At 67.6% G+C, this 104,707-nt stretch carries 89 protein-coding genes, 2 rRNA genes and 1 riboswitch (2 of these 92 running past the window's edge); of the genes, 66 read left to right on the top strand and 25 right to left on the bottom strand.

Going from position 1 to position 104,707, the window contains the following annotated elements; genetic code table 11:
• Positions 1–2,428 (top strand): 23S ribosomal RNA (locus tag ACEPA4_RS19830); it begins 452 nt to the left of the window's first position.
• Between the two features lie 125 nt (positions 2,429–2,553).
• A 5S ribosomal RNA gene (gene rrf, locus ACEPA4_RS19825) occupies positions 2,554–2,668 on the top strand.
• 391 nt (positions 2,669–3,059) lie between these two features.
• On the opposite strand, the gene ACEPA4_RS19820 is transcribed toward rrf, so the two are convergent.
• The 3 genes from ACEPA4_RS19820 to hemH form a co-directional block, all read right to left on the bottom strand.
• On the bottom strand, positions 3,060–5,165 hold the full coding sequence (locus tag ACEPA4_RS19820; RefSeq protein WP_235649974.1) for a methyl-accepting chemotaxis protein: 2,106 nt from the start codon (positions 5,163–5,165) through the stop codon (positions 3,060–3,062).
• 291 nt (positions 5,166–5,456) lie between these two features.
• Positions 5,457–6,311 carry an alpha/beta fold hydrolase gene (locus ACEPA4_RS19815; RefSeq protein WP_065196770.1) on the bottom strand — a complete coding sequence of 285 codons (855 nt, stop codon included), beginning with the start codon at positions 6,309–6,311 and terminating at the stop codon, positions 5,457–5,459.
• Entirely contained in the window at positions 6,308–7,270 is a 963-nt protein-coding gene (gene hemH / locus ACEPA4_RS19810) for a ferrochelatase (protein ID WP_095378512.1), read from the bottom strand. Before hemH ends, ACEPA4_RS19815 begins: the two co-directional genes overlap by 4 nt.
• 165 nt (positions 7,271–7,435) lie before the next feature.
• Here hemH and ACEPA4_RS19805 point away from each other — a divergent pair, with 165 nt between their 5' ends.
• The 4 genes from ACEPA4_RS19805 to tatC all read left to right on the top strand — a co-directional run bounded on the left by ACEPA4_RS19805 (position 7,436) and on the right by tatC (position 9,852).
• Positions 7,436–8,329, top strand: a complete 894-nt coding sequence (locus ACEPA4_RS19805; protein WP_005420455.1) for a YSC84-related protein — start codon at positions 7,436–7,438, stop codon at positions 8,327–8,329.
• 75 nt (positions 8,330–8,404) lie between these two features.
• Complete coding sequence (gene tatA / locus ACEPA4_RS19800; RefSeq protein ID WP_262090215.1) at positions 8,405–8,632, top strand: Sec-independent protein translocase subunit TatA; 228 nt, start codon at positions 8,405–8,407, stop codon at positions 8,630–8,632.
• Positions 8,633–8,647: 15 nt separating this feature from the next.
• Positions 8,648–9,106 carry a Sec-independent protein translocase protein TatB gene (tatB, locus tag ACEPA4_RS19795; protein ID WP_053500646.1) on the top strand — a complete coding sequence of 153 codons (459 nt, stop codon included), beginning with the start codon at positions 8,648–8,650 and terminating at the stop codon, positions 9,104–9,106.
• Positions 9,103–9,852: a twin-arginine translocase subunit TatC gene (gene tatC / locus ACEPA4_RS19790; protein ID WP_005420449.1), complete on the top strand. Its 750-nt coding sequence runs from the start codon at positions 9,103–9,105 to the stop codon at positions 9,850–9,852. The genes tatB and tatC overlap by 4 nt, the downstream gene beginning before the upstream one ends.
• A gap of 83 nt (positions 9,853–9,935) precedes the next feature.
• Here the strand turns inward: tatC and ACEPA4_RS19785 are convergent, their stop codons facing one another.
• Genes ACEPA4_RS19785 through ACEPA4_RS19775 form a run of 3 tightly spaced genes read right to left on the bottom strand, consistent with a single transcriptional unit; the run spans position 9,936 to position 13,450 of the window.
• Complete coding sequence (locus ACEPA4_RS19785; protein ID WP_005420447.1) at positions 9,936–10,847, bottom strand: BPSS1780 family membrane protein; 912 nt, start codon at positions 10,845–10,847, stop codon at positions 9,936–9,938.
• Between the two features lie 49 nt (positions 10,848–10,896).
• Positions 10,897–11,643, bottom strand: coding sequence for a glutamine amidotransferase (locus tag ACEPA4_RS19780; RefSeq protein ID WP_005420445.1), 747 nt, complete (start codon positions 11,641–11,643; stop codon positions 10,897–10,899).
• Positions 11,615–13,450 (bottom strand): GspE/PulE family protein, encoded by a 1,836-nt coding sequence (locus ACEPA4_RS19775; protein WP_164229347.1) that lies wholly within the window; start codon positions 13,448–13,450, stop codon positions 11,615–11,617. The genes ACEPA4_RS19780 and ACEPA4_RS19775 overlap by 29 nt, the downstream gene beginning before the upstream one ends.
• Positions 13,451–13,533: 83 nt before the next feature.
• Between ACEPA4_RS19775 and glyQ the strand changes: the two genes are divergently transcribed.
• The 4 genes from glyQ (at position 13,534) to ACEPA4_RS19755 (ending at position 22,503) form a co-directional block, all read left to right on the top strand.
• Positions 13,534–14,445 carry a glycine--tRNA ligase subunit alpha gene (glyQ, locus tag ACEPA4_RS19770; protein ID WP_049412007.1) on the top strand — a complete coding sequence of 304 codons (912 nt, stop codon included), beginning with the start codon at positions 13,534–13,536 and terminating at the stop codon, positions 14,443–14,445.
• Between the two features lie 87 nt (positions 14,446–14,532).
• The gene (glyS, locus tag ACEPA4_RS19765; protein ID WP_262090211.1) at positions 14,533–16,608 is read left to right on the top strand and encodes a glycine--tRNA ligase subunit beta; all 2,076 of its coding nucleotides are present in this window, start codon (positions 14,533–14,535) and stop codon (positions 16,606–16,608) included.
• A gap of 244 nt (positions 16,609–16,852) precedes the next feature.
• The gene (locus tag ACEPA4_RS19760) at positions 16,853–18,649 is read left to right on the top strand and encodes an autotransporter assembly complex family protein (RefSeq protein WP_032954656.1); all 1,797 of its coding nucleotides are present in this window, start codon (positions 16,853–16,855) and stop codon (positions 18,647–18,649) included.
• Positions 18,646–22,503, top strand: coding sequence for a translocation/assembly module TamB domain-containing protein (locus ACEPA4_RS19755; RefSeq protein WP_262090209.1), 3,858 nt, complete (start codon positions 18,646–18,648; stop codon positions 22,501–22,503). Before ACEPA4_RS19760 ends, ACEPA4_RS19755 begins: the two co-directional genes overlap by 4 nt.
• A gap of 51 nt (positions 22,504–22,554) precedes the next feature.
• Here ACEPA4_RS19755 and ACEPA4_RS19750 read toward each other — a convergent pair whose 3' ends face one another.
• Together ACEPA4_RS19750 and ACEPA4_RS19745 are read right to left on the bottom strand one after the other, a co-directional pair.
• Complete coding sequence (locus tag ACEPA4_RS19750; RefSeq protein WP_065177807.1) at positions 22,555–23,655, bottom strand: hypothetical protein; 1,101 nt, start codon at positions 23,653–23,655, stop codon at positions 22,555–22,557.
• Entirely contained in the window at positions 23,652–24,428 is a 777-nt protein-coding gene (locus ACEPA4_RS19745) for a hypothetical protein (RefSeq protein ID WP_065177808.1), read from the bottom strand. Before ACEPA4_RS19745 ends, ACEPA4_RS19750 begins: the two co-directional genes overlap by 4 nt.
• Before the next feature lie 122 nt (positions 24,429–24,550).
• Between ACEPA4_RS19745 and ACEPA4_RS19740 the strand changes: the two genes are divergently transcribed.
• Both ACEPA4_RS19740 and ACEPA4_RS19735 read left to right on the top strand, forming a co-directional pair.
• On the top strand, positions 24,551–26,698 hold the full coding sequence (locus ACEPA4_RS19740; protein WP_053498782.1) for a S46 family peptidase: 2,148 nt from the start codon (positions 24,551–24,553) through the stop codon (positions 26,696–26,698).
• A gap of 135 nt (positions 26,699–26,833) precedes the next feature.
• Positions 26,834–30,280, top strand: coding sequence for a PAS domain-containing hybrid sensor histidine kinase/response regulator (locus ACEPA4_RS19735; RefSeq protein WP_139728016.1), 3,447 nt, complete (start codon positions 26,834–26,836; stop codon positions 30,278–30,280).
• Between the two features lie 79 nt (positions 30,281–30,359).
• On the opposite strand, the gene ACEPA4_RS19730 is transcribed toward ACEPA4_RS19735, so the two are convergent.
• The 3 genes from ACEPA4_RS19730 to acs form a co-directional block, all read right to left on the bottom strand.
• Positions 30,360–30,935, bottom strand: a complete 576-nt coding sequence (locus tag ACEPA4_RS19730) for a manganese efflux pump MntP family protein (protein ID WP_005420421.1) — start codon at positions 30,933–30,935, stop codon at positions 30,360–30,362.
• Positions 30,936–31,023: 88 nt separating this feature from the next.
• Positions 31,024–31,113, bottom strand: a riboswitch (yybP-ykoY riboswitch).
• Positions 31,114–31,294: 181 nt separating this feature from the next.
• The gene (locus ACEPA4_RS19725) at positions 31,295–31,960 is read right to left on the bottom strand and encodes a response regulator transcription factor (protein ID WP_005420420.1); all 666 of its coding nucleotides are present in this window, start codon (positions 31,958–31,960) and stop codon (positions 31,295–31,297) included.
• Between the two features lie 80 nt (positions 31,961–32,040).
• The gene (gene acs, locus ACEPA4_RS19720) at positions 32,041–33,984 is read right to left on the bottom strand and encodes an acetate--CoA ligase (protein ID WP_053498791.1); all 1,944 of its coding nucleotides are present in this window, start codon (positions 33,982–33,984) and stop codon (positions 32,041–32,043) included.
• Positions 33,985–34,229: 245 nt separating this feature from the next.
• Here acs and ACEPA4_RS19715 point away from each other — a divergent pair, with 245 nt between their 5' ends.
• From ACEPA4_RS19715 to xth, 4 genes are all read left to right on the top strand, one after another.
• The gene (locus ACEPA4_RS19715) at positions 34,230–35,657 is read left to right on the top strand and encodes a DcaP family trimeric outer membrane transporter (protein WP_164092777.1); all 1,428 of its coding nucleotides are present in this window, start codon (positions 34,230–34,232) and stop codon (positions 35,655–35,657) included.
• Between the two features lie 127 nt (positions 35,658–35,784).
• Positions 35,785–37,446 (top strand): MFS transporter, encoded by a 1,662-nt coding sequence (locus tag ACEPA4_RS19710; RefSeq protein WP_005420402.1) that lies wholly within the window; start codon positions 35,785–35,787, stop codon positions 37,444–37,446.
• A gap of 213 nt (positions 37,447–37,659) precedes the next feature.
• Positions 37,660–39,069, top strand: coding sequence for a coniferyl aldehyde dehydrogenase (locus ACEPA4_RS19705; RefSeq protein WP_164092778.1), 1,410 nt, complete (start codon positions 37,660–37,662; stop codon positions 39,067–39,069).
• A 162-nt stretch (positions 39,070–39,231) separates the two neighbouring features.
• Positions 39,232–39,999 (top strand): exodeoxyribonuclease III, encoded by a 768-nt coding sequence (gene xth / locus ACEPA4_RS19700; RefSeq protein ID WP_164092779.1) that lies wholly within the window; start codon positions 39,232–39,234, stop codon positions 39,997–39,999.
• Between the two features lie 71 nt (positions 40,000–40,070).
• Here xth and ACEPA4_RS19695 read toward each other — a convergent pair whose 3' ends face one another.
• Entirely contained in the window at positions 40,071–40,322 is a 252-nt protein-coding gene (locus ACEPA4_RS19695; protein WP_005411656.1) for a GlsB/YeaQ/YmgE family stress response membrane protein, read from the bottom strand.
• Positions 40,323–40,406: 84 nt separating this feature from the next.
• Here ACEPA4_RS19695 and ACEPA4_RS19690 point away from each other — a divergent pair, with 84 nt between their 5' ends.
• The 9 genes from ACEPA4_RS19690 to ACEPA4_RS19650 all read left to right on the top strand — a co-directional run bounded on the left by ACEPA4_RS19690 (position 40,407) and on the right by ACEPA4_RS19650 (position 48,611).
• Positions 40,407–41,006, top strand: a complete 600-nt coding sequence (locus ACEPA4_RS19690; protein ID WP_065177813.1) for a 4'-phosphopantetheinyl transferase superfamily protein — start codon at positions 40,407–40,409, stop codon at positions 41,004–41,006.
• A 39-nt stretch (positions 41,007–41,045) separates the two neighbouring features.
• Positions 41,046–41,684, top strand: a complete 639-nt coding sequence (gene rsmG, locus ACEPA4_RS19685) for a 16S rRNA (guanine(527)-N(7))-methyltransferase RsmG (RefSeq protein WP_005420388.1) — start codon at positions 41,046–41,048, stop codon at positions 41,682–41,684.
• A gap of 112 nt (positions 41,685–41,796) precedes the next feature.
• Entirely contained in the window at positions 41,797–42,594 is a 798-nt protein-coding gene (locus tag ACEPA4_RS19680) for a ParA family protein (RefSeq protein ID WP_005420387.1), read from the top strand.
• Entirely contained in the window at positions 42,594–43,517 is a 924-nt protein-coding gene (locus ACEPA4_RS19675) for a ParB/RepB/Spo0J family partition protein (protein ID WP_005420385.1), read from the top strand. Before ACEPA4_RS19680 ends, ACEPA4_RS19675 begins: the two co-directional genes overlap by 1 nt.
• Positions 43,518–43,642: 125 nt before the next feature.
• Positions 43,643–44,377, top strand: a complete 735-nt coding sequence (locus ACEPA4_RS19670) for a suppressor of fused domain protein (RefSeq protein WP_053498802.1) — start codon at positions 43,643–43,645, stop codon at positions 44,375–44,377.
• Positions 44,378–44,422: 45 nt separating this feature from the next.
• Complete coding sequence (locus ACEPA4_RS19665) at positions 44,423–45,388, top strand: NAD-dependent epimerase/dehydratase family protein (RefSeq protein WP_005420382.1); 966 nt, start codon at positions 44,423–44,425, stop codon at positions 45,386–45,388.
• Positions 45,389–45,478: 90 nt separating this feature from the next.
• Entirely contained in the window at positions 45,479–46,201 is a 723-nt protein-coding gene (locus ACEPA4_RS19660; protein ID WP_005420380.1) for a glycosyltransferase family 2 protein, read from the top strand.
• The gene (locus ACEPA4_RS19655; RefSeq protein WP_005420378.1) at positions 46,201–46,548 is read left to right on the top strand and encodes a lipid-A-disaccharide synthase N-terminal domain-containing protein; all 348 of its coding nucleotides are present in this window, start codon (positions 46,201–46,203) and stop codon (positions 46,546–46,548) included. The genes ACEPA4_RS19660 and ACEPA4_RS19655 overlap by 1 nt, the downstream gene beginning before the upstream one ends.
• 281 nt (positions 46,549–46,829) lie before the next feature.
• Positions 46,830–48,611 (top strand): DUF885 family protein, encoded by a 1,782-nt coding sequence (locus tag ACEPA4_RS19650; protein ID WP_164092780.1) that lies wholly within the window; start codon positions 46,830–46,832, stop codon positions 48,609–48,611.
• Positions 48,612–48,706: 95 nt separating this feature from the next.
• Here ACEPA4_RS19650 and ACEPA4_RS19645 read toward each other — a convergent pair whose 3' ends face one another.
• From ACEPA4_RS19645 to ACEPA4_RS19625, 5 genes are all read right to left on the bottom strand, one after another.
• The gene (locus tag ACEPA4_RS19645) at positions 48,707–51,916 is read right to left on the bottom strand and encodes an efflux RND transporter permease subunit (RefSeq protein WP_164092781.1); all 3,210 of its coding nucleotides are present in this window, start codon (positions 51,914–51,916) and stop codon (positions 48,707–48,709) included.
• Between the two features lie 10 nt (positions 51,917–51,926).
• Positions 51,927–53,132 carry an efflux RND transporter periplasmic adaptor subunit gene (locus ACEPA4_RS19640; protein ID WP_139728012.1) on the bottom strand — a complete coding sequence of 402 codons (1,206 nt, stop codon included), beginning with the start codon at positions 53,130–53,132 and terminating at the stop codon, positions 51,927–51,929.
• Entirely contained in the window at positions 53,129–54,382 is a 1,254-nt protein-coding gene (locus ACEPA4_RS19635) for a TolC family protein (RefSeq protein WP_139728010.1), read from the bottom strand. The genes ACEPA4_RS19640 and ACEPA4_RS19635 overlap by 4 nt, the downstream gene beginning before the upstream one ends.
• Before the next feature lie 56 nt (positions 54,383–54,438).
• Complete coding sequence (locus ACEPA4_RS19630) at positions 54,439–54,777, bottom strand: hypothetical protein (RefSeq protein WP_053498807.1); 339 nt, start codon at positions 54,775–54,777, stop codon at positions 54,439–54,441.
• Between the two features lie 203 nt (positions 54,778–54,980).
• A complete protein-coding gene (locus ACEPA4_RS19625; RefSeq protein WP_065177819.1) occupies positions 54,981–55,370 on the bottom strand; it encodes a RidA family protein in 390 nt (129 codons plus the stop codon).
• 108 nt (positions 55,371–55,478) lie between these two features.
• On the opposite strand from ACEPA4_RS19625, the gene ACEPA4_RS19620 reads away from it, so the two are divergent.
• Both ACEPA4_RS19620 and dnaQ read left to right on the top strand, forming a co-directional pair.
• Positions 55,479–56,372: a LysR family transcriptional regulator gene (locus tag ACEPA4_RS19620; RefSeq protein ID WP_065177820.1), complete on the top strand. Its 894-nt coding sequence runs from the start codon at positions 55,479–55,481 to the stop codon at positions 56,370–56,372.
• A 143-nt stretch (positions 56,373–56,515) separates the two neighbouring features.
• Complete coding sequence (dnaQ, locus tag ACEPA4_RS19615; RefSeq protein WP_065177821.1) at positions 56,516–57,025, top strand: DNA polymerase III subunit epsilon; 510 nt, start codon at positions 56,516–56,518, stop codon at positions 57,023–57,025.
• A 13-nt stretch (positions 57,026–57,038) separates the two neighbouring features.
• Here dnaQ and ACEPA4_RS19610 read toward each other — a convergent pair whose 3' ends face one another.
• Positions 57,039–58,253 carry a glycosyltransferase gene (locus tag ACEPA4_RS19610; RefSeq protein WP_065196788.1) on the bottom strand — a complete coding sequence of 405 codons (1,215 nt, stop codon included), beginning with the start codon at positions 58,251–58,253 and terminating at the stop codon, positions 57,039–57,041.
• A gap of 280 nt (positions 58,254–58,533) precedes the next feature.
• Between ACEPA4_RS19610 and rpmB the strand changes: the two genes are divergently transcribed.
• From rpmB to ACEPA4_RS19565, 9 genes are all read left to right on the top strand, one after another.
• Entirely contained in the window at positions 58,534–58,770 is a 237-nt protein-coding gene (rpmB, locus tag ACEPA4_RS19605; RefSeq protein WP_005411638.1) for a 50S ribosomal protein L28, read from the top strand.
• A gap of 10 nt (positions 58,771–58,780) precedes the next feature.
• Positions 58,781–58,948: a 50S ribosomal protein L33 gene (gene rpmG / locus ACEPA4_RS19600; protein WP_169411268.1), complete on the top strand. Its 168-nt coding sequence runs from the start codon at positions 58,781–58,783 to the stop codon at positions 58,946–58,948.
• A gap of 483 nt (positions 58,949–59,431) precedes the next feature.
• A complete protein-coding gene (locus ACEPA4_RS19595) occupies positions 59,432–59,680 on the top strand; it encodes a hypothetical protein (protein WP_005420350.1) in 249 nt (82 codons plus the stop codon).
• 125 nt (positions 59,681–59,805) lie between these two features.
• Positions 59,806–61,224, top strand: a complete 1,419-nt coding sequence (gene cls / locus ACEPA4_RS19590; RefSeq protein WP_014648869.1) for a cardiolipin synthase — start codon at positions 59,806–59,808, stop codon at positions 61,222–61,224.
• Positions 61,225–61,269: 45 nt separating this feature from the next.
• On the top strand, positions 61,270–62,691 hold the full coding sequence (locus ACEPA4_RS19585) for an FAD/NAD(P)-binding protein (protein WP_262090204.1): 1,422 nt from the start codon (positions 61,270–61,272) through the stop codon (positions 62,689–62,691).
• 9 nt (positions 62,692–62,700) lie between these two features.
• Complete coding sequence (uvrD, locus tag ACEPA4_RS19580; RefSeq protein WP_262090203.1) at positions 62,701–64,893, top strand: DNA helicase II; 2,193 nt, start codon at positions 62,701–62,703, stop codon at positions 64,891–64,893.
• Between the two features lie 117 nt (positions 64,894–65,010).
• Positions 65,011–65,337, top strand: a complete 327-nt coding sequence (locus ACEPA4_RS19575; protein WP_005420343.1) for a low molecular weight protein tyrosine phosphatase family protein — start codon at positions 65,011–65,013, stop codon at positions 65,335–65,337.
• A gap of 178 nt (positions 65,338–65,515) precedes the next feature.
• Positions 65,516–66,070: a hypothetical protein gene (locus ACEPA4_RS19570; RefSeq protein ID WP_053498326.1), complete on the top strand. Its 555-nt coding sequence runs from the start codon at positions 65,516–65,518 to the stop codon at positions 66,068–66,070.
• 191 nt (positions 66,071–66,261) lie between these two features.
• Positions 66,262–66,708 carry a universal stress protein gene (locus tag ACEPA4_RS19565; protein WP_005420335.1) on the top strand — a complete coding sequence of 149 codons (447 nt, stop codon included), beginning with the start codon at positions 66,262–66,264 and terminating at the stop codon, positions 66,706–66,708.
• Between the two features lie 171 nt (positions 66,709–66,879).
• On the opposite strand, the gene ACEPA4_RS19560 is transcribed toward ACEPA4_RS19565, so the two are convergent.
• Complete coding sequence (locus ACEPA4_RS19560; RefSeq protein ID WP_065185913.1) at positions 66,880–67,164, bottom strand: DUF2782 domain-containing protein; 285 nt, start codon at positions 67,162–67,164, stop codon at positions 66,880–66,882.
• 98 nt (positions 67,165–67,262) lie between these two features.
• On the opposite strand from ACEPA4_RS19560, the gene polA reads away from it, so the two are divergent.
• On the top strand, positions 67,263–70,037 hold the full coding sequence (gene polA, locus ACEPA4_RS19555; protein WP_164092784.1) for a DNA polymerase I: 2,775 nt from the start codon (positions 67,263–67,265) through the stop codon (positions 70,035–70,037).
• A 367-nt stretch (positions 70,038–70,404) separates the two neighbouring features.
• On the top strand, positions 70,405–70,884 hold the full coding sequence (locus ACEPA4_RS19550; protein ID WP_053498330.1) for a DUF421 domain-containing protein: 480 nt from the start codon (positions 70,405–70,407) through the stop codon (positions 70,882–70,884).
• A 36-nt stretch (positions 70,885–70,920) separates the two neighbouring features.
• Here ACEPA4_RS19550 and hemF read toward each other — a convergent pair whose 3' ends face one another.
• The 5 genes from hemF to ACEPA4_RS19525 form a co-directional block, all read right to left on the bottom strand.
• Positions 70,921–71,817: an oxygen-dependent coproporphyrinogen oxidase gene (gene hemF / locus ACEPA4_RS19545; protein ID WP_069138869.1), complete on the bottom strand. Its 897-nt coding sequence runs from the start codon at positions 71,815–71,817 to the stop codon at positions 70,921–70,923.
• A gap of 54 nt (positions 71,818–71,871) precedes the next feature.
• Complete coding sequence (locus tag ACEPA4_RS19540; RefSeq protein WP_164092785.1) at positions 71,872–73,488, bottom strand: hypothetical protein; 1,617 nt, start codon at positions 73,486–73,488, stop codon at positions 71,872–71,874.
• A 69-nt stretch (positions 73,489–73,557) separates the two neighbouring features.
• Positions 73,558–74,118, bottom strand: coding sequence for a hypothetical protein (locus tag ACEPA4_RS19535; RefSeq protein ID WP_032954647.1), 561 nt, complete (start codon positions 74,116–74,118; stop codon positions 73,558–73,560).
• Positions 74,119–74,148: 30 nt separating this feature from the next.
• Positions 74,149–74,568: an NUDIX domain-containing protein gene (locus tag ACEPA4_RS19530; protein WP_005420325.1), complete on the bottom strand. Its 420-nt coding sequence runs from the start codon at positions 74,566–74,568 to the stop codon at positions 74,149–74,151.
• Positions 74,565–76,934, bottom strand: coding sequence for a S9 family peptidase (locus ACEPA4_RS19525; RefSeq protein ID WP_065177831.1), 2,370 nt, complete (start codon positions 76,932–76,934; stop codon positions 74,565–74,567). Before ACEPA4_RS19525 ends, ACEPA4_RS19530 begins: the two co-directional genes overlap by 4 nt.
• Before the next feature lie 161 nt (positions 76,935–77,095).
• Here ACEPA4_RS19525 and ACEPA4_RS19520 point away from each other — a divergent pair, with 161 nt between their 5' ends.
• The 27 genes from ACEPA4_RS19520 to ACEPA4_RS19390 all read left to right on the top strand — a co-directional run bounded on the left by ACEPA4_RS19520 (position 77,096) and on the right by ACEPA4_RS19390 (position 102,313).
• The gene (locus ACEPA4_RS19520) at positions 77,096–77,548 is read left to right on the top strand and encodes a hypothetical protein (protein ID WP_005420323.1); all 453 of its coding nucleotides are present in this window, start codon (positions 77,096–77,098) and stop codon (positions 77,546–77,548) included.
• A 70-nt stretch (positions 77,549–77,618) separates the two neighbouring features.
• Positions 77,619–77,948: a hypothetical protein gene (locus tag ACEPA4_RS19515; protein WP_005414880.1), complete on the top strand. Its 330-nt coding sequence runs from the start codon at positions 77,619–77,621 to the stop codon at positions 77,946–77,948.
• 36 nt (positions 77,949–77,984) lie between these two features.
• Positions 77,985–78,629: an RNA polymerase sigma factor gene (locus ACEPA4_RS19510; RefSeq protein ID WP_065177832.1), complete on the top strand. Its 645-nt coding sequence runs from the start codon at positions 77,985–77,987 to the stop codon at positions 78,627–78,629.
• Positions 78,626–78,841, top strand: a complete 216-nt coding sequence (locus ACEPA4_RS19505) for a hypothetical protein (RefSeq protein ID WP_065196790.1) — start codon at positions 78,626–78,628, stop codon at positions 78,839–78,841. Before ACEPA4_RS19510 ends, ACEPA4_RS19505 begins: the two co-directional genes overlap by 4 nt.
• Positions 78,842–79,050: 209 nt before the next feature.
• Positions 79,051–80,448 (top strand): cytochrome ubiquinol oxidase subunit I, encoded by a 1,398-nt coding sequence (locus tag ACEPA4_RS19500; RefSeq protein WP_374082921.1) that lies wholly within the window; start codon positions 79,051–79,053, stop codon positions 80,446–80,448.
• 1 nt (position 80,449) lies between these two features.
• Positions 80,450–81,463 (top strand): cytochrome d ubiquinol oxidase subunit II, encoded by a 1,014-nt coding sequence (gene cydB / locus ACEPA4_RS19495; protein ID WP_065177835.1) that lies wholly within the window; start codon positions 80,450–80,452, stop codon positions 81,461–81,463.
• Positions 81,464–81,679: 216 nt separating this feature from the next.
• Complete coding sequence (locus ACEPA4_RS19490) at positions 81,680–82,423, top strand: beta-ketoacyl synthase chain length factor (RefSeq protein WP_164092787.1); 744 nt, start codon at positions 81,680–81,682, stop codon at positions 82,421–82,423.
• Positions 82,416–83,213, top strand: a complete 798-nt coding sequence (locus ACEPA4_RS19485) for a 1-acyl-sn-glycerol-3-phosphate acyltransferase (RefSeq protein WP_005420313.1) — start codon at positions 82,416–82,418, stop codon at positions 83,211–83,213. The genes ACEPA4_RS19490 and ACEPA4_RS19485 overlap by 8 nt, the downstream gene beginning before the upstream one ends.
• Positions 83,200–83,457 carry a phosphopantetheine-binding protein gene (locus tag ACEPA4_RS19480; RefSeq protein WP_005411610.1) on the top strand — a complete coding sequence of 86 codons (258 nt, stop codon included), beginning with the start codon at positions 83,200–83,202 and terminating at the stop codon, positions 83,455–83,457. The genes ACEPA4_RS19485 and ACEPA4_RS19480 overlap by 14 nt, the downstream gene beginning before the upstream one ends.
• 17 nt (positions 83,458–83,474) lie before the next feature.
• Positions 83,475–83,732: an acyl carrier protein gene (locus tag ACEPA4_RS19475; protein WP_005420312.1), complete on the top strand. Its 258-nt coding sequence runs from the start codon at positions 83,475–83,477 to the stop codon at positions 83,730–83,732.
• Between the two features lie 22 nt (positions 83,733–83,754).
• A complete protein-coding gene (locus ACEPA4_RS19470) occupies positions 83,755–84,306 on the top strand; it encodes a membrane protein (RefSeq protein ID WP_032954654.1) in 552 nt (183 codons plus the stop codon).
• Positions 84,299–85,984 (top strand): AMP-binding protein, encoded by a 1,686-nt coding sequence (locus ACEPA4_RS19465; protein WP_065177837.1) that lies wholly within the window; start codon positions 84,299–84,301, stop codon positions 85,982–85,984. The genes ACEPA4_RS19470 and ACEPA4_RS19465 overlap by 8 nt, the downstream gene beginning before the upstream one ends.
• Positions 85,974–86,744 (top strand): glycosyltransferase family 2 protein, encoded by a 771-nt coding sequence (locus ACEPA4_RS19460; protein ID WP_065196793.1) that lies wholly within the window; start codon positions 85,974–85,976, stop codon positions 86,742–86,744. The genes ACEPA4_RS19465 and ACEPA4_RS19460 overlap by 11 nt, the downstream gene beginning before the upstream one ends.
• Position 86,745: 1 nt before the next feature.
• Positions 86,746–87,687, top strand: coding sequence for an acyltransferase (locus ACEPA4_RS19455; RefSeq protein ID WP_374082920.1), 942 nt, complete (start codon positions 86,746–86,748; stop codon positions 87,685–87,687).
• The gene (gene hutH, locus ACEPA4_RS19450; protein ID WP_139727997.1) at positions 87,677–89,227 is read left to right on the top strand and encodes a histidine ammonia-lyase; all 1,551 of its coding nucleotides are present in this window, start codon (positions 87,677–87,679) and stop codon (positions 89,225–89,227) included. The genes ACEPA4_RS19455 and hutH overlap by 11 nt, the downstream gene beginning before the upstream one ends.
• On the top strand, positions 89,214–89,645 hold the full coding sequence (locus ACEPA4_RS19445) for a thioesterase family protein (RefSeq protein WP_065196795.1): 432 nt from the start codon (positions 89,214–89,216) through the stop codon (positions 89,643–89,645). Before hutH ends, ACEPA4_RS19445 begins: the two co-directional genes overlap by 14 nt.
• 2 nt (positions 89,646–89,647) lie before the next feature.
• On the top strand, positions 89,648–90,271 hold the full coding sequence (locus ACEPA4_RS19440; protein ID WP_170944939.1) for an outer membrane lipoprotein carrier protein LolA: 624 nt from the start codon (positions 89,648–89,650) through the stop codon (positions 90,269–90,271).
• Complete coding sequence (locus tag ACEPA4_RS19435; RefSeq protein ID WP_065185905.1) at positions 90,264–92,618, top strand: MMPL family transporter; 2,355 nt, start codon at positions 90,264–90,266, stop codon at positions 92,616–92,618. The genes ACEPA4_RS19440 and ACEPA4_RS19435 overlap by 8 nt, the downstream gene beginning before the upstream one ends.
• A gap of 48 nt (positions 92,619–92,666) precedes the next feature.
• Positions 92,667–93,917: an NAD(P)/FAD-dependent oxidoreductase gene (locus tag ACEPA4_RS19430; protein WP_065185904.1), complete on the top strand. Its 1,251-nt coding sequence runs from the start codon at positions 92,667–92,669 to the stop codon at positions 93,915–93,917.
• On the top strand, positions 93,905–94,462 hold the full coding sequence (locus ACEPA4_RS19425; RefSeq protein ID WP_065185903.1) for a DUF3261 domain-containing protein: 558 nt from the start codon (positions 93,905–93,907) through the stop codon (positions 94,460–94,462). Before ACEPA4_RS19430 ends, ACEPA4_RS19425 begins: the two co-directional genes overlap by 13 nt.
• A complete protein-coding gene (locus ACEPA4_RS19420; RefSeq protein ID WP_065185902.1) occupies positions 94,459–95,643 on the top strand; it encodes a beta-ketoacyl-ACP synthase in 1,185 nt (394 codons plus the stop codon). Before ACEPA4_RS19425 ends, ACEPA4_RS19420 begins: the two co-directional genes overlap by 4 nt.
• Complete coding sequence (locus tag ACEPA4_RS19415) at positions 95,640–96,095, top strand: hypothetical protein (RefSeq protein WP_005420287.1); 456 nt, start codon at positions 95,640–95,642, stop codon at positions 96,093–96,095. Before ACEPA4_RS19420 ends, ACEPA4_RS19415 begins: the two co-directional genes overlap by 4 nt.
• Positions 96,092–96,823 carry a 3-ketoacyl-ACP reductase FabG2 gene (locus ACEPA4_RS19410; RefSeq protein ID WP_049416034.1) on the top strand — a complete coding sequence of 244 codons (732 nt, stop codon included), beginning with the start codon at positions 96,092–96,094 and terminating at the stop codon, positions 96,821–96,823. The genes ACEPA4_RS19415 and ACEPA4_RS19410 overlap by 4 nt, the downstream gene beginning before the upstream one ends.
• Positions 96,823–98,061, top strand: coding sequence for a beta-ketoacyl-ACP synthase (locus ACEPA4_RS19405; protein WP_329887851.1), 1,239 nt, complete (start codon positions 96,823–96,825; stop codon positions 98,059–98,061). Before ACEPA4_RS19410 ends, ACEPA4_RS19405 begins: the two co-directional genes overlap by 1 nt.
• A gap of 59 nt (positions 98,062–98,120) precedes the next feature.
• Entirely contained in the window at positions 98,121–98,561 is a 441-nt protein-coding gene (locus ACEPA4_RS19400; protein ID WP_374082919.1) for an excinuclease ATPase subunit, read from the top strand.
• 160 nt (positions 98,562–98,721) lie between these two features.
• Entirely contained in the window at positions 98,722–98,982 is a 261-nt protein-coding gene (locus ACEPA4_RS19395) for a YcgL domain-containing protein (RefSeq protein ID WP_005420281.1), read from the top strand.
• Positions 98,975–102,313 carry an ankyrin repeat domain-containing protein gene (locus tag ACEPA4_RS19390; RefSeq protein WP_374082918.1) on the top strand — a complete coding sequence of 1,113 codons (3,339 nt, stop codon included), beginning with the start codon at positions 98,975–98,977 and terminating at the stop codon, positions 102,311–102,313. Before ACEPA4_RS19395 ends, ACEPA4_RS19390 begins: the two co-directional genes overlap by 8 nt.
• A gap of 157 nt (positions 102,314–102,470) precedes the next feature.
• Here the strand turns inward: ACEPA4_RS19390 and ACEPA4_RS19385 are convergent, their stop codons facing one another.
• A complete protein-coding gene (locus tag ACEPA4_RS19385) occupies positions 102,471–104,249 on the bottom strand; it encodes a monovalent cation:proton antiporter-2 (CPA2) family protein (RefSeq protein WP_134955553.1) in 1,779 nt (592 codons plus the stop codon).
• A 344-nt stretch (positions 104,250–104,593) separates the two neighbouring features.
• Between ACEPA4_RS19385 and mgtE the strand changes: the two genes are divergently transcribed.
• Positions 104,594–104,707, top strand: partial view of a magnesium transporter gene (mgtE, locus tag ACEPA4_RS19380; protein WP_005420274.1) — the 5' portion only. It continues 1,257 nt past the right edge of the window; only the first 114 of its 1,371 coding nucleotides appear in the window; the start codon lies at positions 104,594–104,596; the stop codon falls past the right edge of the window.

Genomic DNA, 104,707 nt, shown 5'->3' with positions numbered 1-104,707 from the left:
GGGAAAGGCGAAAAGAACCCCGGAGAGGGGAGTGAAATAGAACCTGAAACCGTGTGCGTACAAGCAGTAGGAGCTCCGCAAGGAGTGACTGCGTACCTTTTGTATAATGGGTCAGCGACTTACTGTTCGTGGCAAGCTTAACCGTATAGGGGAGGCGAAGGGAAACCGAGTCTGATAAGGGCGCATAGTCGCGGGCAGTAGACCCGAAACCGGGTGATCTAGTCATGCCCAGGGTGAAGGTGCGGTAACACGCACTGGAGGCCCGAACCCACTCCCGTTGCAAAGGTAGGGGATGAGGTGTGATTAGGAGTGAAAAGCTAATCGAACCCGGAGATAGCTGGTTCTCCTCGAAAGCTATTTAGGTAGCGCCTCATATGTATCCTCTCGGGGGTAGAGCACTGTTATGGCTAGGGGGTCATCGCGACTTACCAAACCATTGCAAACTCCGAATACCGAGACGGACTGTATGGGAGACACACGGCGGGTGCTAACGTCCGTCGTGAAAAGGGAAACAACCCAGACCCACAGCTAAGGTCCCAAATTTTGTGCTAAGTGGAAAACCATGTGGAAAGGCACAGACAGCCAGGAGGTTGGCTTAGAAGCAGCCACCCTTTAAAGAAAGCGTAATAGCTCACTGGTCGAGTCGGTCTGCGGGGAAGATTTAACGGGGCTAAGCACAGAACCGAAGCTTGGGGTGCATAACTTTGTTATGCGCGGTAGAGGAGCGTTCCGTAAGCCGTTGAAGGTGGATTGAGAAGTCTGCTGGAGGTATCGGAAGTGCGAATGCTGACATGAGTAACGATAATGCGGGTGAAAAACCCGCACGCCGAAAGCCCAAGGTTTCCTTGCGCAACGTTAATCGGCGCAGGGTGAGTCGGCCCCTAAGGCGAGGACGAAAGTCGTAGTCGATGGGAAGCAGGTTAATATTCCTGCACCTCGCGTAAGTGCGATGGAGGGACGGAGAAGGTTAGGTGTACCAGGCGTTGGTTGTCCTGGGGAAAGGCGGTAGGTTTGGATCTTTGGCAAATCCGGGATCCTTTAAGACCGAGCACCGAGACGAGCCTTTATGGCAAAGTCACTGATACCACGCTTCCAGGAAAAGCTCCTAAGCTTCAGCTTACGCAGACCGTACCGTAAACCGACACAGGTGGGTAGGATGAGAATTCTCAGGCGCTTGAGAGAACTCGGGTGAAGGAACTAGGCAACATGGCACCGTAACTTCGGGAGAAGGTGCACCCTTTTTGGTGGCTCGTGCGAGCTATAGCTGAAGAGGGTCGCAGTAACCAGGCCGCTGCGACTGTTTATCAAAAACACAGCACTCTGCAAACACGAAAGTGGACGTATAGGGTGTGACGCCTGCCCGGTGCTGGAAGGTTAATTGATGGGGTCAGCCGCAAGGCGAAGCTCTTGATCGAAGCCCCAGTAAACGGCGGCCGTAACTATAACGGTCCTAAGGTAGCGAAATTCCTTGTCGGGTAAGTTCCGACCTGCACGAATGGCGTAACGACAGCGGCGCTGTCTCCACCCGAGACTCAGTGAAATTGAAATCGCTGTGAAGATGCAGCGTTCCCGTGGCAAGACGGAAAGACCCCGTGAACCTTTACTATAGCTTTACACTGAACGTTGAGTTCGTCTGTGTAGGATAGGTGGGAGGCTATGAAACCATGGCGCTAGCTGTGGTGGAGCCATCCTTGAAATACCACCCTGTCGTGCTTGACGTTCTAACCTGGGCCCATTATCTGGGTCGGGGACCGTGTATGGTGGGTAGTTTGACTGGGGCGGTCTCCTCCTAAAGAGTAACGGAGGAGCTCGAAGGTACGCTCAGCGCGGTCGGACATCGCGCACTGTGTGCAAAGGCATAAGCGTGCTTGACTGCAAGATCGACGGATCAAGCAGGTAGGAAACTAGGACTTAGTGATCCGGTGGTTCTGTATGGAAGGGCCATCGCTCAACGGATAAAAGGTACTCCGGGGATAACAGGCTGATACCGCCCAAGAGTTCATATCGACGGCGGTGTTTGGCACCTCGATGTCGGCTCATCACATCCTGGGGCTGTAGTCGGTCCCAAGGGTATGGCTGTTCGCCATTTAAAGTGGTACGCGAGCTGGGTTCAGAACGTCGTGAGACAGTTCGGTCCCTATCTGCCATGGGCGTTGGAGATTTGAGAGGGGCTGCTCCTAGTACGAGAGGACCGGAGTGGACGAACCTCTGGTGTTCCGGTTGTCACGCCAGTGGCATTGCCGGGTAGCTATGTTCGGAAGCGATAACCGCTGAAAGCATCTAAGCGGGAAGCGCGCCTCAAGATGAGATCTCCCGGGGCACAAGCCCCCTGAAGGAACCATGTAGACTACGTGGTTGATAGGTCAGGTGTGTAAGTACAGCAATGTATTGAGCTAACTGATACTAATGATCCGTGCGGCTTGACCATATAACCTCAAGTTGCCTTGGCTTTACGACAGCGTCGTAAGAGCATCCAAGTGCACGCTACGTCACAAGAACTATGCGAGGCTGGCGCCTTGTCCCCAGGGACGAGTGCGACACTCCAAAAGCCTCCCTGGTGAAATTAGCGCTGTGGAACCACCCGATCCCATCCCGAACTCGGAAGTGAAACGCAGCTGCGCCGATGGTAGTGTGGCTCAAGCCATGCGAGAGTAGGTCATCGCCAGGGTTTATACCCAAAACCCCGCTGCTGACGCAGCGGGGTTTTTCTTTGTGCGCAGGAAATGCGGGTGGTGCCGGCCGCTGGCCGGCACCGCCATGGCTGCACACCGGCCGGTAGATCCACGCGATGCGTGGATATTCTCTGCGGGCAGCCACAGCGCCAGCCAAGGTTGGCCGCTACCGGCGGGAGGTCAGACAGTGGGCGAGGCCGTAATTGCCAGCCAGCGGCCGGCACTACCGGTAGATCCACGCCGTGTGTGGATGCGGCGCCAAACAGGGTTGGCCGCTCCTCACGGCAGGTCCGGAAGCGGACTTTTCCTGACCCATCACGCAAAAGCAGGCAAAAAAACGGCGCCCTGCGGGCGCCGTCTTGATCAGGATCGCATTGCAGGCCCGGATCAGGCGGCCCGCGGGACCTCGTGCGGTTCCTGCTGGCGGAACACCGATACTGCCTCGGTAAGCGTCCCCGCCTGCGTCTGCAGCTCGCGTGCGGCCGCGGTGGCTTCTTCCACCAGCGCCGCGTTCTGCTGCGTGGCCTGATCCATCTGCACCACGGTCTGGTTGATCTGCTCGATGCCGATCGACTGCTCCTGCGAGGCCGCCGAGATCTCACGCATCAGATGGCTGACATTCTCCACGCCGCCGACAATGCCCTGCATCCGCTGGCCGGCGTCGGCCACCAGCTGGGCACCTTCACCCACCTGTCGGCCTGCCTCATCGATCAGCTTTTTGATTTCCTGTGCGGCGGCGGCGGAGCGCTGCGCCAACACGCGCACCTCGCTGGCCACCACGGCGAAGCCACGGCCCTGCTCACCGGCACGTGCGGCTTCCACCGCCGCATTGAGCGCGAGGATATTGGTCTGGAAGGCGATGCCATCGATCACGCCGGTGATGTCGCCGATCCGCTTTGAGGCGCCTTCAATCGCCTGCATGGTGTCGACAACCCGCTGCATCGCGGTGTTGCCATCACTGGCGGCGTTCTGCGTGGACGCAGCCAGCTCACTGGCCTCGCGCGCATGCGCAGCGTTCTGGCGCACGGTGGCGGTCAGCTCCTCCATCGAGGCTGCGGTTTCCTGCAGGTGCGCCGCCTGGCGCTCGCTGCGCTCGGACAGCGCACCATTGCCTGCAGCGATCTCGCTGGCGGCGGTACTGATCGAGGCCGCGCACTGCTGGATGCGGCCCACCATGCGCGCCAGCTGGCCGGCGGTGGCGTTGGCATCACGCTGGATCGCGGCGAAGGCACCGTGGTACTCACCGTGCATGCGCCGATCGAGATCGCCGTTGGCCAGCGCCGAAAGCATCTGCCGCACGTCGTTGACGGTGCTGCCCAGCGTATCGAGCAGCTGGTTGATGCCACCGGTCAGGCCATCGAGGAAGCTGGCGCCTTCGGTTGCCTGCAGGCGCTGGCCGAGATCGCCGGCAGCGGCAGCAGCGACGATGCCGGCCACGGCGTTCTCCAGCGCCAGCTCCTGGGTACGGTCATGCCATTCCACGGCGAAACCGAGGCGCATGCCCTGTGCATCGAACACCGGGGTGACCACCTGGGCGAAGTGCACCGGGCCGATCTGTACCTTGCCGTTGTGGCTGGCCTGCAGGCCATTGAGGATGGCGCGGATGCGGTCCGGGTTGGCATGGAAGCGATGGATGCTGCTGCCGACCAGGCGTTCGGCATCGAAGTCAGGGAAGGCCTGGCGCAGTGTCGCCTGCTGGTTGCGCAGCAGAGCCACCACCGAGCGGTTCACATAGCGGATCACGTGATCATTGTCGGCGATCATCATCGCGGTGCGCGAGGCATCCAGCGCCTGACGGATCTGCGCATTCTCGGCATGCGCCTCAGCCTCACGCCCACGTTGGGCCTGGACGTGGCGCGCGGTATCGGCCAGCGCATGGGCCAACGAGCCGGGTGCATAGGATGCGGTGTCGGCATGTGCGCCCAGGTCGGTGCCCGTGGCGATGTCGCGGGCCAGCGCAGCCAGCCGGCGCGGGCCGTGGCCAAGCGCCTCGGTCTGCTGGCGCAGGCGCAGCGCGACCTGGCCGAGGAATGCCGTCAGCCCGGCGAACAGGCCCGCCTGCAGCAAGGTAGGTCCCACTGCTGCTCCCTGCAGCAGCGGCGCCAACAGCGCGAGCGTGCCGATGCCACCGGCCAGCCATACCGGCAGGCGATCACGATGGCTCAACAGCACGCCCAGCAGCAGTGCAATCGGCAACGCCGGTGACAAGCCCGCGATCGCGCACAGCCATGCCAGCTGCAGCGACAACAACAGCGCCAGGCCATTGCGGGTGACGCTATGGCCCGCTTTGGGACCGGCCAGCCAGATGGCAGGCAGCACAGCGGCCGCGACCAGCGAGGCGGTCAGGACATGAGGCCCGCGCAGGGCCAGCACCAGGCCGGCCACCGCCAGTGCCGCACTGCCGATCAGCAATCGGCGGTCAGCGCGGTGGGCGAGCCGCTGCAGATGCGGCAGGCGGGCGGTATCGGGGGGGCGAGTGGATGCAGCGGACATCGGCGACTCCTGGATCAGCAGACGACAACGGCCACACGGTGACGCACGCACGAGTGCGTGGCCAGGGCATGGACCGGGAATTCGGGGAATGCGACGCAATCAACGTCGCGCAGACGGGGCGCCGTGACCACATCCTGTGGGTGACGGAGCAATGGAGCGGGCATGCGGACTTCCTTGCAGGACCAGACACACGCCGCAGGCCCGACCGGGCCCACGTGCTGCGGACGCAGTGGCCCGCAACTGATGTATCGGCCGGAAGTGCGCAGAATGAAGTGCAGCGGACGCTGCGACTCAGCCGGCGTTGTCGTTGCCGAGGAAGCGCAGGATCACCTCGGCGATGCGTGCCGGGTCTTCCATATGCAGGTGGTGGTTGCCGGGAAACACGGCCAGCCGTCCATCACGCAGGTGCTGCAGGCGATCACTGCGCATCGGCTCGGGATAGTAGGACTGCGCCGGCGTGGCATAGATCACCTGCGTCGGGCAGGTGATGGCCTGCAGCAGGTTGTCGATCTGGCCTTCGCTGAGGCGGATCGCAGTGGGCAGCATCAGGCGCGGGTCGCTGCACCAGCGGTAGCCACCTTCGACCGGTTCCACGCCGCGCTCGACCAGCAGCCGTGCGCAGGGTTCGCTGAGCTGGTTGGTCATCATCCGCGCGCGGATCGGCGCTGCCAGATCGGGGAACACGCGCAGCTGCTTGCGTGCCAACGCGCGCGTGGCGTTCACATGCTCGCGCAGGCGATGCGCCGTTTCTTCCTCGGGACCGCGCAGGCCGCCGAGTGCTTCGATCGCCACCAGCCGATCAACACGGTCGCTGACCGAGGCGGTAAGGCTGGCGATGCCGGCACCCATCGAATGGCCGAGCAGGCTGAATCGGTCCCAGCCCAGTGCGTCGGCGACATCGAGTACGTGGCAGATCGCGGCGGCCGTGGTGTAGCTGGCACCCATCGGCAGGTGCGCGCTGTGACCGTGGCCGGGCAGATCGATGGCAACCAGCTGCAACGCCGACAGGTGCGGCGCCAGCGGCACGAAGCTGGCGGCGTTGTCGAGCCAGCCATGCAGGGCCAGCACGCGTGGGCCGCCGCCGTGGTTGCGCAGGCCGGCGACGCGTGCGCCCCCGACCTGGAGTTCAAACGGTTGCAGGCTCATGCCAGCGAGGACACGGCCAGCCGTGCCAGGGCGCGTGCATGCTCCGGCTCGGCGTTGAGGCAGGGGATGTAGCGCATCGTCGCACCGCGCTCGGCCAGTGTTTCGGTGAAGCCCAGCGCAACCTCTTCCAGCGTCTCCAGGCAGTCGGTGGCGAATCCGGGGCAGACCACGTCGATCTGCTTCACGCCGGACTCGGCCAGCGCCCACAGGCTGGGCTCGGCATACGGCTGCAACCAGCGCTCGCGGCCGAAGCGCGACTGGTAACCCATCTGCCAGTCGTCCTTGACCAGGCCCAGTGCATTGGCGATGGCCTGCGCACTGGCCTCGCAGCGCTGCGGATACGGGTCGCCCGCGTCGGCCAGGCGCTGCGGGATACCATGGAAGGAGAACATCAGTTTCTGACCGCGACCGTGCTGTTCCCAGTAGCGGCGGATCGATCCGGCTATGGCCTCGACCCAGCCGGGATCGACCGAGTAATCCCGCACCAGGCTCACGGTCACGCCCGGGTTGCGGCGCTGCCACGCATCGACCCGGTCTTCGACCGAGGCGGTGGTGGTGGTGGAGTACTGCGGGTACAGCGGCAACACCACGATCCGGCGCGCGCCGTCGGCGGCAAGACGGTCGAGCTCGCCGGCCAGCGCCGGTTCGCCGTAACGCATCGCATGGCGTACCGTCAGGGTCGGCAGCAGGGCCTGCATGGCCTGCGCCAGCTGGCGCGTATATACCATCAGCGGTGAGCCGTCGGGCAGCCAGACCTGGGCGTACTTGGCCGCCGACCGGCCGCTTCGCAGCGGCAGGATCAGCCCGCGCAGCAGCGGCTGCCAGAGCAGTGCCGGAATCGCGACCACGCGCGGGTCGGACAGGAATTCGGCCAGGTAACGGCGTACGGCGGGGGCCGTCGGCGTCTCGGGCGTGCCTAGGTTGACCGCCAGCACGGCGGTATCGGGTGCGTCGAGCATGGGCGGTATTGTCGCCTATCCGGCGCCGCACCGGGATGCAGGGTTCGGATTGCAGGCATAGCGCGCATCAATGCGGGCAGGGAACGCTCATTGGGGATTCATGACAACACCACTAATTTCAGTCACTTGCTATATCTTCCTATGGACTGACTTCTGGAGCCTGCCATGCGTCGCCCGATCCAAGCCCTGCTGATCGCCGCCAGCCTGCTGTCCAGCCAGGCCATGGCCGGACCGCAGGAAGACCAGCGCGCCCGCAACGCCGTGCGCGTGCTGGCCGAAATCCAGGAAATTCCTGAACAGGGCATTCCGGATAAATTGCTCGACGAAGGCCGCGCGGTCATCGTCATTCCCGACACGATCAAGGCCGGTCTTGTCATTGGCGGTCGTCGTGGCCACGGCCTGATGTCGGTGCGCATGCCCAATGGCGCATGGTCCAACCCGGTGTTCGTGAAGCTCACCGGTGGCAGCATCGGCTTCCAGGCCGGCGTGCAATCTTCGGATGTGGTGCTGGTGTTCCGCAACGACCGCAGCCTGGACAACCTGGTCAACGGCAAGTTCACGCTCGGCGCCGATGCCGGCGTTGCCGCCGGTCCGGTCGGCCGCAATGCCGCCGCCGCCACCGACGGCCAGCTGAAGGCCGAGATCTGGTCCTGGTCGCGTGCCCGTGGGCTGTTCGCGGGCGTCGCGCTGGATGGTGCGGTGCTGCAGATCGACGATGCCGCCAACCTTGACGCCTACGGCAGCAACACCACGCCGCGCATGATCTTCGAAGGTCGCGCCGCCGGTTCGCCGTCGATGGACGTGGTCGCCTTCCGTGATCGTCTGGAAGAGGCCACCTACGCCGCCCGCAACAATCGCAACGGCAACGGTGGCAGTGCACCGCGTCCGGCGGCGACCCCGGCGGTTGCGCCGGCGCCTGTTCAGGCAGCGCCGGCCGCCCCAACCGAAGCCACCACCGCGCCGTTGCAGAACGTGCCGCAGAACCCGCCGCCGCAGCAGCAGGGTTTCCAGCCGGTCAACGACGGCGAAATCCGCACGGAAACGCTGGGCGGGAACTGACTTTCGTCACGCGCGCCGGCTGACAGCCGGTGCGCTATGCTCGACAGCCTGATCACTAACGTAACGAGCGTCTTTATGGGCAGTTTCAGCATCTGGCATTGGTTGGTCGTGCTGGCCATCGTCCTGCTGGTGTTCGGCACCAAGCGCCTGACCAGTGGCGCCAAGGACCTCGGCTCGGCGGTCAAGGAATTCAAGAAGGGCATGCGCGACGAAGACAAGCCGAGCGCGCAGCTGGGCGATGAGTCGCGCAGCCAGGACGCCTCGCGCACCGCGCAGGACGAGCACGACCGTAACGCTCGCTGATCCGGAGCGGTTGCGGTGTTCGATATCGGCTTCAGCGAACTGCTGGTGATCGCGGTGGTCGCCCTGGTGGTGCTCGGTCCCGAGCGCCTGCCCAAGGCGGCCCGCTTCGCCGGCCTGTGGGTGCGCCGTGCCCGCAATCAGTGGGATTCGGTGAAACAGGAACTGGAACGCGAACTGCAGGCCGAGGACATCAAGCGGCAAATGCAGGAGGTGCGCCAGGGCATGCAGGACACCGAGAACCAGCTGCGCGCCAGCGGCGAGGCGATCCGTCGCGAAGCGCAGCAGGCGCAGCAGCAGGGCGATGCGCTGGCGCAGGAAGTACGCGCGCCGGCGCCTGCGGATCCGCCGCCGCATATGGGCGGCCTGCCGCCTGCCGATGCACCGGTACAGGAGGGCATTGCGCCAGAGCCGATGCCGGCGACACCCCCTGAAGCCGGTGCTCCGACGCCGCAGCGCACGGAGCGCCAGCCATGAGTGAACAGGATTTCGGCGAAAGCTCGCTGGTCGAACATCTGGTGGAACTGCGCGGCCGCCTGGTGCGCGCATTGCTGGGCCTGGGCGTGGTGCTGCTGGCGCTGCTGCCGTTTACCCAGAAGCTGTACAACGCGCTGGCCGAACCGCTGGTCTCGCAGCTGCCCAACGGGCAGACGATGATCGCGACCAATCCGGCCGGCGCCTTCTTCGCGCCATTGAAGCTGACCTTCTTCGTTGCCCTGTTCGTGGCGGTGCCGTGGCTGCTGTACCAGCTGTGGGCCTTCGTCGCCCCGGGGCTTTACGCGCGTGAGAAGCGCCTGGCGGTGCCGCTGCTGGTGTCTTCGGTACTGCTGTTCTACACCGGCTGTGCCTTCGCCTACTTCCTGGTGCTGCCGGCGGTGTTCCATTTCCTGACCACCTTCAGCCCGGACGTGATCGCGATCACCCCGGATGCGAATGCCTACCTGGATTTCGTGCTGGCGATCTTCTTCGCCTTCGGTGGCAGCTTCGAACTGCCGGTGGCGATGGTGATCCTGGTGCTGCTGGGCTGGGTGACGCCGCAGCAGTTCAAGGAAGGCCGTGGCTACGCGATCGTCGGCATCTTCGTGCTGGCGGCGGTGCTGACCCCGCCGGACGTGGTCTCGCAGCTGATGCTGGCGATCCCGATGTGCCTGCTCTACGAGCTGGGCATCCACGCCGCACGCTGGCTGGTGCCGTCGTCGGCCGTGAAGAAACCCGCCGCCTGAAAAAAACAAAAGGGGACGGAGGGGATTAAGTCGCTATCGGCACAGTGGCACAAACGACTTAATCCCCTCCGTCCCCTTTTTCGTCAGGCGTGGAAGATGTCGCTTGAGGTCGGGGTGGTCGGGACCGGCGGTGCGGCGCGACTGCCACGGTGCACGAACATCTGCTTCCACGCGGCATAGACCGCGCCGACATACAGCGGCATCAGCACCGTGGTCAGCACCAGCTGGGCGATGAAGGCGGCGGCCAGCGGGCCACCGATCAGCATCGCGATCTGGATCACGATCACGAACAGGATGTAGATGCAGAACGCGGCGATCAGGCCGAGCACGGCGAACACGATCATCGCGCCGATGTTCTCGATGCAGCCCTGCAGGCTCAGGCGCAGCGCGTGCATGCCGCTCTGCTTGTCGAACACCACCAGCGCCGGCTGGGTGAACATTGCCAGCGACAGTGCGACCGCGCTCAGGAACACCAGCAGCATCCACAGCGCGATGCGCTTGGCCGGCAGGTTGGCCACCAGCGCCGCGGCATCGTCCGGCTTGATCTGCTGGCCACTGCGGCTGATCTCTTCCATCTTGGTCATGACCTCGCTGAAGGCGGTGAAGCCTTCGCGGCCGATCATCATGAACAGCAACGCGCCCAGCAGCAGCACCGCCAGCACCTGGATCGCCAGCGGCACCAGCAGGTGGCTGACGCGGTGGTCGCGGATCGGCTGCAGCAGGTGCGAGGACAGGCCCGGGCGGCCTTCGTCGATCTCACCCACGGCGTAGAGCATGCCGCCGAACATGATCGGCGAGATGGCCAGGGTCATCAGCTGCACGGCCATGCCGGCGGCGCCGGGAATCAGCGTCGACAACAGGGTGACCACCCAGCTCACCAGCAGCCAGGCCAGGCCGATCCGGGCCAGCTGCAGCGGCGCACGCCGATACAGCGAGAACGTATCCAGCAACCACTGGGCGCCCGCCGAGGCCGGCAGCTTGCGAATCTCTTTCATGGACATCCGGGAAGGACAGGAGGGGACGGGCGGTTGCCCGTGCCGCTGATTATCGCTGTTTTGCCGCCGGCTGGGCTGAAGACAGCCGCGCCTGTCGGACGAAGCGGCGCAGCAGCTGGCGGGCCAGCGGTGCGGCGCTGACTGCGCGCTCGATGCTGCGCGCACAGCCGCCGTGGCGGCCGATGCAGTCGGCGCGGGCGCGCACGTAGCCGCGCATGTGGTGGGTGGCAAATTCGGGGTGGAACTGCACGCCCCAGGCCTGGCGCCCCCAGCGGAACGCGTGGCAGCCATCCAGCGGCGAGCGTGCCAGCACCTCGGCACCGTCGGGCGCGCGCAGCACGGTCTGCAGGTGGGTGGCGTGGGCGGCAAAGTGCTGCGGCAGGCCCTGGAACAGCGGATCCTGTGCCGCCTGTGGCTGCAGCTCCAGTTCGATCGTGCCGGACTCGCGCCCGGCCGGGTTGTAGGCCACCTCACCGCCCAGCGCATGCGCCAGCAGCTGGTGGCCGTAGCAGATGCCGAACACTGGCAGGTCAGCGTGGGCGGTCTGGCGCAGCCACGCCGCGCTGCGCTCGCTCCAGTCGGCGTGGTCAGTAACGAAGGCGGCCGAACCGGTCACCAGTACCCCGGCAAAACCGTGCGGATCGGGCAGGGCGCCACCGTGTTCGACATCGACCACCACCGTCTCATGTTCCTCCAGCCCGGCGGCGACGCGGATCCAGTGCGGAAAGCGCCCGTAGCGGCGCAGCGACGGTACCGGGCGGCCGGTTTCAAGGATCAGGAAGGGGGCTGGGTTCATCCGGGGGCGGCAGCACTGACAGGACTTCCTCGATTGTAGTCAGCCCCTGCGCCACCTTTTCAAGCCCGGCCTGGCGCAGGGTTCGCAGCCCTTCAGCGCGCGCGGCACGGGTGAAACCGGCCAGATCCATGTCGGCGCGGATCTGCCCGCGCAGCCGCGAGCCCAATGGCAGCAACTCATACAGGCCGATGCGGCCGAGGAATCCGGTGCGCCGGCACTCCAGGCAACCGACCGGACGACAGGGCGTGGCGGCATCTGGATATGCAGCCTGGCTATCAGCGAGCACCGCCCAGTCGGCAGCACCAAGGGTGTGCGGCTGCTTGCAGTGCGGGCACAGGGTACGCACCAGGCGCTGGGCGAGGATGCCGTTGAGGGTGCTGGCCAGCAGGTAGTGCGGCACGCCCAGGTCGAGCAGGCGGGTGACCGCCGACGGTGCATCGTTGGTGTGCAGGGTGGACAGCACCAGATGGCCGGTCAGCGAGGCCTGCACCGCCATCTGCGCGGTTTCCAGATCGCGGATCTCGCCGATCATGATGATGTCCGGATCCTGCCGCAGCAGGGTGCGCACGCCGCTGGCGAAGTCCAGGTCGATGTTGGCCTGCACCTGCATCTGGTTGAACTCGGGCGCAATCATCTCGATCGGGTCCTCCACCGTGCACACGTTCACGTCCGGCGTGGCCAGCCGCTTCAGCGTGGAATACAGGGTGGTGGTCTTGCCCGAGCCGGTCGGGCCGGTGACCAGCACGATGCCGTGCGGGCGCTCGACCAGTGCATTCCAGCCAGCGGCCTCCTGCGGGCTGAAGCCGAGCTGGTCGATGCTTTTGAAGGCGGCATCGGGGTCGAAGATGCGCATCACGCACTTCTCACCGAAGGCGGTGGGCATGGTAGACAGGCGCATCTCGACCTCGCGGCCACCCGGCGAGCGGGTCTTGATGCGGCCGTCCTGCGGGCGCCTGCGCTCGGCCAGGTCCATGCGGCCGAGTACCTTGATGCGGCTGACCACCGCGGTCATCACTGCCGGCGGCACCTCGAACACCTTGTGCAGCACACCATCGATGCGGAAGCGCATGCGTCCCATCTCGCGGCGCGGTTCCAGGTGGATGTCCGAGGCGCGCTGCTCATAGGCGTACTGCAGCAGCCAGTCGACGATGTGCACGATGTGCTGGTCGTCGGCATTGACGTCGCCGGTGCGGCCCAGCTCGACCAGCTGCTCGAAGCTGGGCAGGGTGGTGTTGGCCTCGCCGCGGACGTCGCCGCGCGCGCCACGCACCGAACGGGTCACCCCGTAGAACTCCATGGTGTAGCGGTGCAGGTCGAGCGGATTGACCACCGCCAGCTCGATGCGGCGGCGTGTCAGGTGCTGCAGGTCGCGGCGCCATTCCTGCACCAGCGGCTCGCTGGTGGCCACCAGCACCCGTTCGGCATCCACTGCCAGCGGCAGGAAGCGGTGGCGACGGGCATAGGCGTGGGAGACCAGCGCGGTGACCGCAGCGACGTCGACCCGGGTCGGATCGATGCGCAGGTAGCGGGTGCCGGTGCGTTGGGCCAGCCATTCGGTCAGGCGTTCCAGGGTCAGTTCGCCGCCGTCGCGGGTGGCCAGCTTGAGGTTGGACAGCAGCACCAGCGGGTGCACTTCACTGGCATTGCGCGCGCCCTGTGCGGAAAACCGCATGCGCTCGCCCTCGTGCTCGGCGACCAGGCCGTCGGCCAGCAGCGCCGCACCCACCTGCTCGAAATGCAGGCGGCCCCACGGCAGCGGGACGCCGCCTGGCTCGCCGGGCGTGCCCACCGGCAGCCGATGTTCCATCTGCCTGCTCCTCCCGGGTACGGAATGCCCCGCAGGTCGGCCGTTATACTAGCGCACCCCCTTGCCGGCCAAGACTCGTACGCATGTCCGCGACCCCGACCGTTCCGATCACCTTCCAGGGCCTGATCCAGACCCTGAACCAGTTCTGGGCCCAGCAGGGCTGCGTGCTCATCCAGCCGCTCGACCTGGAGGTGGGCGCCGGTACCTTCCACCCGGCCACCTTCCTGCGGGCGATCGGGCCGGAAAGCTGGAACGCGGCCTACGTGCAGCCGTCGCGCCGCCCGACCGACGGCCGCTACGGCGAGAACCCGAACCGCCTGCAGCGCTACTACCAGTACCAGGTGGCGATGAAGCCGGCGCCGGACAACATCCAGCAGCTGTACCTGGATTCGCTGAAGGCACTGGGCATTGATCCGCTGGTGCACGACCTGCGCTTCGTCGAGGACAACTGGGAATCGCCGACGCTGGGCGCGTGGGGCCTGGGCTGGGAAGTCTGGCTCAACGGCATGGAAGTGACCCAGTTCACCTACTTCCAGCAGGCCGGTGGCCTGGAGTGCCGCCCGGTGCTGGGCGAGATCACCTACGGTCTCGAGCGCCTGTGCATGTACCTGCAGAACTGCGACAACGTCTATGACCTGGTCTGGACCTACGGCCCGGACGGCCAGCCGGTGACCTACGGCGACGTCTACCACCAGAACGAGGTGGAGCAGAGCACCTACAACTTCGAATACGCCGACGTGGACGAAATGTTCCACCGCTTCGATGCCTGCGAGCGTGAAGCGCAGAAGCTGGTGGAAGTGGGCCTGCCGCTGCCGGCCTACGAGCAGGTGATGAAGGCCAGCCACACCTTCAACCTGCTCGATGCGCGCCGCGCGATCAGCGTGACCGAGCGCCAGCGCTACATCCTGCGCGTGCGCGCGCTGGCCCAGGCGGTGGCCAAGGCGTATTACGAGCAGCGCGAGAAGCTGGGCTTCCCGGGTGCGAAGAAGGCCTGACCGCCTTCCTGCACCGTCCCGCTTTTCATCAACTACCCGGGGCGCCGGACGCGTTGCGCGCTGCGCCCCCACCACAGGATCGAACCGATGAGCCAACTGTCCCCCCTGCTGATCGAACTGGGCACCGAGGAGCTGCCGGTCAAGGCGCTGCCGGGCCTGGCCCAGGCGTTCTTCGACGGTGTTGTCGAAGGCCTGCGCAAGCGTGGCGTCGCGCTGGAGCTGGGCGATGCCCGCCCGCTGTCGACCCCGCGCCGGCTGGCCGTGCTGCTGCCGGGCGTCGGCCTGGAACAGCCGGAACAGCACAGCGAAGTGCTGGGCCCGTATCTGAACATCGCGCTGGACGCCGAAGGCCAGCCGACCAAGGCCCTGCAGGGCTTCGCCGCCAAGGCCGGGATCGACTGGACCGCGCTGGAGAAGACCACCGACAACAAGGGCGAGCGCTTCGTGCACCGCGCGGTGACCCCGGGCGCGAGCACCGCCAGCCTGTTGCCGGAAATCCTGCGCGAGGCGATCGCGGCGATGCCGATTCCCAAGCCGATGCGCTGGGGCGATCACGCCTGGGGCTTCGCCCGCCCGGCGCACTGGCTGGTGCTGCTGCACGGCGCCAACGTGGTCGAGGCCGAACTGTTCGGCCTGCAGGCCGGCCGTGCCAGCCGTGGCCATCGCTTCCACCACGACCAGGCCGTGTCGCTGGCGCAGCCGCAGGATTACGTTGAAGCGCTGCGCGCCGCGTTCGTGCTGGTCGACCCGAGCGAGCGACGTGCGCGCATCGTCGCCGAGGTCGAGGCCGCTGCAGCCGGGGCCGGTGGCAGCGCCCGCATCACCGACGACAACCTGGAGCAGGTGGTGAACCTGGTCGAATGGCCGTCGGCGGTGCTGTGCAGCTTCGAACGCGCCTTCCTGGCAGTGCCGCAGGAAGCACTGATCGAAACGATGGAGATCAACCAGAAGTTCTTCCCGGTGCTGGATGCCGCCGGCACGCTGACCGAGAAGTTCATCGGCATCGCCAACATCGAATCGAAGGACGTGGCCGAAGTGGCCAAGGGCTACGAGCGGGTGATCCGCCCGCGCTTTGCCGATGCCAAGTTCTTCTTCGACGAGGACCTGAAGCAGGGCCTGATGTCGATGGGCGACGGCCTGAAGACGGTGACCTACCAGGCCAAGCTGGGCAGCGTGGCCGACAAGGTGGCGCGCGTGGCCGCACTGGCCGAAGTGATCGCAGCCCAGGTCGGTGCCGATCCGGCGCAGGCCAAGCGGGCTGCCGAGCTGGCCAAGAACGACCTGCAGTCGCGCATGGTCAACGAATTCCCGGAACTGCAGGGCATCGCCGGCCGCCACTACGCCGTGGCCGGTGGTGAATCGGCCGACGTGGCGCTGGCCATCGACGAGGCCTACCAGCCACGCTTCGGTGGTGACGACATCGCGCTGTCGCCGCTGGGCAAGGTGCTGGCCATAGCCGAACGCGTGGATACGCTGGCCGGTGGTTTCGCTGCAGGCCTGAAGCCGACCGGCAACAAGGACCCGTTCGCGCTGCGCCGCAATGCGCTGGGCCTGGCCCGCACGATCATCGAAAGCGGCTTCGAACTGGACCTGCGCGCGCTGATGGCCAGCGCCAATGCCGGCCTGGCCGCGCGCAACGTGCAGGCCGATGTCGGCGAGCTGTACGACTTCATCCTCGACCGCCTGAAGGGCTACTACGGCGACAAGGGCGTGCCGGCCACGCACTTCAACGCGGTGGCCGAGTTGAAGCCGGCCTCGCTGTACGACTTCGATCGCCGCCTGGATGCGATCGGCACCTTCGCCGCGCTGCCGGAGGCAGAGGCGCTGGCTGCGGCCAACAAGCGCATCCGCAACATCCTGCGCAAGGCCGAGGGCGAGATTCCGGCGCAGATCGACGCGGCACTGCTGCAGGAAGATGCCGAGCGCGCGCTGGCCGAAGCGGTCACCGCCGCCATCGATGACACCGGCGCCAGCCTGCACCAGAAGGACTATGTGGCGGTGCTGGCACGCCTGGCGCGCCTGCGTCCGCAGGTCGACGCGTTCTTCGATGGCGTGATGGTCAACGCGGAAGATCCGGCACTGCGTGGCAACCGCCTGGCGCTGCTGACGATGCTGGGCGAGCGCCTGGGCAAGGTGGCGGCGATCGAGCATCTGTCGAGCTGACGCCCGTATCGGTAGTGCCGGCCGCTGGCCGGCATTGCCCCCGATCTGTGGGGTGCCGGCCAGCGGCCGGCACTACCGGAACATCGCCGGCGTTGTCTATCGGGGTCATTGCCGACATCGTGGACGATGCCGGCATCCTGATTGGTCGGTTGCGACAATCGACACTTTGCGGTGTATTTTGACCGCCACTTAACAACCGATCCGCAATGACGTGATGCATTTCGCATCGTCACCTCCGGTCGGTATGCTGTGCCGCATGCAGCCAAAGAAATACGCCCTGCCGCTGATGGTCCTGTCGCTGGCCGCCACTTCCGTGGTCCATGCGCGCGGCACCATCGACAAGGTGGACATCAAGGGATTGGACAAGGGCGACGACGCCGCAATCATCGAGAACATCCAGGAATCGCTGTCGCTGTACGACACGATCGGCAAGGAGCAGGGCGAATCGCGCCTGGAGTACCTGCTGTCGCAGGCCGAGCGGCAGACCCGCCAGGCGCTGGAGCCGTTCGGTTACTACAACCCGGTGATCAAGGTCGAGGCGCCGCGTGAGGACGAGCACGTGCGCGTGCTGATCCATGTCGACAAGGGCGCCCCGGTGACCGTGCGCCGCGAGCACATCGACATCACCGGCCCGGCGATGTACGACCAGTACCTGCAGGACGACCTGGCCGCCTTCAAGCCCCGCAAGGGCCAGCGCTTCGAGCACACCCAGTACGAAGCCAGCAAGATCACCATCACCCGGCGCCTGGCCGAGCGCGGCTACTTCGATGCCGACTACACCCAGCGCCAGGTGCAGATCACCCGCGCCGACAACGCCGCCGACATCGACCTGACCTGGGACAGCGGCCGCCGCTACAACATGGGCCCGGTGCGCTTCGAGCAGGATTACTTCGTCGACAAGCTGTTCGATCCACTGGTGTACTGGGACCAGGGCAGCTACTACCACGAGGGCAAGCTGGACCGGCTGCGCGAGTCGCTGACGAAGCTGGACTACTTCAGCGTGATCGACATCCAGCCGCGCCCGGACCAGGCCGACGAGAACGGCGAAGTGCCGGTGGACGTGAAGCTGACCCGGGCCAAGCGCACCATCTACACCGCAGGCCTGAGCTACGGCAGCGAGAGCGGCCCGGGTGTGCGCGGTGGCATCGAGCGGCGGTTCCTGAACAACCGCGGCCACAAGATGAACACGCAGCTGGACTATGCGCAGAAGCGCAAGAGCCTGGTTACCAGTTACCGCATTCCGGCCTTCAACTGGCTTGATGGCTGGTACACCTTCGCTGCCAGCGCGTATGACGAGCAGACCGACTACATCGACCTGCGCAACTTCAAGCTGATCGCCAGCCGCAGCGGCGAGATCAACGAACACTGGACCGCGATCGCCTCGATCAACGCGCTGCGCGAGCGCTGGCGCTATGCCTCCGGCACCGAATTCACCGACGCCGTCTACAACACCTCGACGCTGGTGTACCCGCAGATGGTTGCCGACTACGTCAACGTCGACGACGAGATGTTCCCGCGCAAGGGCATCAGCGGCGCTGCGACGGTGCGTGCCGGCGTGGAAGGCGCCGGCTCGGATACCAGCTTCGTGCAGGCCAACGCCGTGTTGCGCTGGTACATCCCGGTGGGTGAAAGCAATCGCCTGATCCTGCGCGGCGAGGGCGGCACCACCTGGACCAGCGATCTGGTGGCGATGCCGCCGAGCCTGCGCTACTTCGCCGGTGGTGACCGCAGCATCCGCGGCTACGCCTACCGTGAGGTCGGCCCGCGTACGCCGAAGCCGGACAAGTACGCGCTGGGTGCCAAGAACCTGGTGATCGGCTCGGCCGAGTACGAGCACTACTTCAACGGTGGCCCCTGGGGTGCGGCGGTGTTCGTCGATACCGGCAGTGCCTTCGACAACACCATCGACCTGCATACCGGCGTCGGCTTCGGCGTACGCTGGAAATCGCCGGTGGGCCCGGTGCGCATCGACGTGGCGCACGGCCTGAACAACCCGGATTCGCAGTTCCAGCTGTACCTGAACATCGGAGCGGACCTGTGAGCACGCCCGCACCGACCCCGAACACCCCGCCGCCACGCGTGCGTTTCTATCGCCGTCGCCGCTTCTGGGCATGGTCCGGCGCCGGCGTGATCGGCCTGGTGCTGCTGGCCCTGCTGGCGGTGTACTGGCTGCTGCAGACCGTGGCCGGCCGTGACGTACTGCTGGCCCAGGTGGTGGCGCGGCTGCCGGTGGGCGCCAGCTTCACCTGGGACAAGGTGGACGGCCCGGTGGCCGGACCGCTGACCCTGTACAACGTCGACTTCCGCTATGACGACATCCATTTCCACGCCGAGCGTGCGCACCTGGAGCCGGACCTGCGCCCGCTGCTGGGCCGCAAGCTGCTGCTGGACAAGCTGGAGCTGACCAACGCGACGTTGAACCTGGCCAAGAGCGATGAGCCGTTCAAGCTGCCGTCGTGGCCCGATTCGCTACCGCAGATCGAGATGCCGCTGGCGATCCAGGCCGATGCCATCGCCATCGATGGCTTCCGCATCAGCCAAGCCAACGAACCGGTGATCGACATCAGCCGCGTGCGCGGCGGCATCGAGATCGCCAACGGCGAGTTCCAGGCGCACAAGCTGGTGGTGGACAGTGACATGGGCAACTTCACTGCCCAGGGCCGTTACATCCCGGCCAAGGACTACGACACCGACGTGACGGTGACGGCGGTGTTGCCGGCACCGCGTGGGCGCACAGCCGCTACCGTCGGCCTGGTCGCCCGCGGTGACCTGTCGCACATGGAAGTGGCGGTGGCCGGGCGTGCACCGAAGCCGCTGCACGCGATGCTGGTGTTCAATGGCCGCACCGACCCGACGTGGAACGCCAGCGTGCGCAGCGACGAGCTGGATCTGGCGTTGCTGTCGCCGGCCTTGGCGAGCTCGGCGATCACGCCGTTGTCGCTGGATTTCACCGCTGCTGGCAAGGGCGGCAATGCCAACCTGCGTGGCAGGGTGAAGCAGGGCGAGCAGGAACTGGAACTGGCACCGTCCATGGTGTCATTGCAGGACCAGGTACTGAAGGTCTCGCCGCTGCTGCTGAAGGGCCTCGGTGGCGAAGCCCGCCTGGAGGGCACCGCCGATTTCAGCCAGGAAAACCAGCAGAAGCTCAACTTCTCGGTGGTCGCGCGTGACCTGACCTATGTACCGGCGCCCGATCCGAACACCGCCGGCAGCGCACCGGTGCCGGTCACTCTGAAGGAAGCACGCTTCGGCCTGGCCGGTACCCTGAAGGCCTGGGCGGCGATCGGCCGCGCCGAGGTCGAACGCGAAAAGCAGAAGGCGCAGCTGCACTTCGATGTGCGTGGCAACGACCAGGCCGCGTCGATCCACCAGCTGCAGGCGCAGACGCCCGGTGGCCAGCTGCAGGTGGAAGGCCAGGTGGCGTGGGCGCCGCAGCTGGACTGGGACGCCAAGGCCACGCTGAAGGACTTCGACCCCGGATATTTCGTGCCGGGCTGGAACGGCCGCCTGTCCGGCAACCTGGCCTCCAAGGGCCGCCAGCTGCCGCCGCCGGCCAATGCCGCACCGGGCACCTCGGGTACGCTGGAAGCCACGGTGGACCTGCCCTCGCTGAAGGGCATCCTGCGCCAGCGCAATCTCGACGCACAGGGCAAGTTCGCACTGCAGGGCGCGCAGGGCCAGGGTGACCTGAAGCTGTCGCTGGGCAGCAGCCGGGTGACCGTGTCGGGCAAGGTCGGCGACCGCCTCGACATCGATGCGCGTTTCGAGCCGCTGCAGTTGAGCGACCTGCTGCCGGCCGCCGACGGTGGCCTGCGTGGCCAGGTACAGGTGAAGGGCCCGCGCGATGCGCCGGACATCACCGCTGACCTGGTCGGCAACAACCTCAACTGGGATGGCTACGGTACCGAGAGCGTGAGCATCAAGGGCCGCCTGCCGTGGCGCGGCGACAGCGGCACGCTGGCCGTGCAGGGCCAGCAGGTCAACGCGGGCATGCTGCTGGAGCGGCTGAACATCGACGCACAGGGCAGTGTGTCCAACCTGCGCCTGGCCGCGCAGACCCGCAACGAGATGGGTGCGGTCGAGCTGCAGGGCAGCGTGCGCCAGCAGGGCACGCAGTGGCGTGGCGAACTGGCGTCGCTGCGCATCGCACCGGTGAAGGGCGATGCCTGGGCGCTGCGTGCACCGGCGGCGTTCGCGATCAACGGCAGCACCTACACCCTGTCCGAAGCCTGCCTGGCCGCCGCGAGCAGCGGCGCGCTGTGCGCACAGGCCAACTGGCCGCGCGAAGGCCTGGTGGTGCGCAGCGACGCGCTGCCGCTGGCGCTGGTGCAGCCGTGGTTGCCGCCGCAGTCCGGGCGCCGCATCTACCTTCGCGGCGATGTCAGCCTGGACGCGCACATCCGCCCGCGCGGCAACGCCTGGGAAGGCCATGTGGAGGTGCGCTCGAAGGAAGGCGGCGTGCGCCTGGGCGAGAACCGCAACACCGTGGGCGATACCACCCGCGGCGAGCTGGTGCGCTATGACCAGTTCTCGCTGAAGCTCGACATGACCCCGGCCAGCATCAAGGGCTACCTGGGCATGGGCTTCCAGGGCAATGGCTTCGTCGACGCCAAGATGCAGACCGGCTGGGAAGCCAGTGCGCCGCTTAATGGTGAGCTCTACCTCAACATGTCGCGGCTGTACTGGCTGGAGCTGTTCTCGCCGGACATCGTGCGACCGACCGGCCTGATCGAAGGCCACGTCAGCCTGCGCGGGACGCGAGGCCAGCCGTCGCTGGGCGGTGACGCACAGCTGAGCAACTTCAAGGGCGAATTCCCCGCGCTGGGCCTGACCTTCGACCAGGGCAAGGGCAGCTTCGTGGCCCAGCCCGATGGTTCGGCCAAGATCACCGCGCAGGCCAACTCGGGCCAGGGCACGCTGTACGTGGACGGTGGCCTGTCGTGGTTCGGCGATGCGCAGCCGCTGCAGCTGAAGATCCATGGCGAGAACGTGCTGCTGTCCAACACCAGCGAACTGCGCATCGTCGCCAACCCCAACCTCGACTTCACCCTGGCCAAGGCGGCGATGGAGCTGCGCGGCACCGTGCACGTGCCCGAGGCCGACATCGATCTGGAACGCTTGGACCGCGGCACCTCGGTGTCCGAAGACGTGGTGGTGCTCGACCCGGCCGATCCGGAAGAGTCGCGCACCTCGCCGCTGGACATGGACCTGACGGTCAGCCTGGGCGACAAGGTGAAGATGACCGGGTTCGGCCTGAAGGGCGCGCTGACCGGCAAGATGCAGGTCTGGGCCAAGCCCGGCCGCGAAATGACCGCCAATGGCGGCCTGGAAGTGAGCGGCCGCTACAAGGCGTATGGGCAGGACCTGACCATCACCCGTGGCAACCTCAACTGGAACTACAACGCGGTGTCCGACCCGCGCATCAACATCCGCGCCGAGCGCCGCATCGGTGATGTCACCGCCGGCATCGACGTGACCGGGCGTGCCCAGCAACCGCGTGCCGACGTGTGGTCCGATCCGGCGATGTCGCAGTCCGAGGCACTGGCCTATCTGGTGCTGGGACGCAGCCTGACCGGCGCCAGCAGCGACCAGGCGCAGCAGGTCAACGCGGCCTCGGCGGCGCTCTCGGCTGGCAGTGGCCTGCTCGCCTCGCAGCTGGGTGCCAAGCTGGGCCTGGATGATGCAGGCGTGAGCCAGTCGCGCGCGCTGGGTGGTTCGGTGATCGGCGTCGGCAAGTACATCTCGCCCAAGCTTTACGTGGGTTACGGCGTGTCGCTGGTGGGCGCCGGTTCGGTGATCACGCTGAAGTACCTGCTGCGCCGCGGGTTTGATGTGGAAGTGGAATCGAGCACGGTGGAAAACCGTGGTTCGATCAACTGGCGGCGGGAGAAATGACCGGGTCGGGGGCGGCGCCCTTTCGTTGAAAGGGTCCGACCCCCGGCTTCTTCAGCTGCGGCGCAGCCGCTGGCGGTGCCCGGACAGGTCCATGCTCCACAGCAGCAGCGCACCCAGCAGCGCCGGCAGCACGCTGAGCACGGACAGCATCATCAGGAATGACACTGGCAATTCCATGCGGACGGGCTTGCCCCGGCGCAGCTGGTAGCGGATCCATGCCGTGGCCAGCACGGTCCAGGCCAGCAGCCAGCACAGCGGTGCCAACCACAGCGAAGGCGAGGGCACCCACAGGTAGACGGCGGTACCGACCACTGCGATGGCTGCGCAGGCGACCGGCAGGGCCAGCCAACGCAGCCGGGAAGGCGGCACGGACGGGTCTTCAGGGGCGCTCTGCCAGACGAACAGATGACGCAGGCCAATGGCCAGCAGCGTGCCGAGCAGTGGCGCCAGCGCTGCCGTGCCCAGCACGATCGCCCTGCGCTGCTCTTCCGACTGGTAGGGCAGCAGCGTGTTGGCGATCTGGGTGGTGGCCAACGCGATGAAGGCCATCAACGTCAGCGCCACGCTTGCCAGCAGTGCACGCAGCAATGACAACTGTGCTGCGGTGAGGCGGGTGACATCGCTGGCGCCGGCCCAGAAGCGGGCTTGGCCCGCATCGATGCCGGGCGGCAGAGGACGGTCCTCCTGGCAGCCCAGTACGTCCATCAACGCTGCGGCCTGGCGCGGCACGCGCAGCGGCAGCGCGGACATCAGGTTGCGCAGGTGCGAACGCGGTTCGCGCAGCTGCTGAAGGCGGCTGGCAGCGTCATCGTGGCTGGTCCAGCGTCCGCCACGCGCCTCCATCTGCTGGGCCAGCAGATCGGTCTGCGCGGGCAGTTGCAGCCAGTCCTGCCAGGCGTGTTCGGCCAGCTCGCGCAGTTCGCCTGGTGCCAGGCCGCAGCCCGCGTCGTCCCAGCCGAAGGCCTGGTAAAGCGCCGCGGCTTCGGACAGGTTCATGGGCGCCTGCCGCGCGCGCAGCGCCTGCAGCACCCTAGCACTGGCTTCAGCGCGCTCGTCCAGGGACCACTGGCTGCGCAGACCCTGCAGGTACACCGCGAAAGGTTGCGGGTCGGTGGATTTGGCGCGCTCCAGCAGGTCCATCCAGTTGCTCATGGGTTTGCCTCGTGTGGGGGCTGCAGGCTTGAACGATCACTGTCTGCATTGCCGGGGGAGCTGGAAAATGCCCCGCGGAGGATTGCGATGGCGGCCAGCAGGGCGCACGTCAGAAGCAGTGCCAAAGCGACCGTTCGCCGCGTGAAGCGTCTGCGTGACGGCACGGAATGGTGCAGGGCGTCGCATGCGGCCGCCCAGAACATGACCTGCCTGCGCTGCAACGGCGGTGGGAGCGCCACGTGCGCCATCACAGGCACGCCGACAAGGTAATGCAGCGTTTCACGCATTTCGTGCCGCGTGCCCGCGGACAGCGCCTGGATGCGCGCGCGCAGTGGGTGCCAGGGGCCACTGAGCCGGGCGACACGGGTGCGGGCCTGCACCACCGAAACCGGCGCATTCTCAAGATGCATGTAACGGGCGAGCGCGGTCTCGTTGCCTGGCACCAGCAACCAGCACAGGTGCATGCTGTGGCCGAGGGCGGCCATGTCGTAGCACTCGCGGATACTGTCCCGGTCATACCACTGGAAGCGGTCGGCCAGCTGCTCGAAGTTCGCTTGCGGGAACGGCGTAGTGCCCTTCATCAGCCGTTGCCAGGTTGCCAGGTTCACCGCGCCAGCATCCGCAGGGGGCTGCGGTTCCGGGGACTGCTGCAGCCAGGCTGCGAAGTCTGCCGGATCGCGTTGCTGACCGTTGCGGACGATGCGGTCGGCAAGCGCCTCGGCGGCAGATGGCCCTGTCGAATGCGTGGTGCCCAGATCGATTCCTGCGATCATCGGTCCTTCCCTAGTATCCGTGCCTGATTCTAGCCAGCATCGGTGCCCCCAACCATCAGCCGTTGCCCCATGCGGCCCCAGCGGCTATGGTCCCGGGCTGTTCTGTCGTACCGGATTGCCTCATGTCACCACGCAAAGCCCTTCCCACCGCCCTGGCCCTGGGCCTGACTCTCGCCGCCGGTGCCCACGCCGATGAAGGCATGTGGATGCCGACCCAGCTGCCGGACCTGGCCAAGCCGCTGCAGGCCGCTGGCTTCAAGGGCAATCCGGCCGACCTGGCCAATGTCACCGCGCCGCCGCTGAGCGCGGTGGTGCGCGCGGGCGGCGGCACCGGCTCGTTCGTGTCCAGCGACGGCCTGCTGCTGACCAATCACCACGTGGCGATGGGCGTGATCCAGTACAACAGCTCCCCAGAGCACGACCTGATCAACGGTGGCTTCATCGCCAGGGACCGTGCCGATGAGCGCCCGGCCAACCCGGACTTCCGCGTGCTGGTCACCGTCGGCTTCGACAAGGTGACCGACCAGGTGCTGGCGCAGGCCCGCGGCAAGACCGGCCGTGCCTACTTCGATGCCGTCGATGCGGCCAGCAAGCAGATCGTGGCCGAATGCGAGAAGGATGGCAGCGTGCGCTGCTCGGTGGCCAACATGTACTACGGCACCGACTTCTACCGCATCGCCCAGCTGGAACTCAGCGACGTGCGCCTGGTGTACGCGCCGCCGCGTGCGATCGGCAACTATGGCGATGAGATCGATAATTTCATGTGGCCGCGCCACACCGGCGACTTCACCCTGCTGCGCGCCTATGTGGGCAAGGACGGCAAGCCGGCCGCCTACAGCAAGGACAACGTGCCCTACCAGGCGCCGGCACACCTGCAGATGTCGGTGGAGGGCCCGAAGGAGGGCGACTACGCGATGCTGGCCGGTTATCCGGGCATCACCTACCGCCACCGTACCGCGGCAGAATTCGCCGGCCAGATCGACACCGTGCTGCCGCGCCGCGTTTCGGTGTTCCAGCAGATGATCGACACCATCGAGGCGGCAACTGCCAAGGACGCGCAGGCACGTACCCGTTACGCTTCGCAGCTGCAGTCGCTGAAGAACAACCGCAAGCGCGCCGCCGGTGAGCTGGAAGGTCTGCTGCGCAGCGACGCCAAGGCCCAGCGTGCCGCCGACGAGACCGCGATGCTGGCCGCCACCGACCGCAGGTACCAGAGCGACATCAAGGCGCTGCTGGCCAACCTGTCACAGGGCGCGGCGGTGGGCGAGCGTGACCTGCTGCTGGACCAGATGGCCGCACAGAGCCAGTTGCTGCGCTCGGCGCTGCTGCTGGAGCGCCTGCGCATCGAATCGGCCAAACCGGACGCGCAGCGCGAGAGCGGTTACCAGCAGCGCGACCAGGCGATGATCGAAGGCGTGCTCAAGCAGGTCCAGCGCCGCTACGCACCGGAGGTCGAGAAGGCCCTGCTGACCACCCTGCTGACCCGTTACCAGCAGCTGCCGGACGCGCAGCGCGTGGCCGAGTTCGACGCCGCCTTCGGCCGTACCCCGCAGCAGCTGGCCAAGGCACTGGATACCCTGTACGCCGGCACCCAGCTGGGTGACGAGGCGCAGCGCCTGTCGCGCTTCGCGGCTGCGCGCGAAGGCAAGGCCCTGGCCGCCGATCCGCTGATCGCCGTGGCCGGCCCGCTGGTGGCCGCGCAGCTGCGCATCGAGAACGAAAGCAAGACCCGCGAGGGCGAGCAGCTGCGCCTGCGCCCGGCCTACATGCAGGCGCTGTTCGCCTGGCGTGCCAAGCAGGGCCGCGCCGTGTACCCGGATGCCAACCGCACCCTGCGCATCAGCTACGGCAAGGTCGAGGCACTGCACCCGCGCGATGGCGTGACCTACTCGCCGGTGACCACCGTGGCCGGCATCGTCGAGAAGAACACCAACGCCTATCCGTTCGACGCACCCAAGCCGCTGCTGGCCGCGATCGCCAAGGGTGACTTCGGCAGCACCGCCGATCCGGCACTGAAGACCCAGACGGTCAACTTCCTGACCAACCTGGACACCACCGGCGGCAACTCCGGCTCGCCGGTGCTCAATGCCAAGGGCGAACTGATCGGCCTGAACTTTGACAGCAACTGGGAGTCGGTCAGCGCCAGCTGGTGGTTCGACCCGCGCTACAAGCGTGCCGTGCACGTGGACATGCGCTACCTGCGCTGGCTGCTGGCCAAGGTCTACCCGGCGCCGGAACTGCTGAAGGAAATGGGCGTGCCGGCCCAGTAAGAAGCCGGCCACGACCCACGGTCGTGGCCCGCACCGCGTAAGCCCCTACACTGGTGGGGGCGGTTGCCCCCAACGAGCCCGTACACCCGGCCGCGCCTGGCCTACACTGCGGGTTCCTCCGACGGAAACACACGCGTGGTCTCCAGTTGGGTCCTGCTGCTGGTCTCGGTTGCCTATGCCGCGCTGCTGTTCGGCGTGGCGTGGTGGGGCGACCGTCGGCCGATGTACCCCGACCGGCCGTGGCTGCGGCCGGTCGTCTACAGCCTGGCGCTGGCGGTGTACTGCTCGTCGTGGACCTTCTACGGCGCGGTCGGCACTGCCGTGCGCAATGGCGTGGGCTACCTGCCGATCTACATCGGCCCGCTGCTGCTGCTGTTGTTCGGCTGGCGCATCATCGAGCGCCTGGCGCTGATCGCACGCAGCCAGAACGTGGTCTCCATCGCCGATTTCATCTCCTCGCGCTTCGGTCGCTCGCGGCGGCTGGCGGCGCTGGTGGCGATCATCGCGCTGATCGGCATCATTCCGTACCTGGCGTTGCAGTACAAAGCGGTGGCGATGAGCCTGCAGGTGCTGACCGGCAACACCGGCCCGACCGGGTTCTTCACCGACCCGGCGCTATACGTGGCATTGCTGATGGCGCTGTTCGCCACCCTGTTCGGTACCCGCCAGGTCGATGCCACCGAGCACCACCACGGCATGATGCTGGCGATTGCCTTTGAATCGGTGATCAAGCTGCTGGCGATGCTGGCGGTGGGCGTGTTCGCCTACCTGTGGCTGAGCAACCGCACCGACGCGGTGGTCGAGTCGGTGCATACGCTGTTCACCGGCCTGCCGCCGGTCGGCTTCATCTCGCAGACCCTGCTCAGTTTCCTCGCCATCATCTGCCTGCCGCGCCAGTTCCACGTGGCCGTGGTCGAGTGCGGTGACGTGCGCGACGTGCGCCGCGCGCGCTGGATGTTCGGCGGTTACCTGGTGCTGATCTCGGGCATGGTGCTGCCGATCGCCACCGCCGGCGTGACCCTGTTCGGCACCGGCGGCGGCGTCGCCGACGACTCGATGGTGCTGGCGCTGCCGTTGGCCGAAGGCCGCAATGCGCTGGCGCTGATCGCCTACGTGGGCGGCTTCTCGGCGGCCACCGGCATGGTCATCGTCTCGTCCATCGCGCTGGCGACCATGGTCAGCAATGATCTGGTGATGCCGGTACTGCTGCGTCGGAGCGGTGACCACCAGGAAGCCGCTGACGTCGCCTCGCGCGTGTTGTGGATCCGCCGCCTGGCGATCCTGCTGCTGGCGCTGATGGCCTACAGCTACTACCGCACCAGCAGCAACGACAGCACGCTGGCCTCGTACGGCCTGATGGCGTTCGCAGCGGTGGCGCAATTCGCGCCCGGCCTGATCGGCGGCCTGTACTGGCGCGGTGCCAGCCGGCGCGGCGTCGAAGTGGGCATGCTGCTGGGCTTTGCCACCTGGCTGTACACCCTGCTGCTGCCGGCGATGACCATGGCCGGCTGGGTCGACGCCGCCTGGGTACAGCACGGCCCGTTCGGCATCGAGTGGCTGCGTCCGCAGCAGCTGTTCGGCATGTCCGGCTGGGACCCGCTGACCCACGGCACGTTCTGGTCGCTGCTGGTCAATGCGGCCACGATGATGCTGGTGTCCGCACGCTGGCGGCCCGGCGTCGACGAGCGCCTGCGTGCGGCACCGTTCCTCGACCCGTATGCCGAGCGCCCGTCGGTGGCCGGCGGCTGGCCCGGGCATGTGCATGTGGGCGACCTGCTGGCGCTGGCTTCGCGCGTGGTCGGCGAACGCCATGCACGGCGTTCGTTCTTCGAGCAGGCGCAGTCGCTGGGCCGTGAGCTGCAATCCTCGGCACCGGCTGACCGGCCGTGGGTGCAGTTCACCGAGCGCCTGCTGGCCGCCTCGATCGGTGCGGCATCGGCGCGCCTGCTGCTGACCAGCCTGCTGCGTGGCTCGGGCATGGACCTGGGGGAAGTGGTGGCGGTGCTGGACGAAGCCGGGCAGGAACTGCGCTTCAACCGCGAGATCCTGTCGACCACGCTGGAGAACATCAGCGCCGGGGTCAGCGTGGTCGATCCGGACATGCGCCTGACCGCGTGGAACCGCCGCTACCAGGACATGTTCGGTTACCCCGACGGCATGCTCTACGTGGGCCGCCCGGTGGCCGACCTGATCCGCTACAACGCCGAGCGCGGCGAGCTGGGCGAGGGCGATATCGAAGTGCAGATCAACCGCCGCATCGGTTACATGCGCGCCGGCTCGCCGCACGTGTTCGAGCGCACCCGCAGCGACGGCAAGGTGATCGAGATGCGTGGCCAGGCGCTGCCCGGCGGCGGTTACGTGACCAGCTACAACGACATCACCGACTACAAGCACGCTGAAAGGGCGCTGCTTGAAGCCAACGAGACGCTGGAACAGCGCGTGGCCGAACGCTCGCATGAGGCCGAGGTCGCGCAGCAGTCGAAGACCCGTTTCCTGGCGGCGATCAGCCATGACGTGCTGCAGCCGTTGAATGCGGCGCGCCTGTTTGCGTCCGCGCTGCGCGACAGCGATCACGTGAGCGACGAACAGAAGCATCTGGCCGAACGCGTGGACGCGTCGCTGCGCGCTGCCGAAGAACTGCTTGATGGCCTGCTGGACGTGTCGCGGCTGGATGCCGGTGGCCTGCACCCGGTGATCGGCGAATTCGATGTGAGTGCGTTGATGCGCGAGCTGGCCGCGCAGTACACGCCGGTCGCCGCAGGCCGTGGCCTGCGCCTGGACCTGTTCGCGCGCACGGCCTGGGTACGCAGCGATCGCCGCCTGCTGCGCCGCGTACTGCAGAACTTCCTGGCCAATGCGCTGCGCTACACACGCCAGGGGCGCATCGTGCTGGCCGTGCGCCAGCGCGGCGACGAGGTGGAACTGCAGGTGTGGGATACCGGCCCTGGCATTCCCGAACACCACATGCGGCAGATCTTCGACGAGTTCCACCGCTACCAGCAGCCGTTCGACTGGGGCGAGCAGGGGTTGGGCCTGGGCCTGTCGATCTGCCAGCGCATCTCGCGCCTGCTCGACCATCGCCTCAATGCACGCAGCCGCGTTGGCAGTGGCTCGATGTTCTCGATCATCCTGCCGCGGGTTGCGCCCTTGCCCGGCTACACCGAGCCTGCCAAGGCGACCCAGGCCGTGGCCACACCGGTGCGCAGCGATTCGCTGGCGGGCCTGCGGGTGCTGTGCGTGGACAACGACGAGGAAATCCTCGACGGCATGCGCGCACTGCTCGGCCGCTGGCAGGTGCAGGTGATCACCGCCGCCACCGTCGACCAGGCACTGGAGAAGATCGCCGAGCGACCGCAGGTGATGCTGGTGGACTACCACCTGCACGATCGCATGGATGGCCTGGATGCGCTGGTGGCGCTGCGCGAGGCGGCCGGCTACCCGCTGCCGGGTGCGCTGCTGACCGCCGACGGACGTGACGAGCTGAAGCGGATGGCACGCGAGCGTGGCTACCGCGTGCTGACCAAGCCGATCAAGCCGGCCTCGCTGCGCGCCTTCCTGGGCGCGCTGCGGGATGCGCAATAGATCCACGCCATGCGTGGATGCGACGCCAGGTAGTGCCGGCCGCTGGCCGGCAACCACGCAATCGCTCGCTTCCGATGCGTTACCCCACGCCGTGCAGGTGTTCGTACAGGATGGTCGCGCCGATGATCACCAGGATCACGCCACCGATGATCTCCGCACGCTTGCCGACCATGCTGCCCAGCACGCGGCCGAGCATGATGCCGGCGGTCACCATGGTCAGTGTGCACAGGCCGATGACCGCGGCCATCACGCCGATATGCACGTCCATGAAGGCCAGGCCGATACCCACCGCCATCGCGTCGATGCTGGTGGCGAAGCCGGTCAGCGCCAGCTTCCAGAAGCCGTGGTGCTGCGAGGGATCCTCGTCATCCTCGGCGCTGTCCGGGCGCAGGCCGTTGTAGATCATGTGGATGCCCAGCGCACCGAGCAGGCCGAACGCGATCCAGTGGTCGAAGGCTTCGACGTACTGCAGCGCGGCGCGGCCGAGCAGCCAGCCGATGATCGGCGTGATCGCCTCGATGACGCCGAAGATGATGCCGGCACGCAGTGCATCGCGGAACACCGGCTTGCGCATGGCCGCACCCTTGCCGATTGCGGCGGCAAAGGCATCGGTGGACATGGCAAAGCCGATCAGGAGGATCGAAATGGGGGACATGGACAGCGGCTGAGGTCGGGCAAGGACGGACGCACGGCTCGCGCTCGCGCCCAACCTGACGTTGCGCGCGCGGGCCGCTGGTCTCGCCAACCATCATGGTTGTCCACGCCACGGCGCACTGGCCGAGTATGTTGACGTGGACGATTCCTGCGAAGGAATCCGGCTACTCCCCAAGGGGACGCGAAGCTTAGCATCGCGATCCGCGCGTGGCGCATTTACAGACAAACGCGCAGGCAGGGCTGGTTTGTATAGCGATGGCTATAACACGGGCCAAGCAAAGGCGTGCCAAGCAAGCTTGCCACCTACCAGGGCGGTTTCAGACGTTCCAGGCGAATGCCGGCCAGCGGCCGGCACTATCGTCAGTCTTCTTCCGGCGGCAGCACGATGGCGTCGTCGTCGATGGCCAGCTTGCCGGCCATCAGCACGGCCTGGGTGCGGTTGGTCACGCCGAGCTTGCGCAGGATGGCGGTGACGTGGGCCTTGATCGTCGCTTCGGAGACGTTGAGGTCGTAGGCGATCTGCTTGTTCAAGCGGCCAGCGCCGAGCATCTGCAGGACACGGAACTGCTGCGGGGTCAGCTCGCGCAGGCGCTGGCCGACTTCGCGTTCTTCGCTGCCGGTGGGCGGCACGTTGTGCGCTTCCGGCGGTGCCCAGGTCTCGCCATCGAGGATGGTGCCCAGCGCATGGCCGATGGTGTCCGAATCCGCAGACTTCGGGATGAAGCCCAGCGCACCGTGGTCGAGCGCGCGGCGCATCACCGTGGCTTCTTCGCGCGCGGACACCACCACCACTGGCAGCTGGGGGTGCAGTGAGCGCATGTGCACCAGTGCGTTGAAGCCCTGCGCACCGGGCATGTTGAGATCCATCAGGACCAGGTCGGCGTCGTTGTGCTGGTCGGCCAACGCGTACAGCGCTTCCACGCTGTCGGCCTCGAACAGCTGCACGCCGGGGATGACCCGCTGCACGGCTCCACGCAGGGCTTCGCGGAACAGCGGGTGGTCATCGGCAATCAGGAGGGTGGTCATGGTCGGGGGGAACCGTGGGGGAAACCAGATGGGGTCAGAGCCCTTTCCTGGTGGAAAGGGATCCGACCCCGGGTTCTGCATCAGCGCACCTTGCGCTCGTCCACCAGCGACGCCACCACCGACGGATCGGCCAGGGTCGAGGTGTCGCCGAGCTGGTCCGGCGCGTTTTCGGCAATCTTGCGCAGGATGCGGCGCATGATCTTGCCCGAGCGGGTCTTCGGCAGGCCCGGTGCCCACTGCAGGTGGTCCGGTGTGGCGATCGGCCCGATCTCCTTGCGCACCCAGGCGATCAGCTCCTTGTGCAGTTCATCGCTCGGGGCCTCTTCGGCCACCAGGGTGACGTAGGCGTAGATGCCTTGGCCCTTGACGTCGTGCGGGAAGCCCACGACCGCCGCTTCGGCCACCTTCGGATGCGAGACCAGCGCGCTTTCCACTTCGGCGGTGCCGATGCGATGGCCGGACACATTGATCACGTCGTCGACGCGGCCGGTGATCCAGTAATAGCCGTCTTCGTCGCGGCGGCAACCGTCACCGGTGAAGTAGCTGCCCGGGTAGGTGCGGAAGTAGGTATCGATGAAGCGCTGGTGGTCGCCGTACACCGTGCGCATCTGGCCCGGCCAGGAGTCACGGATGATCAGGTTGCCCTCGGTCGGGCCGTCCTGGATCTCGCCATCGGCATTGACCAGCGCCGGCTGCACGCCGAAGAAGGGCAGGGTGGCCGACCCCGGCTTGAGGTCCATCGCGCCGGCCAGCGGCGAGATCAGGATGCCGCCGGTTTCGGTCTGCCACCAGGTATCGACGATCGGGCAGCGGCTGTCGCCGACCACTTCGTAGTACCAGCGCCAGGCTTCCGGATTGATCGGCTCGCCGACGCTGCCGAGCAGGCGCAGCGACGCGCGCGAGGTCTTCTTCACCGGCTCCTCGCCTTCGCGCATCAGCGCACGGATGGCGGTCGGGGCGGTGTAGAAGATGCTCACCTTGTGCTTGTCGATGACGTTCCAGAAGCGCGAGGTGTCCGGATAGTTCGGCACGCCTTCGAACATCAGCGAGGTCGCACCGTTGGCCAGTGGCCCGTACACGATGTAGCTGTGGCCGGTGACCCAGCCGACGTCGGCGGTGCACCAGTAGATGTCGTCCTCGCGCAGGTCGAACACCGCTTCATGGGTGTAGGCCGCGTACAGCAGATAGCCGCCGGTGGTGTGCAGCACGCCCTTCGGCTTGCCGGTGGAGCCGGAGGTGTAGAGGATGAACAGCGGGTCTTCCGCGTTCATGCGTTCCGGTTCGCAGGTGGACGGCTGGCTGTCCACCACATCGTGGAACCAGCGGTCGCGCGGGGCCTGCATGTCCACCGCGCCGCCGGTGTGGCGCACCACCAGCACGGTTTCAACCGTGTTCGTGCCCGGCAGCTTCAGCGCGGCATCGACGTTGGCCTTCAGCGGAATCCTGCGGCCACCGCGCAAGCCTTCGTCGGCGGTGATGATCAGCTTGCTCTGGCAGTCGCTGACGCGGTCGGCGATCGAGTTCGGCGCGAAGCCACCGAACACCACCGAGTGGATTGCACCGATGCGCGCGCAGGCCAGCATGGCTACTGCGGCGTCGACGATCATCGGCAGGTAGATGGTGACGCGGTCGCCTTTCTTGACCCCAAGGTTGCGCAGCGCATTGCCGAGGCGGCAGGTGCGCTCATACAGTTCGCGATAGGTCACGTGCTGGGCCGGTGCATCCGGGCCGTCCGGCTCGAACAGCAGGGCGGTCTTGTCGCCGCGCGTCTCGAGCTGGCGATCCAGGCAGTTCACGCTGGCATTGAGCTCACCATCCTCGAACCACTTGATGTGGAAGTCGGACAGGTCGTAGCTGACGTTCTTGATCTTCGTCGGCTTGCGCATCCATTGCAGGCGCTCGGCGGCCTTGCCCCAGAATCCATCCGGGTCGGTCACCGACGCCTGGTACTGCTGTTCATAGGTCTTCTTGTCGATGCGTGCCTTGGCGGCGAACTGCGGATCGACGGGGTAGATATCAGCCATGGCACCCTCACTTGCACGTTGACTTTGTATGTGCGGTCGCAGCATCGCAACGACCGATCCCCCTCAGTTTGCCCCATCCACCCCCGGCCGCGTCACCACCCTGGTTAGACCATGGTCGAAAGTGAGCGCCCTGCAGGGCCGGGTTCGACCAATGGCGAATAGCCGCTATACATAATCGCCCCGCAGTCTCGGCTCGACCGTGCCCCACGCGCGGCATCACCTTGCCACTTGGGAGAGAGGGCAACATGAGCCACCGTACGTTGAAAGCCGTGCGCACACCTTTGGCGGCCTGCCTGCTGGTCGCCCTGGTCGCACCGGGCATGGCGTTCGCAGAGACCGCCAAAGAGAAGGCACTGGAAGCACGCGTTGCCGAACTGGAACGCCAGGTCCAGCTGCTGCTGTCTTCGCAGCAACAACAACAGACCCAGATCAGCCAGAACCAGCAGGCGGTAACCGAAGTGCGCACGGTGCAGGCCGAGCAGAAGCCGGTTGCACAGGTGCCGGCCGGCAAGCAGCCGATCCAGGTCACCACCATCACCCCGGGCGCGGCACCGGGCACCACGGTCAAGATCGGCGGCTTCATCAAGGCCGACTTCCTGGCCACCCAGACCAGCGATGGCCAGCTGGCCGACGACGCCACCGGCCGTTCGCTGTACCTCCCGGGCCAGACCCCGGTGGAAGGCGCCGGCGGCACCGGCAAGCGCTCGGGCACCGATTTCAACGCCCATGCCAAGTTCTCGCGCTTCAACCTGGGCATCGACAACGTCAGCGAATCGGGCAACAAGGCCGGTGCGTTCTTCGAGATGGACTTCTTCGGCAACTCGCTGGGCAACCAGACTGCCACCAATACCTACGGCGTGACCCTGCGCCACGCCTACATGTACTGGAACAACTGGCTGGCCGGCCAGACCTGGTCCAACTTCATGGACGCGGCCGCACTGCCGGAAGCGGTCGACTTCGTCGGCCCCACCGACGGCGTGATCTTCGTGCGCCAGGCCCAGGTGCGCTACACCCAGGGCGGCTTCAGCGTCGCGCTGGAAAACCCGGAAACCACCACCCTCACCGGCACCCGCAACCCGGTCACCGGCGCCTGGACCAACGCCAGCGCCAACTCCGACCGTGGCAGCCTGCCCGACCTGACCCTGCGCTATGGCTGGAAGGGCGACTGGGGCACCTTCGGTGTCGGCGGCATCGTCCGCCAGTTGAAGGTCGACAACCAGGCGACCGGCGCGAAGGCCGACAAGGTGGCCGGCGGCCTGACCCTGGGCGGCAAGTGGGTGATGGGTGACAGCGATTCGCTGCATTACCAGCTGACCGGTGGCGAAGGCATCGCCCGCTACATCGGCCTGGGCATCACTGCCGACAGTGCCTATGACGTGGCCCGCGACGAACTCAACCCGACCGGCGTGCTGGCCGGCTATGTCGGCTGGCGGCATGCGTTCTCGCCGAAGCTGCGCACCAACCTGATCTACGCGCGTAGCGACTACGACAACGACAGCATCCTCGGCCCGCTGGTGACCAAGAGCGTGCAGAGCATCCGCGGCAACATCTTCTATTCGCCGCTGCCCAAGGTCGATATCGGCGCCGAGCTGATGTATGGCCGTCGCGAAGTGGAGAACGGCAACAAGGGTGACATCACCCGGTTGCAGTTCACTACGAAGTACAGCTTCTAAGAGCGTGCCGGCCAGCGGCCGGCACCTACCGAGATGGGGTGCCGGCCAAGGTCGGCATCTACCGAATTGAGTGCCGACCAACGGTCGGCACCCACCAACAACGATTGCTTCGGAGGGGAAGCGTCCCATGTCCAGTACACCCAGCACCGCACATAAAGCGGGCACCCTGACCAAGGGCCACAAGAAGGTCATCTTCGCCTCGAGCCTCGGCACGGTCTTCGAGTGGTATGACTTCTTCCTGTACGGCTCGCTCGCGGCCATCATCGCCAAGCAGTTCTTCAGTGGCGTCAATGAAACCACGGGCATGATCTTCGCCCTGCTGGCGTTCGCCGCCGGCTTCTTCGTACGCCCGTTCGGCGCGGCCTTCTTCGGCAGCCTCGGCGACCGCATCGGCCGCAAGTACACCTTCCTGGTCACCATCCTGATCATGGGCATTTCGACCTTCCTGGTCGGCGTGCTGCCCAACTACGCTTCGATCGGTTTCGCCGCTCCGGTGATCCTGATCATCCTGCGCCTGGCCCAGGGCCTGGCGATGGGCGGCGAGTACGGCGGTGCCGCCACCTACGTGGCCGAGCACGCGCCGGACGACAAGCGTGGCCTGTACACCAGCTTCATCCAGTGCACCGCCACGCTCGGCCTTTTCCTGTCGCTGCTGATCATCCTGGCCTGCCGCATGACGCTGGGCAACGAGGCCTTCGAAGCCTGGGGCTGGCGCATTCCGTTCCTGGTGTCGATCCTGCTGCTGGGCATTTCGGTATGGATCCGCCTGCAGCTGAGCGAATCGCCGCTGTTCCAGCAGATGAAGGCTGAAGGCAAGGGCTCCAAGACCCCGTTCCGCGACAGCCTGAAGGGCGGCAACCTGAAGCTGATGTTGCTGGTCCTGCTCGGTGCAGCGGCTGGCCAGGCCGTGGTCTGGTACGGCGGACAGTTCTACGCGCTGTTCTTCCTCAGCAGCATGCTGAAGGTCGATGCCACCACCTCCTACCTGCTGATCGCCGCAGCGCTGGCACTGGGCACGCCGTTCTTCATCTTCTTCGGCTGGCTGTCCGACCGCATCGGCCGCAAGAAGATCATCCTGGCCGGCTGCCTGCTGGCGGCCATCACCTACATCCCGATCTTCAAGGGCCTGACCCACTTCGCCAACCCGGCCATCGAAGAAGCGCGCAGCAGCTCCCCGGCACTGGTCGTCGCCGACCCGGCCACCTGCTCGTTCCAGTTCGATCCGGTGGGCCTGCGCAAGTTCACCAGCTCCTGCGACGTGGCGACCGCCGCGTTGACCAAGGCCGGTGTGCCGTACGACGTGCAGCCCGCCGCCGCCGGTTCGCTGGCGATGGTGAACGTGGGCAGTGCCAGCGTCACCTCGTATGAGGCCGCCGGCCTGACCAAGGAAGAAGGCAAGGCCAAGGCCGATGCGTTCGGCGCGGAACTGAAGACCGCCCTGACCTCTGCCGGCTACCCGGCCAAGGCCGATGGTGCGCGCATCAACATCGCCGGCACCATCTTCATGCTGTGGCTGCTGGTGCTGTACGTGACCATGGTCTACGGCCCGATCGCCGCCTACCTGGTGGAACTGTTCCCGACCCGCATCCGCTACACCTCGATGTCGCTGCCGTACCACATCGGCAACGGCTGGTTCGGTGGCTTCCTGCCGGCGATCTCGTTCGCGCTGGTGGCCGGTACCGGCAACCTGTACTACGGCCTGTGGTACCCGATTGCGATCGCACTGATGTCGGTGGTGATCGGCGGCCTGTTCCTGCGCGAAACCAAGAACGTGGATATCACCAAGTAACCGGCGTGCCGACCAACGGTCGGCACCCACCGGGTTTCAGGGGCCGCGGTGCAGACCGCGGCCTTTCTGTTTGTCGACCGTGTCCACTGGGTTCGCATTCCGGTAGTGCCGGCCGCTGGCCGGCAAACCCATGAATCTCCGAAGACATGAACCCATTGCCGGCCAGCGGCCGGCACTACCATGGCGTTGCGCAGCACCCCGTATAGTCGGCCCATGACGACCACCGCCCCAGCCGACCTTCCCGCCCTCCTGCACACCCTGCGCAGTACCTGGCAGGCCCAGCGCCCTTCGCTGGACCAGCGTGAAGCCGACCTGCGCCGCCTCCGCGAAGCGCTGAAGCCACGCCTGGACGAAATGGCCACGGCCATCGCCGAGGACTTCGGCCACCGCGCCCACACCGAATCGAAGCTGGCCGATGGCATGAGCGTGCTGTCGGCCATCGACCACCTGCGCCGCCACCTGCGGCGCTGGTCGAAGCCGCAGCGCGTACGGGCCGGCTGGAAGCTGTGGCCGGCGCGCGCGCAGCTGCGGCCGACGCCACTGGGTGTGGTCGGGGTGATCTCACCGTGGAACTACCCGGTCACGCTGGCGCTGGTGCCGCTGGCCACCGCCATCGCTGCCGGCAACCACGTACTGCTGAAGCCTTCGGAACACACGCCGCGCACCAGTGCGTTCCTGGCCGATCTGCTGGCCAGCGTGTTCCCGCCCGATCGGGTGGCAGTGGTGCAGGGTGGGGCAGACGTGGCGGCGGCAGTGTCGTCGTTGCCGCTGGACCATCTGCTGTTCACCGGCTCGACGGCCGTCGGCCGCAAGGTGATGGCCGCCGCCGCTGAGCATCTGGTGCCGGTCACGCTGGAGCTGGGCGGCAAGTCGCCGGCCATCGTCTGCCGCGATTTTCTGCTGGACAAAGCCGCCGCGCGGCTGGCCACCGGCAAGTGGTTCAACGCGGGCCAGACCTGCATCGCGCCGGATTATGTGCTGATCGATACGGTCCGCCAGCGCGAGTTCGTACAGGCGCTGCAGCAGCAGGTGCGCGAACGCTATGGCGACTTCAGCAATGCCGACGACTACACGCGCATCATCAACGAGGGCCAGTACCAGCGCCTGCAGGGCTATCTGGTACAGGCGCGGCAACGCGGCGTGCCGGTGATTCCGCTGGCGCAGGTCGACGAGGCGCGCGCCGACCGCGAGCGCCTGCTGGTGCCGACCGTGGTGCTGGACCCGCCGGACGACCTGGACCTGATGCGCGAGGAGATCTTCGGCCCGATCCTGCCGGTGCGGGCCTACCCGGATCTGGAGGCGGCGCTGGCCGACGTGCTGTCCCGTGACCGGCCGCTGGCGCTGTATCCATTCAGCCACGATACGGCGACGGTGGAGCGCATCCTCGGCCAGGTGGTGGCCGGTGGGGTGACAGTGAATGACACGCTGCTGCATTTCGCCGCCGATGGCTTGCCATTTGGTGGGGTGGGGGCCAGCGGCATGGGCGCGTACCACGGGCGGGCCGGGTTCGATGCGATGAGCAAGCGGCTGCCGGTGCTGTGGCAGTCGCGCTGGGCCGCCAGTGACCGGCTGCGGCCGCCGTATTCGAAGATTGCGGGGTTGTTGAAGCTGCTGCTTCGGTAGTGCCGGCCGCTGGCCGGCAACTGCGGGGTCCTGCCGACGGTTCATGGGGTTGCCGGCCAGCGGCCGGCACTACCGGTGGGTGCAAACCTTGGTTGGCACGGGGGCGGCCATGCGCCAACCCAGGTTGGCGTCTACCAAAGCCCACCCGGGTAGAATGCCCGCATGAAAATCGCCTCGTGGAACGTCAATTCGCTCAATGTCCGCCTGCCGCACCTGGAGCAGTGGCTCAAGGCGTTCGGCCCGGACATCGTCGGTATCCAGGAAACCAAGCTGGAGGACCACAAGTTCCCCGACTCTGCGCTGATCGCCGCCGGCTACCGCAGCGTGTTCGCCGGCCAGAAGACCTACAACGGCGTGGCGCTGCTGTCGCGTGAGCCTGCACAGGACGTGCAGATCGGCATTCCCGGCTTCGAGGACGAACAGAAGCGTGTCATCGCCGGTACCTTCGGCGACCTGCGGGTGATCAACCTGTACGTGGTCAACGGCCAGGACATCGGTACCGACAAGTACGAGTACAAGCTGCGCTGGCTGGACGCGGTGCATGCCTGGATCGCCGAAGAACTGCAGCGCCACCCGAAGCTGATCGTGATGGGGGACTTCAACATTGCCCCGGACGCACGCGACGTGCACGACCCGGAGGTGTGGAACGACAACCACATCCTCACTTCCACCGCCGAGCGCGGCGCGCTCAACAAGCTGCTGCAGCTGGGCCTGCACGATGGCTTCCGCCTGCACAACGACGAGGCGGGCACCTTCAGCTGGTGGGATTACCGCGCCGCCGGCTTCCGTCGCAACCTGGGCCTGCGCATCGACCTGACCCTGGTCTCCGATGCGCTGAAGAGCGGTGCGGTGGCTTCGGGCATCGACCGCGAGCCGCGCACCTGGGAACGTCCGAGCGACCATGCGCCGGCGTGGGTACAGATCGGTTGAACGAACGGGGCCCGGCATCGCCGGGCCCGTTCTGAAAGGCCCGCCGGCCAGCGGCCGGCGCTACCGCCGTGTCAGCGTATGCTCTTGCGGGTGAACAGATTGACGATCGCCAGCAGGATCACTGCACCGATCAGCGAGAACAGGAAGGTTCGAATGGTGATCGCTTCGTTGATGCCGCCGCCGAACAGCCAGCCGGAAATCAGCGCGCCGACGATGCCGACCACGATGTTGAGGATGATGCCCTGCTGGGCATCGCGCTTCATGATGATGCTGGCCAGCCAGCCTACGATGCCGCCGACGATCAGCCAGATGATGATGCCCATGATCGAACCTCCGGTGGGGAACGGTGACCAGTTGACGCGCACGGCCGTGAACCCGTCGTGCAATCGTGTGACGGGCGCGTGCGCATGAGCCTGCCAGCCACCCTCGACGGCCCGTGGCGCTTTGGTCCGGTGACGGTCTGGCGGCGCCCGCACGTGCCCGGCCAGCGCGGCGAACCGCAGGCACGGCAGGTGCTGGCGCAGGCCCTCGGGGCCGATCCGGAGACGCTGCCGCTGGTCCGCGATGACAAGGGCCGGCCGGAGCTGAGCGGCGCATTGGCCCACTACGGCACCGGCTGGAGCCACAGCGGCGAGGTGCTGCTGGTGGCGCTGGGCGAAGGCGTGCGGCTGGGCGTGGACCTGGAACTGCTGCGGCCGCGCGCCCGCCTGCTGGAGATCGTGCAGCGCTTCTTCCACCCGGAGGAGGTGGCGTGGCTGGAAAGCCTGGACCAGGCCGACCGCGAACACTGGTTCTTCCGCGTGTGGTGCGCCAAGGAATCGATGCTGAAGGCGCACGGCCAGGGTATCTCGTTCGGCCTGCACCGCCTGCAGCTGGCGCCGGGGGCCGATGGCGCCCTGCACCTGCGCTGGTGCGACCCGGAACTGGGCGAGGCCGCGCGCTGGCACCTGCACGAATGGCAGGCCACCGGTCAGTTCCGGGCGGCGTTGGCCTGGTATCCGCACTGAGGCGGGGAATCAGCGCGCAAAACCGGCGATAATGCCGGCATGAGCGAACACCCACTTCCCGCCAGCGTAGCTGCCACGCTGGAACAGGGCCTGGCCAGCATGGGCCTGGATGCCGCGCTGGCGCCGCCGCTGCTGCGCTACCTGGCCCTGCTGCACCGCTGGAACGGCACCTACAACCTCACCGCCATCCGCGACCCGCAGGAGATGGTCACCCGCCACCTGCTCGACTCGCTGGCGATGCAGCCGTTCGTGGCCGATGGCAGCCTGGCCGACCTCGGCACCGGCCCCGGGCTGCCGGGCATCCCGCTGGCCATCGCCTGCCCGGGCCTGCAGGTGACCCTGGTCGAGAGCAATGGCAAGAAGGCGCGCTTCATGCGCGAGGCCGTGCGCCAACTCGGCCTGGGCAATGCCCGCGTGGCCGAATCGCGCGCCGAGGCGCTGGACGAGGCCGGTCGTTACGACCAGTTGACCGCCCGTGCCATGGATACCCTGGCCGGCATCGTCCGCGTCGGTGGCCACCTGCTGCGGCCGGGGGGCGTGCTGCTGGCCATGAAGGGCGTCTACCCGCATGAGGAGATCGCGGACCTGCCGGCTGGCTGGCAGGTGCGCGAGGTGACCCCGCTGAGCGTGCCCGGCCTGGCCGGCGAACGCCACCTGGTTACTGTTACAGGCCCTTGATTCCCGCCGCCAGCCCCTTGTGCAACAACGGGTTGGCGATCCACGATTTCCGCAAGGGGCCGGTTGTACGCATAATGACCGGTCCCAGCACACGTCGACGAGGCACACCCGCATGGCCCGCATCATCGCCATCGCCAACCAGAAGGGTGGCGTCGGCAAGACCACGACCGCCGTCAACCTGGCCGCTTCCCTGGCCAACGCACCCAAGCGCGTGCTGCTGGTCGACCTCGATTCGCAGGGCAACGCGACCATGGGCAGTGGCGTGGACAAGCGTGAGCTGGCCGCCTCCACCTACGATCTGCTGCTGGGCGAGTCCAGCGCCGCCGATGTACGCGTGCAGACCGCCGAAGGCTACGACCTGCTTCCCGGCAACATCGACCTGACCGCCGCCGAGATCCAGCTGATGGCGCAGAGCGAGCGCGAGCAGCGGCTGAAGCGCGCGCTGGCACCGATCCGCGACGAGTACGACTACATCCTGATCGACTGCCCGCCGGCGCTGTCGCTGCTGACGCTCAATGCGCTGGCCGCTGCCGATTCGGTGATCGTGCCGATGCAGTGCGAGTACTACGCCCTGGAAGGCCTGAGCGCGCTGGTGGAAACCATCGAAGCGCTGCGTGCCAACCTCAATCCGGCGCTGGAGATCGAAGGCGTGCTGCGCACCATGTTCGACGTGCGCAACAACCTGGCCAACGCGGTCTCGGCCGAGCTCACCGAGCACTTCGGCGATCGCGTGTTCCGCACCATCGTGCCGCGCAACGTTCGCCTGGCCGAGGCACCCAGCCATGGCCAGAGCATCGTCGGCTACGACCGCGCCTCGCGCGGTGGCGTGGCCTACCTGGGCCTGGCTGGCGAGATCATCCGCCGCAACAACGAACGCAACAAGGCCACCAAGGCCGTGGAGACCGTCTGATGACCAGCAGCAAGCCGGCAGCCAAGAAGCGAGGCCTCGGCCGTGGCCTGGACGCGCTGCTGGGCCCGAAGGGCGCGGTCAGCCAGGTGCAGGCCACCACGGCGGTGATCGAGCCGCTGCCGGGGGAAGTGCTGCGCAAGTTGCCGGTCGGCCAGCTGCAGCCGGGCAAGTACCAGCCGCGCCGCGAGATGGACGAGGGCAAGCTGTCCGAGCTGGCCGACTCGATCAAGTCGCAGGGCGTGATCCAGCCGATCCTGGTGCGCCAGCTGCCGGCGGGCAACTACGAAATCGTCGCCGGTGAACGCCGCTGGCGCGCATCGCAGCTGGCCGGGCTGGACGAAGTGCCGGTGGTGGTGCGCGAGCTGGAAGACCGCACCGTCATCGCGATGGCGCTGATCGAGAACATCCAGCGTGAAGACCTCAACCCGCTGGAGGAAGCCGAAGCGCTGCAGCGCCTGATCAGCGAGTTCACCCTCACCCATGCCGAGGCCGCCGAGGCCGTCGGCCGCTCGCGCGCGGCGGTGTCCAACCTGCTGCGCCTGCTGGAACTACCAGTGGCGATCCGCCTGCTGCTGGAAACCCGCCGCCTGGAAATGGGGCATGCCCGTGCGCTGCTGACCCTGGCCCCCGAACTGGCCGGCAAGCTGGCCCAGGAAGCGGCCGACGAAGGCTGGTCGGTGCGCGAGGTCGAGCGGCGCGCGCAGGCTTTCGCCGCCGGCAAGGTGCCGAGCAGCCGTCCGGTGGCCACGCCGAAGGTGCAGCAGGCCGACATCGCCTCGCTGGAAACCGAGCTGTCCGAAGCGCTCGGCGCCAAGGTGGCGATCAGCCACGGCCGTGGCGGCAAGGGCAAGCTGATCATCCACTACACCGACCTGGACACCCTGGACGGCGTGCTGGAAAAACTGCGCGCGCGCCAGGGCTGAGCCCGGCGCCGCGTCGGGGAGGCGGCCTGTTCCTGCCGCGCCCGGCGAATGACAGGGAACGCACTGCCACGCGCACCGCGGAATGCACTGTCTTCCGGCCCGTGGCCTCATCCAGGGAGCAGGACATGAGCAACGACTACGAAGACGTCAGCCCGGACGGCACCCAGATACTGGTACATCGCCGTGAGAAGGACTTTGTGCTCGCCATCGGCGAAGAACGGCACATCGAGGCGATCAGTGCTCACATCGAACACCACCTGGGACCGGTGTCCGGTGTCTTCCATGAAATCATCTCCGACCTGGTGCACATCGACGTGCACGTGGTGCCGGCCAATGACCACTGCCCGTACCTGCGCCTGGTCACCTCCGGCATGAGCGACCTGCCGATGACCGTGCCCGCCGAGGTGGATGCGGACGTGCCGCGCTACATGGAACTGATGGTGACCCTGCCGGCCGACTGGCCGATCACGCAGGACGCCTTCGAGGATGAGCGCAACTACTGGCCAGTGCGCCTGCTGAAGGGCATGGCGCGGTTGCCGCACGAGTACGACACGTGGCTGGGCTTCGGCCACACCATTCCCAACGGCCATCCCAGCGAGCCCTATGCGCCGGGCGTGGGTTTCGACGGTGCCATCGTGCTGCCGCCGGTGACCGCCCCGGAGGACTTCGCCACGCTGGAGCTGGAGGATGGCAATACCATCAGCTTCATGAGCCTGGTTCCGCTGTACCCCGAAGAGATGGACCTGAAGCTGAAGAAGGGCGCCGACGCCCTGCTCGACCGCTTCGATGCGAAACAGATCAACGATGTGATCGAGCCCGGCCGCACCAACGTGGCGAAGAAGCGTTTCGGTTTGTTCTGAGACCGGTAACATCAGGGGCCTGAACTTCGTTCCCAGGCCCCTGCCATGACCATCCTGCTCACCGGCGCTGCCGGCTTCATCGGTGCCTACACCGCCCGCGCGCTGCTGGAGGCCGGCCAGGCCGTGGTCGGCCTGGACAACTTCAACGATTACTACGACCCGCAGATCAAGCGTGACCGCGTGGCCGCGCTGTGTCCGGCGCTGGACCTGCGCACCCTGGACCTGACCGACCAGCAGGGCCTGGCCGCACTGTTCGACGAGGTGCGGCCGACCGCGGTGATCCACCTGGCCGCGCAGGCCGGCGTGCGCTATTCGCTGGAAAACCCGCATGCCTACGTCGACAGCAACCTGGTCGGCTTCGTCAACATGCTCGAGTTGTGCCGCCACCGTGGCGTGCAGCACCTGGTGTATGCCTCCAGCAGTTCGGTCTACGGCGATTCGGCCACGCCGCCGTTCTCCGAAGACCAGCGCGTGGACCAGCCACGCTCGCTGTACGCGGCGACCAAGGCGGCCAACGAGCTGATGGCCTACACCTACGCGCAGCTGTACGGCCTGCATGCCACCGGGCTGCGATTCTTCACCGTGTATGGCCCGTGGGGCCGGCCGGACATGGCACCGCTGCTGTTCTCGCGCGCGGTGCTGGCCGGTCGGCCGATCGACGTGTTCAACGAAGGCCGCATGCAGCGCGATTTCACACATGTCTCCGACATCGTATCCGGTATCCTCGGCGCCCTCGCGCATCCGGCCGACGGTCCGGTGCCGCACCGGGTGTTCAACCTCGGCAACCATACACCGGTCGAGCTGGAGCGCTTCATCAGCGTGATCGAGCAGGCCGCCGGCCGCCCTGCGCAGAAGGTCTACAAGCCCATGCAGCCCGGCGACATGGTGCGCACGATGGCCGATACCCGGCGCGCACATGACGCTTTCGGCTTCGATGCGGTGACCCCGATCGAACAAGGCCTGCCGCCTGTGGTGCAGTGGTGCCGCGAGTATTTTGGCGATCGCGCCTGAGGACGGATCCTCACGCCGCCGGGTTCATCTTCGGATAACCTCGGTTTCGGAGAATGCGCGGTCTTTGTCCCCCCTTTGGCCGAGTGCCTTATGAGCCAACCCGAGCTTTCCGTTGTCGTCCCGGTGTTCAACGAGCGCGACAATGTTGCCCCGCTGGTCGCCGAAATCACCGCTGCGCTGCGTGGCCGGCTGCCGTTCGAGATCGTCTACATCGACGACCACTCGCGTGATGACACCCTGGCGGTGCTGCAGGGATTGAAGGCAACCACCCCGGAACTGCGCGTGCTGCACCATGTGAACCAGAGCGGGCAGAGCACGGCGGTGCGCACCGGCGTCAAGCACGCGCGCGCGCCGTGGATCGCCACCCTGGATGGCGATGGCCAGAACGATCCGGCCGATATTCCCAAGCTGCTTGCCGCACGCGACGCCGCCGAGGCGCAGGTGAAGCTGTTCGCCGGCTGGCGCGTCAACCGCCAGGACAGCGGCAGCAAGCGCTGGGCCAGCAAATGGGCCAACGCCATCCGTGCGCGCATGCTGCGCGACGACACGCCCGACACCGGTTGCGGCATCAAGCTGTTCGAACGCAGCGCGTTCCTCGACCTGCCGTACTTCGACCACATGCACCGTTACCTGCCAGCGCTGATGCAGCGTGCCGGCTGGAAGACCACCAGCGTGCCGGTCAACCACCGCCACCGTACCGCCGGCGTGTCCAAGTACAACAACCTCGGCCGCGCGCTGGTCGGCATCCGCGACCTGCGTGGCGTGGCCTGGCTGATCACCCGAAGCAAGCGCACCGCGGTGGAGGAGCGCTGATGGATCTGGAGCTGCACTGGCTGGATCAGCCCCTCACCTGGCTGTACTGGACCGGCCTGCATGTGACCGGCTGGAAGCTGATCGGCTACACCGGCGCACTGATGTTCGGCGGCCGCTGGCTGGTCCAGTTCATCGCCTCCAAGCGCGCCGGCAAACCCGTCATCCCGCGCCTGTTCTGGTACATGAGCGTGCTCGGCAGCCTGATGACCCTGAGCTACTTCCTGTTCTCGGCCAAGCAGGACTCGGTGGGTGTACTGCAGAACCTGTTCCCGGCGTTCACCGCGCTGTACAGCCTGCACCTGGACATCAAGCACCGCGGCTGGAAGCGCGACAGGGCCAGCCACTGAGGCTGCGGGGTCGGATCCCTTTCCACTGGAAAGGGCTCTGACCCCTGTCAGGATCCCGGCGCATCCTCGCATGGCGTGGATCTACTGCATGTTCAGCGGCGGTGCCCTGGTAGATGCCGACCTTGGTCGGCGCTGGGTTTCCCCGTGTGCCAACCAAGGTTGGCATCTACCAGAGCGGCCGGTTCCCGGTCCTGCCTGCGCTGCAGGCAGGACCTTCGTCCCATGCCATGGGCCGTGGGCGGTGCCATGATCGGGGTCTGCCTTCCCGGGAACCTGTGCTCGTGAAAACCCGTCTTGCCGTTGCCCTGTTGATCGCCCTGTCCGCCCCCACCGTGGCCCTGGCCGCTGCGCCCGCCGCCGCCGCCGCCGCCGCGCCCGCCAGCGTGGCCACCGAATCGCCCGCGGATGCCGCCTTCCGCGCGCTGTACGAGAAGGAATGGAAGTGGCGCCAGCAGGGAGGTGGTGAAGCCAGCGAGGACGAAGACGCCCCGGCCAACGCCACCCGCATGCCTGACGTCGGCCCGGCCGCGCAGCAGGCGCGTCTGAAGGTGTGGGACGATACCCTGGCCGCACTGAAGAAGATCGACCCGAAGACCCTGTCGCCGGACAACCAGGTCAACTACGCGATCTATCGCGACCAGGTGTTCAACCTGGCCGAAGAGACGCGCCTGCGCGGCTACGAAATGCCGTTCAACGCCGATTCCTCGTTCTGGTCCAACCTGTCCTTCATGGCCCGGCGCGAGATGAAGACCGTGCAGGACTACCAGAACTACATCGCACGGCTGAACGATGTGCCGCGTTACTTCGGCCAGCAGACCGAGAACATGCGCGCCGGCCTGAAGCGCGGCTTCAGCGTGCCGCGCGCGGTGCTGGATGGCCGCGAAGTGTCCATCGCCACCGTTGCCGAGCTGAAGGACCCGACCGAATCGCCGCTGTACGCGCCGTTCAAGAAGCTGCCCAACAGCATCCCGGCCGCCGAACAGGCCAGGCTGCAGGCGCAGGCGCGTGAAGCGATCAGCGGCAAGGTGGTGCCGGCGTTCCAGCAGCTGCGCACCTTCTTCGTCAACGAGTACGTGCCGCAGGCGCGCACCACCCTGGCCGCCGAAGCGATGCCCGATGGCAAGGCCTACTACAGGCAGCAGATCCACGAGTACACCACGCTGGACCTGTCGCCGGACGAGATCCACCGCATCGGCCTGGAGGAAGTCGCACGCATCCAGGGCGAGATGAACGACATCATCAAGCAGGTGAAGTTCAAGGGCAGCTTCGCCGAGTTCCTGACCTTCCTGCGTACCGATCCGCAGTTCTATGCGAAGACGCCGGAAGAGCTGCTTTCGCGCGCCGCGTGGATTTCCAAGCGGGCGGACGGCCAGCTCGGCAAGTACATGACGTTGCCGCGCGCGCGCTTCACCATCGTGCCGGTGCCACCGGACATTGCACCGTTCTGGACGGCCGGCCGCGGTGGCATGGGTACCTACTGGCTCAACACCTACAACCTGCCCTCGCGCCCGCTGTACAACCTGCCGGCACTGACCCTGCATGAATCCGATCCGGGCCATTCGCTGCAGGGCGCGATCGCCGCCGAGCAGAAGAACCTGCCCGAGTTCCGCCGCAACGCCTACATCTCCGCCTATGGCGAAGGCTGGGCGCTGTACTGCGAGAAGCTGGGCGTGGAGATGGGCATCTACGAAACCCCGTACGAGGATTTCGGCCGCCTGACCTACGAGATGTGGCGCGCCGCGCGCCTGGTGATCGACACCGGTGTGCACAGCAAGGGCTGGACCCGCGAGCAGGCGTTGGCCTACCTGCGTGACCACACCGCGCTGAGCGAGCATGAAGTGACCACTGAAGTGGACCGCTACATTTCCTGGCCGGGCCAGGCGCTGAGCTACAAGCTGGGCGAGATCGCCATCGTGCGCCTGCGTGCGCAGGCCGAGAAGGAGCTGGGCGACAAGTTCGACATCAAGGGCTTCCACGACACCCTTCTCAAGCAGGGCTCGGTGCCGCTGCCGGTGCTGGAACAGCAGATCCAGGCCTACATCGCCGAGCGCAAGAAGGCCTGACCGGTACCGGGTAGTGCCGGCCGCTGGCCGGCAATCCGACCCGGTCACGGGGTCGGATCCCTTTCCCGTGGAAAGGGCTCCGACCCCCTCTCACCTCACCCCACCGCCCGCGGCTTGGCCACGCGTGCCGCAAACGTCGGCAGCACCAGCAGGGTCAGCACGGTGGCGGTGATCAGGCCACCGATCACCACCGTCGCCAGCGGTTTCTGCACTTCTGCGCCGGAACCGCTGGCGATCGCCATCGGAATGAAGCCGACGATCGCCACAAGCGCCGTGGTCAGCACTGCTCGGATGCGGCTGGAGGCACCGTTGATCGCCGCCTGCAGCGGCAGGTCGCCGGCATCCAGGCGTTCGCGGATCGCCTGCATCAGCACCAGGCCATTCAAGGTCGCCACGCCGGACACGGCGATGAAGCCGACCGCTGCCGATACCGAGAACGGCATGCCCCGCAGCAGCAGCGCGAGGATGCCGCCGACCAACGCCAACGGCACGCAGCTGAACACCAGAATGGCTTCCTTGCCGCTGCGCAGGGCCATGAACAGCAGGCTGCCGATCAGCAGGAACACTACCGGTACCACCGTCGCCAGCCGCTTTTCCGCGCGCTGCAGGTTCTCGAACTGGCCACCCCAGGTCAGGTAGGCACCCGGCGGCAGTGCTACGTCGGCTACCGCGGCCTGCGCTTCGCCGACGAAGCCGCCCAGGTCGCGGCCACGCACGTTGGCCTGCACCACCACGCGGCGGCTGCCGTTGTTGCGGCTGATCTGGTTCGGCCCTTCGCTGACCGTGATGCGCGCAACCGACGACAGCGGAATCACCAACCCCGACGGCGTGGCGATCGGCAGCGAGGCCAGCTGGTCCGGATCGTTGCGCGCGGCATCGTCCAGGCGCACCACCACGTTGAAGCGGCGGTCGCCTTCGAAGATCTTGCCCGCCGCAGTACCGCCGATGCCGGTGGACAGTGCATCACTCACATCCGCCGCAGTCAGCCCATACTGCGCCGCCGCCACATGATCGATCGCCACGTTCAGCGTGGGCAGGCCGGAGATCTGTTCCACCCGCACGTCGGCCGCGCCATCCACCGCACGCAGCTTCAGCGCCACCTGGTCGGCCACCTTCTGCAGCTGGCCGAAGTCATCGCCAAAGATCATTACGGCCAGGTCGGTACGCACGCCGGAAATCAGCTCGTTGAAGCGCAGCTCGATCGGCTGGCTGAACTCGAAACTGTTGCCCAGCTGCTGCCCGGCCAGCTTTTCGAAACGGGCCACCAGCGCGTCCTTGGCCAACTTCGGATCGGGCCAGTCCTTGCGTGGCTTCAGCACGATCACGCTGTCGGAGATGTTGGTCGGCATCGGATCGATCGCCGCCTCGGCGGTACCGGTACGCGAGAACACGGTCTCCACTTCCGGCTGCTTGGCAATCACCTTTTCCAACGCCAGTTGCATGGCCAGTGACTGCTCCAGCGACGTCGACGGCACGCGCAACGCCTGCATCGCCACGTTGCCTTCGTCCAGCGTCGGCATGAACTCGCGGCCCAGCATCGAGAACGAGCCGATGCCCACCACCACCATCATCACCGCACTGGCCACTACCGTGCGCGGATGCGCCACGGCCTTGCGGATCACCGGCTCGATGCGCGCGCGCAGCACGCGTATCAGCCTGGTCTCGTGCTCGCCGTCGTCCGCATGTGCATCTGCGTCCTTCGGCTTCGGCTCGCGCACCAGCAGCGCCGTCATCGCCGGCACGAAGGTGAAGGAGAACAGGAAGGCACCGACCAGGGCCAGCATGAAGGTCGCCGCCATCGGGTGGAACGTCTTGCCCTCCACACCTTCCAGGGTGAGGATCGGCGCGAACACCAGCAGGATGATCAGCTGGCCGAACGCCGCCGGGCGCGCCATCTTCAGCGCGGAATCGGCGGCCACGCGCAGCCGTTCCATCGCGGTCAGCGCCCGGCCCAGTTCGGCGCGGCGCTGGCCCAGCATCAGCAGCGTCGACTCGACCACGATCACCGCACCGTCCACCAGGATGCCGAAGTCCAGTGCACCCAGGCTCATCAGGTTGCCGCTGATGCCGAAGCGGTTCATGCCGATCACCGCGAACAGGAACGACAGCGGAATCACCAGCGCGGTGATGGTGGCCGCGCGCAGGTTGCCCAGCAGCAGGAACAGCACCACCACCACCAGCAGCGCGCCCTCGGTGAGGTTCCGGGCCACGGTCTTGATGGTGGAATTGACCAGCACACTGCGGTCCAGCACCGGTGCGGCCACGATGTCGGCCGGCAGCGACGTGTTCACCTGTTCCAGACGTGCGGCTGCGGCCTGCGCCACGGTGCGGCTGTTGCCACCGGCAATCATCAGCGCGGTGCCCAGCACGGCCTCGTGGCCGTTGCGGCTGGCTGCACCCAGGCGCGGCGCGCGGCTCAGTTCCACGGTGGCTACATCGGCCACGCGCACCACCACGCCATTGCGGGTGGCCACCGGCGCCTGTGCAAGATCCTCGGTGGTCAGCGCCAGGCCATCGGCACGCACCACCAGGCCTTCGCCGGCCCGCTGCACGAAGCCGGCGCCGGCCTGCACGTTGGAGCGCTGCAGCGCGGTAACCAGGTCGGCCAGGCCGAGGCCATGCGCGGCCAGTTTGGCGCTGTCCGGATGCACGCCGTATTCCTTGACGTAGCCGCCGACCGTATCGACACCGGCCAGCCCCGGGCTGGAGCGCATCTGCGGCGCGATGATCCAGTCCTGCACGGTGCGCAGGTAGGTCGCGCGCTCTTCCGGCGTGCGCAGCAGGTTGCCTTCCGGCGTGCGGTAGACCTCGCCGGCCTGCCAGCCGGCTTCACCGGGCTTGGCCAGCCTGGTCGGATCGAACGCGGTGAAGTCCACCGTCCACATCAGCACCTCGCCGAGGCCGGTGGTGACCGGCGACAGCATCGGCGACGCACCATCGGGCAGGTCTTCCGATGCCTCGCGCATGCGTTCGGCCACCTGTTGGCGGGCGAAGTAGATGTCGGTGGCATCGGTGAAGATCGCGGTGACCTGCGAGAAGCCATTGCGCGACAGCGAACGCGTGGTGGTCAGGCCGGGAATGCCGGCCAGCGCGGTTTCCAGCGGATAGGTCACCTGCCGTTCGATCTGCTCCGGGGTCAGCGCCGGGGCCACCGTGTTGATCTGCACCTGGCGGTTGGTGATGTCCGGCACGGCGTCGATCGGCAGCTTGCCCAGCTGGAACAGGCCCACGGCGGCGATCAGCGCCGCCATGAACACCACCAGCCAGCGGTGGCGCACCGCTGTTTCAATGATCAGCTTGAACATGATCGCCTCCTCAGTGGCCGTGCTCGGCTTCGCCCTTGGCCAGCTCGGCCTTGAGCAGGAAGGCGTTGGCACCGACGATGCGCTCGTTGCCACTCAGGCCACCGAGGATCTCGATGCGGTCACCGGCACGGCGCCCGGCCAGCACTGGCTGCGCCTTGAAGCCACCTTCGACGGCGACGAACACCGCGCTGCTTCCATCGACGTTCTGCACCGCATCGGCGGGCACGCTGAGCGAGCCGTCCTGGCCTTCGGTGACCACCACGGCCGATACCGGCGAACCGGCCGGCGGCAGCGATGCATCCACCGGCGTGGCGCGGATCACTGCGACGCCGCCCTGCTGCCGTACATCGGCGGCCGAACCGGTGACGGTAGCGGTGAAGCTGCCACCCGGCACGCTCACTTCCAGCTTCATGCCGGGCATGACCTGTGCAGCCAGCGCTGGCGGTGCGGTGAACACCAGCTCGTTCATCGACGGGTCGGCGACGTCGGCCACCGCACTGCCGGCGGCAACCACACCGCCCGGCGTGACCTGCACGTTGCCGACGATGCCGGCCACCGGGCTGGTGATGCGCACGCGTCCACTGGCATCGGGCGCACCGTTGGCGGCGGCCTGTGCCTGTGCGGCAGCGGCCTGGGCCTGTGCCGCCAGCGAACGCGCACGCGAGGCTTCCAGCTCCTGGCGGGCGACCACGCCCTGGTCGACCAGGGCCTTGTCGCGGCCATAGGCCAGGCGTGCGGCCTCGGCTTCGGCGGATGCGGCCAGCGCATTGGCGCGGAACACCGCTGCCTCGCCACTGACCACGATGGCCAGCGCCTGGTTCTGTTTCACCGCCGTGCCCGGCGCGACCAGTACGCGCTCGACGCGGCCGGTCACGGTCGAGGCCACCGAGGCACGGGCACCGACCGAGGGTTCCACCCGACCGGCGAGGCGGGTGGAACCGCCACCGCCGTGACCGACGGCAACCACTTCGATACCGGACGCCTTGATCTGCTCAGGGGTCAGCGGTACCACGCCTTCATCGGTGTCTGCCGGCGTCTTCGCGGATTCGGCCTTGGCTTCCTTGCTGCCGGGCGCGTGGCCATGGCTGTCGTCGGTGCCGGCCTTGGTCGCAGCGGGGTCTTCATTGGCAGGTGTCTGCGCGTTGCCAGCGCAGCCGGCCAGCAGCACAGTCAGCAGCATGCCGCCGATCAGCGGAAAAGTACGGGAGAGAGTCATGGGGCCTCCACAAAGGGTGCGCGCCCTTCAAGGCGGGCAAGATCGATTTCCGCGCCGACGCGCGACAGGCGCGCATCCACGGCGGCGGCACGGGCGGCGATAAGAGCGCTGCGCGTGCTGCGCAGTTCCAGCTGCGAGATGCGTCCGGCGTCGAAGCCGATGCGGGCCAGGCGATACGCCTCTTCGGCGGCGACCACGCTTTCATCGGCGGCGCGGGTTCGGCTGCCGGCGGCCTTCAAACCGGCCACGGCGGAGAGGCGTGCCGCCTCGCTGTCGCGGCGCTGCTGGTCCAGGCGCGCTTCGGCCGCGCGCTGGTCGGCATTGGCGGCGCGGATGCCACCGCGGTTGCGGTCAAACAGCGGGATGCTGAGGCTGAGCCCGAGGTTGTAGGCACGCTCGCCGCCCTCGCGGAAGCGGGTCTGCGCGGCGGTGACGCTGAGGTCGGGCAGGGCGCGCTTGCGCTCCACCTCGGCCAGTTTGCCCGCCGCATCGGCTTCGGCTTCAGCGATGCGCACTGCCAGTGCGGTATCGGTGGCACCGCGTGGCAGCGGCGGCGCACGGTCGAGCAGGCTGTCGCCGATCGACTGCACCGGCGCATCCAGCAGTGCAGCACCGGCCAGGCGGGCCAGCGCGGCATCGCGGAAGGCCTGCGCTTCATCCAGCGCGGCGTTGGCGTTGGCCACTTCGCTCTGCGCCTGCACCGCGCGCAGTTGCGGTTCGCGGCCCTGCTTGACCATCGCGTTGACGGCGTTGGCGTCATCGCGGGTGAGGCTCAGTGCCTCTTCGGCCAGGGTGTAGCGGCGCAGTGCACTTTCCGCCTGTGCGTAGACCACCGCCAGCTGGCTGGCCACATCGCTGCGGCTCTGCGTGCCACGCAGGTTGGCCGCCTGTGCCTCGGCGCGGGCCGCACGGACGCGCGCGCCGCGCTGGCCCCAGACCTCCAATGGCTGGGACAGGGTAAGCACGCTGTCGGCCTTGCCCATGCCGCCATAGGAACCGGTGCCCCAGGCGTTCTCGGCCGACCAGGACAGGGAAGGGTTGGGCAGTGCGCGGGCCTGGTCGGCGCGCGCGTCGGCGGCCTCGGCCAGCGCCGCACCGACGCGGGTACCGGGCAGCTGGTCCAGGCGTTCAAGCAGGGTGTCGTAGGAAGGGGCGGCTTGCGCCATCACCGATGCCGCCGGGGCCAGGCCCAGCAACACGGCGACGACCCGCCCGGCCGCACGCAGCGACCGAGGTGTCAGGATCGACATAGGGGGATTCCGGTTGTGAGTGAAACGGGAGCCCGCAATCGCGGGACGCGCTCAACTCACGCCCGGGGGGGACGCGTCAATTCATCCTGGGCGACCGCATAGGTCGCCGCGTCGCCGGCATTCATCCAGCGCGCCGGCAGCGGCGCACCGAAGGCGGCGAGGGTGCTGGCCGGCAGGCTCAGGTTGGAGTGGTGGCAGTGGTTGTGGCTGCAGGCACCGGCGTGCTTGCTGTCACTGTCACCCTCGGCATCGTTGGCGTTGCTTTCCACGTGCACCGCAGTGGTGTCGTGCGGTTCGACCGCGCAGGCCAGCACGTCGGCCACCGGCACGACCACGAACGCCGCCATCAGCAGCATCATCAGGTACGTACGCAGTTGGCGGGTGATCCGGCGCATGGAAGGGAGGCTAGCAAGCGATTTTCGCCGGATACAATATCAATGGCCGCCTCGGGAATTCGTCGGAATCTCCCGTTCAGGTGGAGGGCCTGGGGGCATCCTGCCCTGGTGGGTGCGGACCTCCTGCCTTGGTGGGTGTCGACCTTGGTCGACACGCCTTTCGACCCCACCGCGTTGCCGGCCAGCGGCCGGCACTACCCGTATCACGGCAGCTTCGCGATCACCTTGATCTCGAACTGGAACCCATACAGCCAGGTCACACCGATACCGGTCAGGGTCGGGTGCGGCGCCTCGCCCCAGTACTCGGGCACGATCGCCCAGGCCTTTTCGAAGTTCTTCTCCGGGTCGACCAGGAACACGGTCACGTCGATCACGTCATCGAACGTGCAGCCTGCGGCAGCCAACACCGCATTGAGATTCTCGAAGGCGCGGCGCACCTGCGCCTCGAAATCCGGCTCGGGCGAGCCGTCTTCGCGGCTGCCGACCTGGCCGGAGACGAACAGGAAGCCATTGGATCGGATCGCCGGCGAGTAGCGGTTGCGCTCGTACAGGGCCTGGCGGCCGGTGGGGAAAACGACATCACGCTGTGACATGGGAAGGAATCCGTGGGAGAGAACGCCATCCTCCGCGCCAGTGCTGTCTGGATAAACCGCGATGATCAGCCTAGATTGATTGCCAATCCCAAACAATCATGGCCCGCCATGGACCGTTTCGAGGCGATGCGGGCCTTTGCCCGGGTTGTGGAAACCGGCAGCTTCACCCGCGCCGCGCAGACCCTGCAGATCAGCCGCACCACGGTCACCCAGCTGGTGCAGCAGCTGGAGGCACACCTGCGGCTGCGCCTGCTCAACCGCACCACGCGCCGGGTCAGCGTCACCGCCGACGGTGCGGCCTACTACCCGCGCATCGCCCGCCTGCTGGCCGAGCTGGAAGAGGTGGAGGGCGGGCTGGGTGACGCAGCCAGCCAGCCGCGCGGCCGCCTGCGGGTGGATGTGCCCGGACCCTACGCGCGGTTGCGGCTGGTGCCGGCACTGCCGGATTTCCAGGCGCGCTACCCGGAGATCCAGCTGGACATCGGCGTCAGCGACCGCGAGGTTGACGTCATCGCCGACAACGTCGACTGCGTGATCCGCGGCGGCACCCCGGCCGACCCGGCGCTGGTGGCGCGGCCGCTGGCGGCGCTGCCGATCGGTTTCCACGCCAGCCCCGGCTATGTGCAGCGTTTCGGCTTGCCGACCGATCCGCGCGCGCTGGAAGGGCCGGACCACCACACGGTCGGCTTCCTCAGCCCGCGCAGTGGCCGGGCGAGAGTATTCAGCGCACAGCGCGGCGATGAGCGCGTAGAAGTGCAGGGCCGCTACACGGTCGGTTTCGACGACGGCAACGCCTATCTGGCGGCGGCGCTGGCGGGGCTGGGCGTGGTCGCGCTGCCCAGCTACATGGCCGCGCCGCACGTGGCGCGCGGCGAATTGCTGCCGCTGCTGCAGGACTGGCGGCTTCCACCCATGCCGATGCATGTGATGTTCCCGCCGAACCGGCACATGAGCCAGCGGCTGCGGGTGTTCATCGATTGGGTGGTGGAAGCGTTGGGGTGATGCACACGCACCTGTAGAGCCGAGCCCACGCTCGGCTGCTTCTGGCATCACCAAGCCCGCGCTACGCGCGCCAGCCGAGCGTGGGCCCGGCTCTACCGGCATGCGAAAATCACCACAGCACGTAACAGGAAACATCGCCACGCATGAGTCGCATCGTCGCACTGGATACCGAAACCACCGGCATCTCCCACCGCCTGGGGCACCGGGTGATCGAAATCGGTGCCGTCGAACTGATCGACGGCCAGCTCAGCGGCCGCCAGTTCCACACCTACCTGCAGCCGCAGCGCAAGGTGGACTGGGGCGCACAGCGCGTGCATGGCATCAGCGATGCGATGCTGGTGGGCAAGCCGCTGTTCTCCAGCAAGGCCGCCGAACTGCTGGACTTCCTGCGCGGCAGCGAGATGGTCGCGCACAACGCCACCTTCGACGTGGGTTTCCTGGACAACGAGCTGCGCCTGGCCGGCATTCCCGGCACGCTGGCCCAGCACTGCCGCATCACCTGCAGCCTGAAGCTGGCGCGCGGGCGCTGGCCCGGCCAGGGCAACAAGTTGGACGATGTGCTGCAGCGCCTGCGCATCCCCGGCAACCGGGGCCTGCACGGTGCGCTCAAGGATGCCCATCTGCTGGCCCAGGTGATTCCGCACCTGCGCTGAGGCTTGCCCGCTGTTACATCGGACGTAACCAGCGCTCGATCATCGCCACGCCACAGGCCACCCCGTCTTCATCGCTCATCGCCACGCCCAGGGCCGCCGCGCGCGCGCGTACTGCGTCGGCTTCTGCGAAGGTGATGGCTGCTGCCAGCGTTGCTGCATCCAGTCGCTTCGGTGACAACGGTGCCGGTGCCACGCCCAACCGACACAGGCGATCGGCCCAGAAGAACTGATCCGCAGCGAACGGCATCACCAGCGAGGGAATGCCGGCCCGGCAGGCCGAATGCGTGGTGCCGCTGCCACCGTGGTGGATGGCGAGTGCGCAACGCGGGAACAGCGCTTCGTGTGGGGTCGGCCCCAGTACGAAGACCGAATCGGGCAAGCGCATCGCAGGCAGTCCCACCCAGCCAGGAAACAGCAGTACCCGGCGTGGCGCCAGCGCCTGCAGCAAGGCCGGCAGCACGCGTTCGCGATCAAAGCCGGTCATGCTGCCGAAGCCAAGGTAGACCGGCGGCGGGCCGGCATCAAGGAAGGCCCGCAGATCGGCCGGGGGCGCCCAGGGCGCATCAGGAAGCCGCCATTGGCCACAGACGATGTGGTCGGCCGGCCAGTCCGCCGGTGGCGGCAGCAGCTGCGGTGAGATGCCATAGAGCATCGGCAGGCCGGACCACAGCGCGCGGCGCGGCGATTGCCCCAACTGCTGGCGTGCCGCGTTGATCGGCCGGCGGAACTGGCGCCAGATCAGGCCGTTGACCCACCCGTAGCTGGCCCGGTTCAACCAGCCCGGCGAGCGTCCGGGCGGCAGGAACGGGGAGCGGAAGGCGCGCGTCGGGGTCAGCGGAATCATGCCGCTGCCGATGACGGGAATCCTGCGGCGTTCGCCCACGCTCATGCCGACGAAGGCCGCCAGGCCACCGGTCAGAATCGCATCGCAGCCTTCGGCGGCGGCATCGGCCTGGCGCATCCAGCCGCTGACATGCTGCAGCGCCATCCGTGCCAGGCCGGTACTGGCGGCGGCAACGCCGTTGCCACGCGAGACCAGTGCGACCACGTCGTCATGGATGTCACCTTCAAGGGCCGCGTGGGGCACATCCAGTGCCTGCGCGCTGCCCAAGGTGCCGCCATCGGCCAGTAGCGTCACCTCGTGGCCCGCGCCGATCAGCCCATGGCAGAGCATGGCCAGGGGACGTGTGTCGCCTTCGGTTCCGTAGGTCAGGGCCAGCAGCCGCATGGGAAGCTCCGCAGTGGTCCGGGCCAGTATGGCGGCTGGCGCAGGGTCCGGCCTGCCGTGTTCAGTCCCCGGCCTGTGGGTAACTTGCGCAAGTGCTTGAACCGGTGCATAATGCGCGGCTCGCTGTGTCCGGTTTTCTACCGGGCGGCGCCCCTGGGAGCACGTCCCCGGCCGCCCAACGCCAGCGTAACCCTTTGATTCTCTTGACGTGTGGTGGGCAACCATCGAGGCCGCCGTCTCCCGGGCTACGGGCTGACAACTACTATTATCGAGGTGCGCAATGTCCCGCGTATGCCAGGTTTCCGGCAAGCGAGTGCAGACGGGTAACAACGTCTCGCACGCCAACAACAAGACCCGTCGTCGTTTCCTGCCGAATCTGCACGAGCGCCGTTTCTGGGTGGCCAGCGAGAACCGCTGGGTCAAGCTTCGTGTTTCCGCGCATGCACTGCGCACCATCGACAAGAACGGCATCGATTCCGTTCTGGCTGAGCTGCGTGCGCGCGGCGAAAAGGTCTGAGGAGTAAAGCATCATGGCAGGCAAGCGCGATAAGGTCCGTATGATTTCCTCGGCCGGTACCGGCCACTTCTACACCACGGACAAGAACAAGAAGAACACCCCGGGGAAGATGGAATTCCTGAAGTACGATCCGGTCGTGCGCAAGCACGTCCTGTACAAGGAAGGCAAGATCAAGTAATCCGCACGGATTGCTGATCCCCGCGAAGAAACCCGCCCTTGTGGCGGGTTTTTTCATGTCTGGCACTTCCCCCTGGTGGGTGCCGACCCTGGTCGGCACTGCCGCACTCCCTGCGCACGCTGTCGCCAATGACGCCCTGCGCGGAATGATGGGCCGAATGCGATAAGTGATTGTGTCTACCGGTTCCGGCTCTTCGCGCGCTCCAAATCAATTGGAACGACGGGCCCTGCCGTGCCCATGATGGCAAGCCGCTGCGGTTGCAGTGGCCGGGCTTGCAATCCCGTGAAGTCAATCAATCAGTAGACTCGCCAGCCGTCGCCGGAGATCCCTCCGGCGACGGTTGGTGACCTATCCGCCTCTATGGCGGACGGTGCGAGGGGGCCTTGCGCCCGCCGGTTCGTTTGCTGATTGATTGCTTCCCGGTATTGCAACCACGCATCGTCCGCCACCTTCACGGTGGCCAGATCCGTTGAAGGAGGTTGCATGAACACCCCGTCACACCGGCAGGACCTGGAACTGGGCTGGCTGCGCCTGCAGCGCATGCTGCAAGGCATCGAGGGCATGGCGCTGCTGCTGTGCGACCACCATCTGGCACTGGCCAACGGTGCGCCGTCGCCGCTGCCGGAGGCGCAGCTGGAGCGGGCCGCACAGGCCATTGCCTGCATGGCGCTCAACGGCCGCCGCCATGCCGATTCGGTACGCCAGCTGTGCGAGGTGCCGGTGCGGCACTGAGCCATTCTGTAGAGCCGAGCCCACGCTCGGCTGCTCTGCGGTCGGAACGAAAGGCAGTCGAGCATGGCTCGACTCTACAAATCCCGCTGGGCAGAATGGCCCATCACCTCCCGACGGGCGACACGATGCTGTTCGAGTGGTTGCTGGGTTCGTACCTGCTGCTGATCGACTGGCTGATCCGGCTGGTCGCGCTGTGCTGGATTCCCACCCGCACCACGCCGGGGGCGGCGCGCAGCTGGCTGCTGCTGGTCGGCTTCGTGCCCCTGCTGGGGCTGCCGTTGTACCTGCTGTTCGGCCACCCGTGGCTGTCGCGCGAGCGCATCCGCCGCCAGGCCGAGGCCTCGCAGGTCATCCGTGAGGAACAGGCGCTGCAGCATCGCCTGCGCTGGACACCGCAGCCGGACACCGCCAGCGCCGAAATCGTGCCGCTGGTGCAGCGCCAGGGCGATTTCATGCCGGTGCACGGCAACGCCGTCGACCTGCTGACCGACTACGACGAATCGCTGCACACGCTGATTGCCGACATCGACCAGGCCGAAGACCGCGTGCACCTGCTGTACTACCTGATGTTCGATGACGCGGTCGGCGAGGCCATTGTCGAGGCCCTGCAGCGAGCGGCTGCACGCGGCGTGCAGTGCCGCGTGCTGCTCGACGCGGTGGGCGCCAAGCGCGGCCTGCGCGCCTATCGCAAGCGCCTGCAGGCGCGCGACATCGAGGTACGCGCGATGCTGCCCGGTGGCCTGCGCTGGCGCCGCAGCGGGCGCATGGACCTGCGCAACCATCGCAAGATCGCGGTGATCGACAACGAAGTGGCCTATGTCGGTTCGCAGAACCTGGCCGGCCCGCAGTTCGTGCCCGGCCACCCGAACCGCGAGCTGGTGGCGCGCGTGCGTGGCCCGGCAGTGGCGCACCTGGAAGCGGTGTTCGCCAGCGACTGGTACATGGAAACCGGCCAGCGCCTGGACGTGATCGCCGATGTGCCCGAGTGCAGCGACGACATCGCCACCCAGCTGCTGCCAAGCGGCCCGGCCTATCCGTACAGCAATGCGCGCGATGCGGTGGCGGCGCTGATCCACCTGGCACGGCGACGGCTGGTGATGGTCACGCCGTATTTCGTGCCTGACGAAGCTACGCTCAGCGCGTTGCGCATTGCGGCCTTGTCCGGTGTGCAGGTGCAGCTGATCCTCTCGGCCAGCAACAACCAGCGGCTGACCTCGTGGGCGCAGGAGGCGTACTACGACGAGCTGCTGCGCTGTGGCGTGCGCATCGCGCTGTACGAGCCGCAGTTCCTGCACGCCAAGCACATGAGCGTGGACGAGGACATCGCCGTGCTCGGCTCGATCAACATGGACATCCGCTCATTCGCGCTGAATGCCGAGATCGGCCTGGTCTGCTACGACCGCGCGCTGGTGCAGCAGCTGTGTGCGATCGAGGATGGCTACCTGCGCGAGTCGCGGCAGCTGGACCTGCAGCAGTGGCGCAGCCGCCCCACGTGGCGGCGCAGCCGCGAAGGCATCGCACGGCTGGCCGATGCGTTGATGTGAGGCGGCGGCAATCGCCCGCTTCGGCAACCCGGCCCGTCATCGCCGATGGCCTACAATCGGCGCATGACTGATTCACCGCGTAATGGCGAACTGGACCTGGCAATCATCGGTGGTGGTGCGGCCGGGGTGCTGGTGGCGATCCAGGTACTGCGCCAAGCCAAGGCGCCACTGGCGTTGGCCATTCTCGAACCGGCTTCGCAGCTGGCCCAGGGCATCGCCTATGCGACGCCGTGGCCGGAGCATCTGCTGAACGTGCCGGCGGCGAAGATGAGTGCGTTTGCCGACCAGCCCGGCGATTTCCTCGACTACCTGATGGCCGCCAACGCCTACCCGGGCGAGGCGCGCGAGGTGCTGGGCGAGCGTTACGTATGCCGCCACTACTTTGCGGCCTACCTGCAGCAGCGCCTGCAGGAGGCCGCTGCGGCCAGCCCGGCGCAGCTGCAGGTGATCGCGCAGCCGGTGCTGGGCCTGCAGCCGGATGACCATGGCTACCGGCTGACACTTGGCGATGCCCAGACGCTGCACGCCGTGCAGGCGGTGCTCGCCACCGGCAACAGCATGCGGCCGCTGCCGGTGGCCGGTGCCGAGGCACTGCCCGCCGATGATGTGATCGAGGCCTGGGACTACGACGGCGTGCGTACCCTGGCCGGTGAGCAGGCCGTGGCTATCGTCGGCTCCGGCCTGAGCATGGCCGACACCGTGCTGGCGCTGGTCGCCGCCGGCCACACCGGCCCGCTGCACGTGATCTCGCGCCATGGCCTGCTGCCGCTACCGCATGCGCATGGCGGCCTGCCCACGTTCGACCCGGCCACGCTGCTGCCGATGCGCCTGCGCCAGCGCCTGCGCGCATTGCGCGGGTTCGCTCGCCAGGCGCAGGCCGACGGGCTGCCGTGGCAGGGCGTGATGGACCGCATCCGTCCGCATGGACAGGCGCTGTGGTGCAGCCTCGACGCGGCCGACCAGCGCCGCTTCCTGCGCCATGTGGTGCGCTACTGGGACGTGCATCGCCACCGCATCGCCGAAGAGGTCGACGCACAGCTGCAGGCGCTGATCGAAAGCGGCCAACTGCGCATTCACCGGTCCCGCCTGCAACGCGTCGGCCGCGAAGGCGATGCCTTGCGGCTGTCGGGTCGCGATGCCAACGGCAATGAACAGCACTGGACGATCGGCGGCGTTGTCAACGCCACCGGCGTGGAAACCCGCGCCAATGCGCTGCGCAATCCGTTGCTGCAGCAGCTGCAGGCCGAGGGCCTGGCCCGCCCCGGCCCGCATGGGCTGGGCCTGGACAGCACGGTGCCGGGCGACCGCCTGCGTGCTGCCGGTGGCCAGCCGCAGGCACGGCTGGGCGTGCTCGGCAGCCTGCGCATCGGCAGCCTGTGGGAAAGCCTGGCGGTGCCTGAACTGCGTCAGCAGGCGCAGGCGCTGGCCAGCCAGGTGGTCGCAGGAGCCGCGACGGCGATGCCGTAAAATGGAGGCATGGATGTCTCCCACCTGCTTGATGGCCTGAACCCGGCCCAGCGCGAAGCCGTCTCCGCTCCCCCCGGCCACCACCTGGTGCTGGCCGGTGCCGGTTCCGGCAAGACCCGCGTACTCACCCACCGCATCGCCTGGCTGCATGAAGTCGATGGCGTGCCGACCCACGGCATTTTCGCGGTGACCTTCACCAACAAGGCGGCCGGCGAAATGCGCCACCGCATCGATGCACAGTTGCCCCATGGCAGCCGTGGCATGTGGATCGGTACCTTCCACGGCCTGGCCAACCGCCTGCTGCGCCTGCACTGGCAGGACGCGAAGCTGCCCGAAGGCTTCCAGGTGATGGATTCGGACGACCAGCTGCGGCTGGTCAAGCGCGTGGTGCAGGCGCTGGAGCTGGACGACGGCAAGTACCCGCCCAAGCAGATCGCGTGGTGGATCAACGCGCAGAAGGACGAGGGCCGCCGCCCGCAGCACATCCAGCCCGAACCGCACGACGCGTGGCTGGAAACCATGCGCCAGGCCTACATCGAGTATCAGGCGCGCTGCGACCGCGCCGGCCTGGTCGACTTCGCCGAGCTGCTGCTGCGCGCGCATGAACTGCTGCGCGACAACCCGGCGCTGCTGTCGCACTACCGCGCCCGCTTCCGCGAGATCCTGGTGGACGAGTTCCAGGACACCAACGCCATCCAGTACGCCTTCGTGCGCGTGCTGGCCGGTGATTCCGGCCACGTGTTCGTGGTCGGCGACGATGACCAGGCCATCTACGGCTGGCGCGGCGCCAAGGTCGAGAACGTGCAGGGCTTCCTGCGCGATTTCCCGGGCGCGCAGACCATCCGCCTGGAGCAGAACTACCGCTCCACCGCCAACATCCTCGGCGCCGCCAACGCGGTGATCGCGCACAACCCGGACCGCATCGGCAAGCAGCTGTGGACCGACAGCGGCGACGGTGAACCGATCGACCTGTACGCGGCGTACAACGAGATGGACGAGGCGCGCTACATCGTCGAGCGTGCCCGCCAGTGGGTGCGCGACGGTGGCAGCTACACCGAAGTGGCCGTGCTCTACCGCAGCAACGCACAGTCGCGCGCGCTTGAAGAGGCGCTGCTGAGCGAACAGGTGCCCTATCGCGTGTACGGCGGCATGCGCTTCTTCGAGCGTGCCGAAATCAAGGACGCGCTGGCCTACCTGCGCCTGCTGTCCAACCGCAATGATGACGCCGCTTTCGAGCGCGCGGTCAACACGCCCACCCGGGGCATCGGCGACCGCACGCTGGACGAAGTGCGCCGCGAGGCGCGCGCCCAGGGCATTTCGTTGTGGGAAGCGACGATGCTGGTCACCCAGGGCAGCGCGCTGGCCGCACGTGCGCGCAATGCACTGGCCGGCTTCCTGGGGCTGGTCAACGAGCTGCAGGCCCAGACCGTGCACATGACCCTGGCCGAGCGCGTGGACCACGTGCTGGCCCGCTCGCAGCTGCGCGAGCACTGGAGCAAGGAAAGCCGCAATTCGCTGGATTCGGAATCGCGCACCGACAACCTCGACGAACTGGTCTCGGTCGCTTCGCGCTTCGTGCGCCGCGCCGACGACATCGAGGAAGTGGGCGAGGACATGGACGAGCTGGTCGCGTTCCTGGCCTACGCCGCGCTGGAGGCCGGTGAAGGCCAGGCGCAGGCGGGCGAGGACGGCGTGCAGCTGATGACCCTGCACTCGGCCAAGGGCCTGGAATTCCCGCTGGTGTTCCTGGCAGGCATGGAAGACGGCCTGTTCCCGAGTGCACGTTCGCTGGAAGAAAGCGGGCGGCTGGAGGAAGAGCGTCGCCTGGCCTACGTCGGCATCACCCGCGCGCGCCAGAAGCTGGTGCTGAGCTACGCCGAATCGCGCCGCATCCACGGCCAGGACAACTACAGCCTGCCGTCGCGCTTCCTGCGCGAGATTCCGCGCGAGCTGCTGCACGAAGTGCGCCCGAAGGTGCAGGTCTCGCGGCCGGCATCGATGGGCGCCAGCCGGGTGATGGGCCACGCCTCGATCGAGGCACCGCCGGTCAAGCTCGGCGCGCTGGTTACCCATCCCAAGTTTGGCGAAGGCATGGTGACCGACTACGAAGGCAGCGGCGCACACGCCCGCGTGCAGGTCGAGTTTGCCGACGCGGGGAGCAAGTGGCTGGTGATGGCCTACGCCAACCTGACGGTGATCTGATCACCGTCGGGGGGCGGATCCCTCCCGCAGGGAGGGCGCTGACCCCAACGCGGTACACGTATGGGGTCGGATCCCTTTCCGTTGGAAAAGGGATCCGACCCCGATTAGGCTGCGCTCATGACCCGCAACGTGCTCTTCCTCTGCAGTCAGAACCGCCTGCGCAGCCCGACGGCCGAGCAGGTATTCGCCGATTGGCCGGGTATCGAGACCGCCTCGGCCGGGTTGCTGGCCGATGCCGAGGAAGTGCTCAGCCCCGAGCTGCTGCAGTGGGCCGACCTGGTGTTCGTGATGGAGCGCGCCCACCGCAACCGGCTGTCCAGCCGCTACAAGGCGTGGTTGAACGGCAAGCGAGTGATCTGCCTGGATATTCCGGACGACTACGAGTACATGGACCCGGTGCTGATCGAGCTGCTCAAGCACAAGGTGACGCCGTTCCTGCGTTGACGGGTTGTTGTAGAGCCGAGCCCGTGCTCGGCTGCTTCTGGCGGGAAAAGCAGCCGAGCTTGGGCTATGCCGGTCGTCCTGACCGGCACCCTTCGGGCCGTCGCAAGCGACGTTGGCAGCGGCTCCTGCCGCTACCTTCGGCTCTACAATAGGCGGCACTTCTTCCAGGAACGCCCCCATGACCGAACCCGCGCTGCACGTCACCGTGACCTTGAATGCCCGGCTGCAGCCGGAGCATCGCCACGAGCTGTTCGAAGACCCGCTCGATGCGCTGCTGCAGGCGGCCAATGTCGGCGAGATCACCGGTGGCGGCACCGCGATGTCCGACGACGGCGAGGTCGAATACGGCGATATCGAAGTGGCACTGGTCGACGTGGCCGGGGTGCCCAAGCTGATCGACCTGCTGGAGCAGCTGGGTGCGCCGAAGGGGTCGAAGATCCAGGGGGCAGGCGAAGCTGATCGCAGCTTCGGTGTGACCGAGGGCCTGGGCATCTACCTGGATGGCCTGAACCTGCCGGACGAGGTCTACGAACAGTGCGATTCCAACCACGTATTCGAGCAGCTGTCCGGGAACATCGATGGCCTGGGCGAGATCTGCAGTTGGTGGCAGGGCCCGACCGAAACCGCACTGTACATGTACGGCGAATCGTTCGAGGCGATGCGTGATGCGATTGCCGAATTCGTGTCCAGTTATCCGCTGTGCCAGAACGCACGCGTGGTGCAGATCGCCTGAGCGACATTGTTGTGGAGCCGAGCATGGGCTCGGCTCTACAGAAGGGGGCCGGCCGAGCGCGTCCCTCGGACCACGCGACGGTGCGCACGGGCCCCTGCACAGCGCCGGATTGATCCTGCTCAAGGCGCCGCCTCCACATCCGGTGTGCAATGGTGGCGTTCCCATCTGGCAGACCGCCACGGAGCCCCACCATGTACAAGCGCATCCTGATTGCCACCGACGGGTCCGAGCTGGCCGACAAGGGCCTGGCCAAGGGCCTGGAGCTGGCCAAGGACCTCAACGCCGAGGTCGATATCGTGACTGTCTCCGAGCCGTGGGCCGTCGGCATGTACGACGCCATGGGCTGGAGCGTGGGCTACATGAACAGCCCGGAATACAAGGCTGACCGCGAGGAAGGCGCGCAGAAGGTGCTGCAGCCGGCGCTGGCCAAGGCCGCCGAGCAGGGCATCACCGCCAACCCGGTGCACGTGCTGGACCGCTACGCGGCCGACGGCATCATCGAGACGGCGGCCGAGCGCAACAGCGACCTGATCGTGATGACCTCGCACGGCCGCCGTGGCGTGACCCGCGTGCTGCTGGGCAGCCAGACTGCCGAGGTGCTGGCACGCAGCACGCTGCCGGTACTGGTCATCCGCTGATCCATACCCGCAGATTCAAGCGTTCCCGGGGAGGGACCCGACGCCGGTGCGCAGGATGCGTGCCGGCGTTGTTTTTTTGTGGGGGGATCGGCGGCCGTGCCGATGGCTTCGAGGGGGTCAGAGCCCTTTCCTGTGGAAAGGGATCCGACCCCGGTCACAACCCCGGTCACCTCACCAGCTGTACAGCTTCCAGTAGACCGGCGAGACACCGTCCTTGTCGTTGTCCATGCGGCCGTCGCCGTTCTTGTCGTACATGTAGAACGGAGCACCGCGCGACGGCGTCACCTTGACCATGCGCAGCTGGCCGGACACACGGTATTCCTCGATGACATCGCCGTTGTCCATGGTGCGCCTGGACACATCCGCGCCCTTGACGTCCACCGGGGGAGCACCTGCGCCACCCATGCTGGCGCAGCCAGCGAGCAGGAGCAGGGAAGCCAGCATCAGGGTCTTCATCGGCGGGGGCCTTTGCCTGGAAAGAGCCCTGATTATGCCCCATCGCGGTGTGCGCGCCGTGTCGCCGCGGTGCAGGCACGGGCGCGTAGAATCGGCGCATGAGCAGATTAGTCCTGATCGACGGGTCCAGTTACCTGTACCGCGCGTTCCACGCGCTGCCGCCCCTGTCCAATGCACAGGGTGAACCCACCGGCGCGCTGTTCGGCGTGGTCAACATGCTGCGTTCGACGCTGAAGGAGCGCCCGGCCTACGTCGCGTTCGTGGTCGATGCGCCCGGCAAGACCTTCCGTGATGACCTGTACGACCAGTACAAGGCCAACCGCCCGCCGATGCCCGATGAGCTGCGCAGCCAGGTCGAGCCGATGTGCCGCATCGTCGAGGCGCTGGGCATCAGCATCCTGCGCGTCCCCGGCGTGGAAGCCGACGATGTGATCGGCACGCTGGCCCTCCAGGGCCTGGCGCAGGACCTGAAGGTGACCATTTCCACCGGCGACAAGGACTTCGCCCAGCTGGTGCGCCCGGGCATCGAGCTGGTCAACACCATGACCGGCAGCCGCATGGATTCGGATGCGGCGGTGATGGAGAAATTCGGCGTGCGCGCCGACCAGATCATCGACCTGCTGGCGCTGATGGGCGACGCGGTCGACAACGTGCCGGGCGTGGAGAAGTGCGGGCCGAAGACCGCTGCCAAGTGGCTGGCCGAGTACCAGCACCTGGATGGGGTGATGGCGGCCGCGCCGACCATGAAGGGCAAGATCGGCGAAAACCTGCGCGCGGCGCTGGAACGCCTGCCGCTGAACCGCGAGCTGGTGACCATCCGTACCGACGTGCAGCTGGACGCCAGCCCGACCACGCTGGCCCTGCGCGAGCAGGACGTGCCGGAGCTGACCGAGCTGTATGCGCGCTACGGCTTCACCCAGGCACTGAAGGAACTGGGCGCGCCGGTGCCAGCACCGGTGGCCGCCAGCGAGGCGACCCCGAGCCTGCGCGGCACTGCGGCCGGCTTCGCGCGTGGCAGCGTCGAGGCGCCCGCCGCTGGCACGCTGGATCCGGCACTGTCCGCGCCGGGTGAATACGAGACCGTGCTGACCGCCGAGCAGCTGCAGGCCTGGGTCGAACGCCTGCAGCAGGCCGACCTGATCAGCTTCGATACCGAAACCGATGCGCTGGACGCGATGCGCGCGCGCCTGGTCGGCGTCAGCCTGGCTGTCGAGCCGGGCAGGGCGGCCTACATTCCGGTCGGCCACGATTACCCGGGTGCGCCGGCCCAGCTGCCGATGCAGCAGGTGCTGGATGCGCTGCGGCCGGTGCTGCAGGACCCGGCGAAGAAGAAGCTGGGCCAGCACGGCAAGTACGACCTGCATGTGCTGCGCCGCCACGGCGTGGAGGTGCAGGGCTACCACGACGACACCATGCTCGAGAGCTTCGTGCTCAACTCCACCGCCACCCGCCACGACATGGATTCGCTGGCCCTGCGTTACCTGGGCTACACCACCCTCAAGTTCGAGGACGTGGCCGGCAAGGGCGCCAAGCAGATTCCGTTCTCGCAGGTGGGCATCGACGAAGCCAGCCGCTATGCGGCCGAGGACGCCGACATTACCCTGCGCCTCCATCGCGCGCTGCAGCCGCAGCTGCTGGCCGAGCCGGCGCTGGACAGCGTGTACCGCGACATCGAGATGCCGCTGGTGCCGGTGCTGACCAGCATTGAAGCCAACGGCGTGCGGATCGACACCGACGAACTGCGCCGGCAGAGCCAGGACCTGTCCTCGCGCATGCTGGCCGCGCAGCAGAAGGCCACCGAGCTGGCCGGCCGCAGCTTCAACCTGGATTCGCCCAAGCAGCTGCAGGCGGTGCTGTTCGACGAGCTGAAGCTGCCGGCGGTGGTGAAGACCCCGAAGGGCCAGCCCAGCACCAATGAAGAGGCACTGGAGGCAATCGCCGACCAGCACGAGCTGCCACGGGTGATCCTCGACTACCGCGGGTTGGCCAAGCTGCGCAGCACCTATACCGACAAGCTGCCGGAGATGGTCAACCCGGACACCGGCCGGGTGCATACCAGTTACCACCAGTCTGGTGCCGCCACCGGCCGCCTGTCCTCATCGGACCCGAACCTGCAGAACATCCCGATCCGCACCGAGGACGGCCGCCGCATCCGCCGCGCGTTCGTGGCGCCGGAGGGCTTCCAGCTGCTGGCGGCCGACTATTCGCAGATCGAGCTGCGGATCATGGCCCACCTGTCCGAGGATCCGGGCTTGGTGCGCGCCTTCGAGCAGGGCGCCGACGTGCACCGCGCCACCGCCGCCGAGGTGTTCGGGCGCACGCTGGAGGAAGTGACCTCGAACGAGCGCCGCGCCGCCAAGGCGATCAACTTCGGCCTGATGTACGGCATGAGCGCCTTCGGCCTGGCCCGCAATCTGGGCATCGACCGTGGCCAGGCACAGGACTACGTGGCGCTGTACTTCAGCCGCTATCCGGGCGTGCGTGACTTCATGGAGCGGATGCGCCAGCAGGCCCGTGACCAGGGCTACGTGGAAACCCTGTTCGGCCGCCGCCTGTACCTGAACGACATCCACGCCCGCAACCAGGGCCTGCGCGCCGGTGCCGAGCGCGCCGCGATCAACGCGCCGATGCAGGGCACCGCCGCCGACATCATCAAGCGCGCGATGGTGGATGTGGACCAGTGGCTGCGCGACAGCGGGGCACCAGCGCGGATGATCCTGCAGGTACACGATGAACTGGTCTTCGAAACCGAAAGCAGTTTCGTTGAAGACCTGCGTTTGCAGGTGGTGGAGCGCATGTCGCAAGCGGCCAAACTGCGAGTGCCGCTGGTGGTCGATACCGGCGTCGGCAGCAACTGGGATGAGGCGCACTGACGGAATTCAGGCCGAAAACGACGTGAATGTGTTCATGAGTCGGGGGTTTCTGACTCGACCATGAATGTTGCCCCGATTGAAATTCATTAAATGGGGCCCCTTCACGAACCGTTAGTGTTCGGAGTGCTTCTATAACTCCCGACAGGCGCAATGCCTGTTGTGGATCTCTCCCATCCCCTGGAGCAGATCTCGGAACGGGGACTCCTCCCCAAGTGCCCGTTCCCCGGCCCCGTTGACCTCCCCCTGGTCAGCGGGGCTTTTTATTTGCGCCAACGGAACCTCGGATGGGGTCAGATCCCTTTGCCCGTCGGGCAAAGGGATCTGACCCCAGGTGCTAGGCTGGGCCACCGTTCCGCAGGGGAAGACCATGCCCGACCTGTTCGCCCTGGCCATGCCGTGGTGGGAATTCATCCTGCGCGCGGTGGTGGTGTATGTCGTGGTGCTGGGCATGGTCCGGCTGGGCGGCAAGCGGGCCCTGGGGCAGATCACGCCCTTCGACGTGCTGCTGATCGTGCTGCTGGGCAACGCGGTGCAGAACGCGCTGCTGGGCGCTGACACCTCGCTGGGCGGCGGCCTGCTGCTGGCGGCGACCCTGATCCTGCTGAACTACGGGGTGGGCTGGCTGACCACCCGGAACCGGCGGATGGAGCGGTTGATCGAAGGAGAACCCACCGTAATCGCGCGCGATGGTCGCCTGTTCGAGGCGGTACTTCGCCGCGAGCTGATCAGCCGCGCCGACTTCGATGCCGCGCTGCGCCAGCAGGGCGGGCTGCAGATTGAAGACGTGCAGATTGCCCTGCTGGAGACCACCGGGCACATCACCATCATCGCGCGGAAGGGCAGCTGACCAGCGCCGAGCCCACGCCCCGCGCGACGGCACCCCTCAGAGCCAGTCGCGCGGCACCAGATAGTCTGCCAGGCGCGATTCGGGGCTGCCCGGTTCGGGCGAGAAGCCGTATTCCCAGCGCACCCGCGGTGGCAGGCTCATCAGGATGCTTTCGCTGCGGCCACCGCTCTGCAGCCCGAACAGGGTACCGCGGTCGTAGACCAGGTTGAATTCCACGTAGCGGCCGCGGCGGTACAGCTGGAACTCGCGTTCGCGCTCGCCGTAAAGGGCGTCCTTGCGCTGCTGCACGATCGGCAGGTACGCATCGAGGAAGCCATCGCCGACCGCACGCAGATAAGCGAAATCGCGCTCGAAGTCGCCGTGCAGGTCATCGAAGAACAGGCCGCCGACGCCGCGCGTTTCATTGCGGTGGCGCAGGAAGAAGTATTCGTCGCACCAGCGCTTGTGCGCGGCATAGCGTTCTTCGCCGAACGGCGTGCACAGGTCGCGTGCGACCCGGTGCCAATGCTGCACGTCCTCGTCGAACGGGTAGAACGGGGTCAGGTCGAAGCCGCCGCCGAACCAGCTGGCCACCACTTCGCCGTCGCGCTGCGCCTGGAAGAAGCGCACGTTGGCATGGGTGGTCGGCACGTACGGGTTGAGCGGGTGGAACACCAGCGACACGCCGGTGGCGCGCCAGGAGGCGCCCGCCAGTTCCGGGCGGTTGGCCGAGGCTGACGGTGGCAGGCGGCTGCCAGCCACGTCGGAGAAGCCGATGCCGGCCTGCTCGAACACCGCACCGTCGCGCAGCACGCGGGTACGCCCGCCACCGCCCTCGGCACGCTGCCACAGGTCTTCCTGGAAGCGGGCCCGGCCATCGACGGCCTCGATCGCCGCACAGATGCGGTCCTGCAGCTCGGTGAGGTAGGCGCGAACGCGCTCGAATTCGTTCATGGCGCGTACTTTACCGCAGGGCCCGGCCAACGCCGCGGACAGGCCCTGGCAGGCTCAGCGCTTGCGGTTGGTAGTGCGCGGCGCCGGAGCGTCGTCCAGGGCCGCTTCATCAACCGCCTTCTGCAGGGCACCGCCCAGCGTGATCAGCTCCCAGTTCTGGGTTCCGAGCACATCGCAGGCCACATGCAGGCCGCTGCGGTCGGCCTCGCACAGTTGCCCCAGGATGGCGCGTGCATCCACGTCCGCCCCATTGCCCTGCGCGGTGACCAGGTTCTCGCACCCTTCGCGGACGCCGGCGCGGCAGACCGTGGTGTAGTGCTCTGCGGCCTGCAGCCAGTGCCCGGACAGCGCCAGCCGGTTGCCGAGTATGTTGCAGCCCTGCAGCTTGCCCTGCGCACAGCAGGCGTCGGCGCCGTCCTCGTTGGCCAGCGCCAGTGGGCAGTCCTGCGGCAGCGGCAGCACCGTGTAGTGTTTCGGCGGGCTGCAGGTGCTCGCGCCCTCGCCGGTCGGCACGAACACCTGGAAGCGTGTCCACGTGTCCAGGCCCAGCAGCTGGCCCCCGGGCAACGGCCGCAGCACGAAGTCGCCGCCCTTGTCGTGGCGGATGCGGATGTCGCCCTCTTCGACACGGGCACGCAGCTGGCTGTCCCAGCCGATGCCGACCCGTCCCGCATCGCCGAAGTCCAGCGTATCCATCAGGCCACCTGCGGCGCGGAAGGTACCGCAGGGCAGCGCCGTAGCCGGCTGCGGCCGCAACGAGGCGCCCAGCGCCCGCAACGCAGGCAGGCGCTCACAGGCGGCGCTGTCCTTGCCGGGCGCGCACGCTGTGGCCAGTGCCTGCACCGCCTGCAAGGGGTCGCCGGATTCCCACGAGAGCTCGGCCACGCGGCTGCAGAAGCCGCCATGGCCGACCTGCTGGCACAACTGCAACAGCTGCTGGCGCTGCGCGGCCGGCACCACCACCGGCGTGGAGGGTGACAGCACGGAGCTCACCGCTTCAACCATCGCCGCACCCATCGCGGCCTTGACGATCTGCTCCTGCAGCGCCGGATCCGCTTCCAGCGCCGCTGCACAGGCCGGTGTCTCGTTGCTGAAGCCGCCATTCCGGCACGGCACAGGCAGTTCGATGCCGGCCAGTGCGGTATCGAGGATGGCCTGTTGCTGCGCCTCATCCGGCGTGGCCGGCGCCCTGGCCTCGTCATGCCAGCGATCGGCCAACTGCAGGCACATGCCGGGCACGCCCTCCCGGCAAGCCGCTGCCAGCACGGTCGGGGTCGCTTCGCGACGGGTGTCCAGGCACGCCGCCGCATCGGCCAGGCAGCTGCCTTCAGCCGGGGTGGCGGCTGCGGCGCATTGTGCGGGGGCCTGCAGGGTGTAGACCGTGCCATCCACCTCGACCGTGCGGCCCCGATCGCGCACTTGCAGCACGCTGGGCAGGCCGTACTCCAGGTTCACCAGCTGCAGCTTTCCGTCGATCTGCTGGAACGCGACCGGCGTCGGTGCGCTGCCGAAGTGCTTCTGCTCGCCGCGGTTGGATGAGCTGACACGCAGCGTGCTGCTGCCTTCGTCGGCCTCGAACAGGCCGCATTGCGGTGACTGTGCCGCGGCCACCGGCGTGGCCAGCAGCAACGCCCAGGCCAGCCAGTGGCGGTACGGTGCGCGTGAGAGCATGTCGTCTCCTTGACGATCAAAGGCAAACGCCGGGTGCTGCCGGAGGCCCTGGCCCACGCCCGGCAGAACTCAGTGGAAGCGCGCGCGCACGTCGGGGCGCAGCAGTCGCCAGGCCAGCCAGCCCTGCAGGCCGAGAAGCACGAACGACATGCCGACCACGGTCAGCGTGATCAGCCAGCGTTTCAGCTGCAGCTCCTGCAGCAGGGCCGGGTCATCGGCCAGCAGCGGAATGAAGTCGCCCATGAACAGGTCCAGCCACCAGGCGGCTGCGAAGTTGGTCAGGGCACTCAGCAGCAGCAGTACCACGAAGCTCCACAGGCCCCAGCGACGTTCACGCAGCAGGCCCCAGCTGGACACGGTCGAGGCCAGGCACAACAGCGCGACGACCATTGACGCGGCCACCGGGTGCGCCAGCAGCCAGACCAGGCTGTGCAGCTGCTGTTGCTGCACTTCGCTTTCCACCAGGCGCCACAGCCTGAGGTTCTGCAGCGGCCACAGCACCAGTCCCTGCAGCACGAAGTAGATCGTCAGCAGCAGTGACAGCCAGAACGAAGCCTGTGCGACCGGGCGCACCCAGGCGTGATAGGCCGGGGAAAGCGGCGAGGGGATCGACGGGATCGACATTGACATCCGATGTCCTTGCAGTCGGCGCCCGCCTGCTCAGCGGGCCGTCGCCCGGGTGGCGACGGCCGGCAGGATATGGTGTTCGCTCAAGGGTGCCAAGGGTAGGCCATGCGGCGGTTGCAGCGGCACCCAGGCCAGTTCGGCAATTTCGGCGCGCGCCTGCGGCGCACCGTCCACCTGCACCCACCACGCCTGTGCCTGCACGCGGTGGCCGGGCTCGTTCACAGCCCAGTCCTCGAACGTGCCCAGCGCGATGGCGGCATCGGCGCGCAGCTGCACGCCCAGTTCCTCGTCCAGCTCGCGGGCCAGCGCCTGCAGGGGCGCCTCGCCGGGTTCGGGCTTGCCACCGGGCTGGATGAAGCGGCGCGCACCCTGCTTGCGCACCACCAGCGCCCGGCCGCGGTCATCCAGGATGACCGCAGCCACGATCCGGATCGTGGCTGCGGCATTGCTCACTTCAGGTTCTGCTCGAACAGCTTGAGGATGCGCTTGTACTGGTCCAGCCAGGAATCGGCACGCACATAGCCGTGGCGTTCCAGCGGGTAGGGGGCGATCGACCAGTTGTCCTTGTGCAGTTCGATCAGGCGCTGGGTGAGGTTCACCGAGTCCTGGAAGAACACGTTGTCATCCATCATGCCGTGGGCGATCAGCAGGTTGTCCTGCAGGTTCTGTGCGTACTCGATCGGCGAGGACACGCGGTACGCCTCCGGGTCGATGTCCGGGGTGTTGAGGATGTTGCTGGTGTAGCCGTGGTTGTAGTTGTGCCAGTCCACCACCGGGCGCAGCGCGGCGCCGGCCTTGAAGGTGCCCGGCGCACGGAACAGCGCCATGAAGGTCATGAAGCCGCCATAGGAACCGCCGTAGATGCCGGCGTGGTCGCGGTCACCCTGCTGGGTGTCGACCAGCCAGTCCAGGCCGTCCTTGTAGTCTTCCAGTTCCGGGTGGCCCATGTTGCGGTAGATCGCCGTGCGCCAGTCGCGGCCGTAGCCCTCGCTGCCGCGGTAGTCCATGTCCAGCACGATGTAGCCCTTCTGCACCAGCAGGTTGTGGAACATCTGCTCGCGAAAATAGGCCGGGTAGCGCTGGTGCACGTTCTGCAGGTAGCCGGCGCCGTGCACGAACATCACGATCGGGTACTTGCGGCCCGGTTCCTTGTTCTCCGGTTCGTAGTACTTGGCCCAGACCACGCCGGCACCATGCTTGGACGGCACTGCCACCAGCTTCGGCTGGATCCACTGGCGTGCCTTGTAGTCGGCGGTGCGGGTGTCGGTCAGCACGCGCGCCTGGCCACCGGCACTGGGCAGCACCGCCAACTGCGGCGGCAGGTAGGCGCCGGAGTAGCGCACCAGCAGCTGCTGGCCGTCCGGCGACAGCGAGAAGTCTTCCACGCCGTTGAGGCTGGTCAGCTCGCGCACCTGGCGGTTGCCGGTGTCGACCGCGCAGACTTCGTAATCATGCGGCGCCTGCTGGTTGCACAGGAAGTAGAAGCCCTTGCCATCGGCCGACGGCACCGGTGCCGAGGTTTCCCACTTGCCGCTGGTCAGCGCCTGCGGCTTGGCGGTGCCGGCCTGGGTGTACAGGTGCGAGAAGCCCGATTCCTCGGACAACAGCCACAGCGTGCGGCCATCGGCCATCCAGCCGAAATCGTTGAAGCCCCAGTTGATCCAGGCGTTGTCGGTCAGGCGGTGGCGGTTCTGGACGCGGCCGTCGGCGGCGTTGACGCTGATGATCCAGCGGTCCTTGTTGTCGTTGGCACGCAGCATCACCGCGGCCTGCTGGCCGTCGGCGCTCCAGCGGATGCCGCCGCCCATGAAGTCGCTCATCACCTGCACGCTGCGCTCGCCCTTCAGCGCATCCTTGCCGGCCTTGCGGCGCAGTTCGGCCAGCGGGTCGGTGCTGATGCCCGGCAGGCCGGACAGCGAGACTTTCTCGGCCTTGCCGGTGCGCACGTCCACGTACCACAGGGTGTGTGGCTCGAAGCCGTTGCGGCCGACGCGGGTGCGGGTGTCCTCGGTTTCCTCGTAGCCCGACTCGGTCACGTACAGCGGCATCTTGCTGGTGCGGCCGTCGTCGAAGTCCTTCGGCTTGGTCACCACGATCAGGTGGGTCAGGTCCGGCGACAGCACGCTGTCACCGATCTCGACGTCGGCGCCCAGGTAGACCGGGCCCGGTGCGCGGGTCGGATCCGCCTGGCGCCAGCGCTGGTCCTGGTCCTTCAATGCCTCGCGCTGCTCGCGGTCGCGGCGCAGGGTTTCCAGCGTGCGCAGCTGCTGGTCGCGGAGCACGTCGGCCTTCGGCGGCGTGCGCGGGTCCTTCTCGGCCTTCAGGCTGGCCACCTGCTGCACGCCGCTGGCGGCGGTCCAATGGAACCAGTTCTGGCCGACGCGCCAGATCACGCCGTTGTCGGCCGCGAAGTTCACATTGCCCGCGCGCTCGTTGCTGCGGGTCAGCTGGGTCAGCGCGCCACTGCGCAGGTCGCGCACGAACACATCGCCATTGCGCACGAAGGCGCTGCGGCTGCGGCTGCGGTCGTAGACCGGATCGGCGACGTCCAGGGTACCGCGCTGGTCATCGGCCACCTGCGCGGCCACGCCGCCGGCCACCGGCTGGCGGAAGGTGTCGCGCACCGGGCTGCCGTTGCGCTTGAGCTGGTATTCCACCTGCTGGCTGTTCCACGACCACCAGGCCTTCTCGACCGGCGGACCGATCCAGTCCGGGTCGGCCATGGCCTGTTCGATGGTGATCGGCGTCGGCGCGGCATGCGCGGCCGGTGCGGCCAGCACGGCCGACAGCAGGAGGGACAGGGGCAGCACTCGGGACATGGGCGGACGGCACCAGAAGAGGAAACCGGGCAAGGGTAGCAGCCGTCCGGGCCGGGGGCAGGGGCCACAGGTCATGGCAGCGGAATCGGCAAAAAGGCACCGCCCGGGTCGCTGCGACGGCGTGTGCGGCATGATGGTCATTCCGTTCGGATGGAACCGATATGTACTGCTACGACTACAGGATCTCTCTGGGCGTGCAGCACCCGACAGAGGCCGGCGCCGGAATTGCCGCCCGGCTGGATCTGGAACCGGCGTTTTCCCGTGATGTCGGGACCGGATATCGGGATCGCGACGGTACCTTGATCCGGGTTCATGCGGCGACCCGCGTGGTGTTCGTACTGCAGAGGGGAAAGGACGGTTGGCTGATGGATGCCTGGCCGGCGTTGATCGATCTCCTGCGGGCACGCGCCGACGTGATCAGGGAACTGCTGCAGGAGGGGGCCGGGATCGGCCTGCGTGTTGGCATCTTTGGAAAGACGGCATGGGCGGGTTTCGAGCTGGATCCGCAGTTGCTGCGGCTGATGACGGACCTGCAGCTGGATTTTCAGGTGGAGACCTATTTCCCCGACCCGGCGGACACGACCGGCGCCAGCGAAACGTCGGCGGACAGCTAGTGCAACCGGTTGCCGTGGTCGCGCATCCATTCTCCTGAACCCGCATCATCCATCGAACAGGAGCTCGACCATGCAGGAACTGATCCCGATCACCCTATTCATCTGCATCGCCTACGCGATCCATGCCATTGCCGATGCGCGCGCGCGCAGCAAGCTGGTGGCCCCGCACGTACCGGAGGAAGTGATCCGCTCGCTGGCCGTGCTGGAAGAAGAGCGCCGCCGCCAGGGTGCGTTGCGCTGGGGCATCAGCCTGGTCTGCCTGGCCCTGGCCATGGCCCTGCTGGAAGCCATCGGGGCCCGCGACCTGACCTTTGGTGCCGCTGCCGCGCTGGTCGGCAGTGCCGGCCTCGGCCAGCTGCTGGCCTGGCACTTCACCCGGCCTGCCGCGCGCAAGGGCTGAGGCAGGCATGCCACGGGCACAGGGGGCGCCCCGCGCATGAGCCTGCTGGGCGGAGCATTGGCTGCATGGCGGGGACGCCGCCGCGATGTCCGCGTTGAGCCCTCGCTGGACGCGGGCGACGACCGCGCCCTGGTCATCGCCATAATCGACGGCTCGCAACCGGCGTTCGCGCAGCTGGTGCAGGCCCATCAACGTACCTGCGCGCATCTGATCGGGCGGATGGTCGGCGACCGCGACCAGGTGGCCGACCTGCTGCAGGAAACCTTCCTGGCGGTATTCCGCCAGCTGCACCGGTTCCGCTTTGAATCCTCGCTGCGCACCTGGGTCTCAAGGGTGGCCTACACCACGGCGTTGCAGCACCTGCGCCGGCGGCGACTGGAGGCGCAGTGGATGGTGGCGGTGGAGGCGCCGGAGGAACTGGGCATCGGCGATGAAGGCCCCGGGCCCGCCGAGTTGAGCGAGGCGCTACAGGCCGGGCGCCAGCTCAGCGCGGCACTGGAACGGCTGAGTCCGCCGCAGCGCCTGATCGTCGGCCTGCATTACCTGGAGGATTTCGATCTGGCCGAGATCGAACAGGTGACCGGGCTGGCGCGCGGTACCATCAAGAGCCACCTGCACCGCGCGCGCCAGATCCTGAAGCAGGAACTGACGCGGCATGCCACCGCCGGAGAGCTGCTGTGAACCCACCGACCGACCCTCGCGATGCGGAAGCGCGCGCGCTGGCACAGGCGTTGCGTGAGCAGGCGCAGCAGGAAGACACGCCGGATGTGAGCGAGGCGCTGCAGAAGCGCATTGCCGCTGAGTCGCGCGACGATGGCGTGGGTTATGTGGTGGTGCAGGTGCTGTTGTTTGGCGCCCTGCTGGCTGCGGCGGCCTGGTATTTCTGGCACTGAGGCACCCGCCAAGGGGCCGCTCCAATCGCGGTGGGTAGAGGCCGACCTGGGTCGGCGTTTGGGCGTGTGTGCCAACCAAGGTTGGCAGCTACCAGAACGGTTGACCCCTGCGACAAAGTGAAGCAGCGCGTCACCCGGTCGCATCCCGTCTTAACGAAATCCTCCTAAAGTGGTCCGGTATCCCACCGGTCGCAGGCAGGAGGCGTCCCTTGGACGCGTTGTTGTTGTCCCGGATCCAGTTCGGATTCGTCATCAGTTTCCACGTGCTGTTCCCCGCCTTCACCATCGGTACGGCCAGCTGGCTGGCCTTTATCGTGTGGCGCTGGCTGCGCACGAGGCTGCCCGTGTGGCGCGAGCTGTACTTCTTCTGGCAGAAGATCTTCGCGGTGTCGTTCGGCATGGGCGTGGTCAGCGGCATCGTCATGGCCTTCCAGTTCGGTACCAACTGGCCGCGGCTGAGCGAGGTGGCCGGCACGGTCATCGGCCCGCTGCTGACCTACGAGGTGCTGACCGCGTTCTTCCTGGAAGCCAGCTTCCTCGGCGTGATGATGTTCGGCTGGGGCCGGGTCTCGCCGCGCCTGCATTTCCTGTCCACCTGCATGGTTGCGCTGGGCACGCTGTTCTCCACGTTCTGGATCCTGTCGTCCAACAGCTGGCTGCACACGCCGGCCGGCTACGAGATGGTCAACGGCATCGTGCATCCGGTGGACTGGTGGCAGGTGGTGTTCAATCCCTCGTTCCCCTACCGCCTCGCGCACATGGCGCTGGGCTCGTTCATCACCACCTGTTTCGTGATTGGTGGCGTGGGTGCGTGGTACCTGCGCAGGGGCACGCACGTGGAAGCGGGCCGGCGCATGCTGATCGCCGCTGTGGCATTCGCCGCGCTGACCGTGCCGGTGCAGATCTTCGTCGGCGACATGCATGGCCTGAACACGCTCAAGCACCAGCCGATGAAGATCGCGGCGGTGGAAGCGCATTGGCATGAGACCCGGGAAGGCGAGGGTGTACCGCTGGTGGTGTTCGCGCTGCCCAACGAGAAGGAGGAGCGCAACGATTTCGAAGTGGCCATCCCGAAGCTGGGCAGCGTGATCCTGACCCACAGCCTGGACGGCACCTTCGACCCGCTGACCGCGGTACCGGCCAGCGAGCGGCCGCCGGTGACGCCGGTGTTCTTTGCCTTCCGCATCATGGTCGGGCTGGGCACGCTGATGCTGCTGCTGGCCTGGGTGTCGGCCTTCCAGCTGTGGCGCAACAAGCTGCTCGATTCGCCATGGCTGTTGCGCGGCTGGAACTGGATGCTGCCCAGCGGCTTCATCGCGCTGCTGTCGGGGTGGTTCGTCACCGAGATGGGGCGCCAGCCATGGGTGGTGTATGGCCTGCTGCGCACCGCCGATGCGGTCGGCCCGCAGAGCGCGTGGATGACCGCGCTGTCGCTGGGTGTCTACGTGGTTGGCTATGCCTTCGTGTTCGGCTGGGGCATCTGGTACCTGGTGAAGATCCTGCGCCACGGACCGCAGCCCTACGCCGAAGGGCCGTCGCTGGACCACGGCAGCCACACCCCGGCGCGCCCGCTGTCGGCAGCCGACGAACCGCTGGAGGAGCGCTGACATGGACCTGATGACCTGGCTGCCGGTGGCGTGGTTCGCGGTGATCGGCTTCGGCGTGCTGATGTACGTGGTGCTGGACGGCTTCGTGCTTGGCATCGGCATCCTCGCCCCCTTCGCCGAGGACGAGGAGCAGCTGGACCTGATGATGAACACCGCCGCGCCGATCTGGGACGGCAACGAGACCTGGCTGGTGCTGGGTGGTGCCGGCCTGCTGGCGGCCTTCCCCAGGGCCTATGCGGTGCTGTTGTCGGCGCTGTACCTGCCGGTGCTGGTGCTGGTGGTGGCGCTGGTGTTCCGTGGCGTGGCCTTTGAATTCCGCTTCAAGGCACATCGGTCACGCCGGCTGTGGAGCGTGGCCTTCGGCCTCGGTTCGCTGCTGGCGACGTTCGCCCAGGGCGTGATCCTGGGCACCCTGGTGCAGGGCATCCCGCTGGTGGACGGTGTCTATCAGGGCGGGCCGTTCGCCTGGTTCAGCCCGTTCGCGATGCTGACCGGTGCCGCGCTGGTGGCCGGCTATGCGCTGCTGGGCAGCACCTGGCTGATCCTGAAGACCGAAGGGCGCGTGCAGGCGCTGGCGCGGCAGATGACCCGGCCGCTGGTGGTGGCGGTGATCGCGGCGATGGGCCTGGTCAGCAGCTGGCTGCCGTTCCTCGATTCGCGGTTGATGGCGCGCTGGTTCAGCGACGGCAACTTCTGGTGGCTGTCGCCGGTGCCGCTGCTGACCCTGGCGGTAGCCGCTGCGCTGTGGCGCAGTGCCACCCACCCGCGCCGTGACCTGCCGCCGTTCCTGCTCAGCCTGGCCCTGTTCGTACTTGGCTTCCTCGGCCTGGTGCTGGGGATGTGGCCCTACCTGCTGCCACCGTCGATGACCCTGTGGCAGGCCGCCGCGCCGGCCTCCTCGCTGGGCTTCACCCTGGTCGGGCTGGTCATTCTGCTGCCGGTCATCCTCGGCTACACGGCGTGGTCGTACCGGGTGTTCCGCGGCAAGGTGCACGCCGATACCGGTTACCACTGATCGATTGAAGCGGGGGCCGCCGGTGCCGGCTCCCGTGTTGGGGAATGTGAAACCTGCACACCCCGTGCAGGACGTGCTAGCGTGCGCTCCTTTCCGGCAGCCAGGGGGGCAGCCGGCGACGTCCTGGACGGACGCACGGCTGCAGGACTGGGGGGCCGCCGCGCGTCGCCGTAATGGCTCGTGCCTATCGTTCTCCCGTTGAAGCACCTTCGCTAAATGATCGAATTCTCCATCGTCGACTGGGCTGCCTGGGCGCCCGGCCTGAGCGAGCGTAGCCAGTGGCTGGGCTGGGCCGATGCGCCGTATCCGCCGGTTGGCGAAGACACGCCGGCGCTGGCCGAGATCCCGGCAATGCAGCGCCGCCGCATCGAGCGGCTGGGCCGGATGGCGATCCAGGCTGCCTGCTGGTGCGAGGATGGGCAGGGGGCGGACAACCAGGTCCCGCTGGTGTTCGCCAGCCGCCACGGCGACGTGGCCCGTTCGATGGAGCTGCTGGGGGCGCTGGCCAGTGATCAGCCCTTGTCACCGACGGGGTTCGGCCTGTCGGTGCACAACGCGATCGCGGCGTTGTACTCGATCGCGCGCGGCCACCGTGGCAACTACCTGGCGCTGGCTTCCGGCCAGGCCACGGTCGAAACCGCCTGCCTGGAAGCGGCCGGTCTGCTCGCCGATGGCGCCCGCGAAGTTCGGGTCGTGGTGTATGAGTCGCGCCTTCCCGAGATTTACGCGACGTTCGCCGACGAACCCGACCCGTTCTTTGCCTGGTGTTGGCGTTTGACGGCGCCGATGCCGGGCCAGCCGACCCTCTCCCTGCAGTGGGAGGCGGCGCCGGAGGCCCCTGCCACCGCCCCGGGCGCGCTGCCGCACGCGCTGGACCTGCACCGGTTCCTGTTGTCCGGCGCGCCGGCACTGGAACACGTGGCCCACGGCCAGCGCTGGCACTGGGCGCGCCGTGGCTGAGGCGCTGCGCCGCCTCGATCATGCCTGGCGGGTGCTCGGCACCGGCCTGAGCTTTGCCGCATTCGGCATGGGTGGCCTGCTGCTGGGCGTGCTGGTGATGCCGGTGCTGCTGCTGATGCGCGACCCGGTGGTCCGTCGCCGCCGGGCGCGCCGGGTGGTTCAGGTTGCCTTTGCCAGCCATCTGCGCCTGATGCGCGCGCTGGGGGTGATGACCTACCAGATCGAGGGCGGTGAACGCCTGCAGCGCGACGGTTTGCTGGTGCTGGCCAATCACCCGACCCTGATCGACGTGGTCTGCCTGATCTCGCTGCTGCCCAACGCCGATTGCGTGGTGAAACGGGCCGTGGCCTGCAACCCGTTCATGCGCGGTCCGGTGCGGGCGGCCGGCTACATCTCCAATGACGATGGCGCTGGCCTGGTCGATGACTGCGTGGCGGCGGTGCACGCCGGCGGCACCCTGGTGATCTTCCCCGAAGGCACCCGCAGCGTGCCGGGCCAGCCGCCGCGGCTGCAGCGCGGGGCCGCCAACATCGCCGTCCGTGGCCGGCTGGACATCACCCCGGTGCGGATCACCTGCACCCCGCCCACGTTGACCAAGGGACAGAAGTGGTATCGTGTCCCCTCACGTCGCTTTCACGTTCGGCTGCAGATCGGCGAAGATATCCCGATCGCGCCCTTCCTGGCCGATGACGACTCGCCAAGGGGGGATGCCTTGGCAGCCCGCCGCGTCACCGAGCACCTTTCTCGTTATTTCGACCTGTCTGGAGATCCGCCCCGTGCAAGCACTTGAGCACGAGATCAAGGAATTGATCATTTCCTCCCTTTCGCTGGAGGACATCACGCCGGAGGACATCGATCCGACCGCGCCGCTGTTCGTCGAGGGCCTCGGCCTGGATTCGATCGACGCGCTGGAGCTGGGCCTGGCGCTGCAGAAGAAGTACGGTGTCAGCCTCTCGGCCGATTCGGAAGAAACCCGTCGCCATTTCTCCAGCGTGCGCGCGCTCGGCGAGTTCGTCGCCGCCCGCCAGTCGTAACGGCGCCAGGAATAGCCATGACCAAGAATGAACTGTTCGAACGCATCGTCAGCATCCTGACCGACAGCTTCGAGATTGAAACCGCCCGGATCACCCCCGAGGCCCGGCTCTACGACGACCTGGACATCGACAGCATCGATGCGGTCGACCTGATCGTGCAGCTCAAGCCACTGCTCGGCCGCAACCTGCAGCCGGAAGCGTTCAAGGCCGTGCGCACCGTGCAGGACATCGTTGATGTCGTGTATGGACTGCTGCCGGACCAGGCAGCCGCCTGACCGCAGCGCCGGCGGCTTCGCCATGGCTCGCGCACGTACCGTCGTGGTGGCAGCGATTTCGCTTGCCTACCCGCTGCTGGTGTACCTGGCGATGGGCCGCTTCGAGCCGCGCTGGCTGTCGCTGCTGCTGTTCACCCTGGCCCTGCTGCGTGCGCTGAGCACGCGCCAGCCGTTGTGGTGGGCCGCCGCCGCCGGCACCGGCCTGCTGGCGGTGCTGGCCACCGTGCTCAACCAGGCCCTGCCGCTGAAGCTGTACCCGGCGCTGGTCAATGCGGTGATGCTGGCGGTGTTCGGCACCAGCCTGCGCTTCGGGCCGCCGTTGGTGGAGCGCCTGGCACGGCTGCAGGAACCGGACCTGCCCCCGTTCGCGGTGGCCTATACCCGCCGCGTCACCCAGGTGTGGTGTGGCTTCTTCGTTCTCAACGGCAGCCTGGCCCTGCTGACCGCGCTGTACGCGTCGGACCGGGTCTGGATGCTCTACAACGGATTGTTGGCGTACGTGATGATGGGCGTGTTGTTCGCAGGTGAGTGGCTGGTGCGGCGGCGGGTGAAGGCGGCGCACGCGCATGGCTGAGTGGATTGCCCTGGACCGGCTGCTGCTGGAGGCGCGGCCGCAGCGCAGCGTCGGCCTGTGCGACGGAGACATGGTTGACCACGCCTGCTTCCGCCAGCGCGTACGGGGCTGGCGCGCCGCCTTTGCGGCGGCTGAAGGCCGCGACTGGGCCCTGTATTTCGATGACGCCGTGGCCTTCGCTGCGGCGCTGTTCGGCGCCTGGCATGCCGGCAAGCGGGTGTTCCTGGCCGCTGACAACCTGCCGGCCACGCTGCAGGCGCTGCAGCCGCAGGTGAGCGGTTTCGCGGGCGACGTACCGGCCGACTACCGCCCGCTGGCGGCGCTGGACGCCACACTGGACGACGAACTGCAGGCGCTGGACGAGCGCGCCTGCGAGCTGTGCGTGTTCACCTCCGGCAGCACCGGCCAGCCCAGTGCGATCGGCAAGCGCCTGGACCAGCTGGCGCGCGAGGTGGAAGCGCTGCAGGCCGCGTTCGGTGCGCAGCTGGATGGCGCGGAGGTGCACGGCACGGTGTCCCACCAGCACATCTACGGGCTGCTGTTCCGCGTGCTGTGGCCGCTGGCCGCCGGCCGCCTGATCCATCCGCGTCGGTTCTTCCACGAAGACCTGGTGGGTGCGCTGGCCGGTACCGACACGGTGCTGGTGGCGACGCCGGCCCATCTCAAGCGCCTGCCCGAGCAGCTCGACTGGGCCAGCCTGCATGGCCGCCTGCGCGCGGTGTTCTCCTCCGGTGGCCCGCTGCCGGAGGACGCGGCGCGACACGTGCGGCAGTGGTTGGGCGTGGCCCCGACCGAGGTCTATGGCAGCAGCGAGACCGGCGGTATCGCCTGGCGCCGCTGGGACACCGACCTGCCGCCGTGGCAGCCGCTGCCGGGTGTGCAGTGGCGGATCGACGACGGCTGCCTGGCGGTGGCCTCGGCGCATCTGGAAACCCCCGGCTGGTGGCGCACCCAGGACCGCGTGGAAGCCCTGGCCGATGGCCGTTTCCGGCTGCTGGGCCGCGCCGACCGCATCGTCAAGATCGAAGAGCGCCGCGTCTCGCTGGATGCGCTGGAACGCGCGCTGCGCGAAGACGCCGAAGTGGATGACGTGCGCGTGCTGGTGCTGCCCGGGCAGCGCGAGCAGCTGGCCGCCGTGGTGGTTCCGGCCGATCCGGCGCTGCTGGAGGGCGGCGACGCTGCGCGCCGTGCGCTGGGCCAACGCCTGGGCGCGCGTCTGGCGCATGCGCATGACGCGGTGACCCGGCCGCGCCGTTGGCGCCTGGTGCAGGCGTTGCCGATCAACGCGCAGGGCAAGGTGACCCAGGCGGCATTGGCGGCGCTGTTCCAGCCACTGATGCCGGTGCCGGTCTGGGACCGCCGCGACGCCGCCAGCGCCACGCTGCGCATGACCCTCGACCCGGCGCTGCGGCCGTTCCAGGGCCACTTCCCGCAGGCGGCGATCCTGCCCGGTGTTGCGCAGTTGGACTGGGCGATGCGTTTCGGCCGCCAGGCATTTGCGATGCCGCGCGCGTTCCTGCGCATGGACGCGGTGAAGTTCCAGCACGTGGCCCGCCCCGGCGATGAGTTGACCCTGCAGCTGGACTGGGATGCCGCACGCAACGTGTTGGCCTTCCGCTATACCTCCAGCCACGGTGTGCATGCCAGCGGCAAGGTGGTCTTCGCCGATGCGGACTGACCCGGCCGTTGCCGGTGCCGCGTTCGCGCCACTGGTGGTGATTCCCGTCTACGACCACGAGCACGCCATCGTGGCGGTGGTCGACGGTGTGCAGGCCGCTGGCCTGCCTTGCCTGTTGGTCGACGATGGTTCGCATGAGGCGTGCGCGGCGGTGCTGCGCACGCTGGCACAGCGCCAGGGCGTTGACCTGCTGCGCCTGGACGCCAACCAGGGCAAGGGTGGGGCGATGCTGGCCGGTTTTGCTGAAGCCGGCGCGCGTGGCTACAGCCACGTGCTGCAGATCGACGCAGACGGCCAGCACGATACCGCTGACCTGCCACGCTTCATCGAGGCCGCGCGTGTGCATCCCGACGCGGTGATCTGCGGCATTCCGGCCTACGACGCCAGTGTTCCCAAGGCACGCCTGTATGGCCGCTACGCCACCCACGTCTGGGTCTGGATCAACACGCTGTCGCTGCACCTGCGCGACACCATGTGCGGCTTCCGGGTGTATCCACTGCCACCGGTGCTGCGCCTGATCGGTGAAGAGACCATCGGCCGGCGCATGGATTTCGATACTGAAGTGATGGTGCGCCTGTACTGGCGCCAGCTGCCGGTCGAGCACCTGGCCACGCGCGTGACCTATCCCGCCGATGGCGTGTCGCACTTCGATGTGTGGCGCGACAACGTGCGCATCAGCCGCATGCACACCCGCCTGTTCTTCGGCATGCTCTGGCGCGCACCGCGGCTGCTGTGGCGCCGCCTGCAGGGGCAGCGCTGAGATGGCGACCGCGCAGGATGCCCCGCACTGGGCCGATATCGGCGAATCGACGTCGGTGGCCGGCGTGCTGTTCCTGTGCTGGGTGCACCGCTGGTTCGGGCGCTGGCCATTCCGCCTGTGCGCGTGGCCGGTGGTGGCCTGCCATTGGCTGGGCAACCGTGTGGGGCGACAGGCCTCGATGCAGTACCTGCAGCGGCTGCAGGCATACAGCGGTGTGCTCGGCCGCGCGCCGACCCGGCGCGACAGCCTGTGCCACTTCTTCGCCTTCGCCGACACGATGCTGGACAAGATCCTCGGCCTGGGCGGGCGCTACCCGGCCAACCGTATTCACCTGCACCGCGACCTGGTGCTGCAGAAGATCGCGCGCCGCGAAGGCGGTCTGATCCTCACCGCGCACATCGGCTGCCTGGAACTGTGCCAGGTGCTGGCCGAACAGGTGCCGGGGTTCCGCATCACCGTGCTGGTGCATACGGCGCATGCGCAGCGCTTCAATCGCCTGCTGCAGCGGCTGGACCCGCTGGCGGCGGTGGAGCTGGTGCAGGTGACCGAAATGGGGCCGGCCACCGCGGTGATGCTGGCCGAGCGCGTGGCGGCCGGTGGCTTCGTCGCCATCGTCGGCGACCGCACGCCGGTGCAGGGCGGCCGCAGCGTCACCGCCGATTTCCTCGGCCATCGCGCGCCATTCCCGATCGGCGCCTATGTGCTGGCCGCGGCGCTGAGCTGCCCGGTCTACACCATGGCCTGCCTGCACCAGGGCGAGGGCTATCGCGTGGCATTTGAACAATTCGCCGAACGCATCGTGCTGCCGCGCGGCTCGCGCGACGCGGCACTTGCCGAACAGGCACAGCGCTTCGCGCGCTGGCTGGAACTCCAGGTCATCCAGTCCCCGTTGGACTGGTTCAATTTCTTCCCCTTCTGGGATCAGGCTCCGCATGACGACTGACGCCGTACCCGTGTGCCGCTTTGGCGATGCACCGTTGACCATCGAAGACGTGGTTGCCCTGGCCCAGCGCCAGTGCGAGGGCGCACTGAGCGACGCGCCGGCGTTCCGCGCACACATCCAGCGCGGTGCCGACTTCCTTGACCGCCTGCTGCGCGAGGATGGCGTGATCTACGGTGTGACCACCGGCTATGGCGATTCGTGCACGGTGAACATCCCGCCGGCACTGGTGGCTGAACTGCCGCACCACCTGTACACCTACCATGGCTGCGGCCTGGGCCGCTACCTGGACCCGGTCGAGACCCGTGCGGTGCTGGCCGCGCGCCTGGCATCGCTGGTGCGCGGCATGTCCGGTGTCAGCGTGCCGCTGCTGGAAGGCCTGGCCACGCTGCTGCAGCACGATGTGCTGCCGATGATCCCGGCCGAAGGCTCGGTCGGTGCCAGCGGCGACCTGACCCCGCTGTCGTACGTGGCTGCGGTGCTGTGTGGCGAGCGCGAGGTGCTGCACGATGGCCGCGTGCAGCCGGCGGCCGAGGTGCTGGCGAAGATCGGCATGACCCCGCTGAAGCTGCGGCCGAAGGAAGGCCTGGCGATCATGAACGGCACAGCGGTGATGACCGGCCTGGCCTGCCTGGCCTGGCAGCGCGCCGACTACCTGGCGCGCATGGCCACGCGCCTGACCGCGTTCAACGTGCTGGCCAGCGACGGCAACGCGCACCACTTCGACGAAACCCTGTTCGCGGCCAAGCCGCATCCGGGCCAGGGCCGCATCGCCGCGCGTCTGCGCAGCGACCTGCACAGCGAGCGTCCGCCGCGCAATGAACAGCGCCTGCAGGACCGCTACTCGCTGCGCTGCGCGCCGCACGTGATCGGCGTGCTGGAGGACAGCCTGCCGTTCCTGCGCCAGCTGATCGAAACCGAACTGAACAGCGCCAACGACAATCCGCTGATCGATGCCGATGGCGAGCGCATCCTGCATGGCGGCCACTTCTACGGCGGCCACATCGCGCTGGCGATGGACACCCTGAAGAACACCGTAGCCAACGTGGCCGATCTGCTCGACCGCCAGTTGGCGCTGGTGGTCGATGCCCGCTACAACCATGGCCTGCCGGCCAACCTGTCGGCGGCCACGGGCCCGCGCGCGGCCATCAACCACGGCCTGAAGGCGCTGCAGATCAGCGTGTCGGCCTGGACGGCCGAAGCGCTGAAGCAGACCCTGCCGGCCAGCGTGTTTTCGCGCTCCACCGAGTGCCACAACCAGGACAAGGTCAGCATGGGCACCATCGCCGCGCGCGACTGCCTGCGCGTGATCGAGCTGACCGAGCAAGTGGTGGCCGCGATGCTGATCGCCGCCCGCCAGGGCCTGGCGCTGCGCGAACGGGTTGGCCTGAACGCGCAGCTGCATGGCAGTCTGGCCGACATGTACGCCGACCTGGGGCAGCGCATCGCCCTGGTTGAAGAAGACCGCGCGCTGGATCGCGAACTGCGGGAACTGCTGGTGGAGATCCGCGCGCAACGTTGGGAGCTGTATGCCGGTGAATGAGGCCATCGAACGGGTCGGCGAGGTTGCGCTGACCCCCGCCTTCCATGACTGCGATCCGATGAACGTGGTCTGGCATGGCAACTACTTCAAGTACTTCGAGATCGCGCGCTGCGCGCTGCTCGGGCGCTATGACTACGACTACCCGCAGATGCTCGAATCGGGCTACCTGTGGCCGGTGGTCGATGCCCGGGTGAAGTACGTGCGCCCGCTGCTGTTCAACCAGGCGCTGCGCGTGGTTGCGCGCATCGTGGAATGGGAGAACCGGCTGAAGATCGAGTACGAGATCCTTGATGCGGAAAGCGGCCAGGTGCTGACCCGCGCGATGACCATCCAGGTCGCGGTGGACGCGGCCAGCAAGGAAATGCTGTACCAGTGCCCGCCGGTACTGTGGGAACGCCTGGGAGTGCCTGCGCCGTGAACATGCTTGCCCGTCTTTCCAGCGTGCTGCTGTGCGCGCTGATGTTCATTGCCGCACCGCAGGTGCAGGCCGCCGACCCCGCCATCGATGCGATCACCCAGGCGGTGGCGCGGCCGGACGTGCTGCGTGGCCAGTTCAGCCAGGAAAAGCAGGTCAGCGGCTTCAAGAACCCGCTGCGCTCGCAGGGCCAGTTCGTGGTCGCGCGCCAGCATGGCGTGATCTGGACCACGCTCAAGCCGTTCCCCTCCGAAGTGGTGGTCACCGCCGACCGCATCCTCAGCCGCCAGCGCGATGGCAGCACCCGTGTCGAGCTCGATGCGCGGCAGCAGCCGGCGATGCGTTCGGTGAACGCGATCATGTTCGCGCTGATGAGTGGCGACGTGCAGGCGCTGTCCGGCCAGTTCAACGTGGCGGCCAGCCGTGAAGGGCAGGGCTGGCGGCTGCGACTGACGCCGAAGTCGGCGATGCTGGCCAAGGCGTTCCAGTCGCTGACCCTGCAAGGTGACCGCTACGTGCGCCAGGTCGAGATCGTCGAGGCCAACAAGGACCGCACGCAGATCCAGTTCAGTGCACTGAGCGAAGCGCCGGCCACGCTCACCGCCGACGAGGCACGCCGCTTTGAGTGAGGGGGCAGCATCGAACGGGCCGGACCGGTTGCGGCGCTGGTGGCACTGGCTGGGCATCGCCTGGCTGGTGCTCCTGCTGGTGTTGGGTGCGCAGCAATGGCGCCTGTGGAGCCAGCAGTCGCGGATCGACACCGACATCCTCGCCCTGCTGCCGCAGGACGCGCATGACCGCCTGTTGAGTGACGTCACCCGGCGCATCGCCGACGGCAGCTCGCGCCAGGTGGTGGTGCTGCTGGGCAGCAAGGATGGCGCCGCCGCCAAGCGCGCACAGGCGGCGTTCGCTGCGGCGATGGCGGCGGATGCCGACAGCGCGTTGCTGGTGCCCAGTGGTTCGATCGAAGGCTGGTTCGACGAGGCGCGCGCGTTCTACGCGCCGTACCGCGACCGCCTGCTGACCCCGGCCCAGCGCGAGCAGCTGCAGGGCAGCGAGCCGGGCGCGTTGGCCGAGCAGGCGTTGGCTGCGCTGTACGGTCCGATGGGCGCACCGCGCCTGACCGATTGGCGGCAAGACCCGCTCTCGCTGTGGCCGCAATGGTGGCAGCAGCAGGCGCAGGGGTCGGGGTTGCGGCTGGGCGATGATGGCCTGCTCGAAGCCGAGGGCAGGCATTGGGCCGTACTGCAGTTCGATACGCCGGGGTCGGCGTTCCAGCTTGACGGCGAGCGCCATCTCGACGGCCTGCTGGAACGTGCCGGGCTGGCCGCCAGGGCGGCGGCGCCCGAGCTGGAAATCCTGCATGCGGGTGTGCCGCTGCACGCCGAAGCGGCGGCGGTGCAGGCCAACCAGGAGATCAACACGATCGGCTGGGGCTCGCTGGCCGCAGTGCTGCTGCTGGTGTGGCTGGCGTTCCGTTCGCTGCGGCCGATCCTGCTGGTCGCCGCGTCGTTGCTGATCGGCTGCGGCGTGGCGCTGGCGGTGACCGTACTGGTGTTCGGCAAGGTGCACGTGCTCACCCTGGTGTTCGGCGCGTCGCTGGTGGGCGTGGCCGAGGACTACGGCATCCATTGGTTCGCTTCGCGCCAGGCCGAACCGGCTGATCGTCGCTGGAAACTGCTGCGGCACCTGTTGCCCGGCCTGTGGCTGGCCCTGCTGACCAGCGCGCTGGCCTACCTGGCACTGGGCCTGGCCCCGTTCCCGGGCCTGCGCCAGATGGCATTGTTCTCGGTGGTCGGCCTGGCCGCCGCCTTCCTTACGGTGATTTTCTGGTTCCCGTGGCTGGATGGCGGTGAGATCCGCCAGACCCGTTTCTCGCAGTGGCTGGGCAACACGCTGGAGCGCTTCCCGCGGTTGCATGGCCGCCGGCCGGTGACGGTGTTCGTGGTGATCACGCTGGCGCTGTCTGCCATCGGCATTGCCCGCCTGAACAGCAACGACGACCTGCGCAGCCTGCAGTCCTCGCCGCCGGCGTTGATGGCCCAGCAGATCCGCCTGAGCCAGCTGCTGGGCATGCCCAGCCCGGCGCAGTTCTACCTGGTGCAGGGCAGTGACGCCGCACAGCTGCTGCAGCGCGAAGAAGCGCTGACCGAACGCCTGCGTGTACTGGCCAACGACAAGCGCATTGGTGGCTACCGTGCGATCAGCGACTGGCTGCCGTCGCCAGCGCGCCAGCAGGCCGATGCCGCGCTGACCGCCAAGGTGGAACCGGGCGTGCTGGACGCGGTGTCCGAGGCGGTCGGCGAACCGCTGCCGCGCCCGGATTTCGCCGCTACGCCGCTGACCGCGGAGGCGTTCCTGGCCTCGCCGGCCTCGCAGCCGTTCCGCCACCTGTGGGTGGGCGAGGTCGGCGGGCAGATGATCAGCGTGGTGATGGTCGATGACCTGTCGCGCGCCGATGCGCTGGCCACCCTGCGCGGGGCGGCCGAAGGCCTGCCGGGTGTGCGCTGGGTGGACCGCACCGCCGACTTCTCGCAGCTGCTGGGCCACTACCGCAAGCTGATGGGCGGGCTGCTGCTGGTCGGCATCGTGCTGGTGTTCGGCGCGCTGTGGCTGCGCTATCGCCGCCAGGCCTGGCGCGTGTTCGCGCCGACCCTGATTGCCGGTGCGCTGACCCTGGGCCTGCTGGGCCTGTTCGGCCAGCCACTGCAGCTGTTCAACGTGCTGGCACTGATGCTGTTGCTGGGCATGGGCATCGACTACGGCATTTTCCTGATCGAGCACCGCGGCGACGCCAGTGCATGGCTGGCCGTGTGCGTGGGCGCGGCCAGCACCTGGCTGTCGTTCGGCCTGCTGGGCCTGTCGCAGACCCCAGCGTTGCGCGCGTTCGGCCTGACCCTGCTGTTCGGCATCGGCCTGGTCTGGCTGATCTCGCCGCTATTCCGTCCGCCGCCGCACGATCTGCCGCCGGCCTGAACCTGTTTCCGACTTCCTTCTTTCCACTTGATCGACAAGGACGCACCGATGAACACTGCTGTGGATGCTGTCGAACGTACTGAAATCCTGATCATCGGCGCGGGCCCGGCCGGTTCGGTGGCTGCGGCGATGCTGCGCCAGCAGGGCCGCCAGGTGCTGATGCTGGAGCGCCAGCAGTTCCCGCGCTTCTCCATCGGCGAAAGCCTGCTGCCGCAGAGCATGGAGTACATCGAAGCAGCCGGGCTGCTGCAGGATGTGGTCGAGGCCGGCTTCCAGTACAAGAACGGCGCGGCCTTCGTGCACGGTGAAGCGCGTACTGCCTTCGACTTCCGGAAGAAGTTCTCGCCGGGCTGGGGTACCACCTACCAGGTGCAGCGCGCCGACTTCGACAACGTGCTGGCACGCGGTGCCGAGCGCATGGGCACCACGCTGCGCTTCGGCGACGAAGTGCTTGCGGTCGAGCCGGGCGAGCAACCGGCGGTGACGGTACGTCGCCCGGACGGCAGCGAGTACCGCATCGAGGCCGATTTCATCCTCGACGCCTCAGGCTTCGCGCGCCTGCTGCCGCGCCTGCTGCAGCTGGAGTCGCCGTCCAACTTCCCGGTGCGCGGCGCGATCTTCTGCCACGTGCGCGACAACATTCCGGCCGAAGCGGACTTCGACCGCAACAAGATCCTGATCACCACCCACCCCGGGCACATCGACGTCTGGTACTGGACGATCCCGTTCTCCAATGGCTGCTGTTCGCTGGGCGTGGTCGCCGAGCCGTCGTTCTTCGAGCGCTACGAGGGTGACGACCTGCAGAAGCTGCAGGCCATCGTTGGCGAGGACCCCAACCTGACCCGCCTGCTGGCCAACGCCGAATGGGCGGTGCTGCCGGTGCGCCGGATCACCGGCTATTCGGCCAACGTCAGTTCGCTGTGGGGGCCCGGCTACGCGTTGCTGGGCAACGCCGGCGAGTTCCTCGATCCGGTGTTCTCCTCCGGCGTGACCATTGCCTTCAAGTCCGCGCAGCTCGCCAGTGAATGCCTCAAGCGCCGCTATGCCGGCCAGGCCGTGGACTGGGAGGCCGAGTTCTCGATCCCGCTGCGCGCGGGCGTGAAGACCTTCCGCCGCTTCGTCGAAAGCTGGTACCAGGGCGGCTTCCAGAAGATCATCTACCACCCGCAGCAGCAGCCCGAAGTGCGCGACATGATCAGCTCCATCCTGGCCGGTTACGCCTGGGACACCAAGAATCCGTATGTGGCCGATGAAAGTGGTCGCCGCATGCGCGTGCTGGAGGAATTGTGCAGCGCCTGATCTTCCGTACTGCAGCCCTGCTGCTGTGCCTGCTGCTGGCCGCCTGTGCCGGCCGCATGCCGAAACCGCAGGTGGAACTGCCGCCGCTGCGCCTGGCGCCAGCCAGCCTGCCGGCGCCGCTGGCGCTGCAGCAGCAGCTGCATTTCCGCTTCGGCACGCATGAGCGCGTTCTCGACGCGCTGCTGGAAGCCGACGCCCAGCAGGTGCAGCTGGCCGTGCAGGCGATGGGCCAGACCGGCGTGCGCCTGCAATGGGACGGCCAGCAGCTGACCCAGCAGCGCGCGCCATGGCTGCCACCGCAGGTGCGCGCCGAGCGCGTGCTGGATGACCTGCAGTTCGCGCTGTGGCCGACCGCGGCCATTGCCGCCGTGCTGCCGGCGGGCTGGCAGGTCAGTGATGATGGCCATCAGCGCAGCCTGTCGCGTGAGGGCACCGTGTGGCTGCACCTGCAGCGGCTGGACGATGGCAGCGTGCAGCTGGACAACCGCGCCGAAGGCTATGCGCTGCGCATCGAATCGATCGACATGGCCGGGCCGGACCGATGAGCGCACCGATCTACCTGAACGACCTGGGTGTGGTCTGTGCACTCGGCGCTGGCCGCGCCGCCGTGACGTCGGCACTGTTCGCCGACGCGCCGGGCGGGCTCAGCGACAACGAGAGCCTGTTGCCGGGGCGCACCCTGGCGCTGGGGGAAGTACGCACGCCGCTGCCGGCGCTGGATGACCTGCCGGTGGCGCTGCGCGGGCGCAACAATGCCCTGCTGGACGTGGCATTGGCTCAGATCGCGCCGGCAGTGGCTGCGGCGATCGCCCGCCATGGCGCCGAGCGCGTAGCGGTGGTGCTGGGCACCAGCACCTCGGGCATTGGTGAATCCGAGCAGGCATTGCGCAGCCATGCCGAACAGGGCCAGTGGCCGCAGGGCTTTGATTACGCCCAGCAGGAAATGGGCACCGCCGCGCAGTTCGTGCGCCAGCGCAGTGGCGCACAGGGGCCGGCATGGACCCTGTCCACTGCCTGCTCGTCCAGTGCCAAGGCGCTGATGTCGGCCGCACGCATGCTGCGCGCCGGCATCGTCGATGCGGTGATCGCCGGTGGCGCCGATTCGCTGTGCCGCTTCACCGTAGCCGGCTTCAGCGCGCTGGAATCGGTCTCGGCCCAACGTTGCAATCCGTTCTCGCAGCATCGTACTGGTATCAACATCGGCGAAGGCGCCGCGCTGTTCCTGCTCACCCGCGAACCCGGCCCGGTATGCCTGGCGGGGTGGGGCGAGTCGGCCGACGCCCACCACATGTCCGCCCCGGACCCGCAGGGCCTGGGCGCCATCGACGCCCTGCAGCAGGCGCTGCAGCGTGCTGGCTGGGCCGCCGGCGAAGTGGACTATGTGAACCTGCATGGGACCGCGACCGGCCACAACGATGCGATGGAAAGCCTGGCCGTGTCGCAGGTGCTCGGCAGCCACGTGCCGGCCAGTTCGACCAAGCCGTTGACCGGCCATACGCTGGGTGCCTCGGGTGCCATCGAGGCGGCGCTGTGCTGGATCGTGCTGGCCGAGAACCCGCAGCAGCTGCTGCCGCCGCACTGGTGGGACGGCGTGGCCGACCCGGCACTGCCGGTGCTGCCGCTGGTCGCACCGGGCACGCGCCTTGCGCAGCCGCCACGGCGGGTGCTGAGCAATTCGTTCGCCTTCGGCGGCAGCAATGCCGTGCTGGCACTGGAGCGTCGATGAACACGCTGTACGCGATCGAAGACGTGGTGCCGCACCGCCAGGACATGTGCCTGCTGGAGCGCATCACGCAGTGGGACCAGGACGCCATCGAGGCCGAACTGGTGGTGCCCGAGGCCGGCCTGTTCGTCGAGGATGACCAAGTGCCGGCATGGGTCGGCATCGAGTACATGGCGCAGGCCATCGCGGCCTGGGCCGGTTGCCGAGCGCGTGCGGCCGGCAGGCCACCGCAGCTGGGCTTCCTGCTCGGCAGCCGCCGCTACAGCAGCGCGCGCAGCAGCTTCCCCAGCGGTTCGCGGCTGCGCGTACAGGCGCGCTGCGAGCTGTTGGGTGACAATGGATTGGGGATGTTCGCCTGCCGCATCCTGGCAGGCGAGGAAGAATGGGCGACAGCCAACGTGTCGGTGTTCGAACCGGCCGACGCGATGGCCTATCTGGAGAGTGGACAGGCATGACAGGGAATCGAAGCGTGCTGGTGACCGGCGCCAGCCGGGGCATCGGCCGGGCCATCGCGCTGCGCATCGCGCGCGATGGCTTCGACGTGGTGGTGCATTGCCGCAGCCGCGTGGATGAAGCACAGGCGGTGGTCGCCGAGATCCAGGCACTGGGCCAGCAGGCCCGCGTGCTGGTGTTCGACGTGGCCGACCGCGCGTCTGCGCGGGCCGCTCTGGAGGCCGATGTCGAAGCGCACGGCGCTTACTACGGCGTGGTCTGCAATGCCGGCATCGCCCGCGATGGCGCCTTCCCGGCGCTGTCAGCGGACGATTGGGACCAGGTCATCCACACCAACCTGGATGGCTTCTACAACGTGCTGCATCCGCTGATCATGCCGATGGTGCGGCGGCGCAAGCCGGGCCGCATCGTCACCCTGTCGTCGGTCTCCGGACTGGCCGGCAACCGCGGGCAGGTCAACTACAGTGCCGCCAAGGCCGGCATCATCGGCGCCACCAAGGCCCTGGCGCTGGAACTGGCCAGCCGCCAGATCACCGTCAACTGCGTGGCCCCGGGCCTGATCGAGACCGAAATGCTCAACGACGAAGTGGTTGAACACGCGCTCAAGCTGATTCCCGCCGGCCGCGTTGGCCGCCCGGACGAAGTGGCGGCTACCGTGGCGTTCCTGCTGTCCGAACCGGCCGGCTACATCACCCGCCAGGTGATCTCGGTGAACGGAGGCATGCTCTGATGGCCGCCGATCGTCGCGTGGTGGTTACCGGCGCCGCTGCCATCAGTCCACTCGGCCACGACTGGCCGACCATCGAAGCGCACCTGCGCAGCTGCCGCAACGCGGTGCGTGCGATGCCCGAGTGGGATGTCTATGCCGGGCTGAACACCAAGCTGGCCGCGCCGGCGCAGGACTTCGAGCTGCCGCCGAACTACAACCGCAAGACCACCCGCTCGATGGGCAAGGTCGCGATCATGTCGGTGCGCGCCACCGAGGTGGCGCTGCGCGAGGCCGGCCTGAATGAGCATCCGGTGCTGCGCAGTGGCCGTACCGGCGTGGCCTATGGCTCCTCGTCCGGCAGCCACGAGGCCACCGGCGAATTCGGGCGCATGCTCAACGAATTCACCACCGATGGCATCAGCGCCACGACCTATCTGAAGATGATGAGCCACACCGCGCCGGTCAACATCGGCGTGTTCTTCGGCCTGTCCGGGCGCGTGTACACCACCTCCAGCGCCTGCACGTCAGGCAGCCAGGGTGTGGGCGCGGCCTATGAAGCCATCCGCAGCGGCAAGCAGACGGTGATGGTGGCCGGCGGTGCCGAGCAGCTCGATGCCACCGCTGCAGCGGTGTTCGACACGCTGTTCGCCACCAGCGTGCGCAACGACGCGCCGCAGACCACGCCTCGCCCGTTCGATGCCGGCCGCGATGGCCTGGTGCTGGGCGAGGGCGCCTGCACGCTGATCCTGGAAGACCTGGAACACGCGCGGGCGCGCGGCGCCACCATCCTTGCCGAGGTGGTCGGCTATGGCACCAACAGCGATGGCCAGCACGTCACCCAGCCCAGCGCCGACACCATGGCCCAGGCCATGCGCCTGGCATTGGAGGACGCCGGCCTGGACGCGGCGCAGATCGACTACGTCAACGCCCATGGCACCGCCACCGACCACGGCGACATCGCCGAGACCCAGGCCACCGCACAGGTGTTCGGCAGCCGCGTGCCGATCAGCTCGCTGAAGAGCTACGTCGGCCACATGCTGGGTGCCTGTGGCGCGTTCGAGGCCTGGGTGAGCATCCAGATGATGCGTGCCGGCTGGTTCGCGCCCACCCTGAACCTGGCCGCGGTCGACCCGCGCTGTGGCCAGCTCGACTTCATCACCGGGCAGGGCCGCGAACTGCAGGCCGAGTACGTGATGAGCAACAACTTCGCCTTCGGTGGCATCAACACCTCGCTGGTGTTCCGCCGCTGGAGCGAGTGATCCACTGCGCCAACACACCGTTCCCGTTACCCCCGCACCCTCGACAAGGAGATGTTCCGATGCGCCGCACTCTCATGATCGCCACGGCTACCGCGCTGCTGGCCCTGACTTTCACCGCTTCCGCCCGCGACACGCGTGTCGAACAGTCCCTGCAGGAACTGGTCAATTCGCAGGCCGCCAAGGACGCCGGCATCGACGGCAGCGTGCGTTTCTATCTGGCCGGCCAGCCGGTCAGCGTGCAGCAGCGCCTGGGCGAAGACGTGACCAACAAGAAGACCAACGCCGCCAACAAGAGCGATGCCGAGGCCTGCCGCTGGGTTGCGCTGTCGGCACTGCGCGCGCTGCAGGACGGTGCCAAGTCGCGCGGCGCCAACGCCGTGGTCGACATCGTCAGCTATTACAAGAAGAACGAGTTCAAGAGCAGCACCAACTACGAGTGCTACGCCGGTGCCATCCTCGCGGGTGTCGCGCTGAAGGGCACTTACGCCAAGGTCAAGTAAGCGCCCGTGTGGCGGCGGCGCAGCCTGAACGTCGCCGCCACATTGCTGAACCCCGCAGGCGAAACACCGCCGATCGCGCCGCCATCGTCGGCTGACGGCTTTCCCCGGTGTCGGCTTTCCGACACAATCATGGCTCTTCCCGGGTTATCGTCCCGCGGACATGTACGCCTACGTCTATAAAAGCCAACTCAAGCCGGACACCTACGTCTACGTTCCCCGACGCGATGATTTCAGCGCGCTGCCCGCGCCGCTGCTCACCTCGCTGGGGACGCTCGCCTTCGTGCTGGAGGTGGTCCTGGATGCCCAGCGCCGCCTGGCGCAGGCTGACCCGGAAAAGGTCCGCAGCGAAATGAGCGAGCGCGGGTTCTACCTGCAGGTGCCGCCGTCGGTGGCCAGCCTGATGCCGCGCCACTATGACTGACGCCTCCCGTCCGCGCATTCTGTCAATTGCCCTCGCCGCGGGCGCGGTGCTGGCGCTGGGCGCCGCCGTGGGCGGCGTTCCGGGTGCGGTCCTTGCCGCACTGGCGCAGCCCGCGTTCGCGTTGGCGATATCGTGGTGGCGCCGCAGCCGCGCGCTGCTGCCGCTGAAGGTGGTCGCACGCCAGGACCTGCCGGCGCTGCTGGCATTGTGGGCAGCCGCCCCGCTGTTGCTGGCGCTGCTGCTGGCCTGGCCGCTCGCAGCGCTGCGTGACAGCGGCAGCCTGGCGGCAGTGCTTGGCCTGAGCGTACTGGTCAGTGCCGGCCTGCTGGCGGCCTGGCGCACCTGGCCATTGTGGAACGATGTTGAACGCCTGGATGGCAGCCTGGCCCAGCACTGGCAGGCGCTGGCGGGGCGCGACCTGACTGCTTGGCGTGGCCTCGGCGTGGCCGCGCTGGTCATTGCGCTGGCCGCGCTGGTGGTGCTGCCGGCCTGGCCGGGCCTGTTGCCGGAAAGCGCGCGCTGGCCCGCCGCGCTGGCGGTCGTACTGCTGTCGCCGATGCTGCACCTGCTGCTGCAGCGTGTCGCGCCTGCGCCGCTGGTGTCGTTGCGCTCCAGCCCGTTGGTGGCGTCCAGCGCTGAACCCGAACCGATGTTCGCAGCGGCGGCCGACGCCCTGCCGCTGGAGGCGATGGCGCCGCAGGAACTGACACCGGCGCTGTATGAAGCCGCCCGCCAGGGCCGCATCGACCGGGGCCTGCAGCTGCTGCAGGCCGGTGCCGATCCGTATGCGCTGCCGGACCCGAACTGGCGTGACCAGCGCAGCCTGGCGGTGCTGGCCGCGGTGCTGCCGGACCTGCGCCTGCTGCGCGAACTGATTGCCCGCGGCGTCGATGTGAATGCGCCGCACCGGGGCATGACCCCGCTGCTGGCGGCGACCCGCGACAGCTGGCATGGCCGCCCCGAAGCGGTGATGACCCTGCTCGCCAACGGCGCCGACTCGCGTGCCACCGACAGTGATGGCAACACCCCGTTGCACCATGCCGCACGCAGTTCCGACCCGGGGGTGGCCGCGCTGCTGCGCGATGCCGCTGCCGAAGTCGATGCGCTGAACCGTGATGGCTGGTCGCCGCTGGCGGTGGCCTGCCAGGTGGGCAACTGGCGTCTGGCCCGCTTCCTGCTCGAACGCGGTGCACGCTGCGAACCGGCCGATGGCACCCCGGTGCTGCTGGCCGCCGCCGCCACCGAGGATGACGATCCGGCGGGCGTGCAGCTGCTGCTCAAGCACAAGGCACGGGCCGACGCCCGCGATCGCCAGCGCCGCAGTGCGTTGCATGAGGCGGCCCTGGCCGGCCATGTCGAGATCATCGGCGTGCTGCTCGGCGCGGGCGCCAATCTGGAGGCGCGCGATGCACTGGGGCGTACACCGTGGCTGGAAGCGGCCCGTGCCGGTCGCGCCGCCGTGATCGAGCACCTGCTGCCGCACAAGCCGGACCTGGTCGCGGTGGACGGCGAAGGCCGCAATGCGGTGCAGCTGGCGGCGATGGCCGAGGATGTCTCGCCGCTGCTGATCAAGCGCCTGGTCGAACTGGGCATCGCGGCCGATGCCACCGATCCGGTCGGCCGCCGTGCGGTGGACTACGCCGCCGAGGCCGGCCGCTGGGCGATCGTAGCCCTGCTGGACCCGTCCTATCCGTTGCCGGCCGCGGTCAGTGATGGCCTGGCCGATCGTGGCGAAGCAGCCAGTGCCAGCGGCCTGCTGCCGGACCGTCCGCCGCTGACCCTGCTGCGCGAGGCTCTGGGCTTCGGCAACACCGACGGCATGGCGGCGCTGGCCAGGCTGTGCCAGCCGGAGGAACTGGGCGGGCTGCTGCTCGATCCGGAGTTGGCGCTGGAACCGCGTGCGGTGGACTGGCTGCTGGGCCACGGCGCCGATCCCTATGTGCGTGATGCCTGCTCCGACACGCCGATGTTCGCGCTGTTGTCGCGCGGCATCGATGCGGTGCCGGCGTTGCAGGTGATGCTGCAGCGTGGCCTGTCGCCGGCCGGCCGCGGTGGCCTGGCGCGCTTCCTTGCTGCCTGCGCACAGCACGACCAGGCCGCGCGTGGCCTGGAACAGCTGGCACTGGAACTGCTTGAGCGTGGCGCCGATCCGTTCGCCGCCTCGCCGGCGGGCGATCCGCCGCTGTCGCTGGCGGTGCGCCTGGGGTGGCTGCGGCTGCAGCAGGCCCTGCTCAAGGCCGGCGTTGATCGCGAAGCACGCGACAGCCACGGCATGACCGCACTGCACCTGGCCACCGCATTGGCCCGCGAAGGCGCGCTTAAGCTGCTGGTGCAGCATGGTGCCTCGCCGGAAGCACGTGCCGCCGACGGCCAGACACCGCTGGGCGTGGCGCTGTCGATCGGTCGCCGCGATCTGGCCGACTGGCTCGATTGGCGGGTGTGGCCGTTGCCGCGCCGCACCCTGCGCGAGGCCGATCTGCCGGCCGCCGCAATGGCCGGTGACGTCGATGCAGTGCGCCGCCTGATCGATCTGGGCTTCGCCGTCGACGCCGTCGACGCACAGGGCTGCACCGCGCTGCTGCGTGCTGCCGGTGGCGGCCACCTGGCGGTAACCGACCTGCTGCTGGCGCGCGGCGCCGATCCGCAGCACGCGGCGGCCAGTGGCGCGACGCCGCTGTCGGCGGCGGTCAGCATGCGCCAGGTGGACATCGTTTCGGCCCTGCTCGACGCTGGCGCCAAGCTGGAACACCGCCTGCCGGGTGGCGTGACGGTGCTGATGCTGGCCTCCGCGCTGGGCCTTCCGGACATCGTCGCGCGCCTGCTCACGGCGGGTGCCGACGTGCATGCCGGTGACGCGCAGCAGCTGGGTCCGCTGCACTGTGCCGCGCTGTACGGTTTCAGTGCCCGCGACCGCTCGCGCCTGCTGGCGCTGCTCGACACCCTGCTGCTGGCCGGTGCCGAACCGGACCAGGCCGCCGCTGGTTCTGTCACGCCGCTGCTGCTGCTGCTGGGCGCGCGCGCCGAGCCGGGTACCGCCTGCGACGAGCAGGTGGTGATGGCCGCAGTGGAGCGCCTGCTGGACGAGGACGTAAGCCTGGATGTACGCGACCCGCGTGGCTTCGGCCCGCTGCATCTGGCCGCGCTGCATGGCCTGCCGCTGCTGGTGCAGCGCCTGCTGCGCGCCGGCGCCGATCCTGAAGCGCGCGACAGCCTCAACCGCAGCCCGCGCGAGATCGCGGTGATGCGTGGCTTCATCGACGTGGCCGGCGAGTTCGAGCCGCGCGTGCCGGGCGTTTCCTCGATGGCGCGGTTCCTGCGCGACAACGGCTGAAAGGCCGGGGTCGGATCCCTTTCCAACGGAAAGGGCTCTGACCCTGCCCCCGCCGGAGCCACTGTGTCGACCAAGGTCGCCAGGATGCTTTCAGTAGATCCACGTCATGCGTGGATGATCATGCCCGGAAGCCAAAGCATCCACGCATGGCGTGGATCTACTTTTCGTCCCTTTCCGCGTCGGCTTCGAACAGGTGCATCAGGTCGTTGCGCGCATCACGCGAGGTCTGGATCACCGCGGCCTCGTCGTCGTACACCAGGTACTGGTCACGCAGCAGCTGCTCATCATGCTCACGGAAGCGCTGCACATGGCGTTCGGCCACGTCTGGTGCCACGCCCAGCGCCGTCAGCACGCGCCCGCTCATCTCCAGGCTGGTGCCGAACACTTCGCGGAACGGCTCGGCCGACATGTCCATCAGGCGCCACGCATGCTGGCGGTTGCGCGCTCGCGCCAGCACCTTCGCGTCCGGGTACAGCCGGCGCACCATGCGCACCGCGCGCAGGTTGGTCTCCGGGTCGTCCACGGTGATGACGAACACATCGATGTGCTCGCCACCCGCTGCACGCAGCATCTCCGGGCGGGTCGGGTCGCCGTAGTACAGCTGGTTGCCGAAGCGGCGCAGGTCGGCCACCGTGTCCGGGTTCGCCTCCAGCGCCACGAACGGCACCTTCTGTGCGGTCAGCAGGCGTGCGATCACCTGGCCGAAGCGGCCCATGCCGGCGATCAGCACCTTGGGCCGGTTGTCCGGTGCCACCTTGTCGGCCTCGGCGGTCCCGCGCGGTGGAGCCTTCTCCTGGCCGAGCAGCTTGAGCAGCGCGATCATCAGCAGTGGCGTGATCGCCATCGACAGGCCGACGATCGCCACCAGCCGATCGTGATTGGCGTTGCCCAGCAGGTGCGCGCGCTGCGCTTCGTTGAACACCACGAAGGCGAACTCGCCCCCCAGCCACAGCACGCTGCCCAGCAGCAGCGACTGCCGCGGACTGAGCTTTGCAATACGGCCAATCACATACAGCAGGCTGAACTTGACCACCAGCAGGATCGCCACGCCGGCTGCGATCAGCCACGGCTCTGCGGCGATGCGGTCGAGATCGATGCCCATGCCCACCGCGATGAAGAACAGCCCCAGCAGCAGGCCCTTGAACGGCTCGATCTGCGCTTCCAGTTCGTGCCGGAACTCCGAATCGGACAGCAGCACCCCGGCCAGGAACGCGCCCAGGCTGGGGCTGAGGCCCGCTTCCTGCATGAACCAGGCAGTGCCCAGCACCACCAGCAGGGCGGTGGCGGTGAACACTTCCGGGCTGCGGGTGCGCGCGATGATGCTGAACACCTTGCGCAGCACCGGTCGCCCGCACAGGATCACCACGGCCAGCGCGCCGAGGGCCACGGCGGCGTCTTCCCAGCGCAGGGTCTCGTTCTTCGCCCCGCCCAGCAGCGGGATGGCCGCCAGCAGCGGGATCGCGATCAGGTCCTGGAACAGCAGGATGGCAAAACCCAGCCGGCCATGGTCGCTGTTGATCGCCTTGTGCTCGGACAGCAGCTGCAGGCCTACCGCGGTGGATGACAGCGCCAGCGCAACACCGACCACCAGCGCGCTCTTCCACTGGAAGTGGTCGAGCAGCAGCAGGCCGCCCAGCACCAGCCCGGACATTGCCACCTGCGCCGCGCCCGCGCCGAACACCGAGCGCCGCATCACCTTCAGGCGTGCCGGCGACAGCTCCAGGCCGATCACGAACAGCAGCATCACCACGCCGATCTCGGCCGCGCCGAGGATGCGGTCGGCGTCCTGCACGAAGCCCAGCCCGTCCGGGCCCAGCACCACGCCGGCCGCCAGGTAGCCCAGCACCGCGCCGAAGCCGAACTTCTTGAACACCGGCACGGCAATGACCGCCGCCAGCAGCAGCACCAGGGCCAGTTCCAGACCGCCGCTATGCATGGGAATACCTGGTCATCGGGGAAGCCCGCAGTGCGTCCGTTCGGGTGGGGAAAGCGTGGCGAGCGCCACCCGGCCATTATGCGCGCCGGGTGGTGTATGCACGAGAACAACCGGCCGGCAGGCGCCCGGGCGCAGGGATGCCGGGTTGACCTGCATGGCCCGCGGGTCCAGACTGCCCGCCGCTGGCGGCGCACCGCCGGCACGCGCATTCCGGAGTCCCCAACCCATGTCCAGCGACAGTAGAAGTCGACCTCGTTCGACGCCAGCGATGGCCACCGCCTGACATCGGGACGGTTTGCCTGCGTTGGCGTTGCGCGAGGTCGCACCCCCACAAGGCAAAACCGATGAACCAGAAGCAATTGCTGCGCCCGGTGGCCGATGCCGCCGCATTGGCCGCACCGCTGGCGAACTACAACACCGCCGATGCGGTGGAATTCCTCAACACATTGGAACTGGCC

It is taken from the genome of Stenotrophomonas sp. P2112 (assembly GCF_041897515.1).
Taxonomy (GTDB): Bacteria; Pseudomonadota; Gammaproteobacteria; order Xanthomonadales; family Xanthomonadaceae; genus Stenotrophomonas; species Stenotrophomonas sepilia.
Note: the sequence above shows the minus strand (reverse complement) of the source record. Positions and strands in the feature narration are given on the sequence as shown.

What these genes read in the sequence shown, in the direction of transcription:
- ACEPA4_RS19820 (WP_235649974.1), bottom strand. Translation starts at nt 5,165, where the DNA reads ATGTCCGCTGCATCCACTCGCCCCCCCGATACCGCCCGCCTGCCGCAT.
- ACEPA4_RS19815 (WP_065196770.1), bottom strand. Translation starts at nt 6,311, where the DNA reads ATGAGCCTGCAACCGTTTGAACTCCAGGTCGGGGGCGCACGCGTCGCC.
- hemH (WP_095378512.1), bottom strand. Translation starts at nt 7,270, where the DNA reads ATGCTCGACGCACCCGATACCGCCGTGCTGGCGGTCAACCTAGGCACG.
- ACEPA4_RS19805 (WP_005420455.1), top strand. Translation starts at nt 7,436, where the DNA reads ATGCGTCGCCCGATCCAAGCCCTGCTGATCGCCGCCAGCCTGCTGTCC.
- tatA (WP_262090215.1), top strand. Translation starts at nt 8,405, where the DNA reads ATGGGCAGTTTCAGCATCTGGCATTGGTTGGTCGTGCTGGCCATCGTC.
- tatC (WP_005420449.1), top strand. Translation starts at nt 9,103, where the DNA reads ATGAGTGAACAGGATTTCGGCGAAAGCTCGCTGGTCGAACATCTGGTG.
- ACEPA4_RS19785 (WP_005420447.1), bottom strand. Translation starts at nt 10,847, where the DNA reads ATGAAAGAGATTCGCAAGCTGCCGGCCTCGGCGGGCGCCCAGTGGTTG.
- ACEPA4_RS19780 (WP_005420445.1), bottom strand. Translation starts at nt 11,643, where the DNA reads ATGAACCCAGCCCCCTTCCTGATCCTTGAAACCGGCCGCCCGGTACCG.
- ACEPA4_RS19775 (WP_164229347.1), bottom strand. Translation starts at nt 13,450, where the DNA reads ATGGAACATCGGCTGCCGGTGGGCACGCCCGGCGAGCCAGGCGGCGTC.
- glyQ (WP_049412007.1), top strand. Translation starts at nt 13,534, where the DNA reads ATGTCCGCGACCCCGACCGTTCCGATCACCTTCCAGGGCCTGATCCAG.
- glyS (WP_262090211.1), top strand. Translation starts at nt 14,533, where the DNA reads ATGAGCCAACTGTCCCCCCTGCTGATCGAACTGGGCACCGAGGAGCTG.
- ACEPA4_RS19760 (WP_032954656.1), top strand. Translation starts at nt 16,853, where the DNA reads ATGCTGTGCCGCATGCAGCCAAAGAAATACGCCCTGCCGCTGATGGTC.
- ACEPA4_RS19750 (WP_065177807.1), bottom strand. Translation starts at nt 23,655, where the DNA reads ATGAGCAACTGGATGGACCTGCTGGAGCGCGCCAAATCCACCGACCCG.
- ACEPA4_RS19745 (WP_065177808.1), bottom strand. Translation starts at nt 24,428, where the DNA reads ATGATCGCAGGAATCGATCTGGGCACCACGCATTCGACAGGGCCATCT.
- ACEPA4_RS19740 (WP_053498782.1), top strand. Translation starts at nt 24,551, where the DNA reads ATGTCACCACGCAAAGCCCTTCCCACCGCCCTGGCCCTGGGCCTGACT.
- ACEPA4_RS19730 (WP_005420421.1), bottom strand. Translation starts at nt 30,935, where the DNA reads ATGTCCCCCATTTCGATCCTCCTGATCGGCTTTGCCATGTCCACCGAT.
- ACEPA4_RS19725 (WP_005420420.1), bottom strand. Translation starts at nt 31,960, where the DNA reads ATGACCACCCTCCTGATTGCCGATGACCACCCGCTGTTCCGCGAAGCC.
- acs (WP_053498791.1), bottom strand. Translation starts at nt 33,984, where the DNA reads ATGGCTGATATCTACCCCGTCGATCCGCAGTTCGCCGCCAAGGCACGC.
- ACEPA4_RS19715 (WP_164092777.1), top strand. Translation starts at nt 34,230, where the DNA reads ATGAGCCACCGTACGTTGAAAGCCGTGCGCACACCTTTGGCGGCCTGC.
- ACEPA4_RS19710 (WP_005420402.1), top strand. Translation starts at nt 35,785, where the DNA reads ATGTCCAGTACACCCAGCACCGCACATAAAGCGGGCACCCTGACCAAG.
- ACEPA4_RS19705 (WP_164092778.1), top strand. Translation starts at nt 37,660, where the DNA reads ATGACGACCACCGCCCCAGCCGACCTTCCCGCCCTCCTGCACACCCTG.
- xth (WP_164092779.1), top strand. Translation starts at nt 39,232, where the DNA reads ATGAAAATCGCCTCGTGGAACGTCAATTCGCTCAATGTCCGCCTGCCG.
- ACEPA4_RS19695 (WP_005411656.1), bottom strand. Translation starts at nt 40,322, where the DNA reads ATGGGCATCATCATCTGGCTGATCGTCGGCGGCATCGTAGGCTGGCTG.
- ACEPA4_RS19690 (WP_065177813.1), top strand. Translation starts at nt 40,407, where the DNA reads ATGAGCCTGCCAGCCACCCTCGACGGCCCGTGGCGCTTTGGTCCGGTG.
- rsmG (WP_005420388.1), top strand. Translation starts at nt 41,046, where the DNA reads ATGAGCGAACACCCACTTCCCGCCAGCGTAGCTGCCACGCTGGAACAG.
- ACEPA4_RS19680 (WP_005420387.1), top strand. Translation starts at nt 41,797, where the DNA reads ATGGCCCGCATCATCGCCATCGCCAACCAGAAGGGTGGCGTCGGCAAG.
- ACEPA4_RS19675 (WP_005420385.1), top strand. Translation starts at nt 42,594, where the DNA reads ATGACCAGCAGCAAGCCGGCAGCCAAGAAGCGAGGCCTCGGCCGTGGC.
- ACEPA4_RS19670 (WP_053498802.1), top strand. Translation starts at nt 43,643, where the DNA reads ATGAGCAACGACTACGAAGACGTCAGCCCGGACGGCACCCAGATACTG.
- ACEPA4_RS19665 (WP_005420382.1), top strand. Translation starts at nt 44,423, where the DNA reads ATGACCATCCTGCTCACCGGCGCTGCCGGCTTCATCGGTGCCTACACC.
- ACEPA4_RS19660 (WP_005420380.1), top strand. Translation starts at nt 45,479, where the DNA reads ATGAGCCAACCCGAGCTTTCCGTTGTCGTCCCGGTGTTCAACGAGCGC.
- ACEPA4_RS19655 (WP_005420378.1), top strand. Translation starts at nt 46,201, where the DNA reads ATGGATCTGGAGCTGCACTGGCTGGATCAGCCCCTCACCTGGCTGTAC.
- ACEPA4_RS19645 (WP_164092781.1), bottom strand. Translation starts at nt 51,916, where the DNA reads ATGTTCAAGCTGATCATTGAAACAGCGGTGCGCCACCGCTGGCTGGTG.
- ACEPA4_RS19640 (WP_139728012.1), bottom strand. Translation starts at nt 53,132, where the DNA reads ATGACTCTCTCCCGTACTTTTCCGCTGATCGGCGGCATGCTGCTGACT.
- ACEPA4_RS19635 (WP_139728010.1), bottom strand. Translation starts at nt 54,382, where the DNA reads ATGTCGATCCTGACACCTCGGTCGCTGCGTGCGGCCGGGCGGGTCGTC.
- ACEPA4_RS19630 (WP_053498807.1), bottom strand. Translation starts at nt 54,777, where the DNA reads ATGCGCCGGATCACCCGCCAACTGCGTACGTACCTGATGATGCTGCTG.
- ACEPA4_RS19625 (WP_065177819.1), bottom strand. Translation starts at nt 55,370, where the DNA reads ATGTCACAGCGTGATGTCGTTTTCCCCACCGGCCGCCAGGCCCTGTAC.
- ACEPA4_RS19620 (WP_065177820.1), top strand. Translation starts at nt 55,479, where the DNA reads ATGGACCGTTTCGAGGCGATGCGGGCCTTTGCCCGGGTTGTGGAAACC.
- dnaQ (WP_065177821.1), top strand. Translation starts at nt 56,516, where the DNA reads ATGAGTCGCATCGTCGCACTGGATACCGAAACCACCGGCATCTCCCAC.
- ACEPA4_RS19610 (WP_065196788.1), bottom strand. Translation starts at nt 58,253, where the DNA reads ATGCGGCTGCTGGCCCTGACCTACGGAACCGAAGGCGACACACGTCCC.
- rpmB (WP_005411638.1), top strand. Translation starts at nt 58,534, where the DNA reads ATGTCCCGCGTATGCCAGGTTTCCGGCAAGCGAGTGCAGACGGGTAAC.
- ACEPA4_RS19595 (WP_005420350.1), top strand. Translation starts at nt 59,432, where the DNA reads ATGAACACCCCGTCACACCGGCAGGACCTGGAACTGGGCTGGCTGCGC.
- cls (WP_014648869.1), top strand. Translation starts at nt 59,806, where the DNA reads ATGCTGTTCGAGTGGTTGCTGGGTTCGTACCTGCTGCTGATCGACTGG.
- ACEPA4_RS19585 (WP_262090204.1), top strand. Translation starts at nt 61,270, where the DNA reads ATGGCCTACAATCGGCGCATGACTGATTCACCGCGTAATGGCGAACTG.
- uvrD (WP_262090203.1), top strand. Translation starts at nt 62,701, where the DNA reads ATGGATGTCTCCCACCTGCTTGATGGCCTGAACCCGGCCCAGCGCGAA.
- ACEPA4_RS19575 (WP_005420343.1), top strand. Translation starts at nt 65,011, where the DNA reads ATGACCCGCAACGTGCTCTTCCTCTGCAGTCAGAACCGCCTGCGCAGC.
- ACEPA4_RS19570 (WP_053498326.1), top strand. Translation starts at nt 65,516, where the DNA reads ATGACCGAACCCGCGCTGCACGTCACCGTGACCTTGAATGCCCGGCTG.
- ACEPA4_RS19565 (WP_005420335.1), top strand. Translation starts at nt 66,262, where the DNA reads ATGTACAAGCGCATCCTGATTGCCACCGACGGGTCCGAGCTGGCCGAC.
- ACEPA4_RS19560 (WP_065185913.1), bottom strand. Translation starts at nt 67,164, where the DNA reads ATGAAGACCCTGATGCTGGCTTCCCTGCTCCTGCTCGCTGGCTGCGCC.
- polA (WP_164092784.1), top strand. Translation starts at nt 67,263, where the DNA reads ATGAGCAGATTAGTCCTGATCGACGGGTCCAGTTACCTGTACCGCGCG.
- ACEPA4_RS19550 (WP_053498330.1), top strand. Translation starts at nt 70,405, where the DNA reads ATGCCCGACCTGTTCGCCCTGGCCATGCCGTGGTGGGAATTCATCCTG.
- hemF (WP_069138869.1), bottom strand. Translation starts at nt 71,817, where the DNA reads ATGAACGAATTCGAGCGCGTTCGCGCCTACCTCACCGAGCTGCAGGAC.
- ACEPA4_RS19540 (WP_164092785.1), bottom strand. Translation starts at nt 73,488, where the DNA reads ATGCTCTCACGCGCACCGTACCGCCACTGGCTGGCCTGGGCGTTGCTG.
- ACEPA4_RS19535 (WP_032954647.1), bottom strand. Translation starts at nt 74,118, where the DNA reads ATGTCAATGTCGATCCCGTCGATCCCCTCGCCGCTTTCCCCGGCCTAT.
- ACEPA4_RS19525 (WP_065177831.1), bottom strand. Translation starts at nt 76,934, where the DNA reads ATGTCCCGAGTGCTGCCCCTGTCCCTCCTGCTGTCGGCCGTGCTGGCC.
- ACEPA4_RS19520 (WP_005420323.1), top strand. Translation starts at nt 77,096, where the DNA reads ATGTACTGCTACGACTACAGGATCTCTCTGGGCGTGCAGCACCCGACA.
- ACEPA4_RS19515 (WP_005414880.1), top strand. Translation starts at nt 77,619, where the DNA reads ATGCAGGAACTGATCCCGATCACCCTATTCATCTGCATCGCCTACGCG.
- ACEPA4_RS19510 (WP_065177832.1), top strand. Translation starts at nt 77,985, where the DNA reads ATGAGCCTGCTGGGCGGAGCATTGGCTGCATGGCGGGGACGCCGCCGC.
- cydB (WP_065177835.1), top strand. Translation starts at nt 80,450, where the DNA reads ATGGACCTGATGACCTGGCTGCCGGTGGCGTGGTTCGCGGTGATCGGC.
- ACEPA4_RS19490 (WP_164092787.1), top strand. Translation starts at nt 81,680, where the DNA reads ATGATCGAATTCTCCATCGTCGACTGGGCTGCCTGGGCGCCCGGCCTG.
- ACEPA4_RS19475 (WP_005420312.1), top strand. Translation starts at nt 83,475, where the DNA reads ATGACCAAGAATGAACTGTTCGAACGCATCGTCAGCATCCTGACCGAC.
- ACEPA4_RS19470 (WP_032954654.1), top strand. Translation starts at nt 83,755, where the DNA reads ATGGCTCGCGCACGTACCGTCGTGGTGGCAGCGATTTCGCTTGCCTAC.
- ACEPA4_RS19465 (WP_065177837.1), top strand. Translation starts at nt 84,299, where the DNA reads ATGGCTGAGTGGATTGCCCTGGACCGGCTGCTGCTGGAGGCGCGGCCG.
- ACEPA4_RS19460 (WP_065196793.1), top strand. Translation starts at nt 85,974, where the DNA reads ATGCGGACTGACCCGGCCGTTGCCGGTGCCGCGTTCGCGCCACTGGTG.
- ACEPA4_RS19455 (WP_374082920.1), top strand. Translation starts at nt 86,746, where the DNA reads ATGGCGACCGCGCAGGATGCCCCGCACTGGGCCGATATCGGCGAATCG.
- hutH (WP_139727997.1), top strand. Translation starts at nt 87,677, where the DNA reads ATGACGACTGACGCCGTACCCGTGTGCCGCTTTGGCGATGCACCGTTG.
- ACEPA4_RS19445 (WP_065196795.1), top strand. Translation starts at nt 89,214, where the DNA reads ATGCCGGTGAATGAGGCCATCGAACGGGTCGGCGAGGTTGCGCTGACC.
- ACEPA4_RS19440 (WP_170944939.1), top strand. Translation starts at nt 89,648, where the DNA reads ATGCTTGCCCGTCTTTCCAGCGTGCTGCTGTGCGCGCTGATGTTCATT.
- ACEPA4_RS19430 (WP_065185904.1), top strand. Translation starts at nt 92,667, where the DNA reads ATGAACACTGCTGTGGATGCTGTCGAACGTACTGAAATCCTGATCATC.
- ACEPA4_RS19420 (WP_065185902.1), top strand. Translation starts at nt 94,459, where the DNA reads ATGAGCGCACCGATCTACCTGAACGACCTGGGTGTGGTCTGTGCACTC.
- ACEPA4_RS19415 (WP_005420287.1), top strand. Translation starts at nt 95,640, where the DNA reads ATGAACACGCTGTACGCGATCGAAGACGTGGTGCCGCACCGCCAGGAC.
- ACEPA4_RS19410 (WP_049416034.1), top strand. Translation starts at nt 96,092, where the DNA reads ATGACAGGGAATCGAAGCGTGCTGGTGACCGGCGCCAGCCGGGGCATC.
- ACEPA4_RS19405 (WP_329887851.1), top strand. Translation starts at nt 96,823, where the DNA reads ATGGCCGCCGATCGTCGCGTGGTGGTTACCGGCGCCGCTGCCATCAGT.
- ACEPA4_RS19400 (WP_374082919.1), top strand. Translation starts at nt 98,121, where the DNA reads ATGCGCCGCACTCTCATGATCGCCACGGCTACCGCGCTGCTGGCCCTG.
- ACEPA4_RS19395 (WP_005420281.1), top strand. Translation starts at nt 98,722, where the DNA reads ATGTACGCCTACGTCTATAAAAGCCAACTCAAGCCGGACACCTACGTC.
- ACEPA4_RS19390 (WP_374082918.1), top strand. Translation starts at nt 98,975, where the DNA reads ATGACTGACGCCTCCCGTCCGCGCATTCTGTCAATTGCCCTCGCCGCG.
- ACEPA4_RS19385 (WP_134955553.1), bottom strand. Translation starts at nt 104,249, where the DNA reads ATGCATAGCGGCGGTCTGGAACTGGCCCTGGTGCTGCTGCTGGCGGCG.